Source organism: Synechococcus sp. CBW1002 (genome assembly GCF_015840915.1).
Taxonomy (GTDB): Bacteria; Cyanobacteriota; Cyanobacteriia; order PCC-6307; family Cyanobiaceae; genus CBW1002.
This window is the reverse complement of sequence record NZ_CP060398.1, coordinates 3084704-3198143: the sequence shown is the minus strand read 5'-3', so window position 1 is coordinate 3198143 and position 113440 is coordinate 3084704. Positions and strand designations below refer to the sequence as shown.

The 113440-nt window shown below is 65.2% G+C and carries 108 protein-coding genes (2 of these 108 cut by a window edge); 38 read left to right on the top strand and 70 right to left on the bottom strand.

Annotated elements, in window-relative coordinates; all coding sequences use genetic code 11:
* The 5 genes from pgl to glpX all read right to left on the bottom strand — a co-directional run.
* On the bottom strand, positions 1–395 hold the 5' portion of the coding sequence (gene pgl, locus H8F24_RS15725; protein ID WP_197155453.1) for a 6-phosphogluconolactonase. The gene continues 322 nt to the left of window position 1, outside the view; the window shows 395 of its 717 coding nt (coding positions 1–395); the start codon lies at positions 393–395; the stop codon falls past the left edge of the window.
* Between the two features lie 76 nt (positions 396–471).
* Entirely contained in the window at positions 472–1890 is a 1419-nt protein-coding gene (gene gndA, locus H8F24_RS15720; protein ID WP_197170199.1) for an NADP-dependent phosphogluconate dehydrogenase, read from the bottom strand.
* A 162-nt stretch (positions 1891–2052) separates the two neighbouring features.
* Complete coding sequence (locus tag H8F24_RS15715) at positions 2053–3348, bottom strand: glucose-1-phosphate adenylyltransferase (protein WP_197155443.1); 1296 nt, start codon at positions 3346–3348, stop codon at positions 2053–2055.
* Between the two features lie 104 nt (positions 3349–3452).
* Positions 3453–4763 (bottom strand): glutamyl-tRNA reductase, encoded by a 1311-nt coding sequence (locus tag H8F24_RS15710; protein ID WP_197170198.1) that lies wholly within the window; start codon positions 4761–4763, stop codon positions 3453–3455.
* A 63-nt stretch (positions 4764–4826) separates the two neighbouring features.
* Positions 4827–5831: a class II fructose-bisphosphatase gene (gene glpX / locus H8F24_RS15705; protein WP_197170197.1), complete on the bottom strand. Its 1005-nt coding sequence runs from the start codon at positions 5829–5831 to the stop codon at positions 4827–4829.
* Between the two features lie 284 nt (positions 5832–6115).
* Here glpX and rpe point away from each other — a divergent pair, with 284 nt between their 5' ends.
* On the top strand, positions 6116–6799 hold the full coding sequence (gene rpe, locus H8F24_RS15700) for a ribulose-phosphate 3-epimerase (RefSeq protein ID WP_197155436.1): 684 nt from the start codon (positions 6116–6118) through the stop codon (positions 6797–6799).
* 118 nt (positions 6800–6917) lie between these two features.
* Here the strand turns inward: rpe and ccsB are convergent, their stop codons facing one another.
* The 8 genes from ccsB to H8F24_RS15660 form a co-directional block, all read right to left on the bottom strand.
* A complete protein-coding gene (gene ccsB, locus H8F24_RS15695) occupies positions 6918–7832 on the bottom strand; it encodes a c-type cytochrome biogenesis protein CcsB (RefSeq protein WP_197170196.1) in 915 nt (304 codons plus the stop codon).
* Between the two features lie 33 nt (positions 7833–7865).
* Positions 7866–9038 (bottom strand): LptF/LptG family permease, encoded by a 1173-nt coding sequence (locus tag H8F24_RS15690; RefSeq protein ID WP_197159265.1) that lies wholly within the window; start codon positions 9036–9038, stop codon positions 7866–7868.
* 11 nt (positions 9039–9049) lie between these two features.
* Entirely contained in the window at positions 9050–9778 is a 729-nt protein-coding gene (gene lptB / locus H8F24_RS15685) for an LPS export ABC transporter ATP-binding protein (RefSeq protein WP_197155433.1), read from the bottom strand.
* The gene (locus H8F24_RS15680; protein ID WP_197170195.1) at positions 9775–10176 is read right to left on the bottom strand and encodes a hypothetical protein; all 402 of its coding nucleotides are present in this window, start codon (positions 10174–10176) and stop codon (positions 9775–9777) included. The genes lptB and H8F24_RS15680 overlap by 4 nt, the downstream gene beginning before the upstream one ends.
* Before the next feature lie 376 nt (positions 10177–10552).
* On the bottom strand, positions 10553–10996 hold the full coding sequence (locus tag H8F24_RS15675; RefSeq protein ID WP_231597891.1) for a DUF309 domain-containing protein: 444 nt from the start codon (positions 10994–10996) through the stop codon (positions 10553–10555).
* Positions 10997–11003: 7 nt separating this feature from the next.
* Positions 11004–12812 (bottom strand): translational GTPase TypA, encoded by a 1809-nt coding sequence (typA, locus tag H8F24_RS15670; protein ID WP_197155423.1) that lies wholly within the window; start codon positions 12810–12812, stop codon positions 11004–11006.
* Positions 12813–13066: 254 nt separating this feature from the next.
* Positions 13067–15709: a U32 family peptidase gene (locus H8F24_RS15665; RefSeq protein ID WP_231597890.1), complete on the bottom strand. Its 2643-nt coding sequence runs from the start codon at positions 15707–15709 to the stop codon at positions 13067–13069.
* Positions 15706–16431 (bottom strand): D-alanyl-D-alanine carboxypeptidase family protein, encoded by a 726-nt coding sequence (locus tag H8F24_RS15660; protein ID WP_231597889.1) that lies wholly within the window; start codon positions 16429–16431, stop codon positions 15706–15708. Before H8F24_RS15660 ends, H8F24_RS15665 begins: the two co-directional genes overlap by 4 nt.
* A gap of 125 nt (positions 16432–16556) precedes the next feature.
* On the opposite strand from H8F24_RS15660, the gene chlP reads away from it, so the two are divergent.
* Entirely contained in the window at positions 16557–17957 is a 1401-nt protein-coding gene (chlP, locus tag H8F24_RS15655) for a geranylgeranyl reductase (protein ID WP_197170194.1), read from the top strand.
* Between the two features lie 87 nt (positions 17958–18044).
* On the opposite strand, the gene glyS is transcribed toward chlP, so the two are convergent.
* Positions 18045–20222, bottom strand: a complete 2178-nt coding sequence (gene glyS / locus H8F24_RS15650) for a glycine--tRNA ligase subunit beta (protein WP_197170193.1) — start codon at positions 20220–20222, stop codon at positions 18045–18047.
* Positions 20223–20331: 109 nt separating this feature from the next.
* Here glyS and sir point away from each other — a divergent pair, with 109 nt between their 5' ends.
* Both sir and H8F24_RS15640 read left to right on the top strand, forming a co-directional pair.
* Complete coding sequence (gene sir / locus H8F24_RS15645) at positions 20332–22149, top strand: sulfite reductase, ferredoxin dependent (protein WP_197172427.1); 1818 nt, start codon at positions 20332–20334, stop codon at positions 22147–22149.
* A gap of 53 nt (positions 22150–22202) precedes the next feature.
* Positions 22203–22586, top strand: coding sequence for a hypothetical protein (locus H8F24_RS15640; protein ID WP_197170192.1), 384 nt, complete (start codon positions 22203–22205; stop codon positions 22584–22586).
* A gap of 15 nt (positions 22587–22601) precedes the next feature.
* Here the strand turns inward: H8F24_RS15640 and H8F24_RS15635 are convergent, their stop codons facing one another.
* The 11 genes from H8F24_RS15635 to H8F24_RS15585 all read right to left on the bottom strand — a co-directional run bounded on the left by H8F24_RS15635 (position 22602) and on the right by H8F24_RS15585 (position 34244).
* On the bottom strand, positions 22602–23345 hold the full coding sequence (locus H8F24_RS15635; RefSeq protein WP_197170191.1) for a M15 family metallopeptidase: 744 nt from the start codon (positions 23343–23345) through the stop codon (positions 22602–22604).
* Positions 23346–23384: 39 nt separating this feature from the next.
* A complete protein-coding gene (gene recG / locus H8F24_RS15630) occupies positions 23385–25838 on the bottom strand; it encodes an ATP-dependent DNA helicase RecG (RefSeq protein ID WP_231597888.1) in 2454 nt (817 codons plus the stop codon).
* A 47-nt stretch (positions 25839–25885) separates the two neighbouring features.
* Positions 25886–27355, bottom strand: coding sequence for a hypothetical protein (locus H8F24_RS15625; protein ID WP_197170190.1), 1470 nt, complete (start codon positions 27353–27355; stop codon positions 25886–25888).
* Positions 27356–27380: 25 nt separating this feature from the next.
* Complete coding sequence (gene tsf, locus H8F24_RS15620) at positions 27381–28043, bottom strand: translation elongation factor Ts (protein ID WP_197155396.1); 663 nt, start codon at positions 28041–28043, stop codon at positions 27381–27383.
* A 247-nt stretch (positions 28044–28290) separates the two neighbouring features.
* Complete coding sequence (gene rpsB, locus H8F24_RS15615; RefSeq protein ID WP_197155394.1) at positions 28291–29007, bottom strand: 30S ribosomal protein S2; 717 nt, start codon at positions 29005–29007, stop codon at positions 28291–28293.
* A 179-nt stretch (positions 29008–29186) separates the two neighbouring features.
* Positions 29187–30110, bottom strand: a complete 924-nt coding sequence (locus tag H8F24_RS15610) for a glycosyltransferase family 2 protein (RefSeq protein WP_197170189.1) — start codon at positions 30108–30110, stop codon at positions 29187–29189.
* Between the two features lie 178 nt (positions 30111–30288).
* Positions 30289–30444, bottom strand: coding sequence for a hypothetical protein (locus H8F24_RS15605; protein WP_011293689.1), 156 nt, complete (start codon positions 30442–30444; stop codon positions 30289–30291).
* Between the two features lie 114 nt (positions 30445–30558).
* Positions 30559–31311 (bottom strand): DevA family ABC transporter ATP-binding protein, encoded by a 753-nt coding sequence (locus tag H8F24_RS15600; RefSeq protein ID WP_197170188.1) that lies wholly within the window; start codon positions 31309–31311, stop codon positions 30559–30561.
* 77 nt (positions 31312–31388) lie between these two features.
* Positions 31389–32576 carry an ABC transporter permease DevC gene (gene devC, locus H8F24_RS15595; RefSeq protein WP_197159260.1) on the bottom strand — a complete coding sequence of 396 codons (1188 nt, stop codon included), beginning with the start codon at positions 32574–32576 and terminating at the stop codon, positions 31389–31391.
* Positions 32577–32586: 10 nt separating this feature from the next.
* Positions 32587–33507: an HlyD family efflux transporter periplasmic adaptor subunit gene (locus H8F24_RS15590; RefSeq protein ID WP_231597887.1), complete on the bottom strand. Its 921-nt coding sequence runs from the start codon at positions 33505–33507 to the stop codon at positions 32587–32589.
* Positions 33504–34244 (bottom strand): phycocyanobilin:ferredoxin oxidoreductase, encoded by a 741-nt coding sequence (locus H8F24_RS15585; protein ID WP_197170186.1) that lies wholly within the window; start codon positions 34242–34244, stop codon positions 33504–33506. Before H8F24_RS15585 ends, H8F24_RS15590 begins: the two co-directional genes overlap by 4 nt.
* A gap of 70 nt (positions 34245–34314) precedes the next feature.
* On the opposite strand from H8F24_RS15585, the gene H8F24_RS15580 reads away from it, so the two are divergent.
* Together H8F24_RS15580 and H8F24_RS15575 are read left to right on the top strand one after the other, a co-directional pair.
* Complete coding sequence (locus H8F24_RS15580; protein ID WP_370594761.1) at positions 34315–35610, top strand: M16 family metallopeptidase; 1296 nt, start codon at positions 34315–34317, stop codon at positions 35608–35610.
* The gene (locus H8F24_RS15575) at positions 35610–36911 is read left to right on the top strand and encodes a pitrilysin family protein (RefSeq protein WP_197170184.1); all 1302 of its coding nucleotides are present in this window, start codon (positions 35610–35612) and stop codon (positions 36909–36911) included. The genes H8F24_RS15580 and H8F24_RS15575 overlap by 1 nt, the downstream gene beginning before the upstream one ends.
* Before the next feature lie 55 nt (positions 36912–36966).
* On the opposite strand, the gene H8F24_RS19690 is transcribed toward H8F24_RS15575, so the two are convergent.
* On the bottom strand, positions 36967–37107 hold the full coding sequence (locus H8F24_RS19690) for an NAD(P)H dehydrogenase assembly family protein (protein WP_370594836.1): 141 nt from the start codon (positions 37105–37107) through the stop codon (positions 36967–36969).
* A 333-nt stretch (positions 37108–37440) separates the two neighbouring features.
* On the opposite strand from H8F24_RS19690, the gene H8F24_RS15565 reads away from it, so the two are divergent.
* From H8F24_RS15565 to H8F24_RS15550, 4 genes are read left to right on the top strand one after another with little or no spacing between them, the layout of a single operon-like run.
* The gene (locus tag H8F24_RS15565) at positions 37441–38031 is read left to right on the top strand and encodes a biotin transporter BioY (RefSeq protein WP_197155379.1); all 591 of its coding nucleotides are present in this window, start codon (positions 37441–37443) and stop codon (positions 38029–38031) included.
* Positions 38028–38519 (top strand): signal peptidase II, encoded by a 492-nt coding sequence (lspA, locus tag H8F24_RS15560; RefSeq protein WP_197170183.1) that lies wholly within the window; start codon positions 38028–38030, stop codon positions 38517–38519. The genes H8F24_RS15565 and lspA overlap by 4 nt, the downstream gene beginning before the upstream one ends.
* The gene (locus tag H8F24_RS15555; RefSeq protein WP_197170182.1) at positions 38516–40861 is read left to right on the top strand and encodes a transglycosylase domain-containing protein; all 2346 of its coding nucleotides are present in this window, start codon (positions 38516–38518) and stop codon (positions 40859–40861) included. Before lspA ends, H8F24_RS15555 begins: the two co-directional genes overlap by 4 nt.
* Entirely contained in the window at positions 40858–42462 is a 1605-nt protein-coding gene (locus H8F24_RS15550) for a YcjF family protein (protein ID WP_197170181.1), read from the top strand. Before H8F24_RS15555 ends, H8F24_RS15550 begins: the two co-directional genes overlap by 4 nt.
* 357 nt (positions 42463–42819) lie before the next feature.
* Here H8F24_RS15550 and H8F24_RS15545 read toward each other — a convergent pair whose 3' ends face one another.
* A complete protein-coding gene (locus H8F24_RS15545; protein WP_197170180.1) occupies positions 42820–44259 on the bottom strand; it encodes a pyridoxal-dependent decarboxylase in 1440 nt (479 codons plus the stop codon).
* Positions 44260–44494: 235 nt separating this feature from the next.
* Here H8F24_RS15545 and H8F24_RS15540 point away from each other — a divergent pair, with 235 nt between their 5' ends.
* Positions 44495–44992: a nucleoside deaminase gene (locus H8F24_RS15540; protein ID WP_197172421.1), complete on the top strand. Its 498-nt coding sequence runs from the start codon at positions 44495–44497 to the stop codon at positions 44990–44992.
* On the opposite strand, the gene H8F24_RS15535 is transcribed toward H8F24_RS15540, so the two are convergent.
* Positions 44910–46100 (bottom strand): alanine--glyoxylate aminotransferase family protein, encoded by a 1191-nt coding sequence (locus tag H8F24_RS15535; RefSeq protein WP_197170179.1) that lies wholly within the window; start codon positions 46098–46100, stop codon positions 44910–44912. The genes H8F24_RS15540 and H8F24_RS15535 overlap by 83 nt on opposite strands.
* A 55-nt stretch (positions 46101–46155) precedes the next feature.
* Positions 46156–46686: an allophycocyanin subunit beta gene (locus H8F24_RS15530; protein ID WP_197170178.1), complete on the bottom strand. Its 531-nt coding sequence runs from the start codon at positions 46684–46686 to the stop codon at positions 46156–46158.
* Positions 46687–46890: 204 nt separating this feature from the next.
* Here H8F24_RS15530 and glnA point away from each other — a divergent pair, with 204 nt between their 5' ends.
* Both glnA and H8F24_RS15520 read left to right on the top strand, forming a co-directional pair.
* Positions 46891–48267 carry a type I glutamate--ammonia ligase gene (gene glnA / locus H8F24_RS15525; protein ID WP_197170177.1) on the top strand — a complete coding sequence of 459 codons (1377 nt, stop codon included), beginning with the start codon at positions 46891–46893 and terminating at the stop codon, positions 48265–48267.
* 203 nt (positions 48268–48470) lie between these two features.
* Positions 48471–49529 carry a class I SAM-dependent methyltransferase gene (locus H8F24_RS15520; protein ID WP_197170176.1) on the top strand — a complete coding sequence of 353 codons (1059 nt, stop codon included), beginning with the start codon at positions 48471–48473 and terminating at the stop codon, positions 49527–49529.
* Between the two features lie 27 nt (positions 49530–49556).
* Here H8F24_RS15520 and H8F24_RS15515 read toward each other — a convergent pair whose 3' ends face one another.
* Positions 49557–49817: a hypothetical protein gene (locus H8F24_RS15515; RefSeq protein ID WP_197155343.1), complete on the bottom strand. Its 261-nt coding sequence runs from the start codon at positions 49815–49817 to the stop codon at positions 49557–49559.
* 36 nt (positions 49818–49853) lie between these two features.
* Here H8F24_RS15515 and H8F24_RS15510 point away from each other — a divergent pair, with 36 nt between their 5' ends.
* Positions 49854–50150 (top strand): DUF6439 family protein, encoded by a 297-nt coding sequence (locus H8F24_RS15510; protein ID WP_231597886.1) that lies wholly within the window; start codon positions 49854–49856, stop codon positions 50148–50150.
* Here the strand turns inward: H8F24_RS15510 and H8F24_RS15505 are convergent.
* Together H8F24_RS15505 and H8F24_RS15500 are read right to left on the bottom strand one after the other, a co-directional pair.
* Positions 50116–50541 (bottom strand): ATP-binding protein, encoded by a 426-nt coding sequence (locus H8F24_RS15505; protein ID WP_197170175.1) that lies wholly within the window; start codon positions 50539–50541, stop codon positions 50116–50118. The genes H8F24_RS15510 and H8F24_RS15505 overlap by 35 nt on opposite strands.
* 32 nt (positions 50542–50573) lie before the next feature.
* The gene (locus H8F24_RS15500) at positions 50574–51314 is read right to left on the bottom strand and encodes a GUN4 domain-containing protein (RefSeq protein ID WP_197170174.1); all 741 of its coding nucleotides are present in this window, start codon (positions 51312–51314) and stop codon (positions 50574–50576) included.
* 80 nt (positions 51315–51394) lie between these two features.
* On the opposite strand from H8F24_RS15500, the gene mnmH reads away from it, so the two are divergent.
* From mnmH to H8F24_RS15480, 4 genes are read left to right on the top strand one after another with little or no spacing between them, the layout of a single operon-like run.
* Positions 51395–52525 (top strand): tRNA 2-selenouridine(34) synthase MnmH, encoded by a 1131-nt coding sequence (mnmH, locus tag H8F24_RS15495; protein ID WP_197170173.1) that lies wholly within the window; start codon positions 51395–51397, stop codon positions 52523–52525.
* 23 nt (positions 52526–52548) lie between these two features.
* The gene (gene psb28 / locus H8F24_RS15490) at positions 52549–52917 is read left to right on the top strand and encodes a photosystem II reaction center protein Psb28 (protein ID WP_197155328.1); all 369 of its coding nucleotides are present in this window, start codon (positions 52549–52551) and stop codon (positions 52915–52917) included.
* Between the two features lie 40 nt (positions 52918–52957).
* A complete protein-coding gene (locus tag H8F24_RS15485; RefSeq protein ID WP_197170172.1) occupies positions 52958–54031 on the top strand; it encodes an AI-2E family transporter in 1074 nt (357 codons plus the stop codon).
* Positions 54028–55050, top strand: a complete 1023-nt coding sequence (locus H8F24_RS15480; RefSeq protein ID WP_197155316.1) for an AI-2E family transporter — start codon at positions 54028–54030, stop codon at positions 55048–55050. Before H8F24_RS15485 ends, H8F24_RS15480 begins: the two co-directional genes overlap by 4 nt.
* Before the next feature lie 84 nt (positions 55051–55134).
* Here H8F24_RS15480 and H8F24_RS15475 read toward each other — a convergent pair whose 3' ends face one another.
* The 7 genes from H8F24_RS15475 to rsmA form a co-directional block, all read right to left on the bottom strand.
* A complete protein-coding gene (locus tag H8F24_RS15475; RefSeq protein ID WP_197155314.1) occupies positions 55135–55341 on the bottom strand; it encodes a hypothetical protein in 207 nt (68 codons plus the stop codon).
* Positions 55341–56312 (bottom strand): protein translocase subunit SecF, encoded by a 972-nt coding sequence (gene secF / locus H8F24_RS15470; protein ID WP_197170171.1) that lies wholly within the window; start codon positions 56310–56312, stop codon positions 55341–55343. Before secF ends, H8F24_RS15475 begins: the two co-directional genes overlap by 1 nt.
* Positions 56309–57826, bottom strand: a complete 1518-nt coding sequence (secD, locus tag H8F24_RS15465; protein ID WP_197170170.1) for a protein translocase subunit SecD — start codon at positions 57824–57826, stop codon at positions 56309–56311. The genes secF and secD overlap by 4 nt, the downstream gene beginning before the upstream one ends.
* A gap of 1 nt (position 57827) precedes the next feature.
* Positions 57828–58811, bottom strand: a complete 984-nt coding sequence (locus tag H8F24_RS15460; protein ID WP_197170169.1) for a pyruvate dehydrogenase complex E1 component subunit beta — start codon at positions 58809–58811, stop codon at positions 57828–57830.
* A 175-nt stretch (positions 58812–58986) separates the two neighbouring features.
* A complete protein-coding gene (locus H8F24_RS15455) occupies positions 58987–59304 on the bottom strand; it encodes a DUF3082 domain-containing protein (protein ID WP_197170168.1) in 318 nt (105 codons plus the stop codon).
* Positions 59301–60254, bottom strand: coding sequence for a 4-(cytidine 5'-diphospho)-2-C-methyl-D-erythritol kinase (gene ispE, locus H8F24_RS15450; protein ID WP_197170167.1), 954 nt, complete (start codon positions 60252–60254; stop codon positions 59301–59303). Before ispE ends, H8F24_RS15455 begins: the two co-directional genes overlap by 4 nt.
* A gap of 60 nt (positions 60255–60314) precedes the next feature.
* Positions 60315–61169, bottom strand: coding sequence for a 16S rRNA (adenine(1518)-N(6)/adenine(1519)-N(6))-dimethyltransferase RsmA (rsmA, locus tag H8F24_RS15445; RefSeq protein WP_197170166.1), 855 nt, complete (start codon positions 61167–61169; stop codon positions 60315–60317).
* A gap of 93 nt (positions 61170–61262) precedes the next feature.
* On the opposite strand from rsmA, the gene H8F24_RS15440 reads away from it, so the two are divergent.
* Positions 61263–61532, top strand: a complete 270-nt coding sequence (locus H8F24_RS15440) for a hypothetical protein (protein ID WP_197155283.1) — start codon at positions 61263–61265, stop codon at positions 61530–61532.
* Positions 61533–61558: 26 nt separating this feature from the next.
* On the opposite strand, the gene H8F24_RS15435 is transcribed toward H8F24_RS15440, so the two are convergent.
* Positions 61559–61948 carry a YraN family protein gene (locus H8F24_RS15435; RefSeq protein WP_197170165.1) on the bottom strand — a complete coding sequence of 130 codons (390 nt, stop codon included), beginning with the start codon at positions 61946–61948 and terminating at the stop codon, positions 61559–61561.
* Positions 61949–62173: 225 nt separating this feature from the next.
* Between H8F24_RS15435 and H8F24_RS15430 the strand changes: the two genes are divergently transcribed.
* Both H8F24_RS15430 and H8F24_RS15425 read left to right on the top strand, forming a co-directional pair.
* Positions 62174–62617: a pentapeptide repeat-containing protein gene (locus tag H8F24_RS15430; RefSeq protein ID WP_197172418.1), complete on the top strand. Its 444-nt coding sequence runs from the start codon at positions 62174–62176 to the stop codon at positions 62615–62617.
* 5 nt (positions 62618–62622) lie between these two features.
* Positions 62623–63066 carry a hypothetical protein gene (locus tag H8F24_RS15425; RefSeq protein WP_197159256.1) on the top strand — a complete coding sequence of 148 codons (444 nt, stop codon included), beginning with the start codon at positions 62623–62625 and terminating at the stop codon, positions 63064–63066.
* A gap of 257 nt (positions 63067–63323) precedes the next feature.
* Here H8F24_RS15425 and H8F24_RS15420 read toward each other — a convergent pair whose 3' ends face one another.
* Positions 63324–64781, bottom strand: coding sequence for an ammonium transporter (locus tag H8F24_RS15420; RefSeq protein WP_197155279.1), 1458 nt, complete (start codon positions 64779–64781; stop codon positions 63324–63326).
* A 296-nt stretch (positions 64782–65077) separates the two neighbouring features.
* Between H8F24_RS15420 and H8F24_RS15415 the strand changes: the two genes are divergently transcribed.
* The 5 genes from H8F24_RS15415 to H8F24_RS15395 all read left to right on the top strand — a co-directional run bounded on the left by H8F24_RS15415 (position 65078) and on the right by H8F24_RS15395 (position 68581).
* Positions 65078–65419: a P-II family nitrogen regulator gene (locus H8F24_RS15415; RefSeq protein ID WP_197172415.1), complete on the top strand. Its 342-nt coding sequence runs from the start codon at positions 65078–65080 to the stop codon at positions 65417–65419.
* 157 nt (positions 65420–65576) lie between these two features.
* Positions 65577–66833 carry a glutathione S-transferase family protein gene (locus tag H8F24_RS15410; RefSeq protein WP_197170164.1) on the top strand — a complete coding sequence of 419 codons (1257 nt, stop codon included), beginning with the start codon at positions 65577–65579 and terminating at the stop codon, positions 66831–66833.
* A gap of 82 nt (positions 66834–66915) precedes the next feature.
* Positions 66916–67632 carry a M23 family metallopeptidase gene (locus tag H8F24_RS20270; protein ID WP_197155275.1) on the top strand — a complete coding sequence of 239 codons (717 nt, stop codon included), beginning with the start codon at positions 66916–66918 and terminating at the stop codon, positions 67630–67632.
* Positions 67629–68216 carry a DUF2808 domain-containing protein gene (locus H8F24_RS15400; protein ID WP_197170163.1) on the top strand — a complete coding sequence of 196 codons (588 nt, stop codon included), beginning with the start codon at positions 67629–67631 and terminating at the stop codon, positions 68214–68216. Before H8F24_RS20270 ends, H8F24_RS15400 begins: the two co-directional genes overlap by 4 nt.
* A gap of 215 nt (positions 68217–68431) precedes the next feature.
* On the top strand, positions 68432–68581 hold the full coding sequence (locus tag H8F24_RS15395) for a hypothetical protein (RefSeq protein ID WP_197155271.1): 150 nt from the start codon (positions 68432–68434) through the stop codon (positions 68579–68581).
* A gap of 141 nt (positions 68582–68722) precedes the next feature.
* Here the strand turns inward: H8F24_RS15395 and H8F24_RS15390 are convergent, their stop codons facing one another.
* The 7 genes from H8F24_RS15390 to H8F24_RS15365 all read right to left on the bottom strand — a co-directional run bounded on the left by H8F24_RS15390 (position 68723) and on the right by H8F24_RS15365 (position 76887).
* Positions 68723–70891 carry a glutamine synthetase III gene (locus H8F24_RS15390; protein WP_197170162.1) on the bottom strand — a complete coding sequence of 723 codons (2169 nt, stop codon included), beginning with the start codon at positions 70889–70891 and terminating at the stop codon, positions 68723–68725.
* Positions 70892–70967: 76 nt separating this feature from the next.
* Positions 70968–71360, bottom strand: coding sequence for a Hepatitis C virus core protein (locus tag H8F24_RS15385; protein WP_197155262.1), 393 nt, complete (start codon positions 71358–71360; stop codon positions 70968–70970).
* A gap of 37 nt (positions 71361–71397) precedes the next feature.
* Positions 71398–73146: an NAD-dependent malic enzyme gene (locus tag H8F24_RS15380; RefSeq protein ID WP_231597884.1), complete on the bottom strand. Its 1749-nt coding sequence runs from the start codon at positions 73144–73146 to the stop codon at positions 71398–71400.
* Positions 73147–73221: 75 nt separating this feature from the next.
* Positions 73222–73953 carry a pirin-like bicupin family protein gene (locus tag H8F24_RS15375; RefSeq protein ID WP_197170161.1) on the bottom strand — a complete coding sequence of 244 codons (732 nt, stop codon included), beginning with the start codon at positions 73951–73953 and terminating at the stop codon, positions 73222–73224.
* A gap of 16 nt (positions 73954–73969) precedes the next feature.
* A complete protein-coding gene (locus H8F24_RS15370) occupies positions 73970–75562 on the bottom strand; it encodes a glycosyltransferase (protein ID WP_231598313.1) in 1593 nt (530 codons plus the stop codon).
* A gap of 60 nt (positions 75563–75622) precedes the next feature.
* Complete coding sequence (locus tag H8F24_RS19680; protein WP_231597883.1) at positions 75623–76180, bottom strand: hypothetical protein; 558 nt, start codon at positions 76178–76180, stop codon at positions 75623–75625.
* Entirely contained in the window at positions 76180–76887 is a 708-nt protein-coding gene (locus H8F24_RS15365; protein WP_197170160.1) for a DUF4079 domain-containing protein, read from the bottom strand. Before H8F24_RS15365 ends, H8F24_RS19680 begins: the two co-directional genes overlap by 1 nt.
* Positions 76888–77066: 179 nt before the next feature.
* Between H8F24_RS15365 and H8F24_RS15360 the strand changes: the two genes are divergently transcribed.
* Together H8F24_RS15360 and H8F24_RS15355 are read left to right on the top strand one after the other, a co-directional pair.
* Positions 77067–77549 carry a PilZ domain-containing protein gene (locus H8F24_RS15360; RefSeq protein ID WP_197155256.1) on the top strand — a complete coding sequence of 161 codons (483 nt, stop codon included), beginning with the start codon at positions 77067–77069 and terminating at the stop codon, positions 77547–77549.
* Positions 77550–78604: 1055 nt separating this feature from the next.
* Entirely contained in the window at positions 78605–78985 is a 381-nt protein-coding gene (locus H8F24_RS15355; RefSeq protein WP_197155254.1) for a hypothetical protein, read from the top strand.
* 30 nt (positions 78986–79015) lie between these two features.
* Here the strand turns inward: H8F24_RS15355 and H8F24_RS15350 are convergent, their stop codons facing one another.
* The 4 genes from H8F24_RS15350 to H8F24_RS15335 all read right to left on the bottom strand — a co-directional run bounded on the left by H8F24_RS15350 (position 79016) and on the right by H8F24_RS15335 (position 81811).
* Entirely contained in the window at positions 79016–79252 is a 237-nt protein-coding gene (locus tag H8F24_RS15350) for a hypothetical protein (RefSeq protein WP_197155253.1), read from the bottom strand.
* Positions 79253–79329: 77 nt separating this feature from the next.
* Positions 79330–80907, bottom strand: a complete 1578-nt coding sequence (locus tag H8F24_RS15345; protein WP_231597882.1) for a Na/Pi cotransporter family protein — start codon at positions 80905–80907, stop codon at positions 79330–79332.
* A gap of 170 nt (positions 80908–81077) precedes the next feature.
* Entirely contained in the window at positions 81078–81548 is a 471-nt protein-coding gene (locus H8F24_RS15340) for a thiol-disulfide oxidoreductase DCC family protein (protein WP_197170159.1), read from the bottom strand.
* A gap of 23 nt (positions 81549–81571) precedes the next feature.
* Entirely contained in the window at positions 81572–81811 is a 240-nt protein-coding gene (locus tag H8F24_RS15335; protein ID WP_197155247.1) for a hypothetical protein, read from the bottom strand.
* 34 nt (positions 81812–81845) lie between these two features.
* On the opposite strand from H8F24_RS15335, the gene H8F24_RS15330 reads away from it, so the two are divergent.
* On the top strand, positions 81846–82325 hold the full coding sequence (locus H8F24_RS15330) for a secondary thiamine-phosphate synthase enzyme YjbQ (RefSeq protein ID WP_197155245.1): 480 nt from the start codon (positions 81846–81848) through the stop codon (positions 82323–82325).
* A 41-nt stretch (positions 82326–82366) separates the two neighbouring features.
* On the opposite strand, the gene clpB is transcribed toward H8F24_RS15330, so the two are convergent.
* Positions 82367–84985 carry an ATP-dependent chaperone ClpB gene (clpB, locus tag H8F24_RS15325; RefSeq protein ID WP_197170158.1) on the bottom strand — a complete coding sequence of 873 codons (2619 nt, stop codon included), beginning with the start codon at positions 84983–84985 and terminating at the stop codon, positions 82367–82369.
* 257 nt (positions 84986–85242) lie between these two features.
* Between clpB and H8F24_RS15320 the strand changes: the two genes are divergently transcribed.
* Complete coding sequence (locus H8F24_RS15320; RefSeq protein ID WP_197170157.1) at positions 85243–85974, top strand: hypothetical protein; 732 nt, start codon at positions 85243–85245, stop codon at positions 85972–85974.
* A gap of 24 nt (positions 85975–85998) precedes the next feature.
* Here H8F24_RS15320 and H8F24_RS15315 read toward each other — a convergent pair whose 3' ends face one another.
* Positions 85999–86319, bottom strand: coding sequence for a hypothetical protein (locus H8F24_RS15315; protein WP_197155236.1), 321 nt, complete (start codon positions 86317–86319; stop codon positions 85999–86001).
* A 223-nt stretch (positions 86320–86542) separates the two neighbouring features.
* On the opposite strand from H8F24_RS15315, the gene H8F24_RS15310 reads away from it, so the two are divergent.
* Complete coding sequence (locus tag H8F24_RS15310; protein WP_231598312.1) at positions 86543–86791, top strand: hypothetical protein; 249 nt, start codon at positions 86543–86545, stop codon at positions 86789–86791.
* On the opposite strand, the gene H8F24_RS20265 is transcribed toward H8F24_RS15310, so the two are convergent.
* The 10 genes from H8F24_RS20265 to H8F24_RS15260 form a co-directional block, all read right to left on the bottom strand.
* Entirely contained in the window at positions 86752–87054 is a 303-nt protein-coding gene (locus tag H8F24_RS20265; protein WP_197155234.1) for a Nif11-like leader peptide family natural product precursor, read from the bottom strand. The genes H8F24_RS15310 and H8F24_RS20265 overlap by 40 nt on opposite strands.
* 199 nt (positions 87055–87253) lie before the next feature.
* A complete protein-coding gene (locus tag H8F24_RS15300) occupies positions 87254–87595 on the bottom strand; it encodes a c-type cytochrome (RefSeq protein WP_197155226.1) in 342 nt (113 codons plus the stop codon).
* Between the two features lie 97 nt (positions 87596–87692).
* Positions 87693–88745, bottom strand: a complete 1053-nt coding sequence (locus H8F24_RS15295; protein WP_370594760.1) for an NAD-dependent epimerase/dehydratase family protein — start codon at positions 88743–88745, stop codon at positions 87693–87695.
* Complete coding sequence (gene hemE / locus H8F24_RS15290) at positions 88742–89800, bottom strand: uroporphyrinogen decarboxylase (RefSeq protein WP_197155225.1); 1059 nt, start codon at positions 89798–89800, stop codon at positions 88742–88744. The genes H8F24_RS15295 and hemE overlap by 4 nt, the downstream gene beginning before the upstream one ends.
* A 556-nt stretch (positions 89801–90356) precedes the next feature.
* Positions 90357–92660 (bottom strand): 1,4-alpha-glucan branching protein GlgB, encoded by a 2304-nt coding sequence (gene glgB, locus H8F24_RS15285; RefSeq protein ID WP_370594759.1) that lies wholly within the window; start codon positions 92658–92660, stop codon positions 90357–90359.
* Positions 92661–92735: 75 nt separating this feature from the next.
* Positions 92736–93521, bottom strand: coding sequence for a DUF3887 domain-containing protein (locus H8F24_RS15280; RefSeq protein WP_197170155.1), 786 nt, complete (start codon positions 93519–93521; stop codon positions 92736–92738).
* Positions 93522–93581: 60 nt separating this feature from the next.
* A complete protein-coding gene (locus H8F24_RS15275) occupies positions 93582–95162 on the bottom strand; it encodes a CocE/NonD family hydrolase (RefSeq protein ID WP_231598311.1) in 1581 nt (526 codons plus the stop codon).
* Positions 95163–95218: 56 nt separating this feature from the next.
* Positions 95219–95431, bottom strand: a complete 213-nt coding sequence (locus H8F24_RS15270; protein WP_197155220.1) for a Nif11-like leader peptide family natural product precursor — start codon at positions 95429–95431, stop codon at positions 95219–95221.
* A 180-nt stretch (positions 95432–95611) separates the two neighbouring features.
* Positions 95612–96004: a DUF4332 domain-containing protein gene (locus H8F24_RS15265; RefSeq protein WP_231597881.1), complete on the bottom strand. Its 393-nt coding sequence runs from the start codon at positions 96002–96004 to the stop codon at positions 95612–95614.
* A gap of 4 nt (positions 96005–96008) precedes the next feature.
* Positions 96009–96476, bottom strand: coding sequence for a Ycf51 family protein (locus tag H8F24_RS15260; RefSeq protein ID WP_197155217.1), 468 nt, complete (start codon positions 96474–96476; stop codon positions 96009–96011).
* Between the two features lie 67 nt (positions 96477–96543).
* Here H8F24_RS15260 and H8F24_RS15255 point away from each other — a divergent pair, with 67 nt between their 5' ends.
* The 5 genes from H8F24_RS15255 to H8F24_RS15235 are packed head-to-tail and all read left to right on the top strand — an operon-like array spanning position 96544 to position 104276.
* Entirely contained in the window at positions 96544–100968 is a 4425-nt protein-coding gene (locus H8F24_RS15255; RefSeq protein ID WP_197170153.1) for a translocation/assembly module TamB domain-containing protein, read from the top strand.
* A gap of 52 nt (positions 100969–101020) precedes the next feature.
* The gene (locus H8F24_RS15250) at positions 101021–101989 is read left to right on the top strand and encodes an ROK family protein (RefSeq protein ID WP_370594758.1); all 969 of its coding nucleotides are present in this window, start codon (positions 101021–101023) and stop codon (positions 101987–101989) included.
* Between the two features lie 7 nt (positions 101990–101996).
* Entirely contained in the window at positions 101997–103307 is a 1311-nt protein-coding gene (locus tag H8F24_RS15245) for a glutamate-5-semialdehyde dehydrogenase (RefSeq protein WP_197170151.1), read from the top strand.
* Positions 103308–103317: 10 nt separating this feature from the next.
* A complete protein-coding gene (gene folB / locus H8F24_RS15240; protein WP_197155197.1) occupies positions 103318–103689 on the top strand; it encodes a dihydroneopterin aldolase in 372 nt (123 codons plus the stop codon).
* A complete protein-coding gene (locus H8F24_RS15235) occupies positions 103686–104276 on the top strand; it encodes a triacylglycerol lipase (protein WP_197170150.1) in 591 nt (196 codons plus the stop codon). Before folB ends, H8F24_RS15235 begins: the two co-directional genes overlap by 4 nt.
* 6 nt (positions 104277–104282) lie before the next feature.
* Here H8F24_RS15235 and H8F24_RS15230 read toward each other — a convergent pair whose 3' ends face one another.
* From H8F24_RS15230 to thrS, 5 genes are all read right to left on the bottom strand, one after another.
* Entirely contained in the window at positions 104283–106445 is a 2163-nt protein-coding gene (locus H8F24_RS15230; protein WP_197170149.1) for a M3 family metallopeptidase, read from the bottom strand.
* A 52-nt stretch (positions 106446–106497) separates the two neighbouring features.
* The gene (locus H8F24_RS15225; protein WP_197170148.1) at positions 106498–108084 is read right to left on the bottom strand and encodes an NAD(P)H-quinone oxidoreductase subunit 4; all 1587 of its coding nucleotides are present in this window, start codon (positions 108082–108084) and stop codon (positions 106498–106500) included.
* Positions 108085–108226: 142 nt separating this feature from the next.
* Positions 108227–109174 (bottom strand): homoserine kinase, encoded by a 948-nt coding sequence (thrB, locus tag H8F24_RS15220; RefSeq protein ID WP_197170147.1) that lies wholly within the window; start codon positions 109172–109174, stop codon positions 108227–108229.
* 70 nt (positions 109175–109244) lie between these two features.
* Positions 109245–110270, bottom strand: coding sequence for a glucokinase (gene glk / locus H8F24_RS15215; RefSeq protein ID WP_197170146.1), 1026 nt, complete (start codon positions 110268–110270; stop codon positions 109245–109247).
* Between the two features lie 10 nt (positions 110271–110280).
* The gene (thrS, locus tag H8F24_RS15210) at positions 110281–112011 is read right to left on the bottom strand and encodes a threonine--tRNA ligase (RefSeq protein ID WP_231598310.1); all 1731 of its coding nucleotides are present in this window, start codon (positions 112009–112011) and stop codon (positions 110281–110283) included.
* 392 nt (positions 112012–112403) lie between these two features.
* Here thrS and H8F24_RS19675 point away from each other — a divergent pair, with 392 nt between their 5' ends.
* Both H8F24_RS19675 and H8F24_RS15200 read left to right on the top strand, forming a co-directional pair.
* On the top strand, positions 112404–112679 hold the full coding sequence (locus H8F24_RS19675; RefSeq protein ID WP_231597880.1) for a DUF2605 family protein: 276 nt from the start codon (positions 112404–112406) through the stop codon (positions 112677–112679).
* 17 nt (positions 112680–112696) lie between these two features.
* Entirely contained in the window at positions 112697–113167 is a 471-nt protein-coding gene (locus H8F24_RS15200; protein ID WP_197170144.1) for an NINE protein, read from the top strand.
* Positions 113168–113169: 2 nt separating this feature from the next.
* Here the strand turns inward: H8F24_RS15200 and H8F24_RS15195 are convergent, their stop codons facing one another.
* A protein-coding gene (locus tag H8F24_RS15195; protein WP_197170143.1) for a glycoside hydrolase family 104 protein crosses the window boundary here: on the bottom strand, positions 113170–113440 show its 3' end. The gene runs 320 nt beyond the window's last position; the window shows 271 of its 591 coding nt (coding positions 321–591); the start codon falls outside the window, past its right edge — the gene reads right to left on this strand; it ends in the stop codon at positions 113170–113172.

Sequence of the window (113440 nt, the reverse complement as noted above, 5' to 3'; positions counted from 1 at the left end):
ATGGGGATGGCACCAGGGCTGAGTTGAGCCAGCAGGGCGGTGTAGGCCTCGGCGCAGGCCTCAGCCGAGCCGACCTCGGTGGGAACCGGGTGGAAGCGGGCGCCGTGACCGGGTCCACTCTCCAACAAGGTTTCCCGCAGCATGCGCGCATTGCTGGCCGCAGCATCCGGGGGCACCATCCGCTCATCGCCGAGCAGCACATCCACCCGCTCCCAGGGCAGGTGTTCCTGTCCCAGCAGGGTGTAAGCCGCCCGAGGTGTTTCGCCACCCGCCAGGGCGATCAGGGCGCGGTCGCGTTCGGCCAGTGCCAGATCGAGGCGAGAGGCGATCGTCTCGGCAACACGACGGGCGAGGTCGTCAGCGGAGGAGGTAACGACAAGGCGGTAGGTGGTCATGGCAGGCAGCTCCAGCTCCGGTGCGTGGCGTTCCGTTGTGTTGCCGATGGCTGTGTTGCCGTCGGTTGGCTTGTCTTCAATCGAGCCACTCGGTGTGGAAACTCCCCGGGCGATCCGTGCGCTCGTAGGTATGGGAGCCGAAGCAGTCGCGCATGGCCTGCACCAGGTTCTGGGGCAGGCGGCCGGTGCGATAGCTGTCGATGTAGTCGAGGCTGCTGCTCAGGCAGGGCACCGGAATGCCCGCCAGGGCGGCGCCGGCCACCACCTGGCGCAGGCCCGGCAGGCGGCGGTTCACCTGGTCGGCGAACCAGGGATCGAGCATCAGGTTGGGCAGGTTTGGATCAGTGGCATAGGCATCCTGAATCCGCTGGAGCAGGCGGGCCCGAATAATGCAGCCTCCCTTCCAGATCTGGCCGATGGCCGAGAAATCGAGCTGGTAGTCGTGGATTGTTGAGGCCGCCTGCAGCAGAGCCATGCCCTGGCCGTAGCTCACGATGCAGGCCAGGATGCAGGCATCCCTGAGGGGCTCCATCCCCGAGGCCGGTTCGCCCAGATCAAAGCTGTGGGGTGCCGGTGCCGCCAGCACGGATTCGGCCGCCAGGCGCTCCGGCCTCAGGGAACTCAGCACACGGGCATTGAGAGCCGCGTAGATGGTGGGAACCGGCACCCCCATCTGCAGGGCGCTCTCCACCGTCCAGAGGCCGGTGCCCTTCTGGCCGGCCGCATCGACGATGAACTCCACCAGATCGGCTCCGCTCTCGGGATCCTTGGTGCGCAGGCAGACTTCGGTGATCTCGACCAGGAAGGAAGCGAGCTCCTCCATGCTGTTCCACTGGCCAAGCACGTCGGCCATGGCATCGCCATTGAGGCCGGCCACCCGCTTCATCAGGTCGTAGGCCTCGGCCAGAATCTGCTCGATCCCGTATTCAATGCCGTTGTGGACGGTCTTGACGAAGTGGCCGGCACCGCCGGGCCCGATGTAGGTCACACAGGGGCCGTCTTCAACCTTGGCGGCCATCTTGCGTACCAGGGACTCGATGGCGTCGTAGGCGGCGCGGGTGCCCCCCGGCATCATGCTGGGACCCTCAAGCGCGCCCTTGGCGCCACCGCTCACACCCATGCCGATGTAGCCGAAACTCTTGCTCTCGAGTTCCGCCACCCGGCGTTCTGTGTCGGTGTAGAGGGAATTCCCGCCATCAATCAGCAGGTCGCCTTCCTCAAGCAGCGGTGAAAGCTGGGCGATCATCGCGTCGATCGGTGCCCCCGCCTTGACCATCATCAGGATGCGGCGCGGCCGCTCCAGGGCCGCCACAAACTCTTCGAGGGTGGCGGCGCCCACGATGTCCTTGCCGGCACCGCGGCCGGCCAGAAATTCGTCGGTCTTGGCGGTGGTGCGGTTGTAGACGACGCTGGAGAAGCCATTGCGCTCGGCGTTGAGCACCAGGTTCTCTCCCATCACGCCGAGACCGATGAGGCCGAAATGCGCCTTACTCATGAATTCGAAATTGAGGATCCGGTCGAAAAACCGTAGACCTCAAGTGTGGCCAGGCTCAGGCCCAATGGTCAGGCTTGTCACAGGATTGGGCTGGGATGTCAGCGATTCCTGGCTTGGGCGACTGGTCGCCTGAGCCGCAGAGCGATACAGGCTGGACGGTGATCAGATCACCATGCCATCGGGAATCGTGCCGTTCTTCACAACCACCACAATGCCATTGCGAATATAGAAATTGAGCTCAGGACGATCGGCTTCCTCCACTTGATCCTTATTCACGATCGCCACATTGGAGCCGATCCGCACATTCTTGTCGATGATTGCCCGCTTGATCGTGGTGCCCTTGCCGATACCGATCGGCAGCCCGCCACGTTCCCGAAGCACCAGCCGTTCTTCACTCGATTCAAAATAATCCGATCCCATCACCAGGGTGTCCTGAAGAACCACCTCGTTTTCCACCCGGGTACGAACCCCGAGGACGCAGTGGTGAATGCTGCAGGCTTTCAGCATCGACCCTTCCCCGATGATCGATTGCGTGACCTGAGCATCCCAAAGCTTGCTGGGGGGTAGATAGCGAGGGCGTGTATAGATGGGAAACTTTTCGTCGTAGAATGAAAAGGCAGGATTAGGTTGATCGGTCAGCGCAAGGTTGGCTTCGTAGAAGGCACCGATCGTTCCGATGTCTTCCCAGTAGTCATCAAATAGAAAACTCTGCAGATTGTCGCCCCGCTCCAGGGAAGCCGGAATGATCTCCTTGCCGAAATCCGTGGACTTGGGATGGGATGCCAGCAGATCAAACAGTGTGTCCCGGCTGAACACGTAGATGCCCATCGACGCCAGATGGGGCCGTTTCGCGGCTTCCTCTTCGGAGAGCCCAAGGCTGCGGGTGTCCACTCGCATCGCCTCAAGAGCCTCTCCCTTGGGCTTCTCGCGGAATTCCTGAATCTGCCCGGCTGAATTGGTGCGCATCAGGCCGAAACTTTCGGCGTCTGCCGGATTGACCGGCAGAGCCCCGACAGACAGATCGGCACCGGTATCAATGTGGTGCTGGACAAACTTGCTGTAATCCATCCGGTAGAGCTGGTCACCGGACAGAATCAGGTAGTGATCCACGTCCCATTCCTGGAACAGCCACTGGTATTTGCGCACCGCATCGGCCGTGCCCTCAAACCAGCTGGGGCTGTCTGGGGTCTGCTGAGCAGCCAACACCTCGACAAAACCCTGCCCGAAGCCAGCCGAGAGGTTGTAGCTCATCGTGAGGTGACGATTGAGCGAGGCACTGTTGAACTGGGTCAACACGTAGATCTTGTTGATCTCCGAGTTGATGCAGTTGCTGATCGGGATGTCGATCAGACGGTATTTACCAGCCAGAGGAACAGCAGGCTTGGCCCGCATCTTGGTGAGAGGGTACAGGCGAGTTCCGGCTCCTCCGCCGAGAATAATTGCCAGAACTCGCTTCATGAATCAGCGCCTCTCAATGTTCGTCGTCTTGGTCGACCGTACTTGAGTGACCTGCTGTCAGGCGAGTCTCCGCAGCACTTCGATGCCTGTCCCAGATCACCAGATCAGGTCTCGTTGCTGCCGTCGACCAGCTCGAACAGATCCTGCAGCACCTTCATCGCCGTGTGGCGTTGTTGACGCGGCTGGGGGGCCCGCAGGTTGGTCACGGGAGTGTGGAGGATCTTGTTGATGATTCCCTTGCTGAGCGCCTCCACCACCTTGCGCTCCCTTGCCGAGAGATCCGGGCCCATGCGGCTCAGGGCTTTCTGAAGTTCCTGCTCGCGGATGTCCTCCAGCTGGATCCGCAGCCGGTTCACCACGGGCACGGCTTCGAGGCCATCCCACCATTCCAGAAACAGCCTTGCCTCCTCCTCCAGCAGGCCTTCGGCTTCGGCGGCGATCTCTCGACGGGCCTCCTGGTTGCGGGCCACCACTTCCTGGAGGTCGTCCACATCAAAAGCCTCGACACCAGCCAGGTCGCCGGCATCGGAGGCGATGTTGCGGGGGACACCGATGTCCACCAGCATCAGGCTGGATCGGCGGTTCAGCCGGTTCAGTCGCTCCGCATCGATGATCGGGTCATCAGCGGCGGTGCTGGTGAACACCAGTGAGCAGGTGCTGAGGCAGTGATCCAGGTCCACCAGGGGTCTGCACTGCACGGGCAGATCCGGGAAATCGGCCGCCAGGGTTTCGGCCCGACTCACGGTGCGGTTCAGCAGCACCACACCCCGACAGCCCTTGGCCGCCAGATGCTGCAGCAGCAGCCGGGACATGCGTCCAGCCCCCACCACGGCCACCTGCTCCTGGTCGAGCGGGACCAGGTCGTCCACTCCTCGGGCCTGGCCGACCTTCAGCTGGGCCAGCTCAACGGCCGCTGAGCTGATCGATACGGCCCCGGTGCCGAGATTGGTTTCGGTTCGCACCCGCTTGCCGGTACTCACCGCCTGGTTCAGCAGGCGGTTGAGAATCGGGCCGAGGGAGCGGTGCTCCTGGCCGAGCCGCACCATCTTCTTCACCTGGGAGAGGATCTGGCCCTCGCCCAGCACCAACGAGTCGAGGCCGGCAGCCACCCTCAGCAGGTGGGCAATGGCATCTTCATGATGAAAGGTGAAGAGATGCGGGCTGAGCTCATCGACGCTCAGGCCGGAATGCTGGCTGAGGAAGGAGCCCACAGCCGAGATGCCCTGGTCGGGATGCCGCAGCAGGGCATAGATCTCCAGCCGGTTGCAGGTGCTGAGGATGGAGGCCTCCAGCACCTGCTCATCGGAGCGCAGTTGCTGGAGAGAGGCCTCCATGGTCTGCTCCGGGATGCTCAGGCGCTCCCGGATCTCCACAGGAGCCGTGCGGTGGCTCAGGCCGACAACGGCAATGTGCATGGAGGCAGACCTCTTGGCGCGGACGGTTTGTCGCGGACGGATTGACGCGGACAGTTGGGGTGATCAGCGCAGCGCGATGCTCTGGGCACCGGGCTTCATGTGGATGGTGTCGGTGAAGCGGGCGGTGCTGTCGAGGGTGCTGATCACCAGGGAGCTGGTGCGGGTGCAGTCCTTCTCGAATTTCACCCCGTTGAACAGCAGGCCATCGGTGATGCCACTGCCGGCGAAGACCACGTTCTCACCCGAGGCGAGCTCCTCGGCCTCGTAGACCTTGTCCACGTCGGTGATGCCCATCTCGTTGAGGCGGGCGATGTTGCCTTCCTTGGTGTAGTCGGCCCATTCGGACGTCTGGGCAACGGCCGGGTCGTAGACCAGCTGACCCTGGAAATGCCCACCCAGGGCCCGCATGGCGGCGGCGGAGATCACACCCTCAGGTGCCGCACCGATGCCCATCAGGCAGTGGGTGCCGGTGCCGGCGAAGCCGCAGGCGATGGCAGCCTGCACATCGCCATCGGAGATGGGCTGTACACGGGCGCCGGTGGTGCGGATCTCGGCGATCAGGTCCTTGTGGCGGGCGCGGTCCATCACCACGATCACCAGCTCACTGGTGGCGAGGCCGAGGCACTCGCTGAGAATGGCGATGTTCTCGGTGGCACTCTTGCGGATATCCACCTTGCCCTTGGCTGCCGGGGGCGCGGCCAGCTTCTTCATGTAGAAGTCGGGCGCATTGAACAGGCCACCGCGGTCGGAGGCGGCCAGCACGGCCATGGAGCCACGCTGGCTGTTGGCGCAGAGGTTGGTGCCTTCGCAGGGATCAACGGCAAAGTCGACGCCGGGACCGGTGCCACTGCCCACCTCTTCACCGATGTAAAGCATCGGCGCTTCGTCGCGCTCGCCTTCGCCGATCACGATGCGGCCCTGCATCTGGATCTGGCCCATGCGCTTGCGCATGGCTTCCACCGCCGCTGCGTCGGCCTCGTCCTTCTTGCCCAGGCCGGTGAGCTCAGCGGAGGCGATGGCGGCCTGTTCGACGACCTCGAGAATTTCCTGGATAAGGGTGCGATCCACAGCAGTGCGGCAGGGGTGACTGCCTCAACGAGGGGACCGGCAGACCGGGCAGGCGGAGAAACGCCTGACCTCGGAGCTGCTGTGCAAACGCTTCGGAGACCAGGGCCAGGTCCGGCGGATGGCCGGTCTCGGCGGAAGGTTCCAGCCGCTGCAGGGCCTCTCAGACTTGAAGCGGGCCAACTGTATCAGCGCCCACTGCAAGACCCCTGCATTGCCCTCCAGCCAGGGCCAGGAAGGGCCGCTTCCTACAATCGGAGCACCCCTTCGTCCGACAGGTCCCAACCATGAGCACCAAGCCCCTGGTGATCTCCCCATCGATCCTGTCGGCCGATTTCTCCCGCCTCGGCGACGACGTGCGGGCGGTGGACGAAGCCGGAGCCGACTGGATCCATGTGGACGTGATGGATGGGCGCTTCGTGCCGAACATCACCATCGGTCCGTTGATCGTTCAGGCCCTGCGGCCGGTCACCTCCAAGACTCTCGACGTGCACCTGATGATCGTGGAGCCGGAAAAGTATGTGGCTGACTTTGCCAAGGCCGGCGCCGATATCATCAGCGTTCAGGTCGAGGCCTGCCCCCATCTGCATCGCAATCTGGCCCAGATCAAGGATCTCGGCAAGATGGCTGGAGCCGTGTTGAACCCCAGCACACCGATCGACACCCTCGAGTACTGCCTCGAGCTCTGCGACCTGGTGCTGGTGATGAGCGTCAACCCCGGCTTTGGCGGTCAGAGCTTCATTGAGAGCCAGGTGCAGAAAATCCGGGACCTGCGACGCATGTGTGACGCGAAGGGCCTGGATCCCTGGATCGAAGTGGATGGCGGCATCAAGGCTGAGAATGCCTGGATGGTGATCGAGGCTGGAGCCAACGCCATCGTCAGTGGCTCCGGGGTGTTCAACCAGCCCAGCTATGCCGAAGCGATCACCGGAATCCGCAACAGCAAGCGGCCCCAGCCGGCCTTGGTCTGAATCGGACTGGTTGCTCAGCACCAACAGGCTGACAATCTAATTACGATTCAGCCCCCTGGTTCCAGGGGGCTTTCTTTTGGTTTGAGCCGTTGCGAGGACGCCTCTCTCTGATGGCATGTCAAGCCCCTAGGAACCAGCCATAGCTGTGCAGGCCGATGCCGAGAAGATTGACGCCGATGTAACACACCACAATCACCACCAGTCCAGCAGAGGCCACGAGCGCAGGGCGACGACCCTGCCAGCCCCGGATCAAGCGGGTGTGGAGATAGGCCGCATAGACCAGCCAGCAGATCAAGGCCCAGGTTTCTTTGGGATCCCAGCTCCACCAGCTTCCCCAGGCCTCGTTGGCCCAGACGGCACCGCTCACCAGTCCCACTGACAGGAGCAGGAACCCCACGGTGATCGTGCGATAGCTGAGGCTGTCGAGCTGCTCGCTGATCGCAAAACCTGTGCTGTGCAATTCCACAGCGTCGGGCGCTCCGGCACCGACCAGCTGGGATTTTCGGTAGGCACCCGTGCCGATCGAGCTGCTGCGCAGCACCAGATCATTGCCGCGATCCGTGAACAGCACGGCAATCGAGAGCAGTGACCCTACCAGCAAGGCTGCATAGCTCACCATGATCACGCTCACGTGCATGATCAGCCAGCTGGAGCGAAGGGCCGGAACCAGGGGCGAAGCCTCCTGCATCGTGTCCGGCAGGGCGAAGCTGGCGAAGGCCACACAGCCGAGGGCAATCGGGGTGGATGCCGCCGGCACCAGGGGGGAGGGCCAGGAGCGTTCCACCAGCAGCTGGGTCAGCGTGCAACCCCAGGCCAGGAAACAGAGCGACTCGTAGAGGTTGCTGATCGGAAAGTGACCTGAATCCCACCAGCGCAGCACCAGCTGGGCGGTGAGGCAGAGGTTGGCGGCGGCCACCAGCACGGTCACCGCTGAACTTCTGCGGCCAGAGCTGAGGGACCAGAAGGACAGAGGCAGCACCAGCAGGAGCAGGCCGAAAGCCGTGAGCCCAAGTCCAAGAACCGGATCAATCACCAGAAACTGCAGCGACCGCGCCAGTCTGCCGCTTCAGCGGCTGGCCTGACGCAGCAGCACCAGTCCACCGGCCAAACCGATGCCAACCGGCAGCCAGGCAGCCATCACGGGAGAGAGGGTACCGGTGATGCCCAGCGAGCTGAAGATGAACGACATCAGGTAATACACGAAGATCAACAGCACGCTGATTCCAAAGCCCTGGCTGCGGCTTGTGCGGGAATTCGGACGGACCCCCAGACTGCTGCCGATCAGGCCGAACACCAGACAGATGGCGGGGAAGGCAAATTTCTCCTGGATACGCACCCGCAACCGCCGGGCTTCCTTCTGATTGTTGGCCGCCAGCAGGAGCCTTTCAGCACGGCGAGCCTGGCCCACCGTCATCAGGTTGGCATCGGTGGGGAGCTTGGCCACCTCCTCGACATCCCGACTGAGTGGATAGAAGTAGCGGTCAAAATTGGCAGAGGTCGTGGTGTCGTTCGCCTCATCGACACTGACGATGCGGCCATTGCGGAACTCCCACATCGCTTTGGCCTCGTTCCAGCGGCCGGTATTGGCCATCAGCATCTGACGCTGGCCGGTCCGTGAGAAGTCAATCAGGGTGACATCCTTCATCTCCCCATTGCTGAACTCCTGGGCATAGAACAGCTGGGTCATGCCACGAACGCTTTCTCCATCGGGTCGTGAGATCCTTCCAAACCGCGAATAAAGAGTGTGACGTCCCCGTTCAGCCGCGATGGCCTTGCCGAGAGCCTGATCCAGCGTGATCGAGGCGGAGAGGTTGGCCCTCGGCACGATCACATCGTTGAACACGAAGGTGAGCAGACTCATGGCCACCGCAAGGGCAACGGCGGGTGCCACCATCCGCTTGGTGCTCACCCCCACGCTGCGAAGAGCGGTGAGTTCGCTGTTGCCGGACAGCCGGCTATAGGCCAGCAGGGTGGCCATCAGGGTGGCCATGGGGAAGGACAGCACCAGAAAGCCCGGCAGACGCAGGCCGAGCACCTGCATGGCCGCGGTGAGCGGCAGGCCGGCCTCCGCCACCTTGCGGACCAGCTCAAAGACAACGCCCACGGACAACGAGACGGCCGTGAAGGCGGCGATGCCGAACAGCAACGGACCAACCAGCTCAGCGATGAGCCAGCGATCCATCAGGGGCAGCCAGTGGAGGCTGAAGCGAATCGGGTGGCGTTGAAAGCGCTGCAGCATCGAGGCGGTGGTCACAGTTGGAAAGCCTCGCCGAGATAGTGGCGACGAACCAGCGGATCGTTGGCCATCGCGGTGGAGGTGCCCGAGGCGAGGATGCGTCCTTCGGTGAGGATGTAGGCCCGATCGGTGATTGAAAGGGTCTCGCGCACGTTGTGATCGGTGATCAGCACACCCATGCCGCGGCTGCGCAGATTGGCGATCAGCTCCTGCAGATCGGACACGGCCATGGGATCGACCCCGGCAAATGGCTCATCGAGCAACAGGTAACGCGGGCCAGTCGCTCCTACGGCCAGGGCTCGCGCCACTTCCGTGCGGCGGCGCTCGCCGCCGGAGAGTTGAAACCCTTTGCGGTTCTGGAACGGACCCAGGTGAAACTCCTCGATCAGGGTCTCAAGCCGCTGCCGGCGCAGGCTGCGGGGTGTGCGGCTCTGCTCAAGGGCCAGCCGCAGGTTTTCGCGCACCGTGAGCGTGCGGAACACACTTGCTTCCTGGGGCAGATAGCCGATACCGAGTCGGGCGCGGCGCGGCATCGGCAGTTTCTGAACAGGCATCCCATCCAGCAGCACCTGCCCCCGGTCTGGCCGCAGCAGGCCGGTGACGAGGTTGAAGGTGGTGGTCTTGCCGGCACCATTGGGGCCGAGCAGGCCCACCACCTCTCCAGGGGCAAGCTCAAGGCTCACGTCTTGCACCAACGGGCGGCCAGCGATGGTGAGCGCCGCCTCCTGAACCACCAGGCTCATGGCTGGTTGGCGCCCGAGGTGGAGTCGGCCGGACCAGATGGCTCGGGTGCTGACACTGGGCTCCTGGCCGTGCCTTCCGCGCCCGGGGCAACAGGGGCAGGCTTCTGAAGGGCATCAACCTTCAGCTTGCTGAACACCTGCTGTTCGCCAAGGGGTTCGGCCTTGACGCGCTCGTTCTCCACCCAGTAGTACACGCGCTCGGCCTTGATCGAATGGCCATCGCTCTGAATCACGTCCACATCGCCACTGAGGATCACCAGACCCTCCTGGCTGAAATATTGCGCTTGGCGGGCCGTCGCCACGACCCGTTCATCGGGATAGACGATGCGAACGTTGCCTGTGGCCGTGATCACCCCGGTGCGGTTGTCGGCCTGCTGCAGGTCGGATTCAATCGTCACCAGACCGGTGGTGGGCGTTTTGGCGGGTGGCCCAGCTGCTGCCGGGGCTGCTGCCGGGGGAGTTGCCGCAGCTGGGACTTGCGGTTCTGCCGATCCTGGTTGGGGTGTGCTGACAGGAGTCGTCAGCGCCGCTGGCGGAGCCTCGGGGACGCCAACCGCCCCCTCTTGAGCCTTGACCGGCACCCCGGTCAACGAGACATGTCCAAGCAGAAGGGCCAGCATCCAGCCCAGCTGCAGCCTTCGGTGCGTTGATGCAGGCGGTGTCGCCCTGACCCGGAACTCCGGGAATTCCCCGGTAGCAAGGTGAACCCCCGAAGCGTGGCCGTGGTCAACATCCAACCCCAAGAGAAGAGCCACGGCAGCACAGCACGACAATTTACAGAGGTCCCGGAGGGGCCTTCTGGCATGGGGGACGCAGCTGCACGAATGCCAGCTGATCCATGGCAAGGGGCAAGGGCTCGCCACCCAGCTGCAGGGTCTGCAGCTGGGTGAGAGCTGGCTGGCGCAACCGCTCGAGATCGAGGCCCAGGGCTGTGGGTCCGCAGGGCCCAAGGCGCCCCACGCCCTCTCCCAGCAGCACCATGGCCCCCCTGAGATTGCCGCGCCCCAGGTGAATCTGGGCCACGGCAATCTGCAGGATTCCCTGCAGCACCGGCCTGAGGGGGCCCTGAGTTTCATGCCAGAGCTCCTCGAAACCATCGTGGCAGTCGTACCACTCTCCGGCATTGAACAAGCGCACGGCTTGATCGAAGCGCGGATCCGCAATCAGCTGAGACTCGTGCGGATCAACATCATTCGGCTCGGCTGCGGAATCCGTCACACCGGAGTCAGCGCTTGGCGGGCTTCTTGGCGGGAAGCTTGCGCAGACGGATCGACTCGGGAGTCACTTCGAGCATCTCGTCGGGACCGATGTACTCGAGCGCACGCTCGAGGGTCATCTGGATCGGCGATTGCAGGGTATCGAGCACCTCGGCACCCGCGGAGCGGATGTTGGTGACCTGCTTGGCCTTGCAGACATTGAGCTCGAGATCCTGGGGGCGACTGTTCTCACCCACGATCATGCCCTTGTACACCTTGGTGCCTGGAGTGATGAAGAACTGGCCGCGATCTTCGGCGCCCTTGAGCGCATAGAAGGTGGCTGTACCTTCCTCAAAAGCGATCAGGACGCCACTGCGACGGGCATCCACGTCGCCCTGCATCGGGCGATAGTCGAGGAAGGAGTGGCTCATGATCCCCTCGCCACGGGTGGCGCGGATGAACTCGCCACGGAAGCCGATCAGGCCGCGGGAGGGCACCACGAACTCCAGCTGGGTGCGGCCATCACTGGTGGTTTCCATGTTCTGCATCTCGCCCTTGCGAATGCCCAGCTTTTCGATGCAGGCGCCCACCGACTCTTCAGGAACATCCATCACAAGCGCTTCGAACGGCTCATGGGGGGTGCCGTCGATGGTGCGGTAGATCACCTGGGGCTGGCTCACCTGGAATTCGTAGCCCTCCCGACGCATCGTTTCAATCAGGATGCCCAGATGGAGTTCACCCCGGCCGCTCACGGCCCAGCGGTCGGGTGAATCGGTGTCTTCGACACGCAGAGCCACGTTGGTGAGCAGTTCCTTCTGGAGGCGATCGCGGATCTGCCGGCTGGTGACGAACTTGCCTTCCTTGCCGGCGAAGGGCGAGTCGTTGACCACGAAGGTCATCTGCAGGGTGGGCTCATCCACCTTGATCAGGGGCAGAGCCTCGGGGTGATCCGGGCAGGCGATGGTTTCGCCGATGTTCACCTCATCGAAACCGGCCACCGCCACCAGATCACCGGCGCTGGCCTGCTGGATCTCCACCCGTTGCAGACCCTGGAAGCCCAGCAACTTGCTGATCCGCCCGCGCTTGATGCTGCCGTCGTCGCGGATCAGGGCAGCGGTCTGGCCCGACTGGATGGTGCCGTTGTGGATCCGGCCGATCATGATCCGGCCGAGGAAATCGCTGTAATCCAGCGTGGTGACCTGCATCTGCAGGGGCTTGGTGGCATCGCCCACCGGCGGTGGAACATGGCGCAGGATGGCATCGAAGAGCGGCTTCATGGTGTCGCTTTCGGTCGCCATGTCCGGCTTGGCGTAGCCCCCCATGCCACTGCCGAAGAGGTAGGGGAAATCGCACTGGTCGTCGTCGGCACCCAGCTCGAGGAAGAGATCGAGAACCTTGTCGACCGCCTGTTCGGGATCGACCCTGGCCCGGTCGATCTTGTTGACGAACACGATCGGCCGCAGACCCTTTTCCAGGGCCTTCTTGAGCACGAAGCGCGTCTGGGGCATGGGCCCTTCGTTGGCGTCGACGATCAGCAGACAGCCATCCACCATGCCGAGCACCCGCTCCACCTCTCCGCCGAAATCGGCGTGTCCGGGGGTGTCGACGATGTTGATGCGGATGCCGCTGTAATCCACCGCCGTGTTCTTGGAGAGGATCGTGATGCCCCGCTCCCGCTCCAGGTCGTTGGAGTCCATCACGCAGGTGGGCACCGCCTCGCCTTCGCGAAAGATGCCCGACTGGGTCAGCAGGGCATCGACCAGGGTGGTCTTGCCGTGGTCAACGTGGGCAATGATCGCAATATTGCGAATCGGGGCGCCTTTAATGTCGCCGCTCATGGGCAGATCTTCGTGATGGAGGGGTCTATGGGTTCGGTCCTATGGGTTCGGTCTTCCGAGTCGTTCAGAAATTCCGGGATGTCCGCGTTGCCGGAATGACCGGCCACACCACACATCGCAAGCGCGCAGATGCCCTGATCAGGGGGTCACACCCCTGAATCCTGAAATGCGGGCGCCTGGGCACTGAAGCATCCGTAGCTCAAGCGATGACCAATGGAGCGAACGATCATCCTATCTCAGTCTCTGGACGGGTCTCAATCTCTGGATTGGCGTGAGACCCGATCCCGCAGGGTGCCGCGCGTCACGCCAAGACGACTGTCGAGATTCTCGTTGCGCCACAGATCACGGCCGCTGAGGCGGCCGTCCAGGGCCTGGCGATAGAGGTCGACGCGTCGCCGTGTCGCCTCGGCGTTCTCCTCCAGCAGCTCCAGGCGCAGGTGCCGCACCCCGGAATCCAGTAACGCGGGCAAGGCCTCGGCAGCGGTCTGGGCCTTGCCGTTGAAGAGCGTGTTGCGACAGCCCAGATCGGCCCGCAGTGGATGCTCCACGCCGCTGCGATCGCGCAGGCGTACCTCGTGCTGCTCACAGGGACGGCCGCAATCGGTGTGGTCGTGACCGTCGGAGAGAAAGGCACAGAAGAGGCAATGCTCCATGTGGAACAGGGGCATGTGCTGGTGGACCGTCACCTCAAGACGACCGGCCGGGCAGCCGCGGATCAGGTCCTGCAGCTGGCTCAGGGCAAGGTCGTAGCTGGCGGTGACCCGCTGCAGACCCCAGTGGTCGAGATACCAGTGCGCCGCCAGGGGGTTGGCCACGTTCAGGCTGAAATCACCGATGCAGGGAGCCAGGGGCGTCAGCCGCTCCAGTTGATCGGCGTTGCGCACCAGGAAACCATCGGGCCGGGCTCTCCACAGGGGCTCCAGGCTCCAGGCTTCATCGGGGCGGGTGATGCGGGCGCCGGCCAGCCAGATGCCTCCCGGCCAGCAGCCCCTGCCGAGGGCCACGGCCTCGCGCAGGTCGGCCGGTTGCTCCAGATCGGCGATCACCTGGGCCACAGGCAGTCCCTGTAAGGCCTGCAGCTGCTCGAGGCTGCGCACCAACACCACCAGCTCCGGCTCAGTGCTGGAGCTCTGCTGCAGCTCGGCGGCACTCCAGGCCTGAATGGCCTGGGCTGGCGTCCGTGCTGGAGCGGTGGACAAGGCTCCCAATGGCCACGGTTTCCCTGAGGTGCTCGAGCCACTGGCCAGCAGGGGGGTCAGCGCCGCGACCAGCCCCCGGCGCAGGCGATTGAGTTCGGTGACCGGCAGGAACAACCCGGCTGGCAGGTCCACATCCAAGGATCCAAGCCGCCATCCCGTCCCACCCAGCCGACCCAGCTGTTGCTCCAGCCGCTGGCGATCCAGGCCTGGGCCCCTGGCGCTCTGCAGCGGTAAATCCGTGTACCACTGAAGTGGGGGCTCAGGCAGGGTCCCAGTGCCATCCACAGCCAGCAGTTCCAGCTGCAAGGGCTGATCGAGGGCCCCGCGCACATGCAGGTGCAGAGCACGGGCAAGCTCGGGTGTGTCCGCCGTTGCCAGGCGTCGCCAGCGCTTCTCCAGGGCGGGATCGCTACTCAACCAGCAGGGGGAACCAGGTGGCAGCGTCTCCGCGCTGATCCTCCCCGGGCCGAGCCGCAGGGCCAGCCGGCCTTCACCGCGCGACTCCACTGCCATCACCCGGCCACCGATCTCCTCCGGTGGCACCAGGGGGGCGGAGCCCGCCAGTTCGAACACCAAGCCATCCCCAGGCTTGAGCGACGTGATGGTGTCCAACAGCCACCAGCCGCCGCGCGCCTCCTGGCCGCGATAGTGACCGATCTGGGGGCCCCGCTTCTTGCTCCAGCGACCATGCACCAGCTGGCGGTGGTCCACACCGTGCAGCCAGCCGCTGGAGAGCCCCCGCGAAAAGCTCAATTCCAGTTCATGGCGCCTGGAAGGCTCGGGGGGCTGATCGGCAGAGACCTCCGAGCGGGATTCCGAGACGAGCTGCGCAGGGCTCGTTGCCGTTGCCAGACGATCAAGGCTCTGGCGGTAGGCGGAGGTCACCGCCGCCACATAGGTGGGGTCCTTGAGGCGCCCCTCGATCTTGAGGCTGGCCACACCGGTATCGACCAGCTGGGGCAGCAACTCCCAGGCGGCCAGGTCCTGGGGCGACAGCAGATAACGCTGCGTTCCAAGATCCCTTTCCACCCCATCCACAATCAGCTGATAGGGCAGGCGGCAGGCCTGGGCGCATTCCCCCCGGTTGGCGCTGCGCTGGCCCAGGGCCTCACTGGTCAGGCACTGGCCCGAATAGGCCACGCAGAGGGCTCCATGCACGAACACTTCCAGGGGCATCGCCATACCGCGCTGGCGCTGTTGCCGATCGATCCGCCTGAGATCCCGCAGGCTGAGCTCGCGGGCCAGCACCACCCGATCGCACCCCAGCGCCTCGGCCTGGGCCACCCCTGCTGCACTGGTGATCGACATCTGGGTGGAGCCATGCAGGCTCAGCCTCGGCACGACCTGGCGCGCCAGCCGACACAGACCCACGTCCTGCACGATCACCGCATCCACACCCGCGGCCTCCGCCTCCAGCAGCAGATCGGCGGCCTGCTCGAGCTCATCGGGGAAGATCAGCACGTTGAGGGTCAGAAACCCCCGGATTCCGCGCCGGTGCAGCCAGTCCATCAGCTCCGGCAGATCCTGGCGGCTGAAGTTTTCGGCCCGCAGGCGGGCGTTGAAAGCCTCCACACCGAAGTAGACCGCGTCGGCGCCATTGGCAGCTGCAGCCTTGAGCGACGCCCAGCAGCCCGCCGGCGCAAGCAGTTCCGGCATGGTCAGCGGGACCTGGATGGCCGTGGCAGGGTTGTTGCTCATCGCGCCAGTCTCTGGGCGGGCTCAAACACCTTCAGGGCGTCCGCTGATCCTTCGAACCGCCAGTGCCAGGGCTCATAGCTCACGCCCTGGGGATTGTTCTGCGGGAAGGAGAGCTGAAAGTGAAAGCGAGCGGCATTGGCCTGCAACCAGCGGAAGGCTTCGGTGCGATCGAAAGCCTCAGACAGATTGGTGGCGGGATCGCGCCCATCGCCCAGATCCACGGCATACCCGGTGCTGTGCTCGGAGAACCCCGGCGGCGCACTGACACGAGCCCGTTCCTGGGCGCTCTGGTTGCGTTCGGCCTTGATATCAAAAAAGATCGACTTCTGCAGCGCAATCGAGCGAAAGGCGCTCAGCACCACCAGATCCACCCCATCCGCAGCGGCGGCCCGTTGCATCGCACCCACGGCAGCGGCGGCTTCCGGCTTCAACTGCAGTCCTGGCGACAGCTCCAGCTCCACCAGCTGGTCGCGGGGGACCTCGGGGTAGGGGTGATGGCCGAGCAGGCGCCCATCGGCACTGAGCCGGGCATTGAGCCCCTCCACCGGCAGGGGCTCCAGCCAGCGACGCCATGGTCCTGGAACCAGCAGCAGCACGGCAGTGGCGCCGATCAGGCCCAGGACCAGTCCCACGAAGGCGGTGCGCTTGGAGGGCCGGCGCGCCAGGGTCGCGGGCGATCGCCGGGCCAGAGGAATGTCTTCACCGATCACGGGTGCCGGCACCCCTCCATCCACAGCGTTTCAACAATCGTACGGACAGCTCCTTTCAAGTCCTTTCAAGCCCCCGAACGGATCGGCAACAGTGTTAGCTTCCAGCCGAGGATCCTTCTGGCGGAGCAGGTTTCAAGATGTTGCGCGTTGCGGTAGTGGGCGGTGGCCCGAGCGGGTCCTGTGCTGCGGAAGTGCTCGCCAAGGCGGGAATCGAGACCTGGCTGTTCGAGCGGAAACTCGACAATGCCAAACCCTGCGGCGGAGCGATTCCGCTCTGCATGGTCGAAGAGTTTGATCTGCCCGAATCGATCATCGACCGCAAGGTGCGAAACATGCGGATGATCTCCCCCTCCAATCGGGAGGTGGACATTCATCTGGACAATCAGAATGAATACATCGGCATGTGCCGGCGCGAGGTGATGGATTCCTTCCTGCGCAACCGTGCCGCTGATCTGGGCGCTCACCTGATCAACGGACTGGTCACGAAGATCGACACTGGTGTGGCCCGCCAGGGTCCATACACCCTCACCTATTCCGATTACGCCTCCGGTGAGGCGACCGGCGAGGCCAAGACCCTGGAAGTGGACCTGATCATCGGCTCCGATGGCGCCAACAGCCGGGTGGCCAAGGCCATGGATGCCGGCGACTACAACGTGGCCATCGCCTTCCAGGAGCGGATCAAATTACCGCCCGAGGAGATGGCCTATTACGAAGATCTGGCAGAGATGTATGTGGGCACCGATGTGTCCCCCGATTTCTATGCCTGGGTCTTCCCCAAGTACGACCATGTGGCTGTCGGCACCGGCACCATGCAGGAGAACCAGGCCTTGATCAAGGGTCTGCAGGTCGGCATTCGCGAGCGGGCCAAGATGCGCCTGCTCAACGGTGAGGTGGTCAAGGTGGAAGCCCACCCGATCCCAGAACATCCCCGTCCTCGCCGCGTTGTCGGACGTATGGCTCTGGTGGGGGATGCCGCCGGCTATGTGACCAAGAGCTCGGGTGAGGGCATCTACTTCGCTGCCAAGAGCGGGCGCATGTGCGCTGAGGAGATCGTGGCTGCCAGTGCTGGTGGAACCCGAATTCCCAGCGAAGCTGATCTGAAGAAATACTTGAAGAAGTGGGACCGAAAGTACGGTGCCACGTACAAAGTGCTCGAGATTCTGCAGAACATCTTCTACCGCAACGATGCCGCCCGCGAGGCCTTCGTCGAGATGTGCGACGACAAGGATGTGCAGAGACTCACCTTCGACAGCTATCTCTACAAACGCGTTGTGGCGATGAATCCCTGGCAGCAGCTCAAGCTGACCCTGCTCACTCTGGGCGCTGTGTTGCGCGGCAACGCCCTCGCGCCCGGCACCTACAAGCCGGTGCCCAGTGCCGTGCGATCCGAGGAGGAGGCCGGAGCGCTTCTGGCCGTGAGCGCGATCAAAGGAGGCATCAAGGTGGCCAATCAGAAGAAGCCATTGGCCCGTCCAGAAGCCAGCAGCAGACCCGAAGGCAGCAGTGAAGAGCGAGAACCGGCACTGGCGGGCAAGTGAAGCCCGGCCAGTACACAACACCACGGGAATCAATGGCCCCTGGAGCGGGCCATTTTTTTTTGGATCAAACGAGCATCAGATCCGATTTCAGCCGCTGATCCGGCTGAAATCGGCCAGCACGGTGGCCTGATTGCGCAGTACCCCCAGCAGATTGAGGCGATTGCGGCGCACGGCCGGATCGTCCACCATCACCAGGACGCTGTCGTCGCCATCAAAGAAGGCGGCCAGAACTTCGGCGCTGCCCACCAGGCCATCGGCCAGTGCCTGGTAGCCGTCCTGCTTGCCGCTCAGGGAGCTGGCGACCGCCAGGGGTTCGAGCTGCTGCAGCACCTCCAGCATGGCCACTTCACTGCTCGTTTCGAACAGCTGCGCCTCCACCACCCCAGCCGGATTCAGCACCAAGGGGTCCAGATCTCCCTTCGCGGCGAGCCTGGCGGCTCGGGTCACCACCGCCTGCAGGGCCGAAAGGGTGCCGCAACCCCGAAGACTGCGCAGCAACTCGGCCCGCCGCCGGGCATCGGCCGGATCCCTGAGCACCCGCTCCAGGGCCATCGCATCCCCGGCGACCGCCTGCACCAGATCCGCATCGATGCCCTCCTCCTCCAGCAGGCTGATCAGACGTTGCCGCAGCAAGTCGCCCAGTTCGGCGGCCAGAGCCTGGGGATCCACCGCGAAGTGGGGCAGCAGCTCGGCCCAATGGCCTGCAGCCCGATGGAGCAGGGCATGCAGATCCAGAATCCAGTTGCGCTCCCAGAGGATCTGAAGAAGGCCGTTGCCGGCGCGGCGCAGGGCGTAGGGGTCGGAGGAACCGCTGGGGCGTTCTCCCTTGGCGTAGATGCTCAGCAGCAGTTCCAGCCGTTCAGCCAGGGCAACAATGGCGCCGGCATCGGAGCCGGGCAGAGCGTCGCCGGCTCCCCTGGGCAGGTAATGCTCCAACACCGCCAAAGCAACCGGCCGCGGTTCTCCCTCGGCCAGCAGATATTTGCCCCCGATCACCCCCTGAAGCTCGGGGAACTCGCCCACCATCTGGCTGACCAGATCGTGCTTGCAGAGATGGGCAGCACGGCGGGCGTGATCCGCGGTGACGGTCGGAAGATCGAGCTGCTCGAGCAGCACATCGGTGCACCACTCCAGCCGCTCGCAGCGATCCCGCAGGCTGCCCAGTCCCTTGGCGAAGGCCACCCGGTGCAGCTGATCGCGCCGATCGATGCTGGCCACGGCCCGGTCGGCCTCGAGGAAAAAGGCGGCGTCAGCGAGGCGGGCTTTGAGAACGCGCTCGTTGCCACGGCGCACGGTGTCCTTGGCTTCCGGCAGGCCGTTGCCGATGCAGAGGAACCGAGGCAGCAGGCTGGAGCGAGCCTCCAGGGCCAGGGGATCCCGCTCCGCCTTGAGGCGATAGAGAGGCACGTAGCGCTGATGGGCCCGCATCACGGTGCTGAGCACCTCGGGTGGCAGGTCCAGGGAGTGATCACTGATGGCCCCTTCGATCAGCAGCGGTGCCTCCACCAGATCGGTGAGCTCCTCAAACAGCTCCTGAGGCAGATCGGCCTGGGCCGCCAAGGCGGTGGCAGACGCTTCGATCATCCGGCGGATCTGATCGGCACGGAGCTGGCGATCCACGACCACACCAGAAGCCGCGAGAGCGGCCTCATAGGACTCTGCTGACGCGATGGTCACATCGGTGCCGGAGAGGCGATGCCCCCGGCTGCGGTTTCCCGCCGTCACCTGGGGATCACTGCCCGCCAGCGTCACAGGCAGAACCTTCTCTCCCAGCAAGACCACAAGCCAGCGAATCGGCCGGCTGAAGCGATCGTCGCCCTCGCCCCAGCGCATGAAACGACGGCCCTGAAGCCCGTTGATCCAGGCCGGCACCAGGTCGGTGAGCAGATCCGCAGCGGCCCGGCCCGGGTCGAGGATGCGGGCGAAGACAAAGGGACCCTTGGGGGTGTCCCGGACCTCGAGCTGCTCGGCGGCCACGCCGCAACGGCGGGCGAAGCCGATGGCCGCCGCTGTTGGGGCACCATCCCGGAAGGCCTGGGCTTCAGGGGGCCCCTTGCGTTCCTCCTCCAGATCCTCCTGCCGTTCGGCAAGTCCATCGATCAGCACCACCAGCCGCCGCGGTGTGCCGAGGCAGCGCACACGCCCAAAGCTGAGGCGGCTCACCAGCAGATCGGCGCTCACCAGCTGTTCCAGCTGAGACAGGGCGGATTGAGCGAAGTCGGCGGGCAGTTCCTCGGTACCGATCTCCAGCAGGAAGGTGGACACGCTCCAGCCACAGCAATGGACGACTGTATTGAACGGTGTGGGGACGACCCCCTCTGTTTGGCACACCATTCGCTAGTTTCGAGTCCTTCCCGTGCCCGCCGGATCCGCAATGCCCAAGACGACGGCCCCCGCCAGCGCGTCGGCGGTGTCGACCCCTGAGGCAGAGACGGGATCCGAGACCAGCCTGAATCCAGCCATTGCCGCCAAAGCCCCGTCCAAGCTGGAGGGTCTCAAACGCGAAAGCGGCTTTCTGCGAGAACCTCTGGCCACGGAACTGGTCAATGGTGTCTCACATTTCAGTGAGAACGCCGTTCAGATCCTCAAGTACCACGGCAGTTACCAGCAGGACAACCGCGACAACCGCGAGAAGGGCAAGGAGAAGGACTGGCAGTTGATGCTGCGCCTGCGCAACCCGGGTGGTCGTATCCCCACCGATCTCTATCTCGCCCTGGATACGTTGGCCGACCGGCTCGGCAACGGAACTCTGCGGATCACCACCCGCCAGGCCTTCCAGATGCATGGGATCCGCAAGGGGAACATCAAGGAGGTGATCGGCACGATCATCCGATCCCTGGGCTCCACCTTGTCGGCCTGCGGCGACATCAACCGCAATGTGATGGCCCCCGCCGCTCCCTTTGAGAAGGGTGGCTATCCAGCGGCCCGAGAGCTGGCCGATCAGATCGCCGACCTGCTTGCTCCCCAGGCTGCGGAGGGCACCTACCTGGACCTCTGGGTGGATGGCGACCTCAGCTACCGCATCAAAGCGGCGGCTCCGGTCCGCAAGGCGCGGCAGCGGCAGGTGGACGGCCACATCTACAGCGGCACGCCCGAAGAGCCCCTGTACGGAACCACCTATCTGCCGCGGAAGTTCAAGGTGGCGGTCACCGTTCCCGGTGACAACTCCGTTGACCTGCTCACCCAGGACGTGGGCCTGGTGCTGTTCACCGATCCTTCCGGCCGTCCCCAGGGCTGCAACGTGTATGTGGGAGGCGGCATGGGCCGCACCCACAACAAGGAGGAAACCTTTGCCCGCATCGCCGATCCGCTCGGCTATGTGGCGGCGGATGGGATCTTCGATCTTCTGCAGGCGATCGTGGCCCTGCAGCGCGATCACGGTGACCGCCACCAGCGGCGCCACTCGCGCATGAAATATCTGATCCACGACCGCGGCATCGCCTGGTTCCGCGACGAACTGCAGCAGCGTTACTTCTCCCATCCGATCAAGGGTCTGCGCCAGGAGCCCACCACCAAGCTCACCGACTACCTCGGCTGGCATCGTCAGAGCAGTGGCCTCTGGTTCGTGGGACTGCCCGTCCTCTGTGGCCGCCTCGAGGGAGATCTCAAGCTGGGCCTCCGCAAGATTGTCGATACCTTCAAGCTGGAGGTGCGCCTCACTCCCAACCAGGACCTGCTGCTCTGCAACATCGGCACCAGCCAGCGGGCCAGCCTGCGCTTGGCCCTGGCTGATCTCGGTTTCGAAACGCCGGAGGCGCCGCCGCTGCTTGCCCGCCACGCGATCGCCTGCCCAGCCCTGCCCACCTGTGGACTGGCGATCACCGAATCGGAGCGCATCCTGCCGGCGGTACTGGATCGATTGGAGGCACTTCTGGGCCGGCTCGGCATTGATCGGCAGATTCTGGTGCGCATGACCGGCTGCCCGAACGGTTGCGCCCGGCCGTACATGGCGGAAATCGGTCTGGTGGGAAGTGGCGTCGATCAGTACCAGCTCTGGCTCGGCGGCTCGCCCAACCTCACCCGGCTGGCCCAGCCTTACCTGGAGCGCATGCCTCTTGAGAATCTTGAGGCCACCCTGGAGCCGCTGCTCAGGGCCTGGGCTGAACGGGGAGGGCGGCGCAGCTTCGGCGACTTCGTGGCCCGTGAAGGCGATGCAGCCGTGCGTGATCTGCTGACCGCTGCCAGCCTCTGAGACTGATCAGCTCAGTCCGTATCCGTTCCCATCTCCTCATCCCGCTCCGGGTCATGCAGCAGCACCGTTCCACCCAGCGTCGTCTGATGCCCAGGGCCCGGCAGCTGTATCTGCTGGCGGTTGTCTGTCTGTCGATCGGAACGGCCGCCCTGGCGGAACCGGCCAAACCGCCCCGTCCCCCCGGCAAGCCCACCATTTACCAGCCCGATCAGCAGACCTGTCAGGTGAGCACGATCACCGCGGCGTACCAGCGGCATCTGGCGCCCTTCGCCGACCAGCCAGAGGCCGTGAAACAGAAGCTGCGCGGGATGCAGGCGGACATGACCAGCCGAACGATTGATGGCTGCCTCTCCCAGGGCCTGCTCAGTGCCGGCGAGGCTGCCCAGTTACGCCGCAAGCTCGGCCTGCATTCAGGCCCCACGGCCCCAGGCCGTTAGGCCTGCCGCAGCCCATCAATCCAGACAGCGCCCGTAACGGGCCTGTGCAGCTCCCTGCCGCCAGGCCCAGAGCTGGTCGCCGTGGCTGAAGTGCCACCATTCATTGGGGTGTTGCCGGAACCCGGCCGACTCCATCGCCTGCCGTAGCCCATGGCGTCGCCGCTGCCAGGTGCCCGCCTCACTCGAGGGGTCTTGCTCCGCGGCGGCCCGGTAGTGATCGGGTTCCGATACAGCATCGAGCGCATCGATGGCGCCCCCCATCGCCAGAGGAACTCCGGCGGAGTCCGCCAGGGTGAGATCCACGGCTGCTCCGGTGCTGTGGGGCGGTGGCGTGGCCGGATCGTCGCTGGGTGGAGCCCAGAAGCGACCCACCTGCTCCACCACCTGCCGCTGGGCAGGGGCGATGGCGTCGGCCTCTGCGTCGCCCTGTACCAGGGCGAGTGCCGGAGCTGGATCCAAGCCCAGTCGACCACACTCCTCGATCACGGTATGGCGCACCATGAAGCTCTGGACGGCCACCGGCCGCCAGGCATCAAAAATGGCAAGCCTCCAGCCCGGGTGCTGGCGCTGCAGCTGTTCCTGAGCCTGCAACAGCCGCTCGATCACACCGCGACGCAGGCGAAAGGGCCCTTCCGCCGTGCCATAGGGGGCGCCAAGCACCTGGTACGGATGGGGTTCCAGCCGCAGCAGCGCCATCGGCAGCGCCTCGAGCGGCTCGCCAGCGTCATCGATCGGGATGGCACTCCAGGGACGCAGCATCGGGGAATCAAGCAGGGGGTTGGCAGAATGGCCACCCGCTCAATTCAAGCGGGCCGCTTCCAGCTGCCGCTGCCGCTGCTCCGCCAGCGCTTCGGCCAGGCCACGATGGTGCTCCAGATTGGGATCCGCTGCGATCAACGCCTGGGCCACATCCCGGGCCAGCTCCAGCACGGAGCCATCGTCCGTGAGGCTGGCCAGGGCCAGATCCGGCAGACCGGACTGCCGGGTTCCGAGCACCGCACCGGGCCCACGCAACTGCAGGTCCATCTCGGCAATGGCAAAGCCATCGCTGCTGCCCACCAGCACCTCCAGCCGCTGCCGTGCCAGGGCGTTGTTGCCGTCATGGATCAGCAGACACTGGGAGGCGGCGCTGCCACGACCGACGCGGCCGCGCAGCTGGTGCAGCTGAGCCAGTCCGAAGCGCTCGGCATGCTCGATCACCATCACGCTCGCCTCCGGCACATCCACCCCCACTTCCACCACCGTGGTGCTGACCAGCACCTGGCAGTCGCCGTTGGCGAAGGCCGTGAGCACCCTCTGCTTGTCGTCGCTGCCGAGCCGGCCGTGCAGCAGACCCACCTGCAGATCGGGGAAGACCTCCTCCTGAAGCTGCCGGTGCACGGCCACCGCTGAGAGCAGGTCGATCTTCTCCGATTCCTCCACCAGGGGCAGCACCACGTAGGCGCGCTGCCCCGCGGCCACCTGCTCCCGGATCAAGGCATGAACCTCATGGCGCTGGCTGGCACGCAGGCAGCGGGTCCGGATCGGCTGGCGACCGGGGGGCAGCTCGTCGATCTGACTCACGTCCAGATCGCCATGCAACGACAACGCCAGGGTGCGGGGAATCGGCGTGGCCGTCATCGTGAGCAGGTGCGGCTGCAGGCCCTTGGCCAGCAGACGGTTGCGCTGACGCACGCCGAACCGGTGCTGCTCGTCCACAACAACCAGACCCAGCCGCTGGAACTGCACCGGGTCTTCCAGGAGCGCGTGCGTTCCCACCAGCACCTGCAGCTGGCCGTTGATCAGGTCCTGGAGCAGCTCCCGCCGCCGCGCCGCCGGAGTGGATCCGGTGAGCAGGGCGCTGCTGACATGGAGCTGCGGCAGCCAGGCACCGATCTTGGCGACATGCTGCTCGGCCAGCACCTCCGTCGGGGCCATCAGCACCCCCTGGCAACCGGCCTCGACGGCGATCAGCAGGGCCGCCAGGGCGACCACGGTCTTGCCGCTGCCCACATCCCCCTGCACCAGGCGGGCCATGGGCTGGGGGCGGGCCAGGTCGCGGCGGATCTCGCTCAAGACCCGTTGCTGGGCACCGGTGAGGGGAAAGGGCAGCAGGTCCAGGAAGCGCTCCACCAATGTGGGAGTGGGAGTTGGACTGGCAGTGCCGGTCGTGCCATCAGTGGTGCCGCCGGCCGGAGATTGCAGCACCGGTGCGATCCGACTGCGGAACTCCTGCCGGCGGCGGCACAGCGCCAGTTGCAGCAACAGGAACTCATCGAAGACCAGACGCCGCCGGGCCGCCTGCAGCTGGGCTGCATCGGTAGGACGGTGGATCGCCACCAGGGCGCCGGACCGTTCCATCAGCGCGTGGTGCTGACGGATCGCCAGGGGCAATGGATCGGGCTGAGCCGACGCCAGGCCGAGCACCCCTGCCACGATCTGACGCAGCCGATCGGCACCCAGCCCTTCGGTGAGGCCATAGACCGGCACCATGCGGCCGATCTGCTCGGATCGCACCAGGGCACGGGGGTCCTCCAGCACCTCAATCAGCGGATCCTGGAAACAGGGGCCGTAGGGGCTGTCCTTGACCAGCCCGCTCACAGCCACATCAGCGCCCGGCGGATAGAGACGCTGCTGGCCCTTCAGCCAGCCCGGCGAGGCGAAGCGTTTTCCGGCAAAGAAACGGGAGACCCGCAGACGACCGGTGCAGTCCTGCAGATGCAGCTCCAGGATCGAGAGGTTGGGGTTGCGCGGGCTGTTGAAGGCATGGCAGCGCCGCACGCTGGCCACGATCGTGGCGGTTCGGCCCGGTTCCAGGGCGGAGATGCGCACCAGATGGGCGTAGTCGAGGTAGTCGCGTGGGTAGTAGTGCAGCAGGTCTCTGGCCAGCAGCAGTCCCAGGGCCGCCAGGCGAGCGGCGGTTTTCGGCCCGACGCCGGGCATCTCTGCCAGAGGGGTGTCGAGCTGCAGCCGCCCGGAGCCACGACGCGGGGCCTGGCAGGAATCGGGAGAGAGCCGCAGTCGGGGTGGTGCCACGGGGCTGCTGGGTTGCCGGCTCCGTTGCCAGTCGTGCAGCCACTGGCGGCAGCGGCGCACCAGGCTCTGACGGCGGGCCACACTCAACTGGCCATAGGTGGCGAAGGCCTCGGCAAAACTCCGGGCCTGGCTCCGTTCCTCCGTCCGGAGCGATAGCGGCACCGCCTGCCAGCACTCCGCCGCAAAGGCACTGAAGCGCTGCTGACGGCCCATCAGATTGACACAACCCCGCTCCACCTCAAGGCGGAGGGCCTGTTGCAGATCCCGGAGCCACCGCTCCGCGTTCAGCTCGCCGGTGGCTCCTGCGGGGAGCCTTCCCGCTGGGAGATCTCCTGTGGGGATGGCTCCTGAGTTGGATTCAGCCTGTTGTTGTCCTCCAGCCACAGAACCTCGGCTTCCAGCACCTGGATCCGCCGCTCCAGACGGCGAAACTGCTCAGCCATTCTGCGATCCTCCTGCAGCATCTGCTCCAGCCTTCGCCGGCAGGTTCGCAGGCTGGGCAGCTCCAGTTCGAGATCAGCCGAACGCAACAACAGCGCGATCGACTCGAGACTGCCCTGCCCACTTGGATCGGGGAAGGACAGAGCCAGTCGTACCAGGTTGGGTCCTGCTGGCAGGGTATCCACCTGGCCCTGCAGCACCGCATCAAGCAGGTTCACAGGCAGCAGGCTGCGGATCAGCCCCAGGCGCAGCAACTCCACATTGATCGCATGGGAGAGATTGCGCAGCCGGCGTGTCAGCGCCGCCTCCATGCCCTCGAACCACAGCGTCAGCCCCACAGGATCCGCAGGCAACGATCCCTGAGTCCAGAGAGACTCTTGTGTGGTGGAGTCCGGCGCAAGCTGACCTGGCTCATCCTGGGCAGTCTCAGGCTGATCAATCTCAGGCAGAGCTGATTCAGGAAGACCCGAGCGAAACTGATTCGACTGAGCTTGATCCTGTTGATCAACACGACCGGATCGAGTCTGGTCACTCAGGCCGGCGGGACCATCACGCAGGGAAGCCTCCAGCAACTGCCCGAAGGCCGCCATCAAGGCCGAATGGGAGCCCTCGGACTCTGGATCGGATGATCCGGGGGACTCCACCCCAGGGATGTCCAGATCCTCCTCTGCGAGGCCGTCATCCAGTCCGTCGTCGAGGCCGTCATCAAGCCCCTCGAGGTCAAACACATCGCTGTCTGGATCAGCAGGCCCCTCGGCGTCGCTGGGCTGATCGATGGAAACGGCTCCACGGGCCGCTGCTTCCGAAGCTGCCAGCGGTGATGGCAACCCGGAGGTGAACAATTCCTGGCCGGCCAACAGATCAGTGGACAGGGGCAGATCGAGTCCCAGACGGATCGACCCCTGAGGCAGTGGTTCAAGCTGCTCTCGCTCAGGAGGTTGCACCGTCTCCTCGACGGAGTCGCGCAGCGACTGCAGAAACCGGCGCTGCTGGCGCTGACTGCGAGCAATCTTCTGCTGGGCCTGTTGGTGAGCCAGAACCGCGAGCTGCTCCACCGTGAGCAGGGTGCTGCACCGTTCCACCAGCGCCTCAAGACGGCGATGCAGTTCCAGACGCTGGGGCGGCCGCAGAGCGGCATAGCGTTGGGGAAAAACCTGCGTGGCCAGATGAAAACAGGCCTGCTGAATCCGGTTCAGCAGGCCTTCGCGCAGCACCTGGAGATACAGGGCCAGGGCTCTGTATCGCTTGGCATTGCCACGTTTCACCTGGTCGATCAGGGCCAGACGGGTTCGTCTGGCTTCGAGCAGGGACATCGGTGAGTCGGGAGTGATCAGCGGCTCAGGCTGCCTTGCCGGACATGGCGGCCACTTCGGCGGCAAAGTCAGACTGCTCCACTTCAATCCCTTCGCCGAGGGTGTAGCGGGTGAAGCGACGCACCTGGATGTTTTCGCCCACTTTGCCGGCCACCTGCTTGACCAGTTCCGCCACGGTCAGGGTGTTGTCCTTGATGAAGGCCTGCTCCAGCAGGGCCATCTCCTTAAGACGCTTGCCGATGCGGCCTTCGACGATCTTCACCTTCATCTGCTCTTTCTTGCCCGCCAGGTCATCGCGGCCCATCTCGATCGCCTTCTCGCGCTCGGCGATCTCGGCAGGAATGTCGTCGACGGCGACATATTCCACACCCGGGCAGGCGGCGATCTGCATGGCGACGTTGCGCAGCAGTTCCTGGAACACTTCGCCTCTAGCGACGAAGTCGGTCTCGCAGTTCACCTCCACGAGCACGCCAACACGGGCACCCGTGTGGATGTAGCTGCCGATGGCGCCCTCAGCGGCCGTGCGGCCAGCTTTCTTTTCGGCGCTGGCAATGCCCTTCTGGCGCAGCCACTCGCTGGCCTTGGTCATGTCCCCGGCGGATTCGGCCAGGGCCTTCTTGCAGTCCATCATCCCTGCGCCGGTCTTGTCGCGCAGTTCCTTGACAAGCTTCGCTGAAATCTCAGCCATGGGTGGGGTGGAAAGGAAGGAAAGGTGCCCAGTGTCTGAAGCCGCCTGGGCGTCGCGGCAGACCCGTGTGACCAGCCAGCGCCAATGCGGTGGACCGGCGAACTGGCGTGGCGTAGCGCCCGAGTCTCTCGAAAGAGGAAATGAGGAATGGAGGAGAGGCCGCCAGACTCTCCCCCTCTGGATCGCGTCCACCACCAGGGCGGACAGTTCAGACGACGATGGTGTAACCGGGTTTGTTCGAGACGACTCAGCTCTCGTCGTCGGCACCGCGCTGGTCCTGCGCACCGTGACGGCCTTCATTGATGGCATCGGCGAGGCGGCCGAGCACCAGCTGCACCGAACGCACGGCGTCGTCGTTGCAGGGAATCGGCACGTCGCAGAGGTCCGGATCGCAATTGGTGTCGAGCATCGACACCAGGGGGATGTCCAGCTTGCGGGCCTCGAGCACCGCGTTGGTCTCACGGCGCTGGTCCACCAGAACAACCACGTCCGGCAGGCGGCGCATGTTCTTCAGGCCACCCAGATACTTCTGCAGACGCTCCAGTTCACGCCGCAGGACAGCGCCTTCTTTCTTGGGGCGCATGGCGATGGCACCGGAGCTCTCCATGCGCTCCAGGTCCTTGAGGCGGTCGATGCGGGCCCGCATCGTGGTCCAGTTGGTGAGCATGCCGCCCAGCCAACGCTGGTTCACATAGGAGGCGCCGCAGCGGGTGGCCTCAATGGCGATCACCTCGGAGGCCTGCTTCTTGGTGCCCACGAACAGGAAACGCTTGCCGCTGCGGGCGGCATTACGCACCCACTTGTAGGCATTGTTCATGCAGACGGCAGTCTGCACGAGATCGATGATATGGACCCCGTTGCGCGCGCAATAGATGTAGCGCGACATCTTGGGATTCCAGCGGCGGGTCTGGTGCCCAAAGTGGGCACCCGCCTCCATCATTTCGGAAAGGGTGACAACAGCCATGAATCGGGAAGTTTCGGGTTGGCCTCCACCTGCCTGGGATCCGTTGGCACGACTGAAAGACGCCAACTACCCTGGAAGGAGGGATTGGCAATGTCATGCCCGATCACCCGAAACGGACAGGTGTGCGGTGAATAGGACCCAGACACCGTATCAAATGGTGTTGCTGGCTCCACAGCCCCTCAGGCCTGGCGCGCTTCCCCATACAGCGCCCGAACGCCGATGCGGTTGAGCGGCAGCCGCAGCAGCTCCATCGCCAGCCCTGCCTTGCCATGGCGAATCAGCCAGGCCAGCAGAGGTCTGAGGCTGCGTTCATTGAGCAGACCACCCAGCGTGAGCAGCTCCCAGAGGGCGCGATGCAGCCAGGTGTACTGGATGATGAAGCGCACCCGCCGGGTGGGGTGCTTGCGGAAGAACACCAGCCCCATCTTGGCCCGCTCGCGTTCGACCCGGATCAGATCAGGGATCTGCTCAAGGCTCAGGGGCGGATGCCAGTGATAGCCGGCGGCTTCAGGACAACGGACCAGCACCACACCAAGCCTGCGCAGTCGTTCCCCCAGCTCCAGATCCTCCCAGCCGTAGAGGCGAAAGCTGGTGTCGAACAGGCCGGCGCGCTCCAGCAGCTCCCGATCGATCGCCACGTTGCCGGTGGCGAAGTAGGCCCAGGAGTGGTCGTTGAGCTTGTGCGGTTCGCTGGTGGGTTCCTCGAAGTTGGCGGTGTTGATCACGGCGCCATAGGTGAAGCAGAGCTTGTCGCCGCGGCTCTGCCAGCTGCGCTGCAGGGCGCGGGCATGGCAGCAGAGGAAGTCGGGCAGCACCACCAGATCGCTGTCGATGAACACGATCACATCGCCGTGGGCATGATCGACACCGCGGTTGCGCCCTTCGGCCGGGCCTCCGTGTTCCTGGCGGATCAGGCGCACATGGGGAAGCAGATCGGCCTGCTGCTCAAGCCAGGTGACGGTGTCGTCGGTGGAGCCGTCGTCGACCAGCACCACCTCGAAATCCTCAACCGGCGCTGCCAGCTGCTGAGCCTCCAGTGCCAGCAGGCATTTCCGCAGGATCGGCAGGCGGTTGTAGGTGGGGATGACGACGCTCAGAAACATGGCCGCTCAGGAGGGGGTACAGGCTGCGGGTCTGCAGAAGCAGAGGCAGCAGCAAGGCGCAGAGCAAGGGGCGCGCCGGTGATGACGAGGCGGTCGGTCGGGCGCCGGGACAACAGTCGGGCGAAAAAAAAGGATCCCGCAGGATCCTTGACTCTCCGGGCCCAGCAAGCAGCTGGACTCAATCAGCAGCGCCGCCGTTGTTGGCCGTGCCGGTCACGCCATTGCCGGCCCCTTCACCGCGGCCATCGTTGCGCAGCTTGCGCTTCTTGAACTTGCGCGCGTAAGCGCGATTGCGTTCCTGTTTTTCCTTCTTGAGATTCCTGCGCTTGGACATACGGCCTGCGGTAAGTGGAAATGACTGAACTTCAACCCTAGCCAATCGTCAGACAGCGTCCGGCTGGGGATTCCCGAAACACCGCCCAGCCCAACACCCCGCTCCAGACCTGGCTCAGGCCGTGGCATTCACCAGCGGCCGTGGATCTGCCTGCTCCTGCAGGCAGCCATCCTCCATCCGCACCAGACGATCCGCCACATCGAGGATGCGGGGATCATGGGTCACCATCAGCACCGCGCAGCCCTGCTCCCGGGCCAGCCCCCGCAGCAGCTCCACCACTTCACGCCCACTGCGGCTGTCAAGGGCGGCGGTGGGCTCGTCGGCCAGCAGCAGGCGCGGATGGGAAGCCAGGGCACGCGCGATCGCCACGCGCTGCTTCTGGCCACCGGACAGATCGTGGGGCAGCTTGCCGAGGTGATCGCCCAGGCCCACGGCCCGCAGCCATTCACGGGCCTGGTCGCGGCGGGCGCGATAGCCGAGACCGGGGAGCAGGTCGGAGCCCATCTGCACGTTCTGCTCAGCGCTGAGGAAGCCCAGCAGGTTGTGCCCCTGGAAGATCATGCCGATCTGACGGCGAAGCCGCTGAAGCTGGCGCCTGTTGGAGTCGAGCAGCTCCTGGCCGAGCACCCGCACCGATCCCTCCTGCACCTGGCGCAAGGCCCCCACCAGGGTGAGCAGGGTGGTCTTGCCGCAGCCGGATGGTCCTGTGAGCAAGACCACCTCGCCGGGATGAATCTCCAGATCGATCCCCTGCAGCACCTGCCGTTCCATGGCGCCGCTTCCGTACCAGTGGCTCAGGCCCCGCAGCGCCACGCTGGGGCCGCCCTGCTGGGGCGCATTCGCGGTGGCAAGAGGGTCGACGGACATGGCCGGGGAAGGGGAACGGAAGCGGTCTGAAAGGAGGTCCTGAAGAGAGATTCAGAACAGAGATTCAGAGAAGAGCATCAGAAGATTTCAGCTGGATCGGCATCGGCCAACCGGCGCATGGCCAGGGCCGCTGAGCCCATGCACATCACCAGGATCAGGCCGAAGACCAGCACCGCCCGAGGCGTGTCCATGCCCACCGGCAGGTTGGTGGCGTTGCGCACCAGCACGTAGAGGCCTTCGCCGGCGGCGTAGGCCGGCAGGTAGCCGAGGATCGCCAGAAAGAAGCCTTCACGCGCCACCACGCCCAGCAGGGTGGAGAGGCGGTAACCCATGGCCATCAAGGTGGCGTATTCGGGCAGGTGATCACTGACGTCGGAATAAAGGATCTGGTAAACGATCACACAGCCCACGATGAAGCCCATTGCCGCACCGAGGGTGAAGATGAAGCCGATCGAGGTGCTGTCGCGCCAGTAGTTCATCTCGAAGTTGATGAAGCCCTGCTTGGTGTAGACGCGCACGTCCTGCGGCAGGGCCGCCTCCAGGCGACGCTGCACAGCTGCGGGGTCGGCTCCCGGTCGCAGGCGGATCAGACCGACTTCGATGCTGCCGGGTGGCGTTTCGGGCAGAAGGCTGAGATAGGTCTCGCTGCTGGTCAGCAGATTGCCATCGGCGCCGAACGAGGTTCCCAGGGCCACCAGCCCCGCCACCCGCACCCGTTTGCCGGAGATTTCACTCTCGACCAGCCGGCCCTGGCGGAACCATTCGGCCACAGGGCCGAATTCCGGCCGGGACAGCTCATCGAACAGCACCCGACCCCGCTGGGTCAGCACCTGGCTCTTGGCAGCCAGGCTGGGATCGGTGAACAGGGGGTCGTCGGGCTCGAAGCCCAGGGTGAGCAGGGAGCGGGTGGCCCGGGTCTGGGGATTGCGCCAGAGCAGCAGACTCCAGTGCACCGGGGTGATCCCGGCCACATCCGGATCGGCCAGGGTCTGAACCAACCGGCGCCGAGGGAAGCCCGCCATGCTCACCGAACTGCTGGAGCGGGGGCTCAGCAGCACCAGGTCGGTATCGAAGAGCTTGTGGATCGTGACACTGGCATCGAACAGTCCGTCGCGGAAGCCGAACTGCATGAACATCAGGATGCCGGCGAAGCAGATGCCCGCCAGGGCCACGGCCAACCGGGCCGGCTGACGGGTGAGCAGCAGCCAGGACATCGGAATGCGCCTGGACGACCACAGCGAAGCCAGTGCCGCCAGGGGTTGCATCCGATTCACCTCAGCTCTCGAAGCGGGTGACGATCTTGAGGCCGGCGAGGCGACGCACCCGTTCCATATCGGCTGGATCAATCGCCAGACGAACCTCCACCACCCGGGCATCGGCATCGCCGGTGGGGTCGGTGGAGAGCACATCCCGCTGGCGCACCTGCGGGCTGATCCGGATCACGCGGCCGGCCAGGCTGCCACTGAACCCGCCGTTTTCGCTGGTGATCCGCACCTTCTGCCCCAGCCTGATCCGGTCGATATCGCTCTCGTAGACCTCGGCAATGGCTTCCATGCCAGTGCCACCACCAAGCTCGAGAATGCCGTTCGCCCCCGGACGCTCGCCCGCCCGGGTCCAGATGTGCAGCACGGTGCCATCGATCGGGGCCCTGAGTTCACTGTCCACCAGGTCGGTTTCGACCCGGCGCAGCTCCGATCGGGCCTCGTCGAGATTGCCTTTCAGTTCGAGCAGCTTGATCTCCCTCACCTCCAGATCACCAGTGGCGGTGGCTCCGGCGCTGGCGAGGCGGCGGTAGCGGCTGGTTTCCCGCTCCAGCAGCACCAGTTGATTCTGGAGACTGTTGATCCGGGTGAAGAGCACATTCTTCTGAGCCAGCAGGCCAGGTCGGCTGTCGAAGGTGGCCAGAACCTGTTGGCGCCGCACCAAATCGCCTTCCTCGACCAGCAGGGTTTGGATGCGTGGGCTCCCCCCCATGCCGTTCATCGGTTCGGCCAGCTTGCGCACATCACCGTCCGGCTCAAGCCGGCCCAGGGCGGAGACCGCCTCCAGCGTCTGGGTCGTGGCAGTCGCAGGGGCCGGAGCAGGTCGGGCCGGAGGCGTGGACCGTTGTCGCAACAGGATCACTCCGCCGAGCACCAGCACCAGCAGGCCAAGACCCAGGACCAGGGGGCGGGAGTGGAGCCCTTCGAGACTCAAAGCGGGGCCGGGTCGTCGAACAGCAGCTCCTCGATGTAGCGGTCGGCCCATTCGGGGTTGAAGGCTTTCTCCAGGACCCGCCTGGTCTTGTCGTTTTGTTTCTGCTGCTTGCAATAGTGGAGCTGACCAGCCCAGCGCTTGATCGTATTCGGATGTTGGCTGGATTGCGGTTCCGTGCCCCTGATCGCCTCGCCCAGGATCTGCAGGAAACAGGCCACCTCCTCGATGAACCACTCCTCTTCCTGGGGATTGGCCGGCCGCACAAAGCGCACATGCCGCGAAAAGATCGAGCCCCAGGGCGGCAGTTCCCGTTCGCCTTCGTAGGTGTGGCGCTCTAGCCCCTCCAGGGCTGCATCGATTCCTTCAGGGAGATCCCCACGCACCGGAGAGAGATCCACGATGGCGGCCGACACTCCGCCGCGCCCCGCCACGATGTCGGCGCCGAAGACGGGCAGGTCGTAGCGAGGATCCGGAAAGAAGACGCAGTGGAGGATCTGCAGGCCGGCCCCTAACCGTGCCGTTTCCAGGTGCAGCTTGCGCAATCCTCGGCACTGACGCAGCTCGTTGCGGATGAACAGGTGCTCGCCATCGAGGCTGCCGGTGATGGCCTCCAGGGCTGGGTCCACCGCCAGCGGGGCCAGCTCCGGCAGGAGCGCCCATTGCTGGCGGATTCTCTCGGCCAGAGCATCCACCAGGGGATGGACACCCTCGGCGCGCTGGGCCTCGGTGGTGGGCATGGGCGGCAGGGACGGGCGCGTGCCGCCGTGGGCAGCAGCAGAATGCAGATCCTGCCATGCGTCTGCCACCGTGCCCGTTGCCGTGCCCCAGGGGGCGTCGCCGCTGCTGCTGCCGGAGCTGGCGCCCCCTCAGCTCGACCATCTCGCCAACGGGGCTCCGGTGGTCAGCCTGTCCCTGCCGGACGCGCCGCTCATCTGCCTCAACCTCTGGTGCCGGGCCGGCAGTGCCTGGGAGGCTCCGCAGGAGAGCGGTGTGGCCCACTTTCTCGAGCACATGGTGTTCAAGGGCAGTGCCCACCTCGAGGCCGGTGAGTTTGACCGGCGCATCGAGGCCCTGGGTGGCAGCAGCAATGCCGCCACCGGCTTCGATGACGTGCACTATCACGTGCTGATTCCACCCGACGCGGCCGATCAGGCCCTCGATCTGCTGCTGGATCTGGTGCTGCGCCCTCGCCTGGAGGAGGAGGCCTTCGCCATGGAGCGCCAGGTGGTGCTGGAGGAACTGGCCCAGAGCGAAGACCAGCCCGAGGAGATCGCCATGCAGCGCCTGCTCACTCTGGCCTGCCCGGATCACCCCTATGGATTGCCGATCCTGGGCCGCCGCGACGCCCTGCTGCAGCACACGCCCGCTGTGATGGGCGAGTTCCAGCGGCGGCTCTATGGGGCAGACCGTTGCATCCTGGCCCTCAGCGGCTGCCTGGAGACGGGTCCCCTGGCCGCGGACCAGCGGTTCGATCGGCTGAGCGGCAGTGCCCTGGCCGAGCTCGACGCCAGCAGCGATCCACCCTCGCCGCCGGCCCTGCGTCTCCGCCCTGGAGTCCACCGTCTCGCCATCCCCAGGCTGGAAGCTGCCCGCCTGCTGATGGCCTGGGCCCTGCCCGCGGCCGTTGAGCAGGAGGCCGTGATGGGCGCCGACCTGCTCACCACCGCCCTGGCGGAGGGGCGTCGCAGCCGGCTGGTGGATCGGTTGCGGGAAGATCTGCGGATCGTTGAGAGCGTCGATCTCGACCTGCACGTGCTCGAGTGCGGCAGCCTGGCCCTGCTGGAAGCGGTGTGCGAGCCCGAGGATCTGCCGGAAGTGCGCCGGGTGATAGCCCAGGTGTGGCAGGAGCTCGGCGAGACGGCCCTGCCGGAGGCCGAGTGGCAGCGAAGTCGGCGCCTGGTGGCGCATGCCTATCGATTCGGGCTCGAAGCCGCTGGTGGGGTAGCCGGACTGATCGGCGCCAATGGGCTCTGGGGCCGCCATGCTCCTCTCGAGCACCCCCTGCAGCTGCTCGAGACCTGGAGCCCCGCTCGCCTGCAGCGGAGCATGCTGCCCCTGTTTGATCCAGCCCTGGCCTGCGTGCTGGAAGCCGTTCCCGCCTGATGCCCCTCGCGACGTTGTCTTTGTTCCGCACCACGCCGGAGACCATGCTGCTACCAGGCGGCCTGCCCCTTGCGGTGGTCCATCGCCCCGGGCCGGCAATCCTGTCGGCACGGCTCTGGATCCGGGGAGGCAGCAGCCTCGATCCAGCGGGAGCTTGCGGTGCCCACCAGATCCTGGCTGGCCTGATGACCCGCGGCTGCGGCGACCTGGGTCCGGAAGCCCTCGCCGATCTGGTGGAGGGATGCGGCGCCGCGCTCCGCTGCGAGGCCTCCGAAGACAACGTGCTGCTGAGCCTCAAATGCGCCAGGGAGGATGCCGATCTACTCCTGCCGCTGCTGCTGACCATGGTGCAGAGCCCCTGGCTGCGGGCCGATCAGTTTGAGCTGGAGCGGCAGCTCAATCTGCAGGCCCTGCAGCGCCAGAAGGAGGATCCGTTCCAGCTCTGCCACGACCGTCTACGCCAGCAGCTTTATGGGAACGGGCCCTACGGTCATGACCCCCTGGGGCTCGAGGCGGACCTGCAGGGCCTGGAGCTGGAGGCCCTGGATCCGCTGCGCCAGACCCTCGGGGCGCACGGCGCCGTGCTGGTGCTCTGCGGTGATGTGCCTCAGTCGTTGATCACGCTTCTGCAGCGCAGCCTGGAGGCGTCACCCTGGAGCAGCCAGGCGCCGTTGAAGGGGACTGGTCCCCTGGGGCGGCCGGGGGAGCGCCTGGCCCTCTGTTCCCAGGACACCGAACAGATGGTGCTGATGCTCGGTGCAGCCACCGTGCCCCTGGGCGAACAGGATGGTCTGGCCCTGCGGCTGCTGCACAGCCATCTGGGCATGGGGATGTCCAGCCGCCTGTTCGTCGTGATGCGCGAAGAGCAGGGGCTGGCCTACGACGTGGGTGTCCACCTGCCCGCCCGCCGCGGCGCCGCCCCGTTCGTGTTCCACCTCTCCACGTCGGCCGATCGCGCCGCCGATGCCTGCCGCTCGCTGCTGGACGAATGGCAGCGACTGCTGGAGCACCCGCTGGACGCTGAGGAACTGGAGCTGGCCCTGGCCAAGTTCCGTGGTCAGGACGCCATGGGCCGGCAGACCTGCGGCCAGATCGCCGACCGTCTGGCCCTGGTGTTGGGCCATGGACTTCCCACGGATTACGTGGACCAGGCCCTGGAGCGAGCCGGCCAGTTCGATGGTGCAGCCCTTCAGGCAGCGGCACAGCGTTGCCTGCGCCGCCCCCACCTCAGCCTCTGTGGACCGACCGCGGCGTTGGAAGGAGCCGCAGCCGTCTGGACAGCCCACCCATTATCGACCTGACGGTGTCGCCTTGCCCTGACTCGGTCTGAGCTGGTCAGCGAGGTTGCTCAGATGCTCAGCAGAGCTTCAGATCATCGCTGTTGATCAGGAAGCTGCCGCGACGGAATCGCACCGAGACCTGACCCATCATCCGGATGGCCGTGACCGTGCCGACCTCGCCCGGATCGACCAGATCGGGGGGGCGCAACATCGGCATCGGGTCAGAAGTCTTCAGATAGCGCAAGGGCCGGCATACCTCGACCCTCGCTCCAATCTGGAGAGCAACCGTCTCGGGTTCCTGGGGAATCGCGGTTGCCGCGTCTTCCTGTCCCGGATGGTCATGTCCACCAACGTCCTTCACGGCATCACCTGATGCCGCCTCACCCGAGGCTGCGGCCTCGATCGGAACGCCTTGGCCTGGCGGAGGTGCCTGTTCGGGCTGTCTGGGTGGCATGGGCCTGAACTCCGCCCCCGAACCTGTCTGGCCCGAGGGTGTCTGGTCAGGTGAACCTAGCTGCAGCAGGATGGCGCCAGCCCTTTGGTTGTGCCGTTGCGGGCCCTTGCCACCTGGAGCGGCGCCATCGCCGGACTCCTGCTCATCCTGGTTGGAGGCCTGATCCAGGCTGCCGTTCCCCTTCCCTCCGGAGGTCTGGACGATCTCACGGGTGCCTGGACGCTGGTCAGCCTGCCGATCACCCTGCAGGTCCCCGGCCTGTTGCTCACGGCGCTGGTCTGCGGCCCGCGCAGCAGCATGCTCGCGGCCGTTGCGTACCTCAGCGTGGGGCTGTTCCAGCTGCCGGTGTTCTATGGCGGTGGTGGCCCCTCCTATGTGCTGGATCCCGGCTTCGGCTATCTGGCCGGGTTTCTGCCGGCGGCCTGGCTGACGGGCCGTCTGGCCCGCCAGCCGGGCATGAACGACCCCCTCTCCCTGGCCGGTGCTGCCGCCATCGGCCTGCTGGTGATTCAGTTGTGCGGCATCGCCAACCTGCTGCTCGGGGCTCTGGCAGGCCGTTGGAGCGGCACCCTGGTGCCGTTGCTGATGAGCTATTCGATCGGGCCCCTCTTGCCCCAGCTGATGCTCTGCTGCGCCGTTGCCGTGGTGGCCCTGCTGCTGCGGCGCCTGCTGCTCCTGCCCTCATGATCCGTTCAACCCTCCGGCGCCGACCCAACCGCCGCCAGCTGCTCTGCCTGGGGCTGGCGGCTCTGCTGGTGATCCTGGATCAGCTCAGCAAGCACTGGGCCTTGAAGCAACTAGCCGCCGGTCAGGTGGACACCCTGATTCCCGGGATCCTGCAACTGCGCCTGGTGTTCAACACCGGAGCCGCCTTCAGCCTGTTCACCGGCTCCACCGTCGCCCTGGGTCTGGTGAGCCTGCTGGTGGCCCTGGGGTTGGTGCTGTGGCTTCTGGCCCAGCCCCGCATGGGGGTCTGGCAAGCATCCGGTTGCGCATGCTTGCTGGGGGGAGCCATCGGCAATGGTGTCGATCGCTGGCGCCTTGGAGCCGTGGTGGATTTCCTGGAGTTCGTGCCGGTGAGCTTTCCGGTGTTCAACCTGGCGGACGTGGCGATCAACGTGGCCGTGGCCTGTTTCCTGCTGGATCTGCTTGGCCGGCCCCGTTCGGTGGCATGACCGGTCTCCCTCTGGCAGCAGCGCAACTGGAGCTCTACGGCCTCGATGGCTCCCGGAGGGATCCCCTGCCGCGCCATGGCCATGGCACCGCATCTCCCGAGCGAGGTGGGCCTCCATCGGCCTCCGCTGCAGCAGCAGAGCATGCCGAAGCTGTAAGCACCACACTTGAGCAGATCAAGCCTGAGCGCACGCTCCGCCTGCATGGCGGTCTCTGGCGCATCGGCCGGGATCCCGACCTGGAGATCGTGATCGATCACCCGGCCGTGAGTCGTGAGCACGCACGCCTGGAATGGCGCGGTCAGCATTGGCTGCTTCAGGACGCCGGCTCCACCAACGGCCTCTGGTGGCAGGGGCGGCGCGTGCAGGAGCTGCTGCTGCGGGACGGCGACGCCGTGGCTTTCGGCCCGGAAGAACGCGGGTCGGTGCCGCTGCTGGTGTTCCGCCAGCCGATGCAGCGCCGCCTGGTGCCCCTGCTGCGGGGCGCCTGCCTGGCTCTGGCGGGTCTGGCCGGTGGAGGGGTGTTGCTGCTGGGCCTGGCCCTGTGGCAGGCGCCGATCCGCGGCAGTCTGGCCAACGTGCGCGGACCCTTGGCGCTCTACGACCGCAACAACCGGCCGCTCAGCTCGGCGGAGGGCGTGGAGCATCGCGAGCTGGCCGCCTTGCGGGACTACCCGGGTGTGTTGATCGATGCACTGCTGGCCAGTGAGGACAGCCGCTTCTGGTGGCATCCGGGGGTGGATCCCATCGGGACAGGCCGGGCCCTGGTGACCAACCTGGTGGGCGGCCGCGTGCTGGAAGGTGGCAGCACCCTCACCCAGCAGCTGGCCCGCAGCCTGTATCCGGAGCAGGTGGGACAGGGGGAAACACTGGGTCGCAAGTGGCGGGAGCTGCTGGTGGCCCTTCAGCTGGAAGCCCGCTTCAGCAAGGCCGATCTGCTGCTGAGTTATCTCAACCGTGTCTACCTCGGGGTGGGCTGGGGCTTTGAGGATGCCGCCCGCCACTACTTCGACAAACCGGCCGCTCGCCTGGAGCTGGAGGAGGCCGCCCTGTTGGTGGGGCTGCTGCCCTCCCCTAACGGCAATGATCCCTGTGTGGCGCCCGAGGCCGCTCTGGACTCTCGCAACCGTGTGCTGGCCAAGATGGCGGACACGGGCCGGATCGGTCGCGATGCGGCCCGCCGGGCCCGCCGCCGCCCGGTGCAGCTCGCTCCACAGGCCTGCCGATCCAATGGACCTGGCCGCAATGCCCCGTTCTACAGCGATCAGGTGCGCCGTGATCTGGAGGCCCTGGTGGGGCAGGAGGTGGCACAGGAGGGCAACTTTCTGATCGATACCCACCTCGATCCAGCCCTGCAACAACGGGTGGAACGGCAGCTGCGCGACACCCTGGCTCGGCCGGCTTTCAGCGGCGTCAGCCAGGGTGCCGTGGTGGTGCTCGACAGTCGCAGCGGCGGCATCCTGGCCATCGCCGGCGGCCGCGACTATCGCCAGAGCCAGTTCAACCGCGCCTCGATGGCCCTGCGCCAGCCGGGCAGCACCTTCAAGCTGGTGCCCTATCTGGTGGCCCTGGAGAAGGGGGCCAGGCCGGGAGATCGGATCGGCTGCGGCCCCCTGCAATGGCGTGGTCAGTTCTTCGCCAGCACTTGCGGCGGCAGCCTCAGCCTGCGGCAGGCCCTGGCGCGCAGCAGTAACACCGCTGCGCTGCGGCTCACCCAGCGGGTCGGCCTGGAGGCGGTGGTGAACAAGGCCCGTGTGCTCGGCATCAGCAGCCCCCTGGCGGCCGTGCCGGGGTTGGCCCTGGGACAGAGCGAAGTGACGCTGCTGGAACTCACCGGTGCCTACGCCGCCATCGCCAACAACGGCCTCTGGCATCAGCCCAGCACGATCCGCCGCCTCACCGATGCGGAACTCTGTGGCGGGGGTGCTCGGCTGGCCGATCCCGCCACCCTCCAGCGCTGCAAAGCCAGTGCGGCGGGCAGTGCCGCGGGCAGTAGCCGTGGCGAGAGCGATCCAGGCGGGCGTCAGCCCACCGCCACCGTTGCCCCTGGCAGGCGGGTGAGCAGCGAAGCCACGGCCCGCGCTCTCCAGGATCTGTTGCGCGCGGTGGTGCGCAGTGGCACCGGCAGCGCCGCCTACCTGGGGGGGCAGGAGGGTGGCAAGACCGGCACCACCAACGAGGGCAGGGATCTGCTCTTCGTGGGGTTCGAGCCGCGGCGCCACTGGGTGATTGGCGTCTGGCTCGGCAATGACGACAACCGCCCCACCCACGCCAGCAGTGCCCTGGCCGCGGGCCTCTGGGGCGATCTGGTCCGAGGCGCAGGCACCACGAGCCCAACACCATGAAGCTGCCCGCCAGGCCCTGGATCTGGCTCGTCGTCGCCCTGGCGGTGCTGGTGCTGGTGGGCATGGTGCTGCAGACCGTGAATCAGCTGCTCTGGCAGTTGAGCTACTGGCTCCCAGGCTGGCTGGTGGGCCCGATCGCCCTGCTGCTGCTGGCCGGGCTGCTGCTGGTCCTGGCCCGGTTGGTGTGGCCCTGGCTCCAGGGAGGACGGCGCCTCGGCCGTTCCAGCCGCAGCGGCTCTGCCGCTGGTGAGCTGCCGCCGCCACCGAACAATCGCCAGGAGGCGGCCCAGAGCCAGCTGGCCTCGATTGATGCCACCCTCGATCGCGTCCGGGATGCGGTGGCTCGCGAGGCCCTGCGGCAGGAGCGGGAGCGGGTGCAGGCGGAGCTGGAGCGCGGCGATCTGGTGATCGTGCTGTTCGGCAGTGGTTCGGCCGGCAAGACCTCCCTGATCCGCGCCCTGCTGGGCGAGCTGGTGGGAGAGGTGGGGGCCCCGATGGGATCCACCTTCGGCTCGAACCGCTACCGGCTGCGGCTGCGGGGATTGCGCCGGGCGGTGATCCTGGTGGACACACCCGGCATCCTGGAGGCCGGCGTCGATGGGCAGCGACGGGAGCAGGCCGCCCGCGATCAGGCGGCCCGGGCCGATCTTTTGCTGCTGGTGGTGGACGGAGATCTGCGGGCCAGCGAGCTGGAGGTGTTCGACACCCTGGCCGGGCTGGGCAAACGCCTGCTGCTGGTGCTGAACAAGTGCGACCTGCGCGGTGAACGGGAGGAACAGCGGCTGCTGGCTCTGCTGCGCCAACGTTGCCAGGGCCGCCTGACCGCCGCTGATGTGGTCAGTGCCAGTGCGTCTCCCCAGAGCGTGCCGATGCCAGGGGGCCGTCCGCTGCAGCCTCCGCCTGAAGTCGACGCCCTGCTGGGCCGGCTGGCGGCGGTGCTGCACAGCGACGGCGAAGAGCTGATCGCCGACAACATCCTTTTGCAGAGCCGCCGACTGAGTGAGGCCAGCCGCGCCCTGCTGGCCCGCCAGCGCCGCAGCGATGCGGACCGGATCGTGGATCGCTACATGTGGATCAGTGCCGGGGTGTTGGCGGTCACGCCCCTGCCAGGGGTGGATCTGCTCGGTGCCGCCGCCGTGAATGCCCAGATGGTGGTGGAGATCGGCCGGATCTACGGCATCACCCTCAGCCGCGCCTCAGCTCAGGATCTGGCCCTCTCGGTGGGTCGCACCCTGGCGGGGCTGGGGCTGATCAAGGGGGGCGTGAGCCTGTTGAGCGGGGCTCTCAGCCTGCAGCTGCCGACCCTGCTGGTGGGTCGCGCGATTCAGGCGGTCAGCGCCGCCTGGCTGACCCGGGTGGCAGGGCGGAGCTTCATCACCTACTTCGACCAGGACCAGGACTGGGGGGATGGCGGCCTGCAGGAGGTGGTGCAACGCCAGTTCGAGCTCAACCGGCGGGAAGGAGCCCTGCGCCGCTTTCTCGACCTGGCCCTGCGCCGCGTGGTGGAGCCCCTGCAGCGGCCGGAGCAGACTGCATTGCCGCCACGCCGAAGGCCTCAGGCGGAGGCGGCAGCAGGGGACCTTGACGATCCAGAACCGTGATCAACACCAGGTAGGCCACCCCGATCAGGATCGACAGGGCCCCGGTGACGATGGCCACCCACTGTCCACGCCGCCGATCCCGTTCGACACCGCCAGGAGCACCAGCCGCTGCTGTGGCCCTAGGGGAGCGGGTGGCATCCTCGGAGATGCCGGCATCGTCCGAGCGTGCAACATCCGAACGGGCAGCATCGCCGGAGCGAAACGGAGCGGGAGCGAGCGTGTCGGGCGTCTCCGGAGCGGATGGGTCCATAGCGGTTGGAAAGGAGGACGAAAAAGGAGAGGGAAAAGAAATGGGATAGGGAATGGAAAAAGAAACTGGATATGGAAAGCGGAAATGGTGATCAGGCCTGGTCGTCTTCAGAGCTGCGGCAGAAGCGAGGCGTGCACCAGCTGCGCCAGCCGCTCCAGGTGTTCGGCCCTGGTGTGGGGGTTGCCGAGCACGGCCTTGAGGTGATGGCGGCCGCCGTACAGGGGCCGCGACAGCATCAACTGCTCGGCCAGAAGGCGCTGGCGGGTTTCGGCGCTCCAGTGGGTGGCCTGCTCGGCGTCATAGCCGGCGGGGCAGAAGGCGAGAAGGTGCAGCTGGCCGTCCTTGAGGTCGAGCCGGTCACCAGAGGCCAGCAGCTGGCGCAGATGTCGCCGCCGCTCGATGGCGCCATCCAGCACCGCTTCGATTCCCGCCAGGCCCAGTTGCCGAAGGCCCAGCCAGAGCTTGAGGATTTCGGCGGGACGGGTGCCCTGCAGCCCTGCCTCGCCGCCATGGCTGCCCCCCCAGCTGGGCTCCATGTAAGGAAGCCCCGTGCCGAACACCTCCTCCAGACCTGCCGGATCAGCCAGCAACAGCAAGGAGGAGGTTTTGGTGATGCCCAGAAGCTTCTGGGGATTGAGGGTGATCGAATCCGCCTGAGCCAGACCCGCCACCCGGTGGCAATGGCGATCACTGAGGGCGTACACCGCTCCGATCGCCCCATCCACGTGCAACCAGATCCCCTGGCGCCGGCACAGATCCGCCACCGGCTCGAGGGGATCCACCGCTCCCCGCACGGTGGTGCCGGCGGTGGCCACCACAGCCAGAACCGGCACTCCCTGGGTTCGCAGTGTCTTCAGCCTGCTCTCCAGAGCCTCGATGGCAAGACCGCCCGAGGCATCGGTCGGCAGCGTGAGCAGGGCCGTGGCCGGCAGTCCCATCACCGTGAGGGCCTTGGCCAGGGACACATGGGCATCCTGGCTGCAGAGCACCACCGCCTGGCCGCAACAGGCCAGGCCAGCGCGGTGGCGTGCCAGTACCAGAGCCATCAGGTTGCTGAGGCTGCCACCGCTGGCCGGGATGCCACCGGCACCGGCCGGCAGACCGATCGCTTCGGCCAGCCAGCTGCAGAGACTGCGCTCCAGCCGACTGAGGCTGGGGGAGAGCTCCTCCGCCAGCAGGTTGTTGTTGAGACCGGCGCAGATCAGATCGCCCACGATCGAGGCCGCCAGGGGCGGGGGGTCCAGGTGGGCCAGGGCTCCGGGGTGGTGGGGGTTGTAGGCCCCATCCATCAGTTGCTGGAGATCGGCCAGCAAGGCTTCCGATGGCAGGCCGAAAGCCTCAGGAACCGCGCTGGGAAGCACACTCAGACCAGGCAGAGGCGAGCGGGCCAGGCTGCTGCCCATCCAGGCCGTGAGCTGGCTGGCAGCCCGATGCAGAAACGACTCCAGGGCCGCATCCGGCTGGGCAGGATCGGCAAAGGGCAGGGGCGAGGCGGCCCGCAGAGCTGGTGGCGCGCTGGCCAACGGCGGACGGTCAAGGTCTCCCATTCTCACCTGAGGGGCGCAGCATGGTTCAGGCCCTGGTTTGGCCGGGCTCGCCCCGCTGCCACGATCGATGCCGACTCTCCGTCGGGACGACCGGCCCCACCAGCCCTTGCCGACCCAACAGCTCCTTGATGATCCGCTCGGTTCGGGGGATCCTCAACTCCTGCCCGATCAGAACCACAGGCCTGCCGAGCTGGCATCAAGAGCATCGATCGAGCACACCAGGCTGGAGAGCTGGATGGATCGGCTGCTTCGCCATGCAGCCGCTGTGGGGGAAACCGGTGAGATTCCTGTCGCGGCCGCGATGCTGGATGCCCAGGGACGCTGCATCGGCTGGGGCAGCAATCGGCGCCATCGCGAGATGGACCCGCTGGGGCACGCCGAGCTGGTGGCCCTGCGCCAGGCGGCGCTGTTGCTCGGCGACTGGCGTTTCAACGCCTGCACCCTGGTGGTGACCCTCGAGCCCTGCCCGATGTGTGCCGGCGCCCTGGTGCAGGCGCGGGTCGGACGGGTGGTCTATGGCGCCCCGGATCCCAAGCGGGGCGCATTGGGGGGGTGCCTGGATCTGGCCAGCGATCCCAGCGCCCACCACGCGATGACCGTGGTGGGCGGGGTGCGCGGCGAGCAGGCTGGAGCTCAGCTCACGGCCTGGTTCAGGCAGCGGCGGAGCGGAAGGCAGGCAGCTCGGCCTCGAACAGATCCAGCAGCCGATCGACGTTCTCGGCGCGACTGTTGAAGCCCATCAGACCGATGCGCCAGACCTTGCCGGCCAGCACACCGAGACCACCACCGACCTCGATGCCATGGGTGTTGAGCAGATGGAGGCTGAAGGCCTTGCCATCCACGCCCTCCGGAATGCGCACGGTCGTGAGGGTGGGCAGCCGCAGCTCTTCAGGGACGTGGGGCTCGAGACCGAGGCGCTCCAGACCGATCCAGAGGCGCTCCGCATTGGCCCGGTGACGGGCCCAGGCATTCTCCAGACCCTCTTCAGCCAGTAGACGCAGCGCCTCGCGCATGCCGAAGTTCATGTTCACCGGGGCGGTGTGGTGATACACCCGGTTGCTGCCCCAGTACTGGTTCAGCAGGCTCACGTCGAGATACCAGTTCGGCACCTTGTCCGGCCGGGCCGCCAGTTTGGCCTCGGCCCGGGGCCCCATGGTGAAGGGACCGAGGCCTGGAGGGCAGCTGAGGCCCTTCTGGCTACAGCTGTAGGCCAGATCCACCTTCCAGTCGTCCAGGAAGACGGGGATCGCCCCCAGGGAGGTCACGGTGTCGAGCAGGAGCAGGCAGTCGTATTGCCGGCAGAGCTCACCGATGCCCTCCATGGGCTGGCAGACCCCGGTGGAGGTTTCGGCATGCACCATCGCCAGGATGGCGGGGCGATGGTGTTGCAGCGCCGCCTCGATCTCCTCCAGGGTGAACGCCTCGCCCCAGGGGCGTTCGATCGTGGCCACCTCCGCCCGGTAGCGGCCGGCCATATCCGCCAGTCGGAGGCCGAAGTAGCCCTTCACGGCCACCAACACCTTGTCACCCGGTTCCACCGTGTTGGCCAGGGTGGCTTCCATGGCGGCACTGCCGGTGCCGCTCATCGGAATGGTGAGGCGATTGTCGGTCTGCCAGGCGTAGCGCAGAAGCTCCTGCACCTCGCCCATCAACTCCACGTAGAGCGGATCGAGATGGCCGATTGGCGTCCGGGACAGGGCCTGAAGCACCGTGGGATGGGCATTGGAGGGCCCGGGTCCGAGCAGAAGACGATCCGGTGTGGCGATCGGGCCGAGCGTGCAGCGGTGAGCTTCGCTGAGCTGGTGATCGCCGACGGGCGGACGGGCAGGAGTGGAGACCAAGACCGAGGGCTGAGGGGGGTGAGACGATTGAGCCTAAACAGAGAGCTGCTGCTGGTCAGCGGGCACGCACGTTGGTGGAGGCCAGACCACGGCAGAGGTGATCAAAAGGAGCCTTCACGACCGAGGCCAGCACGGCCGCCTCAGCAACTCCGGCCTCGGACAATTGTTCACACACCACCTCGCCCAGCAGGGCGATCCCCCGGACGGTGGGACCGGTGGGAACCCCAAGGCTCTTGTACGTGTCGTCGAGACCGTTGAGCACCCGTTCGTTGAGGATCGTGGCGTCGTCAGCGATCAGGGCGTAGCTGGCATAACGGAGGAAATAGTCCATGTCCCGCAGACAGGCGGCCAGACGACGGGTGGTGTAAGCATTTCCTCCCGGCAGGATCAGTTCAGGATCCTCTTTCCAGAGCCGTTGCGAGGCTTCGCGAACGATCTCGGCGGCGTCTCGGTTGATCAGCTCCACGGCCGCCAGACGAAGGGCGGACTGGGAGTAAAAGCCCTTGATGCGGTCGATGGCATCGCGATCGAAATAACGACCGAGCTGGTCGTAGCGGCCGATCAAACCAGTGATGGCATCGCGCATGGGTGTTGTGGATCGACGCACCTGCAGCGGAAACTAGCACTCACCAACCGGCAACATTCCTGCTGCCAGGCGCGTTCTCGGCAACTTGACAGAAACGGTTACGCAAAGTGGCGCCATCGGACCAGACCTGGCGAGTGAGCTTCGGGGCGATCCCTACCGTTCAGTCAACCCGTGGTCTGCGCGGGCTCCCCCCACCACTTCGTCATGGCCCAAACCGCCCGGGACGTTCTGAGCCAGATCAAGGACGAGGGAATCGAACTGATCGACCTCAAAGTCGCTGATCTTCATGGCAGATGGCAGCACCTCACCGTGTGCGCTGACCAGGTCAACGCCCGGGCTTTTGCCGACGGGCTCGCCTGGGACGGTTCGGTATTCCGCGGCTGGAATCCGGTTCAGGACTCAGCGATCGCCTTGGTGCCCGATCCCGGCACCGCCTGGATTGATCCCTTCCAAAGCCACAGGACCCTCAGCCTGATCTGTTCCATCCAGGAGCCCCGCAGCGCCAAGCCCACAGGCCGCTGTCCCCGCTCCCTGGCCCAGAGGGCCTTCACCTATCTGGGCTCGACCGGTCTTGCCGACACGGCGTACTTCGCGCCCCAACCGGAATTCTTCCTCTTTGACGACGTGCGCTACAGCTCCAGCGAGGCGGGCTGCTCCTACAGCATCGAGTCGATTGAGGCTGCCTGGAACCAGGGCCACGTCGACGACGGCGGCAACCGCAGCGACGCCGATCAGGACTTGCGCAGCGAGATGGTGCTGTTGCTGGGCTCACTCGGGGTTCCGATGGACAAGCATCACCATGCGGTGACGGCATCGGGGCAGCACGCACTGGGCATGAAGGATGCGGAGTTGATCAGCGCGGCGGACAACCTGATGATCACCCGCTATGTGGTGCGCAAACTGGCCAGAAAATATGGACGGTCGGCCACTTTCATGCCGCAGCCAGTCTTTGGCGCGAACGGCTCTGGACTGCCTGTCCACCAGAGTCTCTGGAAGGCTGGCCAGCCCCTGTTCTTCGGGGAGGGCACCTACGCCAACCTCTCCCAGACCGCTCGCTGGTACATCGGCGGTCTGCTGCGCCATGCGCCCAGCGTTCTGGCCTTCACCAACCCGGGCACGAACAGTTACAGGCGTCTGGTGTCGGGCTTCGCAGCGCCGGTGAACCTGGTGTATTCCCAGGGCAACCGCTCAGCGGCCGTCCGCATTCCGATCACGGGCCCCAGCCCCAGGGCCAAACGGCTGGAGTTCCGATCCGGCGATGGCCTGGCCAATCCCTACCTTGCCTTCTCGGCGATGCTGATGGCCGGACTGGATGGAATCAGGAACCAGATCGATCCCGGTGACGGCATCGATGGGGATCTGATCGCACTTCCGGCCGATCAACGGGCCAGAATTGCATCGCTTCCGGCCTCCCTCAGTGGCGCTCTCGAGGCCCTAGAGGCTGACCAGGACTACCTGCTGGCGGGCGGCGTGTTCAGCGAGGATTTCGTCGCCAACTGGATCGCGATCAAGCACGCGGAGGTGCAGCAGCTGCGTCAGCGCCCCCACCCCTACGAATTCAGCCTCTACTACGACATCTGAAGCCTGAGGCTTGATGGCATCGCAGGAAACCTCGCATCCCAGGGCATTGCAGAGCGCAAGTCTGAGCAGATCTCAAAACGGATCAGGTGTACGGATCAGGTCTCAGGAACGGATCCGATCGCGAAGCTGATCAGGATCCTGGCTCACGGATGAGCATTCCAATCCGTTGGAATGCACCCAGACGTTGTCGCTTCGGCCCTTCCATGTCCGATCAGCTCAGCAAGCTGGCTTATCACACCCTGCAGCAGGGCAAGAGTCTGGTCGGGCTGGCCCACAAGGAAGTGAGCAGCCGCCTCATGGACCTGATCAGTCCTGAGGTCAGCGCCCGCACGGTGCCGGTGCCACCGGCCCTGCTGGCCATGCTGCAGGCATCGATGCAACGTCTGCTGGATCGGGACTGGCAGGAAGCGGAACAGGGCCTCTATCCGGCCTCCCTGCTGTTCGATGCCCCCTGGCTTGACTGGGCCAGCCGGTACCCGCTGATCTGGCTCGATATTCCGGCCACCTGGACCCGCCGCCGGGAGCGGAAGGTGCGCGACCTGCCTCGCACCATCGATCCCGCTGCCTACCCGGACTACTACCTCCAGAATTTCCATCACCAGACCGACGGTTACCTCAGCGACCACTCCGCCGCCCTGTATGACCTGCAGGTGGAGCTGTTGTTCAACGGCACCGCCGATCCGATGCGGCGACGGGTCCTCGGCCCCCTGGTTCAGGGCCTCAAGGCCTTCACCGATCGGCCCCCGGGCTGCCTGCGGGTGCTCGACGTGGCCACCGGTACCGGTCGCACCCTGCGCCAGCTGCGTGGTGCCCTGCCCAAGGCCCAGTTGATCGGCATCGATCTTTCCACCGCTTACCTGCGGCAGGCCAATCGCTGGCTCGCCGAGCTGCCTGGCGAGCTGCCCCAGCTGATCCAGGGCAATGCCGAAACGCTGCCCTTCGCTGAGGCCAGCCTGCAGGGCGCCACCTGCGTGTTTCTGCTGCATGAGTTGCCGGGGTCGGCAAGGCAGGCCGTGCTCTACGAGATCCAGCGGGTGCTGGAGCCCGGTGGCGTGCTGGTGCTGGCGGATTCGGTGCAGCTGAACGATTCGCCGGAGTTCGCCGCGCCGATGGAGAATTTCCGGCGGGTCTTCCACGAGCCTTACTTCCGGCACTACATCGAGGACGACATCGACGCACGGCTGACGGAGGCCGGATTCGAAGACATTGCTGCCGAATCCCATTTCATGACCCGCGTCTGGACCGCCCGCAAACCGCTCTGAGCCGAATCGCCGTCTGGCGGGTGCAGCTCAGCGTTGGAGCCACCAGGCCAGGATCAGGCCGGCACCGGCTCCCCTCAGGCCGACCCAGAAGTGGCGTCCAGCCTGGGGTTGCCGCAGCCCCTGGGGCAGGGGATCGAGCAGGCGCTGGGCAATGGCGAGCCGTTGCCGTTGGCGACGTTGCCAGGCAGCCTGTCCGAGCTGCCGAGGAGCTGCACTGGCCATGGTGAGCACGGCAGCCAGCTGATGCAGGGCACCGATCGGGCGGGTGCGGCGCGTGGGGTGAGGCATCCCGCCAGGATGGGCGCCGCCGTTGTGTGTTGTCCAGTGACCCAGTCAGCTGCTGTGAAACGGGACTGGCCCCCGCAGGCCCTGGAGCAAGCCGTGGCTCTGCATCGCAGCCTCAGCATCGGAGATCGCGACTGGCACGCCCTCAAGGCCCAACGGCCGCGCCGTGGCGCGGAGCAGATTGCGGCGGCCCTGGTGCAGCTGCTCGGAGAGGACAGCCCGGCCTCGACCAGCTCAACCGCAGCGCGGGAGCGGGCGATCGCGTTGTTGGAGCATGGCCTGGCCTGGCTGCGTCAGGAGATCAGTGATCCGGGCTGTCCAAGCCACGGGCGTTGAAGCGGGAGCGCCGAACGGCCAGTTGGAGGCGGTTCCCGCGACCGCTCCAGCGCACATCATCAAAGCAATGGTGGATCAGGAACAGGCCCCGGCCGCAGGGGGTGTCCTCGTGGTCAGGCAAGGCGTGGCCGCGATGGCCTGCCGGCACACCAGGTCCCTCATCCTGCACCTGCCAGACCAGCCAGCGCGGCGTCTGGATGCGGCGAATCCGCAGGCATTTGCGCGGATCACAGCCGTTGCCATGGCGCACGGCATTGACCAGGGCCTCCTGGAGACCCAGGTGCAACTCAGCCAGGGTGCGCTCGCAGCGCACCGGCTCCAGCAACAACTCCACCAGCGGAGCCAGCTGCAATGTGGAGGGAGTGATGAAATCGGACCAACGCAACGCCAACAGATCAGGATCCGCAGCTGCCGGAATTGACCCTACCCCGCGGCCTTCTCGATGCGCTGCCGCAGGGCGGGATGGCGCAACAGTGCATCCATCAGCCGCACCCCTCGCAACTGGTTGACCAGGGGCATGTGTCCCTCGGGCGCCTCGATCGACCAGGTGAAGGAGCCTGGATAGCGTGTCCAGAGGCCCTCGTGCTTCCAGCCCAGGCGTGGCCAGAGCAGCTCCCAGCGACCGCCACAGGCGGCCAGCAGGCGACCCTGAACGGAGAAACCGAAGCGACCGCGTGAATAGACCAGCCAGAGCCGATCGAGGCTCTCCAGGTCCACGCCCGCGATCGCTGGCACCTCGCTGTAATACACGTAGCCCCGTTGCATGGCGCCGCTGCCGGCAAGCTGGCGCAACAGCTCACTGGTGATCCGATCGGCCGCCTCGAAGTCCTGCAGCATCAGATGGCGCTGCAGAGGGGCGTAGTCCAGCCCTGCACCGCTGGTCACCGCCAGCCAGCCGTCCGGATAGCGGGCCAGCACCTGCTCACGCAGCTCCTGATCGCTCGCCTTGAGCAGGAGTTGCAGCAGAAAACCCAGGGCCCAGTCGTCACCGGTGGCATCCCAGCCATCAAGGCGGTCACCGATCAGCGGAGCCAGCTCGGAGGCGCGGCTCTCAAGCTGGCCCAGCAGGCTGCGCCGTTGACGCGGGGAGGCGGAGAGGAAGCGCTCCAGCAGCTGATCTGGCGCCGCACTGGCGGCGACGGAAACCGGGGAACCGGAGAGCATGGTGGGGAACCAGCCAGAAGGGGAGCCAGTGTTGGCCCACTATGTCAGTCGGGTCTGATGACGCGCAGCGCCCCACCGCCATGAGCCTCCGCGACAGCCGATCCTCTGACCTGCATCCCACGGTGCTGCCTGGGATCGCCAGCACCTCCGCAGAGCCTGCGGCACTGCCGGTCATTGCCTTTCTGGCGGCGTCTGGACCGGTGGTGGATGTGCGCAGCCCCGGCGAGTTCCGCCAGGGCCACATCCCCGGCGCCTGCTCGTTGCCCCTGTTCAGCGATGAGGAGCGCGCCGAGATCGGCACCCTCTACAAACAGCAGGGCCGCCCCAGTGCGGTTCGGCGCGGGCTGGAGCTGGTCGGTCCGAGGCTGGTTGACCTGGGAGACAGGCTGAGCGAACTGGCCAACGCCGATTGCAGCGGAACACGGAAGGTGTCCGATCTGCGGCTGCACTGCTGGCGTGGTGGCATGCGCTCGGGAAGTGTCGCCTGGCTGGCCTCCACCCTGGATCTGCCGGTGGTCCTGCTGGAGGGGGGCTACAAGGCCTTCCGTCGCTGGGTGCTGCAGAGCTTCGAGCAGCCCTGGCCGCTGCAGCTGCTGGGGGGACGTACAGGCTGCGGCAAGACCGATCTGCTGGAGGCAATGGCCGCCCGGGGGATGGCGGTGATTGATCTGGAGGGCCTGGCCCATCACCGTGGCAGCAGCTTCGGCGGCCTCGGACAACCGGAACAGCCGACCAGCGAACATTTCGAGAATCGACTGGCGCTGGCGCTGCTGCACCAACGCAACGCCGACGCCATCTGGGTGGAAGCCGAAAGCGCCCAGGTGGGACGCTGCCGGATTCCGCGGGCGTTCTGGCAGCAGATGCTGCAGGCGCCGGTGTTGGAGATCCAGCGCACCGAGTCGGAACGGATCGATCGGTTGGTGGCGGTGTACGGCCTCCAGGATCCCGACGGCCTGCGCCAGGCCACCGAACGGATCGCTCGGCGGCTGGGTCCACAGCGCACGGACGCTGCCCTGAAGGCGATCGCAGCCCAGGACTGGGCCAGCGCCTGCAAGGCCATGCTCGACTACTACGACCGCTGTTACGACCACGAGCTGGATCGTCACCCTGCGCCCAGCCTGGGACGGCTTGATCTCAGCGGCCTGAACGACACGGATGCCGCCATGCGGCTGGAGAGTCACCTGCTGGGCAGCGAGCCAGTGTCTGCCTAGGATCAGTTTTTGCCCGAGCCATCATGGGTGCCGCCATTCAGTTCTTCCGTGGTGTGGATGAGCCGGTGGTGCCCGATATCCGTCTGACCCGCTCCCGCGATGGCCGCACCGGGCAGGCCCTGTTCGTATTCGAAGAGCCTCAGGCCCTGGCACCCGAAGCATTGGGCGACATCACCGGCATGTTCATGCAGGACGAAGAAGGCGAGATGGTGACCCGCGAGGTCAAGGCCCGCTTCGTGAACGGCAAGGCCAGCGCCCTGGAGGCCACCTACACCTGGAAGAACACCACCGACTTCGAGCGGTTCATGCGCTTCGCTGAGCGCTATGCCGACAGCCATGGTCTGGGATTTTCGGGCCAGGAAGACAAGGAAAGCGAGGACGAGGACTCCTGATCCCAGCTGAGGCCAGGCTCGACCAGCAGAGGATGGGATCGTGACCTTCGGCCAGTGGCTCGGGCTTACTGCCCTGGTGGCCTCCCTGCTGCTCCTCTGGAGCCTGCGGGAGGCCTTGGTTCTGGTGTTCGCCGCGGTTGTGCTGGCGATGGCGCTCTGCACCCTGGTGGGCCAGCTGCGCCATCGATTGCGCTGTCCGCGCCCACTGGCACTTCTGCTCAGCCTCGCACTGCTGCTGGTTGTGGTGCTGGTCGTCGGCACCGCCGTGATCCCTGCCTTCGTGGGGCAGTTTTCAGAGCTCCTGCAGAAGATTCCCCAGGCTGGTCGTGCCTTGCTTGAACTGCTTCGGCAGGCCATGGACAGCGCCAGCAGGATGCTGTACGGCCGAAGCGATGGCACTCTCTCCTGGTTGCAGCAGGGGCTGCAAGGGGCCAATCCCGCCGGTGATCTGGCCTCCCATCTCAGCGGCGGCGCCGTTCGCATCCTTGGACTGGCCGGCAATGTCGGCGCCGGCCTGATCCAGACCCTGTTTGTGGTGGCGGTGGCGCTGATGATCGCCAGCCAGCCGGAGGCGTACCGAGAGGCTCTGCTGCTCCTGGTGCCGTCGTTTTATCGGAGGCGGTTCCGCGCCGTTCTGGTTCAGTGCGGCAATGCCCTCAGTGCCTGGATGGTAGGGGTCCTGATCAGCTCCACCTGCGTGGGGGTTCTGGCGGCCATCGGCCTGTCTCTGCTCGGGGTGAAGCTGGTGGCCGCCAACGCCCTGCTGGCCGGACTGCTGAACGTGATCCCCAATGTGGGCCCTACCCTCAGCACCCTGTTTCCCATGTCCGTGGCGCTGCTGGAAAGCCCCTGGAAGGCCCTGGCGGTGCTTGGCCTCTATGTGGCGATTCAGAACCTGGAGAGTTACGTGATCACTCCCTCGGTGATGCACCACCAGCTCCAGTTGCTCCCGGGCCTCACCCTGATGGCCCAGTTGCTGTTCACGGTGCTGTTCGGCCCTCTGGGCCTGCTGCTGGCCCTGCCCCTGGCCGTGTGCCTGCAGGTGATCGTGCGGGAAATCGTGATCCGCGACATTCTTGATCCCTGGAAGACGCAGAGGGCCGCTGCGCCATGAGTTCGCGCACCCTGCTCGGTGCCCTCGCCCTGATCGTGCTGGGCCTCCTGACCTGGGAGCTGCGATGGGTGTTGCTGATTCTGTTCGGCGCGATCGTTCTGGCGGTGGCGCTCGACGTCCCGATCACGCTGCTGCGTCGGTTGCTGCCCCTGAACCGACCGGCAGCCCTTGCCCTGGTGCTGCTGGTGCTGCTGGTGGCCGGCACCCAGTTGGGCGGCCTGCTGCTGCCGGAGCTGTTCACCCAGGTGAACGACCTCATCCAGCTGTTGCCCGCCCTGACCCAGAAGCTGGCCGCGCTCGCCGCCAACGTGCCCGGCTTTGATCGGCTTGAACAGCAACTGCTGGAGGGCAGCACCTGGGAGAATCTTCAACCGCTCGGAGGCCAGCTGATCGGGGTGGCCGGTGGTGCTGCCAACAGCACCATCCAGCTCGTGTTGATGGTCCTGCTCGCCATCCTGTTGGCCCTGGATCCCCGCAGCCATCAAGGACTGGTGGTGGCGGCCACCCCGCGCTTCTACCGGCTGCGCATGCGGCAGTTGCTGGGAGACTGCCGCGAAGCCCTGGGGGGCTGGCTGGCCGGGATGACCCTGTCGGCCGTAGTGGTGGGTCTGCTCACCTGGGCCGGACTCTCCCTGTTGGGCGTGCCGCTGGCCCTGCTCAGCGCGCTGGTCTGTGCCCTGCTCACGTTCGTGCCCACCATCGGTCCCACGGCTGCCACCCTGCTGCCCCTGGCCATGGCCCTGCTGGTTTCGCCCGCCAAGGTGCTGCAGGTGCTGATGCTGCGGCTGGTGCTGCAGAACGGCGAGGCCTTTCTGCTCACACCGGTGCTGCTCAGCCGAACGGTGAACCTGCTCCCTACCGTGGCCCTGATGGCCCAGCTCTGCCTGGGAGCCCTGTTGGGGCTGCCCGGCGTGCTGATTGCCCTGCCGTTGGTGGTGGTCTTGCAGGTGATCGGTCAGGAGGTGGTGGTGGCCGAGATCATGGATCGCTGGGATGGAACCCGGCCGCGAAGCGATTGAGCCAGCTGACTACCAGCGATCTCACTGAGCGGGAGCGGGAGCTGCAGAAGCGAGCTGGATGGCTGAATCGGTGCTGGCCAACACTCAGCGGCGGTAGTGCCGCCACAGCGACGGTTGCAGCAGCAGCACCAACACGGCCAGGGGATGGGCCCGGATCGCAAACCCCAGTGCCGTCAGGGTCACGTGATCCAGCAACAGCTGCAGTTCGACCCGAAGATCCGCGAGGGCGAACAGCAACAGGGCGATCGGGACAAGAAGGCCTGCCCTGCCTCGCCGCACTGGGGTCTCCATCAACGGGACAACAGTGGCAGAAGGGTCGGAGCGATGCCGATGCTCGACCAGCTGCCAACAGAAATGCCGATGGTTAGGGCCACAGCGAACCAGAACAGGCTGCTACCTCCGAAGAAGATCAGGGCCAGCAGTGGTAACAGCGTGGTGAGCGAGGTGTAGAGCGAGCGGGTGAGGGTGGCATCCACAGCGACGTCCACCTGATTGATGAGCGAAAACTGGCCAATCAGGGATTTCTGCTCCCGAATCCGGTCGAACACCACCACGGTGTCTGTCACCGAATAGCCGGCCACGGTGATCAGCGATACGGCAAAGAGCGAGTCGACCTCAATCCCTTGGAGCAGACCGAGCCAGGCGAACACCCCACAGGTGATCAGCACATCGTGACCCAGAGCCAGCAGGGCCAGAAAGGCATAGACACGGTCGTAGCGGAGGGTGATGTAGGCCGCGATTGCCGCAAAACTCACCAGCAGAGAAATCAGGCTGCCTTGCAACAGCTGCGCTCCGAGCGTGGGGCCGATCGTATTGACCGAGGTACCGGCCTGATCGAGCGGACCCACATCCGCGGCCATCTCCTCAATCACCGCAGCGCTCTGGGCCGGCGCCAGAGCGGGCAACCGCAACACCACGGACTGGCCCTGATCCAGCACCTGCACGGCGACGCTGGAGATGTTCGGTGCCTGCTCCTCTGCTTCGCTGGGGAGGCTGATCCGGGCCAGGCGCTGCTGGATCTCCTGTCCATTGATCGCTGAGCAGGCGCCTGGATCACAGGCACGCTCGATCTGGATCTGGGTGCCGCCGGTGAAATCGAGCCCCGGCTTCAAGGGTGCACCGATGGAAGGAGTGAACCAGCAGATGGCCAGGCCGATCAGGCTCAACAGGCAGGCAACCCCAGACCCGATCCAGGCGACGCGTCGATGCCGGCTGATGCGGAAAAAGCGAAGGGGTGGAGGGGAAGCAAGGCTTGCGGTCATGCGGCGGTGCCGGGGAGCTGGGTGGCAGGCAGGAAATAGGTGGAACGGCGCAGGCTTGGATAGCTCATCAGCAACCGCAGCAGGGTTCGGGTACAGGTCAGTGCGGTGAACAGGCTCAGCAGAAGACCGATCCCCAGGGTCACGGCAAAACCCTTGACCAGGCCGGTGCCGAGCGCGAACAGGGCGACGCAGCTGATCAGTCCCGTGACGTGCCCATCGAGGATCGACGACAGGGCAAGGGAGAAACCGGAATCGATCGATCGGATCAAGGTGGTGCCCTGGCGCAGTTCCTCCTTGACCCGCTCGAAGATCAGAACGTTGGCATCGACCGCGATGCCGATCGACAGGATGAAGCCTGCGATCCCCGGCAGGGTCAGGGTCACCGGAATCAGGGCGTAGATCGCCAGGTTGAACAGGGCATAAAGGCTCAGGGCCACCACCGCGACCAGGCCCGGCAGGCGATACACCCAGACCATGAAAACCGCCACCAGAGCCAGGCCTGAGAGAGCGGCCAACAAGCTGGTACGGACGTTTTCAGCCCCAAGGGACGGACCCACCGTTCTGACCTCCACCACCTTCACAGGCAGGGGCAGAGAGCCGCCGCGGAGCTGCACTTCCAGATCCCGCGCTTCCTCGGCACTGAAGTTGCCGGTGATGCTGGCGGAGCCACCGGCGATGCCGGCAGCCTTGAACTCAGGTCCCACGGTGGCCTCGCTGATCGATCGACCGTCCAGCACGATCCCAAGCAGGCGACCTGTGCCGGCGATCGACTGGGTGAGGGTGGCGAACTTCTCCCCGCCTTCGCGATTGAACCCGAGGGTCACTTCCCAACCCGCGCCGCTCTGCTGCTGCTGGCGGCCGGCAGTGACCAGATCCTTACCGGTGAGGCCTGTGGGTTCAAACAGGTCGACAACCCGGCTGTTGACCACTTCCAGGAGCAACCTGAGCTGGTCAATTTCGCTGCTGCCGGCTGGAACGGTGAGGCCCATGCTGCGCATGGCATCGGCCAGTTCGTCGGCCTGGAAATCAGGCGGCGGCTCCGGGTTCGGAGCTCCAGGGGCAGTGGGCGGCTCGTTGACCTCTGCGGTGCGGCGCTCTTTGCTGCGTAGAACGGCTTCGGATTGGCGTTTGAGCGCCAGCAGGCCGCGCAAGGCCTGCTCAGTCCCGGGCTTCTGGGTGCGGAACTCAAGCAGGGCCGTGGTGCCGAGCACTTTGGCGGCACGACTGGGATCCTGCTCGCCGGGCAGCTGCAGAACCATCTGGTCGTTACCCACCGTCTGGAGAGTGGATTCGGCCACGCCCAAGCCATTGATGCGGCGATCGAGCACCTCCTTGACGGCCTCGAGCTGTTCCTTGTCGACTGTCTTGATGGCACCGGCCGGCAGCACCTGCAAGGTCAGCTGGCTGCCGCCGCGCAGATCCAGACCGAGCTGCAAGGGATAGCTGGCAAGAAGGGCTCCGGCGGCGATCGCCAAAGCCAGGATCAGGGCGAACCACCCCTGTTGTCGTGCCATTTCAGATCAGGCCCGCCTTGAGCTGCCGGGCAGCGTCCACGATCTGGTGGGGCTGAATGATCGTGAGATTTTCCAGGGCACCGTTGTAGGGGGTAGGGATGTCCTGGGAGGACAGCCGCACCGGCCGCGCATCGAGATCGTCGAAGCAGTGCTCCGTGATCAGGGCGATCAGTTCGGCGCCGATGCCGCCGGTCTTCATGCACTCCTCCACCACCAGTACCTTGTGGGTCTTGCGGATGGAGCGGGAGATCGTCTCCATGTCGAAGGGCTTGAGGCTGATCAGGTCGATCAGCTCAACGCTGACCCCCTCGGCTTCCAGTTGCTCCACGGCCTTGAGGCAGTGGTGACGCATGCGCGAATAGGTGAGGATCGTCACGTCGCTGCCCTGCTGCACAACCTCGGCCTGGTCAAGGGCGCAGACGTAGTCGCCGGCGGGGATGTCCTCGGAGAGGTTGTAGAGCAGCACATGCTCGAAGAAGAGCACCGGATTGTTGTCGCGGATGGCGGCCTTCATCAGGCCTTTGGCATTGGTGGGGGTGCTCACCGCCACGATCTTGATGCCAGGCACCGCATGGAAATAGGCCTCGAGGCGCTGGCTGTGTTCCGCGCCCAGCTGCCTCCCGACCCCACCGGGGCCGCGCACGACGGTGGGAATGGTGTAGTTGCCGCCGCTGGTGTAGCGCAGCATCCCCATGTTGTTGGAGATCTGGTTGAAGGCCAGCAGCAGGAAGCCCATGTTCATGCCCTCCACGATCGGGCGCAGGCCCGTCATGGCAGCGCCCACGGCCATGCCTGTGAAGCTGTTTTCGGCGATGGGCGTATCCAGCACCCGCAGTTCGCCGTACTTCTCGTAGAGATCCTTGGTGACCTTGTAGGAGCCGCCGTACTGGCCCACGTCTTCTCCCATGACGCAGACGTAGGGGTCACGGGCCATCTCCTCGTCGATGGCGTCGCGCAGGGCGTTGAACAGAAGAGTTTCAGCCACTGCCAAGCGGTGTCCAGATTCGCGCCAACTTATCTCAGCCGCCCGCTGCAAAGGTGCTCAGCAGCAGCACCGAGAGCAGCAGGCCCGGCAGCAGCAACGTGACCAGCAGGCCCAGGTCGTGGGGAGTCATCGGATCAGGTCCACCATCAGGGAAGACCGTGCGAGGTCCCCGAGCTTAAGGACTCTGCTCGCTTCCGGCAGGCACCAGGCTGCGCAGGAACACCAGAAACAGCCCCAGGCCGATGAAGCCAAAGCTGAAGGTGGCCAGAAAGCACATCCCCACCACCAGGGTTTTCACGGCGGTGGCGATGCTCTGGGCCATCGCCGAGCCGTAGCTGGGCGGATGGTCGATGTAGTACCCCACGACCCGCTGGCTCACCCCCAGGCTGAGCCAGCCCAGCAGGGCACTGGTGAGGGCACCCGAGAGAAAGCTGAGCGGGCCCTTGCGGGGCTGGGTGGTTGTGGAGGGCGTCGCCTCCTCGGGTTCACTCATCGGTCGGCACAGGCGAGTGGGTCCAGGCTGACACCGGAGCTGCTGCAGCGGCAGCACCAGGCCTCGAAGCCAGCGTCCCTCAGTGGTGTCGCCAGGTGTTCCAGGGCCCTCTCCGCATCGGCCACCGTGCTGAACAGGGCAAACAGGCTTGGACCAGACCCGCTCATCGCCACCTGCTCGGCCCCCGGGGCCTGCCGCAGCAGAACCAGCCCCTCACGGACGCAGGCCACCTCTGGCTCCACCACCGTCTGGAGATCGTTGCGCAAGAGCGGCCAAGGGCCATGGCCCTGCAGAGCCGCCAGCAGTGGCCCCTGCCGCAGGGCCTGACGGCGCTGCTCAAAAGCGGATTCACCCTCCACATAGGTGGCCTGCCTCCGCAGGCGGCATAACCCGTAGGCCCAGGGGGTCGACACGCTCACATCGGGATGCTTGATCAGCAGCACCCCGAGGCGCGGCGGCTCGGGCAAGGGCACCGGCTCCAGCCGCTCACCTCGCCCGAAACAGAGCTGGGTACCGCCGACCAGGCAGTAAGGCACATCGGAGCCGAGCTCTGCCGCCAGATCCAGCAGTTCGGAGCGATTCAGTTGCAGATTCCAAAGGGCATCCAGGCCCACAAGGGCCGCCGCCGCGTCACTGCTTCCTCCCGCCAGCCCCGCTCCGATCGGGATCCGTTTCTCCAGGCGCATGGACGCTCCGAGGTCGAGCCGACCCACGTGGCGCCGCAACCGATCCGCAGCCTTCACAATCAGATTGTTGCCATCACTCGGAAGGTCAGACCGATCACTCGACAGTGTCAGTTCCGCATCAGGGCGCGCCTGCAGACACAGCCGGTCTTCCAGATCGAGGGTCTGCATCACCATGGCCAGCTCATGAAAGCCATCCGGCCTCAGACCCAGCACTTCCAGGTGCAGATTGATCTTGGCGGGGGCCCGCACAATGAGCTCAGCCATGGCAACAGGCGGCGGCGGCATCTGCCGCGTGGACTTGGCCTGAGTCTGCAGGAGCTGGGTTCAGCACTCAGTGGAGCTCGATTCTCCTCCGCTTGATTGAACCTGAGAGCCATAGGGCTCCAGGGCCGTAGCCAGGGCCACCCATTGGGCAGGTGAGAGCATCTGGGGTCGGTCCTGAAGGTCGATCCCGGCCTCTGCCGCCACGGCAAGCAACTCCTGGTCACCCACAAGGCCGCAGAGACTGTTGCGCAACATCTTGCGCCTGGCGGCAAAGCAGCGGCGCAGCAACGACTCCACGGCCCGGGCCAGACGGGGTTCAAGGCGGTCGGAAGCCGCCATCGGCTCCAGGGCAATCACTTCGGACATCACCTTCGGCGGCGGCTGAAAGCACCGAGGCGGCACACTGCAGACCGAATGGCAATGCGCCAGCAACTGCATCCGCACACTCAGCGCCGAGTAGGCACTGCTGCCGGAACGGGCTCGGATCCGCTCTCCCACCTCCTGCTGCACCAGCAACACCAGGCGTGCGTAGGGCGGCTCCACGGGCCGATCGAGGCGGCCCAGCAGCCTGTCCAGCAGGGGTCCCGTGATGTTGTAGGGGATGTTGGCCACCACTTTGTCGGCTGCTGGCAAGGCAACCACGAGGGCATCGCCTTCGATCAAATGAAAGCGGTGATCATCTGAAAAGCGCTGTCGCAGGCCTTGAACCAGGTCACGATCCAGCTCCACCGCCTGCACAGATGCCGCCGGCGAAGCCAGAAGCCGTTCCGTCAGGGCTCCGCGTCCAGGCCCCACCTCCAGGACCCGATCTTCAGGCCCAAGCTGAGCGGCGGCCACGATGCGATCCAGAACGCTCTGATCGATCAGCCAGTGTTGGCCAAAGCGTTTGCGCGCCCGGTGGGCAGCGAAAGTCATGGCAGGCCGGGAACAAGCATCCAGATTGCAGCGCCACAGGCCCAGCCTGGCTATCAAGAGAGAAGCCTTGCTCGTCGTTGCGAGAGATCGTCCATGCTCCGCCACCCTCCGAACCTGATCTGCATCGGCTGCGCTCTGATCGGCACGGTGCTGTCCTGGCCGTCACCTGCCCAGGCCGGCAGTGCAACCGCTGAATCGGTCTGGGACAAGTCCAATGCCCTGCAGCGGGCCATGGAGCAGATCCCTGCCGGAGCCACGGTCACAGGGCAGCGCTGCGAAGAATTCGGGGTGGGATTCAACAACACCCGCTACCGCTGCTCGGTGGAATACACCACTGATCCGCCCCCGACCCAGGCGCCCTAGGAGCGGTGGTTGCCAGCAGACCACCCTCAACCCAGACCAGCCTCAATCCGCAACCAGCGCACCGCATCCAGCCCCACCGGCAGCGGTACCAGAGCCAGCACCACCTCCACCGGCCGATCTCCCAGATGGGGATGGGCTGCCAGCCAGCACGCCCATGCCCGGGCCAGACGCCTCCGCTTGATCACGCCGAAGGCCGCTACACCGCCTCCATCACGGCCTGAACGCCCCCGCGCTTTCACCTCAACCAGCAGCAACCGCCGGGGCTTTGCCAACACCAGGTCCAACTCACCCCAGCGGCACCACCAGTTGCGGGCAAGCACGGTCCAGCCATGTCGCTGCAGCAGCAACGCCGCCCAGTCCTCTGCCCCCTGACCCCGCTCCCGGGTGGAGGCTTTGCATCGTCGGTGGAGTCCCATCGATCCAGAGCATGGGGTGACTTGAGCAGAGTTCCCCAGCGGTGTCATCGCGGCAGGAAGACCGTCCCAAACTTTTCCTAGGGTTGGACCACCCGTCGATTCGCTATGGCCAGGGCCTCCCAAGGAGCCTCTCCGAGCCTGCTGGACCTGGTGCCATGCCACTCCGCAGGGCTCAAACTGGAACGTCTGGGCCGCTTGCTGGCTGGATGCCTGAGCGCCATCGTGATGCTGCTGGGTGTTCTGAGTTGGGCAGCACCTGCTCCAGCAGCGATGGACTATGCCAAGCAGGTGCTGATCGGGGCGGATTTCCGGGAAGCGGATCTGCGTGGTGTCACCTTCAACCTCACCAACCTGCGCGATGCCGATTTCACTGGAGCCGATCTCCGCGGCGCCAGCCTGTTCGGCGCAAAGCTGCAGGACGCAAGCCTGAGAGGAGCGGATCTGCGCGAAGCCACTCTGGATTCGGCGGTCTTCAATGGAACCGACCTTCGCGATGCGGTGCTTGAAGATGCCTTTGCCTTCAACACCCGCTTTCAGAGTGTGGCCATCGATGGTGCCGACTTCACCAATGTTCCATTGCGCGCCGATGCGCTCAAGACTCTCTGTGCCTCAGCCAGCGGCACCAACCCAATCACTGGTCGCGACACCCGCGACACCCTGGGATGCTGACCATCATGAGCTTTGATGCCCATAGCCTGGAACGATTGAAGCAGCTGGGACGAGCCTTACCACAGCCGCTGCCTTTGCCTCAGCCCAAGCCAGCGCCTGGCCATACGACCAGTGAGCGACGCCATCAAGTTGAAACCGAAGAGGACCCGGCCGAACTGTTTCGCCAGCTGATGCGGGTCAGTCCCGACGGGACAGTGCCGCCCCATCTCATGGATCGGTTACGTCAGATGGAGGTGAAGACATCCAGCAACCCTGAGCCCGTGAAGGCAGACGCTCTGGATGACAATCGGCGAGTCCGGTCCAGCGGCCAACAACGGCAAGGGCGGCAGGGGAAGCAGCGAGGCAAAACAACCGAAAAAGCCGGACGACATGAAGCCGAACTGAAGAGTCAGAATCAAGAACTGTATGCCGCTTTTCAGCAGCTTCTGCTAGAAGACGATGATGGTTGATGGTTGATGGCTAACTAAATAGGAAAGACCATATCGCTGATGCTTTGTTGCGCATGTCATCAAAAATGCGAGAAGAAGGCCCCCAACAAAAGAGAATCAAGAAACATGTGTCTTATCTCCTGATTCAAAGAAACTCCTAACCTTTAAGGGCCTCCCCTGTCGACAAAAAAAATCACCGATCCGGAGAGCAAGCCCAGGAGCGGTGATTGAATCAACAAAATTCTGAAACCCTAATGAGGATTATCGGAATTTAAAGTTCACTTTGCAGAAGATGCAAAGTCGGGATAAGCTTCCATGCCATGCTCGCTAATGTCGAGACCTTCGATTTCTTCAGACTCTGACACCCGAATGCCTCCAAACATGGCACCAATGATCGACCAAACGATCAAAGAGGTGATCACAGCGAAAATGCCATAGGCAAGGACGCCGACGATCTGATAGCCGAATTGGGTGAAGCCATGGCCGTAGAACAGGCCTTTCTCCTGATTGAACAGCCCAACTGCAAGGGTTCCCCAGATTCCACAGGTGCCGTGCACGGAGAAGGCACCAACCGGATCATCAATCTTCAGGCTGTCGATGAAGGCAACCGAGAAGACCACGAGGCCGCCACCGATGAAGCCCATGACCCAGGCACCAGCCATCGAAATGCCGTCACATCCCGCAGTGACACTGACCAGACCGGCAAGGATGCCATTGATGGTCATGGTGAGGTCGGGCTTTCCACCTCGAATCTGGGAGATGACAGTTCCGGAGATCGCACCACCAGCAGCACCCAAGGTGGTGGTCACGGCGATGTAAGGAACAGCCTGATCCATGGCGAGTTGGGATCCAGGGTTGAATCCATACCAACCGATCCAGAGGATCAGGCAACCGAGAGTCGCAATGGCCATGCTGTGACCAGGCAAAGCCATCGGCTTGCCGCCTACGAATTTACCGATCCTGGGACCAAGCAGGATTGCACCGACCAGGCCAGCCCAGGCTCCGAAGGAGTGAACGATCGAGGATCCAGCAAAATCAATGAAACCCCCGGCTTCGCCACCGAGACTGGAAAGCCATCCACCATTCCATTGCCAAGCGCCGGCAATGGGATAGAGAAATCCAACCAAAATCAGCGAGAAAACAACAAACTCGCCAAACTTGATCCTTTCAGCAACAAGTCCGGAAACGATTGTGGCCGCCGTAGCAGCAAATGCAACCTGGAAGAAGAAGTCAACAGAAGGAACAAGGCTGCCTTCGGTGACCATTTCAGCAGTTACTTCGGGATCAAAGAAAAGCCCGTTGAAGTACAGCCAACCATCAACCAGCGCATCGCCGTACATCAGCGAAAAGCCAATCAACCAATAGGCGCTTGCCGCAAGAGCAAACACAATCAGGTTCTTCAGCAGAATGTTGACAGCATTTTTTTGCCGGCACATTCCCGCCTCCACCATGGCGAAACCGGCGTTCATGAAAACGACGAGGATCGCGCAGACAAAGATGAACATGTTGTTGGCCAGGAACGCTGGCGTGAGCTCAGGGAGCTCAGCCGCGTGGGCCGACAGGTTGAAAACGCCCAAACCAAGCAAGGCCAGTGGCACGCAGGCCAGCCAGGTGAGGGAGCGTTGGGATGAGAGACCCCGAATGCTGCGAACAATCAGCGACGGAGCCTCAATGAGACTGGCCTCCTGCAGACGCCTCGAGGCGGTGCGTCTGGGGGCGCGCGGAGCAACTGTCATGGAGCGTGATGACTCAAAAAAAAGCAGAGGCTGCACGGGAGTGGAAGGCCATGAAGCCCTTCCCTGAGGTCCAAAAGTGCTCGTTAAGGCACCTTTGCTAAGTGTCCGTCGCTACCAAATCGCCAATCCGTGCCTCCAGGGGCCTGTCATTCCTCAATCCACACCGTCTGGCTGATTCCCATGCAAGCGGCAGCTGTGTCAGCGATTCGTCGCATCTGCCGTTGCATCTGGCAACATTTGCTACACACCTCCGGGCGGACCCTGACAAAGTGGAGATCCAGCCACTTGCCAAAGCCTTGAAACAGATTCAGGCCATCATCCGTCCCGAAAAGCTCGATCCCGTCAAGGACGCACTGGTGGAACTGGGCATCAATGGGATGACCGTAACCACCGTCCAAGGCTTCGGCAAACAGATGGGGCACACAGAGGTGTATCGCGGTGTGAAGGTGGAAGCACGTCTTCTCTCCAAGACTCTCCTGACCTTGGTGGTGACTGACGATAGCTGTGACAAGGTCGTGGAGGCTCTGCTCAAGAACGCCCAGACCGGTGAGATTGGCGACGGCAAGATCATTATTACCAACGTCGAAAATGCTATTCGCATCCGGACCGGTGAATCCGGAGATGTCACTCTGATCTGAAGCTCACTGATTTGAAGCTCACTGATCTGATTGCTTACTGAAAATTCCTTTATTGATCAGTTCGCTCCTTAGTCCTTTTGGGCTGAGGGGTGTTTTTATTATGTGGCTGGTTTTGTGAGCGTCACGAGTAGAGGCTCGATACTCCATGATTGTTGTCATGCCTTCCGAACTTTCGCCAATCCCATTCGAGGCCTGCTTGCCACTTGACTGGCTCAGCCTCGAGACGCTTGCAGCTTCACTGGACGATCCTGTTGAAGGTCTGACCAATTCCCAGGCGACCTTGAGGCTGTTCGGACAACCCGAGGCTTCCGTTCGGGTCACCCTGTACCGCGACCACCACGCCTGGTGTCCGTATTGTCAAAAGGTCTGGCTGTGGCTGGAGGAGCGGCGGGTTCCCTATCGCATCCGCAAGGTCACGATGTTCTGCTACGGCGAGAAGGAGTCCTGGTACCGCCAACGGGTTGCCTCGGGGATGTTGCCCGCTCTGGAGATCGATGGACATCTGGTTACCGAGAGCGATCGCATCCTGGAGACTCTGGAAACAAGTTTTGCTCCACTCGGTCCAGGCATGAACGATCCCACTGTGCTGCCCCTGCGGCGCCTGGAACGCCAGATCTTTCGATCCTGGTGTCAGTGGCTCTGCACACCGAGCCGTTCCATCGACGACGACAGTCACCGCCGTGATGCGTTTCGCCGTGCTGCCCAGTGCATGGAAGCAGAGCTGCAGCACACTCCTGGCCCCTTCCTGCTGAGTGACTTCAGTACGGCTGACCTGGTTTTCGTGCCTTATTTCGAGCGGATGGCGGCTAGCCTCCTTTACTACAAGGCTTATGCCTTGCGTCAGGAGCATCCAGCCATCGATCGCTGGTTCCAGGCCCTTGAGCGACGCCCCACGTATCTCGGGACCCAGAGCGACATCCATACCCACGCCCACGATCTGCCCCCTCAGATGGGTGGCTGTTATCCCAGTGGCACGGCTGAACAGCAGGCCATCGCCAGTCGAGTCGATCGAGGTCCATGGCCCATTTGTGAGCCCGACCCCGAAACGTCTGCACCCGTGCCGCCGGATGCTGCGGCCGTAGCCCTCGCCAGGGTTCTGCGGCATCGGACTGTGCTGGTGGCGCGCCAACCCTCCAACAGCGGCTTTGATCAGGCCCTGCGTGCTGCTCTCACCCGCCTGATCCAGGGGACGGCATGCATTCCACCTCCAGGCAGTGCCGTCCGGCTGCGTGACCTGCGGGATCACATCTGCGTTCCGCGCGATATGCCGCTTCATTCAGCCCGGCTGCTGCGCCAGGCCCTTGAGGACACAGCAAAGCTCGATCCACGCAGCCCCGACGATCAACCACCAGCCCTCTCACAGCGCCATCGCCGGGATCAGGATCCGCGTCCATTCCTGACAGCCAGTCGCTGAAGCTGTCCCTGCCACTGGACGGTGGCGCGGCTTCAGTTCACCGTGTGGCTGTTCTGGTCGTTCCGCTTGAACGGGTGATGTGATGGCCGCTTCAGGCTCTCTGGCCCTGCTGCTTGTTGTCCTAGGGGGAGCCCCAGCCTGGGCGTCATGGGACGAAACCGCAGCGCCGGGAATTCCCCCCAGACCAGCGACCATTCCCACGCGTCTGGCGGTGGCCGATGTTCTGCCATCTGCTGGCTCGTTGGACGATCGCGCTGCGGACCACAGCAACGCGGTTTCAGGTGTGCAATCCATTCCTCCACTGCTGGATCCCTTGGCTGGAGCGACCCAGCAGGTGGATCCCTGGGGTTGGCGCTTTTCCGAAGCCCGCGGAGCCTGGAGAATGCATACGGGCCTCGACCTCGCCGCACCCGCTGGAACTGGTGTGCGAGCCAGCCTTGCAGGGACCGTTGTTCTGGTTGAATCCGTTGGTGGGTATGGCCTCACCGTGGTGCTGGCTCACACCAGCCAACTTGAGACGCTCTACGCCCACCTGGAATCCACGGATCTCCAACCAGGCGATGCGGTCCAGGCTGGCCAGCCGATTGGCCGCGTCGGCATGAGTGGGCAGGCCACCGGTCCCCATCTTCATTTTGAACTGCGACGCCGTGGCGATGTTGCGGTTGAGGCACTCGACCCCACCCCCCATCTGACTCGACTTCTACCACCACCAGTTCTTCCGCCGCTTCCAGAGTCAGCACCGGGAACGTTGGCAGCGCTCGCTGAGTCCAGCCAAGCAACCAGTCAAGGCGCGCCATGACCTCCAGCTTCGACATCACAAGGCTGAATCCTTGGAAAAGGACCCGGGTTGGATTGGGGCTGTTGTCCTGTCTGGCTTGCGCAGCAGTCTTCCAACCCCTGAGAAGTGGAGCTGTCGAGCTACGCGGCAGCACGGTGTTCCTCAGAGCCCCCTGGAAAGTAGATCTGAGGAGTTATTACACCAATGTCTTCGAGCGTTGGGCTGAGTACTACTTCACCCTCACCCTTGCCGAGGATGCTGGTGCATCACTCGGCGGTCTCACCATTCAGCAGACTCGCGGTGCAGACTGGCAATTCCCCTTCAGCCCGGAGAGAACCCGGGCCTTTCTAGGGCAACCCCGTCACGGTGGAGCTCCAGTCCCGGTTGAAGCCAGCTTTGACCCAAGTCTCCGCCGCTTCAAGCTGAGCTTCCCAGAGCCGATACCGCCCGGAAACACGATCACAGTGATGATCAAGCCATGGCATAACCCTGCCCAGGCTGATACGTACATGTTCCAGGTAGAAGCCATTCCAGCTGGACCCAACCCAATACCATCAGCCGTTGGATCAGGAACCCTGCGGATCTATTCCATCGATCGTTATTGATTCAACAGCCTGGGTATCTGAGTGTTCGCCAATCTCCATTGGTTGTACTCACTTCAACCCCAATTCCGACCGGACCGCCCACGGCACCACCCATTTCCTGCCACCAACTGATCGCTTCACTCCAGGCTGACTCGAGCGAGTCATAGAGATCATCCAGAACCGGGTGAGGCATGCCCTGCAGGTCGACCAACCGATACAGGCGTGGACCAACGGCATTGAAGCCGCCACCTCGCTCGAAAGGGCGCGGTGGAGACGAGCTGGACGTGCTGCTGCGCAAGGAGGGAGAACGGGAAGCGCTGGCAGGCGACATCGATGCAGACATCGGCAAGCAACTCAGAGACCATCAAGGATCATCGCTCCTGTGACAGCTGCTGACTGTCACCTTTACGACATCTTCAGAAGCTCACGCTCCAGGGCGCCAGCGCTGCTTCGGCAGAAAGCCCCGAAGGGCGAGCCTTCGGGGCCAAGAACAACCCGATGTGAGTAGGGGCTGAATCAGGTCAGACTCAACGCAAGAACAGCATCTCCTGGTAGGAAGGCAGGGGCCAGAGATTGTCGTCCACCAGGGCTTCCAGCCCATCCACTGCAGTGCGCAGGTCTGACATCAAGGGAAGCAGTGTTTCAGCACAGTGCCGCATGTGGGCCTCGGTGCCGTGGGGGGGCTGATCAATCGCCGTCTGGAGGGAGCCACTGACTTCCATCAAGGTCTGGCTGAGGGAGGCAACCGCATTCTGGGTTTCGGGAGACACCTGCAGGCCCATGGCGGTCTGCAACTGCAGCGAGCCAGCCAATTCACCCAGATAGCGCATGGCGGCAGGGTAAATCTGAGACCGGGCAATCTGCACGGCCAGCTTGGCTTCCACTTCAATCGCAAGAATATATTGCTCTGCGTAGACCTCGAATCGGCTCTCCAGTTCGACCGGTGTCAGCACACCGGTGTGCTCAAACAGTTCACGAGTGGAAGCACGTTGCAACACCGGCAGGGCATCCGCTGTGGTACGAAGATTCTCAAGACCACGCTCTTCAACAGCCATGCGATGCCAGGCATCGGAATAGCCATCGCCACCGAAGACCACGTTGCCGTGCTTCTCCATGACCTCTTTGAGCACAACCAGACTGGCTTCTTCCACGGAGGTTCCACTGGACAGCTTGGCTTCCAGCTGATCGGACACCCAGGCCAGTGAATCGGCCAGAATCGTGTTCAGAGACACCAGCGGTCCAGCCACAGACTGGCCCGAGCCCACGGCACGGAATTCGAAGCGATTACCGGTGAAGGCAAAGGGAGACGTGCGGTTGCGGTCGCCGGCATCCTTGGGGAATTCGGGAAGGGTCGCCACACCGAAATCCATCATTCCGCCGATGGATGAACTACTCAGGCGTCCCTCACGGATCTGGTTGAACACATCCTCAAGCTGACTCCCCAGATAGACCGAAATGATCGCCGGGGGTGCTTCGTTGGCCCCAAGACGGTGGTCGTTGCTGGCCGTGGCGATCACCGCCCGCAACAGTGGACCATAGAGATGGACACCTCGGATCACCGCACCGCAGAACAGCAGGAACTGCAGATTCTCGTGAGGCGTGTTGCCGGGATCGAGGAGGTTGCCCTGGGTTGCGTTGCCGATCGACCAGTTGACATGTTTGCCGGAGCCGTTGATGCCGGCAAAGGGCTTTTCATGCAGCAGGCACACCATGCCGTGCTTCTTGGCCGTGTTGCGCAGCACGGTCATGGTCAGCTGCTGGTGGTCGGTGGCTACATTGGCCGCCTCAAAATAAGGAGCAATCTCGAACTGGGAGGGAGCCACCTCGTTATGGCGGGTCTTGGCGGGAATGCCGAGCTTGTAGAGCTGACGCTCCACGTCCTGCATGAACACCTGCACCCGTTCGGGGATCGCGCCGAAGTAGTGGTCATCGAACTGCTGGCCCTTGGCAGACGACTTGCCGAACAGGGTGCGACCTGCCAGCAGGAGGTCGGGGCGCAGAGGCAGATAGGCATTATCGATCAGGAAATACTCCTGCTCCGCGCCACAGCTGGAGTTCACCTGAGCGATGTCGGTTTCGCCCAGGAGACCCAGCAGCCGCTGGGCCTGGGCATTGACAGCGGCATTGGAGCGGAGCAGAGGGGTCTTCTTGTCGAGGGCCTCGCCCGTCCAGGAGACGAAGACGGTGGGGATGCAGAGGGTGACGCCATTGGGCGTCTCCATCAGATAGGCCGGACTGGTGATGTCCCAGGCGGTGTAGCCGCGGGCCTCGAAGGTGGAGCGGATGCCGCCATTGGGGAACGAAGAACCATCCGGCTCGCCCTGCACCAGCAACTTGCCGGTGAATTCCGTGATGGCGCTGCCATCTCCCTGGGGAGAGATGAAACCATCATGTTTTTCGGCCGTGGAGTTGGTGAGGGGATAGAAAACATGGGAGTAATAAAGGGCACCCCTTGCCGTAGCCCATTCCTTCATGGCCTGGGCCACCACATTGGCCACCGACACATCGAGCTTGCTGCCGTCCTTGATGGTGCGCTGCACCGACTTGAAAATCTCCTTCGGCATCGCCGCCTTCATTTTGGCGAGCGTGAACACGTCACTGCACCAGAGGTCTTCAAGGCTCTGGACCGGAGCGGTGGCCACCGGCTGTCGTTGCTGAATCTGCTGTGCAACGGCGAAGCGCTGGGGGCTGGGCATGGTGAAGGACGAGAGGCGGATGGATGACATCCAATCCCGAGACCCCTCCCTCTCCTTGCAGCGGTTGCTACAGAACTCAGCCCAGGTAATGGCGATGCACCGGCCGGCACCAGTAGACCAGCAGCGCCACGTTGGTGACCCACAACAGAGGAAGCACCAGGGCCAGAACCGGTCGGCCAGAGGCCACCAGAGCCAGTCGCACGATCCCATAGGAGAGGCTGGTCGCCAGACTCATGGACAGGGCGACGATCGCCAGAATCTGACCCCAGCGTCGCCAGCGCAGCAGGGCGATACAGGCCACAAGACCCACGACGATCGTGGGCAGGACAGCGCTGCTGATCACCACCAGATTGGCGACCTTCAGGTCAGGATCCAACAGAATCACCGCGATGCCTAGGGGGATCGCCAGGATGTTGGCGATCAGTCCGGCCCAGGCCAGGCTCTGATAGCCACTTGGGGGATCCTGCATGTGGGGAGGGGTCAGTGCGGGGGACGGGGGGACGGGCTCAGATGGCTTGCACCGGGCCATAGTCTGCGCTCCAGCGCGCCGCCTCCAGGCAGGCCAGGGCCTCCGCTTCCGTGGTGGCATGTCGGGCCAGGCCCTCGGCCATGGCTGTGATGGCCACGGCTTCGGCCACCGTGGCGGAAATCGACTGCACCTCTGAAAGCGACGGCATCAGCGGAGCGTCCGGATCCTTGGTCGCTGGGATCCTCTCCGCCAGGGCCAGGGTTGCGGATTCGATCATCGCCTCACTCACCTGGCGCGCTCCCACGGCCACTGCCGCAAAACCCAGGCCCGGATAGAGGAAGCAGTTGTTGCATTGCCCGATCCGTCGACTCTGACCTTCGACAACCACGGGATCAAAGGGGCTACCCGTGGCCACCAGGGCCCGCCCATGGCTCCAGGCCAGCAGGTCGGCCGGAGTGGCCTCAGCCAGGGTGGTGGGGTTGGAGAGGGGAAGAATCACCGGACGGGGCACCACGGACCCCGGCAAGCTGGTCCCTCGGGTTGAACCATCGCCGTCAAGGCCACCCAGCATCGTCTCCACCACCTCCCGGGTGAAGGCCCCGGCCACCGTCGAGGTGCCGATCAACACGCTGGGCCGCACCGCTTCCACCACCGCCAGCAGGCCAATCCGGCCTGAGGCATCACGGCGGAAGCTGCCGGCCTCCTGACGGGGACGACCGAAGGCCGCAGCGGCCTCACCCGCGTCACCGTCCAGCAGCAGGCCGTCGCGATCAATCGCCCAGATGTGGGCCCTGGCCTCCGCCTCCCCCATCCCCTCGGCCCGCAGTAACCGCACCAGCCGATCGGCGATCCCGCAACCGGCGGTGCCAGCGCCGAACACCACAATCCTTTGCCCGCTCAGCTGCCGCCCCTGACCGCGGCAGGCCGCCAGGATCGCCGCTGCGGCCACCCCACTGGTGCCCTGGATGTCGTCGTTGAAGCTGGGAATCCGTTGCCGGTACAGCGCCAGGTTGTGGCGCGCCTGGTGCATGCCGAAGTCTTCCCAGTGCAGCAGGCAACCCGGGAAGGTACGCTCCACCGCGCCGATGAAGCGCTCGATGAATCGGTCGTAGGCCTCGCCCCGCAGCCGCGGCTGCCGCAGCCCCGGATAGAGGGGGTCATCCAGCAGCTCCTGGCGGTCAGTCCCCACGTCCAGCACCACCGGCAACATCTGGGCCGGATGGAGACCGGCGCAGAGGGTGTAGACGGCCAGCTTGCCCAGGCAGATCTCGATGCCCCCCACCCCCTGATCCCCGATACCGAGGATGCCCTCCGAATCGGTCACCAGCACCAGATTCACGGGTCGGCCCGCCGCAGCCTGTTGCAGCAAGGTCTCAAGTCGGTCCTGCTGGGACGGCAACAGATAGACCCCCTGACTGGGACTGCGATAGCGGTGGCCGAAACGCTGGATGGCGCGCCCCACGGTGGGGGTGTAGACCACGGGCAGCACCGCCTCGATGTGATCGCTGAGGAAGCGGTAGAACAGCACCAGATTGCTCTGGCGAAGCTGAGCCGCAAAGGCGAATTTCTGCAGGTCGTCGTCGAAAGCCTCGAAGATCCGCCAGGCACGCTCGGCCTGCAGCTCCAGTGATTCCTCCTGCCAGGGGAGCAGCGCCTCGAGGCCGAGCTCCCGTCGCTCCTGTCTGGTGAAGGCCGTGTCCTTGTTGAGCAGCGGATCGGCCAGAACGGCGGCCCCCCGCAGACGCGTGGCCTGCACCGGATGGATCGCGTGGGACGGAACAGACACCGGAGACGACCTGGCAACCGACAGACAGCACTGCCGGAGGGGGTCCTCACCCTGCCATGGGCCCGGGCTGGGTGATCAACGCAGCTCGAAGAGCAGCACGTCGGCGGGCTCCCTCCCCGCACGGAAGGCCCCGATCGAGGCGGCGTCAAAGCCGAGACCGTCACCCGCCAGCAATGGAGCGCCAGCTTCGGCAATCTCGAGACTCCCCTCGATCATCTGGATCCATCCCTGGGTGCCGGGCTCGAGCGGGTTGGCCAGACGATCGCCCGGCTGGGGCCTGGCCCGCCAGAGCCGTACGGGGCGCTCGATCGCCATGGCACCGCCAGATCCTTCCGGATCGAGCAGGAGGGTCCAACCAGCGCCGATGGCGAAGGGCTTCTGCTCGTAGGCGGGCGGAATGCCGCGGCGGCTGGGCTCGATCCAGATCTGCAAGAGCCGGCAGGGCGTGGAGCCGCCATTGATCTCGCTGTGGACCACACCGGTGCCGGCACTCATCCGCTGGACTTCGCCAGCCCGCAGGATCTCGGCATGGCCCATCGAGTCGCGGTGATGCAACTCCCCCTGCACCATCACGGTGATGATCTCCATGTCGCGATGGGGATGCATGCCGAAGCCCCGGCCGGCGGCGATGGTGTCGTCGTTGATCACCTTCAGTGGGCCAAAGCCAATCCAGGCGGGATCAAAGTGATGCGAGAACGAAAACGTGTGCCAGCTCTCCAGCCAGTCGAAGCTGCTGTGGAACCGCTCGCCAGCACGGCGACAGAGCAGCAACGGAGAGGGCCTGGTCTCAAGGGGAACGGCGGGCATGGGGGTCAGGCGAACGTCAGGAAACTCTGCGATCCCTTGCCGTGCCTGGCAAGTCTTCAACCCAGCTCCGCTGGGGGATCAGGCTGCGCTGAAACCAGGTGTCGGGCCCGCAGGGGCGCAGCAGCAACCGCAGCACCGCCGGCAGGGCCAGCAGCTCGAAGGGCGCCGTGCGCTGCGGCCAGAGCCGATCACGGCGGTACAGAAGCGTCTGCAGCTGGTCACGCTGCTGCGGCGACAGTGCTCCCCAGCGCCCCGCCAGGCGCCAGCCATCCCGCCGCCGGTCGCCCAGCGAGGAGATGAGCAGCGGCGACTCCAGAAGCTCCAGGGGCACTGAGTCCAGACCGGGCAAGCCCTCCACGGTCCAGACAACGTCTGACGACGTGATACAGGATTCTGCAGCCGGCGATGACTGAGCAGGGGCCTCCAACTCGATCCCCTCTTCACTGATCGCCATCACGCTCAGGCTCAGCGGTGGCAGCGGAGCCCCCTCCTGGATCGGGGTCAACCGGATCAGCGGCTTCGGCTCGAGCCGGAACCAGGGGAGATCGCTGTCGGCGCTGCGATCCCAGCAGCAGCGCACCGCCAGCAGCAGGAGCAGCAGGTTCGTGCAGGCCCAGACCATGGTCACAACCCTGGTGGCGGGCGGAAGCGGATCCAGAGCCGCGAGCTCTGGGCCGGTGAGGGGCCCGTTCAACAGATGCACCAAAGCGATCAGCTGGAGGCTGAGCAAAAACAACAAGGGGAGCAGCAGTTGTCGTGACGGTCCAAGCCGGCGGCCCCAGGGACGCTGCTTGGGCGTCACATGAAAGCGAAGGGGGCGCCCGAACAGGGTGGACAGCACCGCGCCAGCCAGAGGGACGACAAACAACCAGCGGTACAGCTCAGGCAACAGGGCCGTGCGCGCATGGCCACTCAACCAGCGGCTGAGAAGCATTTGCGCCAGAAAGAAAGGCAGCGCTTCACTGAACAGGCCGGCGGCAGTGAGACGGATTGGTGCCACCCCGAGCAAGCCAAGGCTCAGCGGAAACAGCAACAGCAGCAGCTGAGGCAGCACATTGAACCAGTGCAGGATCCCCTCGAGATAGGCCAGGCGCTGCAGTGGGGTCAGGCCACGGATGCGGAAGGGGCTGGCTCCGGTGCGCAGGATCTGCAACGTGCCGCTGGCCCAGCGGCAGCGCTGGCGAGTCATGGCGGCTGCGGTGAGCGGAGCCAGGCCGGCGCTGAGCTTTTCGGCCACGAAAATGTTGCGGTATCCGGCGGCTGCAATCTGGATTCCCGTGGCCAGATCTTCCGAAGATGTGGCGGTAACGAAGCCGCCCACCTGCTCAAGGGCGCTGCGGCGCATCACGAAGGATGTGCCGGCACAGACCACGGCACCGAGGGCCTGCCGAGTGGGTTCGATCCAGCGATAGAAAGTTTCCTCGTCAGGCAGCAGCCATCGCTCCATGGACGCATTGCGTACCACGGGATCAGCATTCATGTAACTCTGCGGGGTCTGCACAAACCCAACGCTGGAGTCATCGAACAGCCCTACGGTGCGCCGAAGGAATCCATTCAGTGGAACCACGTCGGCATCGAAGACAGCCACGAGGTCACCACTGCTGTGCAGAAGGGCATGGTTCAGGTTGCCGGCCTTGGCATGGAGCCGTTCCCCACGACTCAGGTAGAGTCATCCCAGCCGGCGGCAGAGCAGCTCCAGCTCAGGGCAGGCAGCGTCATCGAGCAACCAAACGGTCTTGATGGGATAGTCCATCGCCAGACAACCGCGCAGGCAGCGTTCCACCAGGCCAAGCGGCTCGCCATAGGTGGGGACGAACACATCGACCCTGAGCAGAGGGTTTGCCGAGAGGGAAGCAACCGCCGACTCCTCATCGCAAAGATGCAGTACGGACGGTGGGTCGCTCTCAGTTTGCCTCGCTGTCTGGATGCATGGAACAGCGACAGGGGTGTCCCGACGGTCAGCCGCAGAAGCAAGGGCATGCTGGGTCATCCGGCCTTCCAGCCGGGCGGCGGCGGCGGCCACAGTGGCCGTCACAGGAGGAGGGGGTATCAGGGTGAACCAGAGCTGCAGGAAGGTGGTGGCCAGCAGCAGCAACTCAGCCGCCAGCAGCAGAAGGCTCAGGCCAGTTGACAGGGGTGAACTGAGGTTGAGCGTGCTGCCGCAACGCCAGATCAGATAACGCGCTGCCAGAACGGTGAGCAGCGCCACAGCCCAGGGAAGACGCATCAACCCGCTGGCGGCTGGAGCGGCGGGCAGACCTGACGAACAAAGTCGCAGGTCGCAATGGCGGGTTTCTGCCAGTTCAGGGGGATTTCCAGCAGATCGCGCGGCCCACTGATGCCCTGGGCAAGAAGCAGCAGACCCGCCAGGGCACTGGCAGTCAGGTGAAGGCGACGCCAGGGGAGGCTGCGAAGAATCTCGGGGCGTGCCGCGACACCGAAGAGCAGCAGGCCGGTGAGTCCGACCCCTCCCCAGAAGTGGGATTGCCAGAAGGCCGGGTCAAGTGGATTGTCGCTGAGTCGCCAGACCTCAGGCTGCATACCCAGGCCGATGACGCCGATCCAGCACAACAGGGCAAACGTGGCCCTGTAGGGAGCGGCCTTGGCCCGCCAGAGCAGCACGAGGGCAGCAGTTGTACCGAGCAGCACCAGCACGAGCAGGACCAGGCGTCCTGCGCCGCCTTCGAAGGCGGAGAGGGGATGCTTTGTCGCGATCACCACGCTGAGAGCCACCAGCTCGATTGCCACCACCGTTGTGGCCAGCCAACGGCCCAGATCGGCATGGTCTCGGCCACTGGTGGGAGGGGTCTTGGCCTGCTTGAGGCGCCGCTGGCGGGTCTGCTGAGCCAGACGGAGCACGATGCCGAGCAGTGGATAGACCACCACCACAGCCAGCACGGGATGTATCAGCCACAACCAGTCGATCGTCTGCATGGTGGAAGCTTGACTCGTGAAAACCGTAGGGGAATTACCGCTGAGTTTCAGCAACGGATTTTCCTGAGGGAGGACTCCTGCGCTCTGGTCCAGCCCTGGCCCACCGCCCCCGGACGGTGTGTAGTACGGCGAACAGCGACGACGCCCGTAGAGCGAGCCCCTGGCAGGGGGCTGATGTTTTGCCGGAGCCGTTTGCAGCAGGCATCGCAGACTCCCAGAACCGCTGGGGGGCGCTGCCTGCTGAAATGTGGGAAGCTCTGGCTGAATACCGTCGGATCACAGCCACATCTATGGTCGAGCAGCCAAGGCGGGAAGAGAGATTTCTTCTGCCGGCCATCACGATCTGGATCGGTGCCATCTTCACCGTGAATGACCTGCAACACCACGGCAGACTCTGGGATATCAGCTGGTCGGGATGCTGCCTGCTATTTCCTCCTGGCGAAAGAGTGAATGCCAGTCAGAAGGGATCACTGTTGATTTCCCATCCCAGCACCAACAGTGTGATCCCCACCGCAGTTATGGTGATGTGGGTGGACAGGGAAGCTGGCGGCACCTATGCCGGCTGTCGCTTTTCCCGAAGGGTTGATTTCAGTCAAACCTTTCTTAGGGGCCTGATGGTTCCTCATGAAGCAGTCCGTCCCCCGGGAGGTCGTCTTCTCTGAGATTTCAGCACCTTAGGGCTCCTTGGCTACAGGGACCCCATGGCGCGCCATTCCCCGGAAAGAGTTCAGCAATGAAGCGGCATGGTTCAGCTGTTGACTCATAAAGATCTGCATCCGACCGACGAGCGCCTGCAACGACCCTTGGAAAGGTTGGAAACATTGCAAGGTCACTCCGGGGGGAACCCCATCCAGCTGTTGCATGGCTTTGCCAACCAATTCAGCCAGTCACAGATCTTGGGATTGCGACGGCGGAAACCCTGATGGTGACTTCTTCTACCAAGGTTTCATCAACTCATTCACGTCATGGTTCCGCACTGGCATTGATTGATGCGAAGTCTGATTGCAACCTTGCCACGCAGAAGGTCCGGCACTAGAAGCGCCGGACCTCATTGAGCAGCCTTAAAGGTTCGGCGCCGATCGTGAGCCGAATCTCTGCTGCTTGCCTGGATTGTCAATGGATCAGGCCGTCGGCCTGGCAACAGTCCGATCACGGCAATCGAATCATCCCGCAAGGAGATCAAGAAGGATGATCAAGGGTGCCGTAGTTTCGGGGCAAATTGTATTGACTCTAACTCTGAATTCAATACCTCCAAGACTGTGATGTGGAAGTTGAAACATTGACAACAAACAGAATCACGAAGGACGGCGGTATGCAAAAAGCAGAGAAGACGTAGAGCAACTGGCTTGCGATCCTGGGGCCGATGGTTCAGGCGAACATCTGCTGAGCCCAAGGGCACCTGTCGCGATGCGAAGGGCGATAGCGAATTGCAAAAATCCAGACGATCGTTCCTGGGTCAGCCAGAGAATAATCGCTTCGGAGAGCAGTTCAGACCATCGTGCAGATGTTGATCTTTAGTTGAGACTGTTGGAGCAGGACGCAGGATGTCAGTTGACTCTGAACTGATGACGCGGTGGAGTTTCATCCATCTCTGGGCCTCCGAATCTTGATGGCTTCAGTCTTGCTCTGAGCACCAGTTCCGTCCATAGGTATTGATGCCTCAGCCTGTCGTCTTTCCCTGGGCCTGCCGCGGGCAAGGCGCTCCGGCAAGATTGGGATGCCCTCGCCCCGAACCATGGCCCGCTTGATGGTGGTGCTGAAGCCCGTCGTCGCCTGTGCGGCCGGGGAGTTGATCCCCCAGCTTGAGCCGGTGCTTCAGGCCCTTGAGGCCACTGTGGACGAGCGCAGTGCCACGCACCTGGGCGGAAGCTTCGTGCAGGCGCCCGTGGGCCTGAAGGTTCAGCTCTTCGGCGACGTGCAACCCCGCTCCGATGGATACGAACTCGAAATCGTGTTGATGAGTGGCGAGCCGATGGCAGGAGGGTCCCGCAACACCCGGCTGGCCCTTGAAGGTCTGCTGAGCGAAGTGGAGACCCGTTCCCCTGGCCTGAAGGTGGTGTTCCGCTCCGATCGGGATGGCCCCTGCCGCCCCCGTTAGAGCTGCCACCCCCGGCTGGAGCAAAGGATGTCAGGCGGCGGCGGCATGGCGGCCGCTGCGTGCCATGAGGCCTTCCTGATCGGCAGGCACCACCAGAATCTCCAGGGGGCTGAGCCAATCGAGGGCTTCCTCCAGCTCCTGCCTGGGGCGGCGGTCGTGCTTGCCGATGCCACCGGTGAGCACCGGCACATCCACCCCTGCCAGGCTGGCCGCGCCCTTCGCGGCTGACGTCGGGATGGCGATCGCGAAACTGAAGGATGTTTCCACAGGGTGGCCGCGTTCTCTGAGGACGCCGCAGCATCCCTGGGTTGATCAGCCTTGCCTGATCAGGGAGGAGAAACCATTCATGTCATGGCTCGACCGGTGTCCTGGGGAACAGGCCCAGCATGGTCGAGATGGTGACCAATCCGCTCGATGTGGAGGCAGACCCGTTCCAGCCAACGCATCGCCTCGAGCTCTCGCGTGCCCTCCTCCACATCGAGATGACCCAGGGCCACCTCCTGCATCACCTGGTGGCGGCAGTGGTGCTCCTGGCTTGCCAGAGTGCGCACGAGGGCTCCACTGGCGCTGGAGATCCCAGCCCAGTCGTGCTGCACGGCCCTGAGAACCACAGCGTCGAGCAGAGCGGCAAACTGCTGCCGTTCTTCAGCCAGCTGGCTGGAGCCGATCAGGGTGGCGAGGCGATCGGGTTCCTCCTCGCAGCGCTCATGCAACCGCTGCAGGTGGTCGAGCCCATGCAGCAGGTGGATCAGGCGCTGACCGCTGTGGCGTTCCAGATGATCGAGATGGATCTGATCGAGGTAGGTCTCGGTGCGGTCAAGATCAGCCTGGAGGTTGGCGAGCTGGTGTGGCAGCCGCGGTGGCGGCTGGGCAGCTGCCGGCGGACCGGCTCCCCCCAGAGACCGGCGCAGCAGCTCCAGCAGCTCGCGCAGCTCCTGTTCGACCGCGCGGCGTGCCTGATCAATGGCCAGGTGGGCATCGTCGGGGGGAGCCTGGTCCAGGGCATCGGCCCAGGAACGGGGACCCGATGGCACCAGGGCGCGGATCAGGTGCGCGAAGGCGCCCGTGAAGGGCAGGGCGAGAGCCACCCCCAGCAGATTGAAGCCGCTGTGAAAACTGGTCAGGGCAAATTCCGGCTCGGCGGCCAGGCGCTGCGGCCAGATCTCCTGCCAGAACCAGACCACGGGGTTGAGCAGAATCAGCCCCACCAGAGCACTGAGCAGGTTGAAGCAGAGGTGAGCCATGCCGGTGCGACGGGCGCTGATGCTGCTGCCCAGGGCCGCCACGACCGCACTGACCGAGGAGCCCACGTCCATGCCCACCACCAGGGCTCCGGCCTGGCCCAGATCGAGTCCCCCCGCGGCGAGGGCCATCAGGGTGCTGGCCACTCCGGCGGCGGAGCTCTGGGTGATCACAGTGGTGACCAGACCCAGGGCCACCAGCTGCAGGCGGCCGAGCCAGTGGCTGCCATCGAATCGCGTCGGATCGAGCAGCAATCCCTGGCCAGCCATGGCGGCCTTGATGCCGTCGAGCCCCAGGAAGAGAAGGCCAAAGCCCGCCAGGGCGAAGCCGATCACCGCCCAGCGGCCCCTGCCGAAGATGCGCAGCAGCGCGCCCACCAGAATCAGCGGAAGCAGGGCGCGACCCAGAGACCAGCGGATCCCCAGCAAGGCCACCAACCAGCCCAGGGCAGTGCTGCCCAGGTTTGCCCCGAAAATGATGCCGAGCGAATCGGGGAAGCGGATCAGCCCTGCCCCGACAAATCCCACGGTGGTGACCGTGGTGGCGCTGGACGACTGCAGCAGCGCCGTGGCAACGGCACCGGTCACCGCCCCGCTCAGGGGAGTGCGGGTGAAGCGCAGCAGGGCGGTACGCAGCTGGGCTCCAGCCAGGTTCCGCAGGTTCTCGGTCAGCACCGACATGCCGAGCATGAACAGGCCGAGCCCTCCGAGTGCGCTCAGGAGTCGGGTCCCCGCGTCGATGGATCCAGCTCCTGAGGATGGCCTGTTGCTGCACTGTTGCAACGGCTGCGGCTGACCACCTGACTTGGCAAAGGAATGCAGCGTGCGCGCCTCCAGGCGGACACGCTGCGTCAGAGGGAGCAGCGCCCCTCGCGTTCACAACAGAGCTGATCAAGGGACGGCCGGCCGGTGAGCCGCAGCCGCCAGAGGGCCCACAGGCGATAGAGGCCATCGGCGATGCCACGCAACAACGGCCAGCGGCTGGGGGCATAGAGCCAGCCCAGCCCCACCAGCGCATAGGCCCGTCGGAAGACCTCCACATCACGCACCACCTCGCCACTGCCGGTCAGGCCATGGATGCGCTCCATCGCATCGCGATAGCTGATCTCGCCATGGCTGGAGGGGTCGTAATCGACCGCAGCGACATCGACGAAGGCGAGCCGTCCATGCTCACCGTCACGCCTGCGCAGGAAGCGCACCTCCCGCAGGCAGAGCGGACAGCCTCCGTCGTAGAGGATCGTGAGGTCTGCAGCAGCGGCACCGGGGGCGGGTAATGGACCGCCGGAAAGGCTGGCGACGGTCTGGAGAGGGGTCTGGCTCATTTCTTGCAGAAGAAGGACCTGGTTCACTTCTTGCGGCAGTAGCTCCCGCCCACGTTCATCCATCCTTCCGGGCAGGCTTCACCGTTGGTGGGCCTCACGGTGTAGTTCATCAGGCCCAGGGTGCTGCACTTGCCATTGAGGGTGTCGACGTAGCCCATCGGGCAGATCGAGCCGATCTTGGGCACCACCCGCTGCGCCTGGGCCGGCAGGGCCAGGAGCGCCAGGGCCGAAAGGCCAAGCATCCATGCAAACGGATTGCGCATCGAGGAATGGAGCGTCTGCTTCTGATCCGATGCTATGCAGCGCAACCGCCCGATTCGAACCGTGCTCCGCCAGAGCCTGCACCGCCTCAGCGTCACCACCTGCGGCGACGGCTTCACCGATCTCACCGCCGAGCTGCAGCTGCGGATCGCCAGCAGCGGCCTGCACAGCGGTCTCGCCACCCTGGTGGCACTGCACACCAGTTGCAGCCTCACCATCAATGAGAACGCCGACCCAAGGGTCCTCGATGACCTGGCCGCCTACCTGAGGGCGCTGGTGCCCCAGGAAGGGGTGCGGCCGATCAGTGGCGAAGGTGGCCGCTACCGCTACCGCCACGACGATGAGGGCCCCGACGACATGCCAGCCCACATCCGCACCAGCCTCACAGCGACCAGCCTCAGCCTTGCGTTTGAGGAGAAGCGCCTCGTGCTGGGAACCTGGCAGGCGGTCTATCTCTGGGAGCACCGGGCCGTGCCCCACCGCCGCCAGCTGAGCCTTCACCTGATCGGTGACTGAGGCTGATCGGTGACTGGGGCGGCCCAGCCTTCACACCACCCTCACACCAGCACCGGCAGGCGGGCCGCTTCAGCCAGGCTGATCTTCAGCCGCTCGGCCTCCACCTCCACGGCGATGGTGGAGCCGGCCGGAAAGCTTCCGGCCAGGATCGCCTTGGCGATCGGGGTTTCCAGTTCCCGCTGGATGGCCCGCTTCAGCGGCCTGGCGCCGTAGACAGGGTCGTAGCCCACGGCCGCCAGCCAGTCGAGGGCTTCGGTGGAGAGCTTCAGCGAGAGCTTGCGCTCCTCCAGGCGCCTGGCCAACCGCTGCACCTGCAGATCGACGATCTGGCGCAACTCCTCGGCCTTGAGGCTGTGGAAGATGATCGATTCATCGAGGCGGTTGAGGAACTCGGGGCGGAAGTGGCTGCGCAGGGCCTCATTCACCCGCTTCTCCATCTCTCCATGGCGGGCGGGATCGCCGGCCAGATCCAGAATCGAGGCGCTGCCGATGTTGCTGGTAAGAATCAACACGGTGTTGGTGAAGTCCACCGTGCGTCCCTGACCATCGGTGACGCGGCCGTCGTCGAGCACCTGCAGCAGCACATTGAACACATCCGGGTGGGCCTTCTCCACCTCGTCAAACAGGATCACGGCGTAGGGGCGGCGCCGCACCGCTTCGGTGAGCTGACCACCCTCTTCGTAGCCCACGTAGCCCGGAGGAGCTCCGATCAGGCGGCTGACGGCATGCTTCTCCATGTACTCGCTCATGTCGATGCGCACCATCGCCTCTTCCGAATCGAAGAGCTGCGAAGCGAGCGCCTTGGACAGCTCCGTTTTGCCGACGCCGGTGGGACCGAGGAACAGGAAGCTGGCGATCGGCCGGTTCGGATCACTCAGGCCGGCCCTGGAACGCTGAATCGCATCGGCCACGGCCGTGACGGCCTGCTGCTGGCCAATCACACGGGTGTGCAGATCCTGCTCAAGGTTGAGCAGCTTCTCCATCTCGCTCTGCACCAGCTTGGCCACTGGAATGCCGGTCCACTTGGCGATCACCTCAGCGATGTCGTCTTCGGTGACCTCCTCCCGCAGCAGCGTTTTCTCCCCATCACCGGCGTTGAGCACGGCCTCCTTGGCGGCCAGCTTCTTGTTGAGTTCGGCCAGGGTGCCGTATTCGAGTTCGGCGGCCTTGTTGAGGTCGTAGTTGCGCTTGGCCTGCTCAACCTGCAGCTGCACCTGCTCGATCTCCTCCTTGATGGCACCGAGTTCATCGATCGAGCCCTTCTCCGCCTGCCACTGAGCATTGAGGGCGCTCTGCTGTTCACTCAGATCCGCCAGCTCCTTTTCAAGCCGCTCCAGCCGATCCTTGCTGGCCGGATCGGATTCACGGCCGAGCGAGAGCTTCTCCATCTCCAGCTGCAGGATGCGGCGATCGAGTTCATCGATCTCCTCAGGCTTGGAGGTGATCTCCATCTTGAGGCGAGCAGCGGATTCATCCACCAGGTCGATGGCCTTGTCCGGCAGGAAACGATCGGCGATGTAACGACTCGACAGCACGGCGGCGGCCACCAGGGCGTTGTCGGCGATGCGAACGCCATGGTGCACTTCGTAGCGCTCCTTCAGGCCCCGCAGGATCGAGATCGTGTCCTCCACCGTGGGCTGATCCACGAACACCTGCTGGAAGCGGCGCTCCAGGGCCGGGTCTTTCTCAATGTGCTGGCGGTGTTCATCCAGCGTGGTGGCACCGATGCAGCGCAGTTCGCCCCGGGCCAGCATCGGCTTGAGCAGATTGCTGGCATCCATGGCGCCGCCGGTGGCACCGGCCCCCACCACGGTGTGGATCTCGTCGATGAACAGCACGATCTGGCCCTCGGAGGCGGTCACCTCCTTGAGCACGGCCTTGAGCCGCTCCTCGAACTCGCCGCGGTACTTGGCGCCGGCAATCAGGGCACCCATGTCGAGGGAGACGAGCTGGCGGTTCTGCAGGGCCTGGGGAACGTCACCGTTGACGATGCGCTGGGCCAGACCCTCGACGATGGCGGTCTTGCCGACGCCGGGTTCACCGATCAGCACGGGATTGTTCTTGGTACGCCGCGACAGGATCTGGATCGTGCGGCGGATTTCCTCGTCGCGGCCGATCACCGGATCGAGCTTGCCCTCGCGGGCTGCGGCCGTGAGATCGCGGCCGTACTTCTCCAGAGACTCGTACGTGCCTTCGGGATTCTGGTCTGTCACTGTCTGGCTGCCGCGCACGGCTTCAATACTGGCCTTCAGCGTCTTGGCGTTGACGCCGCACTGGCTGAGCAGCTGCCGGCCGCAGCGATCATCCGCCACCAGGCCGAGCAGCAGATGTTCGATCGAGATGTAATGATCTCCGAATTCGGCCTTGGCCTGATCGGCACGGTCAAAGCAGACATTCAGGGACTTGCCCAGGTACACACTCTCGGGGGCAGCCCCAAGGCTGGGCTGAGACGCCAGAAAAGCCTCCACCTTCTGGCTGAGGGTTCCCACATCCACGCCGGCCTTCTCAAGGATCCGGCCGGCCAGTCCCTGCTGGCTCAGCAGGGCCGCGAACAGATGCTCGGTTTCCATCTGCTGCTGGCGCTTCTGCTGGGCCAGCTGCTGGGCCGCCACGACGGCGCCCCAGGCCTTCTCGGTGAACAGCTCAGCGGTGGGATGCATGGCGAAACCTTCCTGATCGGGTGCTTGAGAAAACCGTATGGGCAGACCACAGAGCCCAGGGAGAGGAGCACCGAACCGGATCGGTCGGTGCTCCCCCTTCAGGTTGGGCAGGCCGTAGCCAAATGGCGAAAGAACCGATCCGCGAGGGGGCCGTTGCCGCGTGGCACCGGCGGGGCAGACCATCGAATCCGCACATCCTTGGCTAGCTATGGATCAAGAGTGTGCGCACTCCGATTCCCCGTCGCTTTGCTCCCGCCATGGCTTGCCTGCCACGCTGCTGTTTTGCCGGAACCCGCAGGGCTGGTGTCCTGGCCCTGGTGGCTGTTCTCAACCTCTCAGCGATCAGTGCCCAGGCCCGAGGTGGCGGCGGCGGTGGCCATGGGGGCTGGGGCGGAGGTGGGGGTGGTTATCACTTCAGCGGTGGGGGAGAGGCCTGGCGTGGAGATGGCGACGCCTGGCGCGGTGGCTACCGGGGCTACCACCCGATGTACGGCCCTGGTGCACGCCCGGGCTGGGACAGCATCGACGTGAACCGAAATCTGAACGTCGAGAACAATTTCTATAACCGCCCTTATAACGGCTGGCATTCCAACTGGGCCAATGGCGGTTACTGGAACAACCGACCCTGGAACCACGGCTGGTATGGCTGGCAACCCTCCACCTGGGGCTGGTGGGGAGCCAATGCAGCCGCCTGGGGGGTCGCCGGGCTGGCAACAGGAGCTGCCATCACCAGCCTGGTGAATACGGCCTCCCAAGAACAATCGCCGGTGATCGTGGTGCCCCAGACCAGCATCCAGCTCAACTACGCCTCCGTGGATCCGGTGGGCACCTACGGAGTGAGCTTCACCTACTCCATGGACGATGGCGCCACCTTGTTGGGAGCGGCCAACTGTCAGGCCGGTCTGTTGAACGGCCAGATTCCTGACACCGTCGACCAGGCGCAGCTGCTCAATACCGTCTGCCATGTGGCCTACGGCAGCGGCAGCTGAGAAGCGGCCTGCCGGTCGGAAACCTCAACGGGCAGCTGGCGCTATGGGGTTTCCTGATCCTGGAGGGGTCAGCTGGAAGGCGCCGCTGTCACGCGGGCACAGACGGGTCGGGCAGCCATTGGAGCCGTAAATGGCATCGGCCTGCGAGAGGCAGCCGCGGGCGTTCTTGGAGGCAACCTGACTGGGCCTGAGTCGCAGGGGTTGAAACAGGGACTGGCTCTTGGGAACCACCAGGGGGCAGGGCGGGTAGGCAGGCAGGCCCTGGACGGCGTAGGGCTGATTCTGGGCCAGGGCGAGTGCCGGCCGCAGCAGGGGCAGCAGCGCCGCCGCAACCAGCGAGCCCACCAGTCCTGAGCGAAGTCCCATCGTCCACATCAAGGGCCACTCTGGGCATGATGGGCCGGATTGGGGATCCTGTGGGGGTTGCTCTTCCAGGTCCGAGCCATTTGTGGCCGAGCCGACGCTGTCAGAAGCCACTCTGGCGACAACCAGCGTGTATGCAACGCAGCCATCGGCAACCAGCGTCTCTGAACTCATCGATTCTGAACCCAACGTCTCCGTAACCACCATGTCTTCAACCCCGCCACCCAAGCAGGACCTGGCAGAACCCACTCCCCCTGTCCCCGACGCGCAACTGGTGCAGGATCTGGTCGAGGCCTCGCGGGCTTTTGATGCCACGGCAGCCGATCCAGAGAGGAACTGCTGGATGGCCGTTCATCAACACGTGCATGGCGTGCTTCCCAGCGAATACGACATTCGCGAGGTACCCGAAGATCTTTATCTGGCGGTGCTCGCCTGCCGTCGCGCCGCCAGCTGAGCGGCCTGACTGGGCAACACCGGTGAGGAACCCCACAGGGATCCGATCGCCGAGACCCTGCTGGCTTCCAGGAAGCTGGCGGCATGATCAGCCGAACGCGCATCCTGCAGATCCGTGACCTGGATCTCGTATCCGCGCAAACGCGCCTTGCCAACCACTGAAGTCCAGCTCTGGCCCGCGGCAAAACAACCCCGCAGCTCCTCTCGAAGGGCGGGATCGCGTTCTGCATCGGCAACCAGCCGGATGAGTTGCTCTCGTGACATCGCCTGGATTCCCTGGCTTGAGGTCAGGATGGCGGGCCAGTCGAACGGGTGCCAGCGATCGACATCAATGGCAATAGGCCATCAGGGATCGAGGATCGAGGGGCAAATTGGTCGGCAAGCAAAAAAGGTGTGATCGAGGCAAATGATTGCCTGATCACACCCGAATGAAGCTATTGAATGGCAAGAAGCCAGATGCAGATCAGGCCCAGCCTTTGGACGACATGTCTTCAACGTAGGCGGCCACATCAGCGATATCGGCTTCGCTCAGCTTGCCGAGGAAAGCCGGCATGGCGTTCTTGCCCTTGGTGACTTGAGCAGCAATGGCAGCCTCGTGACCGCTGCTGTAGTCAGCCAGGTAGGCCTCCAGGGCATCCTGCTTGAGAGTGCGCTCAGCATTCACCACATTGCCACCACCCATGTGGCAGGCAGCGCAGTTGGCGGAGAAAATCTGGCCACCGTGGGCCACGTCAGCGGCGAAGCTAGGTGCTGCCCCCAGCACCAGCGCCAGGCACAGAGCGAGCAGTGAAAAAAGACGGCGCATCAAAGCACGAGCAACCAGACAAAACTAAGGGGCAGAGGTCGGCAATGTTGCGGCTGCAAGGCAGATCTGCAACATTTTCTTGTGCTTGCAGCCTGCTTCAGTCCATCCGGCCGCGGTGGGGAACGGCCGCGGTCTCCAGCACCGCCTCCAGGGTGGGGGCGAGGCTCACCCTGCCGAAGCGCTCCGGCGGACTCGCCGGCTCATGCACGAAGTGGCGCTGTCGGATCGAGAAGCGATCCCAGGCATTCACCTCGATTCGCAGCAGGCGGATCAAGGCCTCGATCAGCCAGCCCTGCAGATCCACCCCGATCGAGGGCCACCAGCAGCGCCGCCAGCGGCAGAGGATTCGCACGGTGTCGTTGATCTGGATCGGTGCCTGACCCAGCACCAGGCGTCTCACCACACCTTGGCCAGGCTCGGGATTGGGCTCGTGGGGGTGGGTGGCCAGATGGGCGCAGACCGTGGCGATGTCGGCCGCATGGATGAAATGGAAGCTGGCATCGGTTCGCAGCCAGCGGGCCAGCCATAACCAGCCGATCGCCTCCTTGAGGCCCGCCGTGAGATAGCTGGTGGGATGGGGGTCGCCGGACGTGACCCTCCCGCCGAACACCAGCGTGGGGAAGACGGCCACGATCCGCTCAGCCAGGGGATGGCCCTCCAGCTGTTCGAGGCACTGGGCCTTGGTCTGGATGTATTCCGTGCCATAGGCCATGGCTTCCGGCAGGAGTTTCAGCTGTCGATCGAGGATGCTGGCGGTGGAGAAGTAGATCACCTGTTCCAGCCGCGCGGGATTCACCAGTTCCAGCAACCGCTTCACCGCCACCACATTCACCTGGCGGGCCCGCTCCGGATCCCCCCAGGCGGTTGCGGTGTGGATGACGCGGGTGGCGCTGGCGATGGCGTCGGCATGGGGATCCAGCTCACGAAGATCACCCACCAACAGCGTGATCCTGGGATCGTTGGGATCCACGACCTTCAGCTTGGAAGGATCGCGCAGCAGTAGCAACAGATCCGCATCGCTGTTGCGGTAGAGGGTTTCGGTGATGTACTGACCAACGCAGCCGCTGGCACCGGTGATCAGGATCCGAGCCCTGGACGGCACGCCGGGATCGGCGATGGCACGGCCGGCTTCGGTGGCCGTGGTGCTCAAACGGCCGCTCCGAGCAGCTCATGGACGGCCTTGCCGGTCTCGAAGAACACACGGGCGTTCTCCTCGGGAGTGCCCGGCAGGATGCCATGGCCAAGGTTGAGGATGTGTTTGCGGCCCTTGGCCTTGCGCACGGTGTCGAGGATGCGCTCGCGGATCGCCTCCGGGGTGCCGAACAGCAGGCCGGGGTCGACATTGCCCTGAACGCCGAGGTGCTGGGGCAGCCGGGCACAGCCATCGGCCATGTCCACGGTCCAGTCCAGCGACACGATGTCGACACCGGTGCGGCCCATCCGCTCCAACACACCGGCACTGCCGGAGATGTAAAGAATCAAGGGAGTGTCGGGGTGGGTGGCTTTCACCTGATCGATCACCCGCTTCTGGTAGGGAGCCGCGAAGACGTCGTAATCGATCGGGCTGAGCTGACCGGCCCAGGAGTCGAACAGCTGCACCACCTGGGCTCCCGAGTCGATCTGGTAGCGCACGTAAGCGGCGATCGAATCCGCCAGGTGGCCCAGCAACTGGTGCAGCAGCGCCGGCTCCCGGAAGGCCATCGCCTTGATCACGGAATAGGTCTTGGAGCTCTTGCCCTCCACTGCGTAGGCCGCCAGGGTCCAGGGCGCGCCGACAAAACCGAGAACGGTGGCCGCGTTGCCCACATCCTGGCGAAGGCGAGACAGCACCTCACCAACAAAGGGGAGGGCCTCGGCGGGATCCAGGGGACGCAGCGCATCCACCTGGGCCTGGGAGCGAATGGCGGGCTCGATGATCGGCCCCTTGCTCTCGATGATGTCGAAGTCGATCCCCATGCCAGGCAGGGGCGTGAGGATGTCGGAGAACAGGATCACGCCATCGGGCTGGAAGGCGTGAAACGGCTGCATCGAGATCTCGTAGGAGAGATCCGGGTTCTCGGAGCGCTCGCGGAAGCCGGGATGACGATCGCGCAGATCGCGGTAGACCTTCATGTAACGGCCTGCCTGGCGCATCATCCACACCGGCGGACGCTCCACCTGCTCACCTCGGGCGGCGCGCAGCAGCAGGGGGAGGGTGTCGGCCATGGGGGTCGTCAGGGCAGGGGAATCGCGATCGGAAACCTAGCCGAGAGCCTCGGCGGAGGACTCATGCCCAGGGGGCGCCACGACCGACTTGACGGTCACTCCAAAGCTGAGAGGTTGAAATAAAGTGTATCAATAGCCGAGCTAGCTATACTCTACTGGAAGATTCTTCGTGGTAATGCTATGTCAGAAGCCAGGGCAATTGAGGCGGAATCTCCTGGATGATTGAACCGTCAATAGTCAGGTTCCAGCACTCCAGAAATCTCTGAATGTAGCCATCAAGCACTGCTGCTCACACTTCTGCAATCAATCGACAAGGACTGCCGCCAGGATTCAGTCACTGGGGGTCAGCGTTCGATCTTGCGGAGAAAAATCTCCCGAGCAGAAGCCCGTCCTGACGGACAGGTCTTGCCTGCGAATCTGGGCATAGTCTAAGAGCCGTCTCAGTGGATTCTGCTCTCTCCGACCCGAAGTTCACTCAGGCAAATTCATGCCAGGGCTGACCCTGGATTCTGGAAGCAGCCAGAGAGCTGGGTATGCAGATCTCTTCTGTGGAGACTCAGGCTTCCCCTGTCGCTTCAGCGGCTGAAGAGATCTGACTGCGGGCCTCATCACGGCGAAGAATCAGCACACTCAAGGGCGGCAGGCAGAGATCCAGCGCCTGGTCGTAGCCGTGGATACTCCAGGGATCAGTGAATTTTCCTCCGAGGTTGCCAAGATTGCTGCCGCCGTAGCGAGCACTGTCGCTGTTGAACACCTCGGCGTAGAAGCCCTCGATCGGGACTCCCACCCGGTAGTGGGAGTGGCTCTGAGGCGTGAAGTTCGCCACCACCAGCAGCCAGCCACCACCGGTGCTGTCGCGGCGCATGAAGCTGATCACCGAGTGGCGGTTGTCGTTGCAATCGATCCACTGGAAACCGTACTCATTGAAATCATCGCGCCAGAGTGCTGGTTCCGCCTTGTAAAAGGCATTGAGATCATCCACCAACCGCTGCAGGCCCAGGTGCGACTCGTACTGGAGCAGGTCCCATTGCAGATCTCCCCAGACATTCCATTCAGCCCGCTGGCCGAACTCCATGCCCATGAAGATTGTCTTCTTGCCCGGGTGGGTCCACATGTAGGTCAGAAGGGCCCGAACATTGGCAAACTTCTGCCAGTCATCGCCGGGCATCTTGTGAAGCAGGTTGCTCTTGCCATGCACCACTTCATCGTGGCTGAGGGCGAGCATGAAGTTCTCGGTATAGGTATACCAGATTGAAAACGTGATGTTGTTCTGATGGAACTGCCGGAACCAGGGATCGAGCTCGAAATAATCGAGCATGTCGTGCATCCAGCCCATGTTCCACTTCAGGTTGAAGCCAAGGCCACCGATGCTGGTGGGCTGGGTCACCATCGGCCAGGTGGTGGATTCCTCCGCGATCGACAGAGCACCTGGGAAGTGCTGGAACAAGACATAGTTCGCCTGCTGCAGGAAGCGCACAGCTTCGAGGTTCTCACGTCCGCCATTCTCATTCGCCAGCCACTCTCCATCCGGGCGCAGATAGTCGCGATAGAGCATCGAGGCGACCGCATCCACACGGATGCCATCGATGTGGAACTGATCAAACCAGTACACCAGATTCGCCACCAGGAAGTTACGAACCTCATTGCGGCTGTAGTTGAAGATCAGCGTGCCCCACTCCTTGTGCTCGCCGATGCGCGGATCGGCATGCTCGTAGAGGTGCGCGCCATCGAAGAAGGCCAGGCCATGGCCATCCTTGGGAAAGTGGCCGGGAACCCAGTCGAGAATCACACCGATGCCCTCGGCGTGGCAGCGGTCCACGAAGGCCCGGAACTCATCAGGGCTGCCGAAGCGGCTGGTGGGCGCATACCAGCCGGTCACCTGATAACCCCAGGAGCCATCGAAGGGATGCTCGGAGATCGGCATCAGTTCGATGTGGGTGAAGCCGCGGGCCTTCACGTAGGGGATCACCCGATCGGCCAGCTCCGGGTAGGTGAGCAGCCGGGCACCCGGTTTGAGATCGGCCGCAGCCACCGGCTCCCTCACCGAGCCGTCAGGTTCCACATAGGGCTGATCGGCGCTGGCGTGCATCCAGCTGCCCAGGTGCATCTCGTAGACCGAGATCGGCTGATCGAGCGGGTTGGCCGCATCCCGCCGGGCCATCCAGTCGGCATCATTCCAGGCGAAGCTGGCCAGCCCTGCGATCCGCGAACTGGTGTTGGGCCTCACCTCGTGCTGGAAGCCGTAGGGATCGGCCTTCTGGTAGCAGTGGCCCGCCTGGGTGCGGATCTCGTACTTGTAGAGCTCGCCGCGGCGCAGACCCGGTACGAACAATTCCCAGCAGCCGCCCAGCCGCGATTGCATCGGATGATGGCGACCGTCCCAGCTGTTGAAGTCGCCCAGGATCGCCACACTGCGGGCGTTGGGCGCCCAGAGGCAGAACTGCACCCCGGCGACGCCATCCCGCTCGCCGGGGTGGGCCCCCATGCGGTGCCAGATGTGGTGATGGTTGCCTTCGGCGAAGAGATGGCGGTCCATCTCACCCATCCATTCCTGGCGGAACGCCCAGGGATCGTGCTGAACGTGCTCGATGCCGCCCCGTTGCACCCGCACCTGATAGGAGCAGCCGGGATCCCCCTCGACCTCGGCCTCAAACAGCCAGGGATGGTTCGGGGTCGCCATCGCCAGGCTGCGGCCGTTGCAGAGGAGTTCGACCTGATCGGCCTCAGGCATCCAGATTCGCACCACCCAGCCGCCATCCGGCAGGGGCTGGGGCCCAAGAACCGCAAGGGGGTGATCGTGCCTGCACTCCGCCAGCCGTTGCCCGTCTTCAACCATCCAATCGAGGCAGACCAGGGCCATATCCATTGACGTGCTGGGCCGGAGCTTAAGCCGCTTTGCCGGGGCGAAGCGACGGCTGGGCCCCGCTGTTGAGGATCAGAAGGCGTCGAGGGGGAAATCGACCCCGATCACCTGGCCCTGCAGGTTGAGAATCACGAAGAGGTTGTCGGTGAGCTGCCCGAACTGGGTGGTGACCAACACCAGCTGCTGCGTCTCATCCCGGCCGGCGAAAACGCTGCCCCGCACCCGCTGGAACGGACCGGTGAGCTTCTGCAGACCCTGCCAGCGCTCCTGCAAGGCGGCCGGCAGCATCTCCTCCTGCATGGCGGCGGACATCAGGCTGCGGGCCGTCAGCACCCGCCCAGCGGCCAGATCCTCAATGAATTTCACGGCGGTGTCCTCGACGGGGATCTGGCTGCGATCGAGCTCCCAGCCGAGAATCTTGCCCTCCCCATCCAGAATGAGCGTGAGGGGCCGGGTGCCACGGGGGGTGACCAGTTCCGCCTCCACCGTGCCGTCATCGGCGCCGAGCACCAGGGATTCGATCCGGGTGCTGCGCACGCCACCCAGCGAGGCGAGGCGCTCCTGCATAGCGGCAGGGGTTGTGAAGCGTCGCACGGGCTCAGCCAGATAGCCATAGAGAGCCCTGGCATCGCTTTGCTGGATGGCGAGCAGGATCCTCTCGGCGGCCTTGCGCAGCTTCTGCTTGGTCTGCTTGCGTTGGGGGCTTGCGACTTCAGCCACCAGGGTGGGGGCTCCATCCCCGTTCCCCTCCAGCGAGCCGAGGCCCGCAACAACCGGTCGAGCACCGAGACAGAGCGGAGTGACCACGCCACCCAGCAGCAGCAATGACAAGGGCAGAGCAGGACGGCGGTGAAGCACGGCAGGGGGTGCGCGGTGGCGACAGTTTGGCCGAAACCGGGATGGTCGAAGCACGTTGCCCTAATCCAGCCCCTCTGATGCCAAGGAACGCAGGCGCAACCGGGCGCCCGGAAGCCTGAACTGAAGAGTGATCACCCGATGGCGGTGGGTCACCGGCCCGGGCGCAACATCCGGGTCTCCCGAGTTCACTCCGATCTGCGGCCAGGAGGAAGCCCCCAGGGACAGGCGCAGGCGCTCGCCGGGCCGCAGCGCCAGCAGCACCGGCTGAAACAGGAGGCTGCGGGGCTGGGGCAGGCCTGAGAGGTTGTTCCGGCAGCGGAGAACCCCGGTGCTCCATTGCCGCACCCCCATGCCATCCGCAGCCACCACGGAGAGGGCACCGCAGAGGTCGTAGCTGGCTTGATCAGCAGCCACGTCGATGCAGAGCTCGGGCTGGCCGAACAGCTCCAGGGGCTCGGCCAGGGGGGGCGTGCTGAAGCAGGCCACATCGCTGCGGGCGTCCAGATCAGCCCGGTCGACCGGACCGGCATCCAGGCCCAGGTGGCCGCCCCGGCCAGGCAGTGGCCTCCAGGGATCGTGCACCAGGGTCAGGGTGCATGCACCGGCACCATCCGCAGGCCCCTCAGTGCTGACCCCGGGGATGAGTTGGCCTTCGTCGACGCGGACGGCCGCCAGCCCCTGACTTCGGAGCCACCAGGCGTCGGCAGAGGGAGCGGCAGGATCTGGGGATCGCCAGGCACCGTCTCCCAGGCGCTCGAGCAGCAGCGGCGGGGGCAAGGGTCCCGGGGGGCTCATCGAGACCTCCGATGCCTTCAGGTGCCGATCGAAGAAGGCCAGCTGCAGGGCATCGAGCCCGCCGCGCCAGTTCAGATGAGACCAGGCACCGATGCGCAGCCACGGATCACCCCCCGCCGCCTGCGACCGCCGCCACAGATCCAGCACGCCGCGAAGATGGGGGTCGTACCAACCGCCGATCAGCAGCATCGGTCGGCGTAGCAGCTCCAGGGGCGCTTGATGGCAGGTCCAGCCCTCCGAGATGGCAGGTTCACGGCCTAACCAGGTCAGACCCATTCCCAAGGGGTCGTGGCGCTCAAGCAGGTTCACGCCCTCCTGCAGAAATGTGCCGGTTTCGAGGCTGCGCCGGATCTCCAGCCAGCCCTCTCCGTCAGAACGACGGGCACAGCCCTGGGCCGCCAGCTGCAGGGCCCAGCCCAACCCCAGGGCCCACCAGTGCGCCCCCCCCTCACTGGCCCAGTGGCAGCGTTCATCAAGACCGCAATGGGCCGGTGCAAGGGCATCGGGGAAGTCCTGCGGGACGCTCCCGTCCGAGAGCACCTGGGTGAGCCCCTGATAGGAGAAGCCGTACGTCCCCACCCGTCCATTGGCGTGGTCCAGGTGGCGAGCCCAGCGCACACAGTCAGCACCATCGGAAGCCTCCTGGGCGAAGCCTCTGAACTGGCCACCGGACTCCCCTCGTCCGCGCACATCGACCACTACCACCTGATACCCCTGAGCGGCATACCAGGCGGGATGGGCGTAGGTCACCGTTGAGGCGATCGCCCGGCCGTAGGGCTGACGCATCAACAGAACAGGCCAGAAACCGGATCCCCGCGGCCGCCAACGCCGGGCTGCCAGGCTCACCCCGTCGCGACACAGGAGGCGGAGGTCCTCCTGGGCCACTGCCAGTGGTGCGGAGGTCAGCGAACCTCAGGGCAGTGAAGCCCGATCACGTAGGTGGTGAGCACCTCGGCATCGACGGGGGTGAGACCCCGCTGCTGCGCGATGCGACTCACCGCCTGCGGGGAGGTGGCTGACATGCCCTGGCTGTTGAACTGCCGCAACTGAGCACAGATGCTCTGCGCCAGGGCAGGGTTCTGCTTCACCGATTCGAGGAGGGGCGAAGCAGCCAAGCCAGCGCTACCGAGGGGGTAGGTGGCAAAACCGAAAAGGAGAGCCCCGGCGCCAGTCAACAAACGATGCAAGGCGGGGCGTGAGGAGTTCAGGAGTTTGGAGCGGTTCGGCATGGTGCCACCCATCGGGGGCTGCATCCATTCCAGTCAGCGGCAACCGGCATCGGGTCGGTACGGGTGTCAGTTCCGGGAGCGACCGAGGCCTTCCCGGGCGGCGGCGATCCACTGCCGCAGTGTGGATAGTTCCAACGCCGGAACCGCCATGCCGGTGAAGCTGCGCTGCAGGCGGCCCATCTGCACCCACAGGCGCTGGGGATCGGCCTGGGCAAGGCCGCGACGGTCCGCAATGCCGGCGTAGAGCAGCAGCGCCGCCTCTGAAGGGTGAAGGCCCACCTCGCAGACCAGTCGCGCCTGGGCACGAAGCTTGATCAGTTGCTTCTCGCTGGCGCCACCGCCGCTGCCGAGATCCCGCAGGGCACGATCGTCCAGCCCGGCCAGGTGTTCCCAGGCCACGATGCCGGCCTGCTCCAGCCGACGCTGCTCGCGATGACAGTGGCGGGGCAGGGGCAGCAAGCGATCAGCCTGCCAGCACGACCGAACCATCCCGCAGGCTGCGGGTGGCCTCACCCAGCACCACCGGACGGCTCAGGCCGGGCGCCACCGTTTCGAGTCGGCGCAGCCTGACCCGCACAAACCCATCCGCGGAATTGCGGCCGCTGCCCCGCAGGTTGCTGGCAACCTGCTCCAGGGTCGGGGCCACAGCGGCCGGGTCGAGATTGGCAGGCGCCGCAGCGATCACCAGATCACCGCCGTTGTCGAACACCACGGGCACGGGCACCGCCCCCTCGATCGACACCCGCGGGCTGTAGCTCACGGCAAAGGCCAGGCAGGAGAGCGACAGCAGGGCGGTGAAGCTGGTGATCCCCACCAGACGGAAGCGAATCCCCCAGGTGGCCAGGAAGCCGATCCCGGTGAGAAGGGCCAGGCCGCCGCTGGCGGCGCCGAGCCACTGGCCCGCCGTGAACAGGATTGGATCGGCAGGCATGGGGGCTGGTCAAGCGGCAGATGACTTTTATATTGCGCCCGTCGAAGACACGGGCAGACCCAGGGGCATGGCGGGCTTGCCGGATTCATCACCATCGGCGGCCAGCTGGTACCGGACGACGACACCCCTCTCCTGCCGGCTGCCCTGGCTGCTCGGCCTTGGCGCTGCCGCGGGTCTGGCCTGGTTAGGGGCTGACCACCTGGCCCGCACCCTCTTCGACCACTGGAAACCACGGCTGGAGCGACAGCTGAGCCAGGTGCTGGGCCATCCGATGCAGCTCGGGCCTTACCAGGGAATCGGCCTCTCGGGGCTGCAGGTGGGACCTTCGAGCCTGGGGCCAGGTGCCCAGGACCGCTCCGAGGCCAGGGTGGCGGGCCTGGGTGTGGCTCTCGACCCGTTTGCGAGCCTGCAACGCTGGACTCCGGTGCTGGATCTGCAGGTGCGCGGTGCCGAAGCCGATCTGCGCCGCAATGCACGCGGTCAGTACTGGGTCCTGGGTAGCCCGACTCGCAACCAGAAGCCACCATCACTGGAGCTGCGGATCAACCTTGCTGATCCGGCACAGCTGCGGATCGCCCCTGCCGGTGTCGACCTGCGCCTCGGCGGCAGGGTCGGCCTGATGCTCCAGGAGCGTCGGATCGATCTGAGCGGCCGTCTGCAGCCGGCCGAAGGTCCTGGGCTGGTGGCGATCGAGGCGGGGGGGCGCTGGGATCGCCAGCGCTGGCAGGCACAGCTCAACCTCCAGCGCCTGCCGGTGAACCTCCTGCAGCGGTTCACGCCCCTGCAGGGCCACACCACCGGGCAGCTGGACGGCCGCCTGGTCCTGGCCCTGAGCCAGGGACGGCCCAGCTGCCGCGGAGCCGTCAGTCTCAAGCAGCTGCGCTGGCGACCCCCTGGGGCGAGCCCCGGCAGCACCACCGGAACGGGAAAACGAGCCGCAACCGATATCAGCAGCCCCACCGCAGACCTGCGCTGCGAAGGCGACAGCCTGGTGCTGGAGCGGAGCATCTGGGGATTGGGAGGCTGGAGCGGCAGCCTGGCCGGTCGGGCCCACCTGCCCCGCCAGCAGGTCAGCCTCAGCTTCAAGGCCCAACCACCACGTCGGGCTCGGGGCAGCCGCACCGCAGCGGCCTTGCCGGCCTTGCAGGGAACGGCGGCCGGCCGCTGGAGCCGTCAGGGCCTGGCGGTCTCCTCTCTGCAGGTGAAGGGCGGTCGCTCCCAGCTGTCGGCCTCCGGCAGGGTGGGGCCGCTGCTGGCGTTGAACGGAACCTGGCGGCTGGATCCCAGCGACCTGCCACTGCCACCCAGCGCCCCCTCCTGGCTGACCGAGCAGACGCTGGCGGGCAGTCTCCAGCTGAGCGGGACTGCGGCGGCACCGGCGTTGGCGGTGCAGGTGCCCCGGCTCACCAATCCCCTCACGGGAGACCTACGGGCTTCTCTGGTGTGGCGTAAGGGGTTGCTGCGGCTGGATGACCTCAGGGGTCCCTACCTGCAGGCCAGCGGTCAGCTGCCGTTACAGCCCTCCCATGAAGGCGGTCTGCGCACCGGGCCGCTGGAAGCTCAGCTGCAGCTCACAGCCTTTCCCCTGCAGAGGCTGGATACCCTCGTCGGCACAAGCCTGCGGGGTGAGCTCAGCGCCTCCGGCCGGATCCACGGCCCGCTGCAGGATCTCAGCCCCGACCTCGACCTCGAGCTGGCTGGCCCCGGTGCCGGTCCCCTCAGCCTGAGCGAGACCTGGCAGGGCCAGCTCAAGGGCACCGGTGCAGGCGCCAGTGCCCTGCAGATGCAGGCCAGCACAGCCAGCGGCGGCAGCCTCAAGGCCAGCCTGGACCGTTCCTGGATGCCGGTGGCCCTCGAACTGACGCGAGGTGGTGGAACGCTCACTCTGACGGGCCGTCCAAGCGCCTACCGCTGGCAGGCCAGCGCCTTTCCTCTTCAGGGCCTGACCCTGGCCTTGGGCCCCCGCAAGCACCCCCAGCCATTGCAGGGCGAGCTCAGCGGTGACGGCAACCTGGCGTTGCAACCACTGGCCTTCGGCGGCTGGGTGACCCTCGCCCAACCGGTCTTCCTTGGTGTGCGGGCCCAGGAGCTGCAGGCCGGATTGCGCTATGCCGACCGGCGCTACCGGCTCACGGCTGATCTGGAACCCCTGGCAGGCGGCTCCATCGCCGCCACCCTCACCGGCCGATGGCAGGGTGCCTACCGGGCCCAGCTGGAGGGACGGGGCCTCACCACCGATCTGTTCCGTCAGCTGGCCCAGGCCCTCCCTCTCTGGCGTGGTGAGGAAGGTCCTCCCCAGGGCAATGCCGCCGACCTCGGCGATCTGGTGATCGATCAGCTGGGGGGCAGCCTGCAGGACCAGCTCATCGCCCTGCAGCGCGCCCGTGAGCGACTGAACCTTGAAGCTGCAAACTCTGCCCCCGAAGACCTGCGCGAGCGCCTTGCCGCCACCCAGGCGCTGGTCGACACGGACCTCACCCTCAGCGGACCGAACCTGGCCCAGACCCACGTGGATCTGAGCGCCAAAGGCCATCTCTGGCTGCGGGGCACCGCTGAGGACCAGGCCCTGGCCCTGGACCCGTTTGTGGTGAGTCTGCAGGGGCCCATCCGCCATGGCGAGGGCAGCTTTGATCTGGCCAGCCTGCCGCTCAGCCTGCTGGCCTTGCTCACCCCCGTCCCCGGAAGCCTGCAGGGATCGCTCTCGGCCAAGGGACGGTATCGGCTGGGCAACGGCCAGCCGGAGCTTGAGGCCGAGCTGGCCCTGCATCAGGGGCACCTGGGCGAAGCCGATCTTCAGCTGGAGCGGGGCAGCGTTCTGCTCAAGGATGGTTTCCTCGACACCGACCTGGCCCTGCGTGCTGCCGGAGCCACGAGCGCCGTCGATTTCACCGGCCGCATCCCACTGGATCCTCAGGCACAGGGTCTGGAGGTGCGCCTGGCCAGTCGCGGCGATGGCCTGCGCTTCCTCACGACCCTGGCCGGGTCGTCGCTCGACTGGGAAAAAGGTAGTGCCGACATGCAGCTGCTGGTGCGGGGCAGCCTGGCCGATCCGATCGCCAACGGCTTCCTGAGGCTGCGCGAGGGCGAACTGCGCTTCATCGGCCAGACGGTGACGGCCCTCGAGGCCACGATGCTGTTCGACTTCCAGGAGCTCTTGCTGCAGGAACTCACGGCCCGGGTGGGCGAGAAGGGTCAGGTCGAGGGAAAGGGAAAACTCGGTCTGGTACGGCCGGTGTCACCTGAACCCAGCCTCACCCTCACCCTGAAGCAGGTGCCTTTCAAGCTGCAGCGGATCGACGCCTTCAGCGACGGTCAACTGGCCTTTGGCGGCAGCCTGCGGGCTCCACTGCTGGGCGGAAATCTGGCGATCCGACAGGGAAGCGTCAATGTCCAGCCGGGCCAGGTAGCTGCCGGCGGTGATGGAGCGGGGGCAAACCAATCAAGCGATGGAGGCGAATCCGACGCCAGCAAGCCAGCCGCAGGAGCCAACCCGGATGTCAATGAACTGCTGCAGCGCAACTGGGCCTTTGACCAGCCGCTGGTGCTGCTGGGCCCGGAGGTGGACAGCAGCACCAGCGACGCCCTGCGCAAGGCGATCCCGAATTTTCCCTACCTGCGATTCAGGGATCTGACCCTGCGGCTCGGTCCTGATCTCAAGGTGACCGTGCCGAACGTGGCCAGCTTCAGCACCGGTGGCTCCCTGCGGCTGAACGGACCGCTGGATCCGAGCCTTCAGGCCGCCGGCGTGGTGCGGCTGCTGGGCGGTCGGCTCAACCTGTTCACCACCAGCTTCAACCTCGACCCCGATGCCCCCAACGTGGCGGTGTTCACGCCGTCGTTGGGACTGCTGCCCTACCTGGACATCGCGTTGCGCACCCGGGTCTCCGAAAATCTCTCCAGCAACCTGGGCGCCAACACCGGTTCAGGGCTGAGCCTGGCGGAACTGGAGGCCCAGGGAGGCTTCAGCTCCTTCAACCAGCTCAAGCTGGTGCGGATCACCGTGAGTGTCAGCGGACCGGCCGATCGCATTGCCGAGAACCTTCGGCTCACCAGTGATCCACCCCTGCCGGAGGAGCGGTTGGTGGCCCTGATCGGCGGCAACTCCCTGGCGGGGCTGAGCGGCGGCAATGCCGGTGCCGCCCTGGCCACGGCCCTGGGGCAATCGTTGCTCTCGCCTCTGCTCGGTTCACTCAGCGATGCCTTCGGGCAGCGGGTCAGCTTCGCCCTCTACCCCACCTACGTGAGCCCGGTGGTGTCCCAGGCCGAGGAACTGCGCTCTCGCCAACTGCCGCCGCAACTGGTGCTGGGCTCGGAAATCGGCCTCGACATCACCGAGCGCTTCAATGCCGCGGTGCTGGTGGCACCGAACCGCTCCGACATCCCTCCACAGGTGACCCTGAACTACAAGGCCTCCGAGAACATCAACCTGCAGGGGTCGTTCGACACCCAGGGGGCCTGGCAGACTCAGATGCAGCTGTTCTTCCGTTTCTGACTCAGTTGTTGAAGGTGGCGCGGCAGGATCAGCCGGCCCTGCCATGGCGGCGATGGCCCAACTGATCGGGATCGACGTCGGCGGAACCGCGATCAAGCTCGGCCGCTTCGACCAGGACGGCCACTGCCTGGCGGAAGCGGAGGTGGCCACGCCCCAGCCGGCCATGCCCGGTGCCGTGACCATGGCGATCGCCGAAGCTGTGGAGACCATCGACCCGCAGCGGCTGGCGCCATGGGTGGGCATCGGCCACCCGGGCCCCAGCGACCAGGCTGGTCGTGTGGCGCGCATCGCGATCAACCTGCCCGGCTGGCAGGACGTCCCTCTGGCCACCTGGCTGGAACCGATGCTGGAGCGTCGGATCACTCTGGCCAACGATGCCAACTGTGCAGCCCTGGGTGAATTGCGCTTCGGCGCGGCACGCGGCTGCCGTGACGTGTTGCTGCTCACTCTGGGAACGGGGGTTGGAGGGGCGGTGATCCTGCAGGGCAACCTGTTTCTCGGCCATCGTGGCGCCGCTGCCGAACCGGGTCTGATCTGTCTCGATCCGGATGGACCGGAGTGCAACAGCGGCAACCGCGGCTCCCTGGAACAGCACTGCAGCATCAGCGGTCTGCAGCGGCTCAGCCCCCTCTCACCCCAGGAGCTCTGCCAAAGGGCCGATGGTGGAGATGCTGCCGCGATCGAGGTCTGGAGTGCCTATGGACGGCTGCTGGGGGTGGGGATCACCTCACTTCTGTACCTGTTCACGCCGGAGCGGGTGCTGATCGGCGGCGGCCTCAGCGGCGCCTGCCATCATTTCCTCCCAGCCGTGTGGGAGGAAGTGACGCGGCGGGTGCTGCCGGTGAGCCGCGAGGGCCTGGACATCCGCCCCTGCGAGCTCGGCAATGGCGCCGGCCGGCTGGGGGCCGCCCTGCTGGCCCTTGAGCGCCTCAGCGCTGGGGAGAGCGGCACAACTCTGATCGGCGCAGCGGAAGTCGACACGATGGAGGTCGACGGAGCAGCGGCTGACGGCTTGGGATGATGAATGGATGAGCCCGTCCATCCCCGATCCGAGCCCGGAACTGCTGCGACGCGCCGCCGCCGTTCGCCGGGCCGCCACCGCCCTGAGCCAGCTCAACGACGACGCCCGCCGCCAGGCGTTGCACGCCATGGCCGACGCCCTCGAAGCCGAGGCCGACCGGATCGTGGCGGCCAACCAGGAGGATCTCGAGGCCGCCGCGACCGACGGACTGGCCCCGGCCCTGGTGGCACGGCTCAAGCTGGATGCCGCCAAACTCGCCGGCGCGATCGCCGGAGTTCGGCAGGTGGCGGACCTGAGCGATCCCATCGGCCGACGCCAACTTCACACCGAGCTGGATCAGGGGCTGGTGCTGGAGCGTGTGAGCGTGCCCCTGGGCGTCGTGGGGGTGATCTTCGAGGCCAGGCCCGATGCGGTGATGCAGATTGCCGCGCTGGCGATCCGCTCTGGCAACGGCGCCATCCTCAAGGGCGGTCGTGAAGCCAGCCGCAGCTGCCAGGCCATCCTCAACGCCCTGCAGCGGGGCCTGGCCAACAGTGCCGTGTCTCCGGACGTGCTGGACCTGCTCACCACCCGTCAGGAAAGCCTGGCCCTGCTCAAGCTCGATGGGCTGGTGGATCTGATCATCCCGCGCGGATCCAATGCCCTGGTGCGTTTCATCCAGGACAACACCCGCATCCCCGTGCTCGGGCATGCCGATGGCATCTGTCACCTCTACGTGGATGCCGCAGCCGATCCGGCCCAGGCGCTGAGGGTGGCCATGGACAGCAAAACCCAGTACCCGGCGGCCTGCAACGCAATGGAAACGCTGCTGGTTCATGAAGCGATCGCCCCCACCTTCCTGCCACAGGCGATCGATACCTTCGCCGCCGCCGGTGTCGAGCTGCGGGGTGATCCGGCCGCATGCCGATTCGGCATCACACTGGAGGCAACGGAGGACGACTGGCGCACCGAGTACTCCGATCTTGTGCTGAGTGTGAAGCTGGTGCCGGATCTGGAGGCTGCCCTGGAGCACATCCGCCAGTACGGATCGCGCCACACCGATGCGATCTGCACCACCGATCCCGTCGCGGCTGATCGGTTTCTGGCGGCGGTGGACAGCGCCGGGGTGTATCTCAATTGCTCCACCCGCTTCGCCGATGGCTTCCGCTATGGCTTCGGAGCGGAAGTGGGCATCAGCACCCAGACCCTGCCACCCCGGGGCCCGGTGGGGCTGGAGGGGCTGGTGACCTACCGCTACCGCCTGCGGGGCGATGGTCATATCGCCTCCGACTACAGCAGTGGCATGCGTCACTTCCTGCACCATCCCCTGCCCCTCTGAACAGCCCCGCATGCTCATCCATGTGCGCGATCTACGGCTCTGGGCCCACGTGGGTGTGCTGGATGAGGAGCGGCAACTGGGCCAGTGGTTCACGGTGTCGTTCAGCCTCGACGCCGGTCTGAACGCGGCCAGCCAGAGTGATCAACTTGAGGACACCCTCGACTACAGCCTGGCGATCCGTGCCCTGCAGCAGCAGGCGAACCAGCTCTGCTGCCTCACGATCGAGCACTACGCCAGCCGCATGCTGGATCGGCTTGAACAGATCTATGGGCCCGTGCCGATGCGGCTGGAACTCTGCAAGTGCCAGGCACCGGTTCCGGGATTCACAGGACACGTGGCCGTGGAGCTGACGCGCAACTGGCCGGCCACGGACCTGCGGTGAGCCCGCCTCTGGTGCTGGTGCATGGGCTGTGGGACACACCGCGCCTGTTTCGCCACCTCGAGGCCGCCCTGGCCGGTGGCCGAAGCGAGCGGCTCGTGCCTCATCTCCCCCATCGCTGCGGGCACACCTCCCTGACGGTGCTCGCTGAACGGCTTGGCGAACGGATCGAGACCACCTATGGCGCCGATCTCCCCATCGATCTGCTCGGCTTTTCGATGGGCGGTGTGATTGCCCGCCTCTGGCTGCAAGGGCTGGGTGGGTATCGGCGCACACGCCGCTTCTTCAGCCTCGGCAGCCCCCAGCAGGGCAGCCTGCTGGCCCTGCCCTGGCCCCAGGCGCTGATGCCGGGCCTGGCGCAAATGAAGCCCGGCAGCCCGCTGTTGCGTCAACTCAACGACGATGTCTCGACGCTCAAGGCTGTGGAATGCCACAGCCTTTTCTGCCGCTGGGACCTGATGGTGGTACCCGGCTGGACAGCCGTGCTGCCGGTGGGAACGCGCCAGGAGCTTCCGGTCTGGACGCACCGGCAGCTGCTCACCGATCCCGCCGCCCTGACTCCTCTGACAGCCTTGCTGCTGCAGGAGTAAGGCAGCTCAGGCCGTCACCAGGCCCGAATGACGAATCAGGGCATCGGTGCTGGGGGCACGGCCACGGAAGGCCGCAAAGATCTCCGCCGGCGCGCGGCTGCCCCCCAGGCTGAGCACGGTGTCGCGGAAGCGGCGACCGGTGGCCACCACCGCCTCGTCCCGATCCAGGCCCACCTCCTCAAAGGCACTGAAGGCATCGGCGCTGAGCACCTCGGCCCACTTGTAGGAGTAGTAGCCGGCCGCATACCCCCCCGCGAAGATGTGGGAGAAGGCGCAGAGAAAGGCGTCGTCGTCGATCGGAGCCAGGACTGTGGTGGTCCTGGCGATGGCCCGTCGCATCTGGTCTGGGGTGAGGCCACAGCTGGGCGTCCAGCTGCTGTGCAGGCGCAGGTCGGTGAGGGCGAAGTGCACCTGCCGCAGCGTGGCGCTGCCGCCCATGAACGTGCGCGCCGCCAGGAGCTTGCGGTAGTCGGCCTCGGGCAGGGGCTCGCCGCTCTGCCAGTGGCGGGCCATACCCATCAAGGTGGCGCGGTCATAGCACCAGTTCTCCATGAACTGGCTGGGGAGCTCCACCGCGTCCCACTCGACGTTGTTGATGCCGGCCGCCTGGGGCCGCTCCACGGTGGTGAGCATGTGCTGCAGGCCGTGGCCGAATTCGTGGAAGAGGGTTTCCACCTCCTCAAAGGTCATCAGGCTGGGCACCTCCCCGACCGGTGGGCTCTGGTTGCAGATCAGATAGGCCACGGGCAGCACGGGCTGGCCCGCCTCACTGCGGCTGCGGCCGAGGCAGTCATCCATCCAGGCGCCACCGCGCTTGCTGCCGGGGCGGCTGAAGGGATCGAGATAGAAGAAGGCCAGCGGCTCCCCACTGGCGACATCCCGCACCCGGAAAAAGCGCACGTCCGGGTGCCAGAGCGGCGCCTCACCATCGGCCGCCTCGATCCGGATGGCAAACAGGCGCTGGCAGAGGTCGAACAGCCCCTGAAGCACCTGCTCAAGGGGAAACCAGGGCCTCAGGGCCTCACTGTCGAGATCAAAGGCCTCGCGGCGCAGCACCTCCGCCCAGAAGCTCACATCCCAGGGCTGCAGATCGCTGGCCTCCGGGGCGCCGTGGCGGCCGGCGCAGGCCGCCAGCTCCTTCAGCTCGGCCTCGGCCACCGGGTAGGCCGCAACGCGCAGCTCCTCCAGCAGACGCTCGACCGCCTCGACGGAGTCGGCCATCTTGGCGGCCAGGCTCACCTCGGCCCAGTTGGCAAACCCGAGCCGCTCCGCCTGCTCGCGCTTGAGGGTGAGGATGCGCTCGATCAGCGGGGCATTGTTGAGCTCGCCACCGGAGGCGCGGCTCACCTGGGCGCGGTAGACCCGCTCCCGCAGATCACGGCGCCGGCTGTACTTGAGGAAGGGAAAGGCGCGCGGCGCATCGAGCCCCAGGCGCCAGGGGCCCTCGGCCGCCGTGGCGGGGCTGCCATCGGCGCGGTTGTCGCCGGCCTCGCGGGCCGCCTGGGCCAGCAGCTCCCGCAGGCTGGCGGGCAAGCCCTCAAGATCGGCCTCATCGCTCAACACCAGGCTCCACTGGTTGGTGGCGTCGAGCACATGGTTGCTGAAGCTCGTGGCCAGTTCCGCCAGCTCCTGGCTGGCGGCGTTGAAGGCCTCCTGGGCCGGGCCCTCCAGACCCACGCCGCGCAGCTGCATGTCCCGCAGTTCAGCGGTGAGGATGCGCTGCTGGGTGGCATCGAGGCGCTGAGCGGATCCCTCGGCGGCGCTTTGGTGCTGCGTGTCCAACGCCTGCAGGGCGGCATAGACGACTGAACTCTGGCCAGCCCGGTTGCCGAAGGCGACCACTCCACCCTGCTGCTGCTGGTGGGCCTGCCGCAGCTCCGGCGTGTTGCAGACCCCGTTGAGATGACTCACCACACCCCAGCTCCAGCGCAGCCGCTCCCCCAGCCGCTGGAGCGGATCCATCACCTCGTTCCAGGTCAGGGGAACGTCGTCATGCAGCCGGGAGCTGAGTTGATCTTCCAGGGCCGAGAGGCCAGCGTTGAGCTCTTCCAGTAACGCCGGAATGGCCTGATCCACCTGCTCCGGAGTGATTGCATCGAACGGGGGCAGTCCCTGACCAACCAGCAACGGGAGGCTGGGGTCGGCAATGGCAACAGCGCTGGGCGTCATGGCTGGGAGCGGGCTGGCTCCCATTCCACAGCGTCGGGGTAGTGGCTGTGGTTCAGCCGAGGGCGGTCAACCGACCCAGGGCGATCTGGGCCTGATCGGCCAGCTCGGTGGCCAGGGCATTGGTGCTGGCTTCGTAGAAGTCGATCGCCACGCGAGGCCAGAAGCCGATCACGAGGGTCGGAACCAGCAGGCTGAGGCCGATCAGGAGCTCGCGCGGCTTCATATCGCCCACCACGGCCAGGGCCGGGATTCTGGGTCCGAAGAACACGCGCCGGCAGAGTGAGAGCAGATACACCGGCGTGAGCACCAGGCCGATGGCCGCGAGCACGATCGTGATCACCCGGAATCCCACGTTGAATCCGTCATTGGCGGTCACCCCGAGGAAAACGGTGATCTCACTGACGAAGCCGCTCATGCCCGGCAGGGCCAGGGAGGCGAGACAGCTGGCCAGGAAGAAGGCGAAGGTGATCGGCAGGGCCTTGGCCAGGCCACCCATGTTCGGGATCGAAAGGGTCTTGGTGCGCTCGTAGAATACGCCGGTGACGAAGAACATGGCCGCGGCGATCAGGCCATGGCTGATCATCTGCAGCTGGGCACCGCTGATGCCGAGCGCATCAATGGCGCCGATGCCCAGCAGCACGAAGCCCATGTGGCTCACCGAGCTGCAGGCGATGCGGCGCTTGACGTTGTCCTGAGCGAAGGCATTGAGGGCGCCGTAAATGATGTTGACGATCCCGAGCACGATCAGCGCAGGAGCCAATTGCAGATGGGCTTCGGGCAGCATCTGGACGTTGAAGCGCAGCAGGGCATAGCCCCCCATCTTGAGCAGGACACCAGCCAGGAGCATCGAGACCGGCGCATTGGCCTCGCCGTGAGCGTCCGGCAGCCAGGTGTGCAGCGGGAAGATCGGCAGCTTCACGCCGAAGCCCACCAGGAAACCGAGATAACAGAGCAATCCGAAGGTTCCACCGGGGGAGCGGGCGGCCAGCTCGGACAGATTGAGGGTGAATCCATCACCGGACAACGCCAGGGCCAGACCACTGATCAGAATCAGCAGGGACGCCGTGGCGGTGTACAGGATGAACTTGGTGGCGGCGTACTGGCGCTGGTTGCCACCCCAGATGGCGATCAACAGATAGACGGGAACCAGCTCGAGCTCCCAGGCCAGGAAGAACAGCAGGAAATCCTGGGAGAGGAAGACCAATCCCTGGGCTGAAGCCTGGATCAGCATCAGCGCGAAATAGAGGCGTGTCTTGCGATTCACCGACCAGCTGGCCGCCACCGCCAGCAAGGTGACCAGCCCGCTCAGCACCACCAGAGGAGCGGAGAGGCCATCGGCGGCCAGCGACCACTCCAGGCCGAGGGCAGGAACCCAGGGCACCCGCTCGACCAGCTGAAGACCGCTGAGGCCACCTTCGAAGTGGCGGCTGAATACCCAGAGCATCAGGGCGAAATCCAGCGACAGCACCCCGAGGGCGATGCCCCTCGGCAGACGGGGATCGCTGCCATCTCCCGGCAGGAGGGGCATGACCAGGGCTGCCGCCGCTGGCAGCAGCACGATCAGGCTTAGCCAGGGAAAGGAGGCGGAATCGAACACAGAGGGGGAGGACGCGACCAGAAGGAAGAGGTTGGCGTCCATCACCAGAAAGCGACTTGTTGTTGGCCTCCTGAACCCCGAACCACAACGTTCGGTGGCACGTGAAGGAAGTTGCGGCGAATCTATCAGCTCGACGGTCTCATCCTGAGCAGAAATACTCAGCCCACAGGGTTGATCTGCCGGCTCAGCGCAGGGGCAGGGGTTCCCACTGACTGCCGCGGTGGCGGATGCCCAGAACTTCGGAGCGGGCCGACACCCCCTCCCGCTCCCAGGCGGTCACCATGGCCTGGCCCACCGCCTCGGTCACAGAGTCTGTGCACAGGGCCAGCAACGTGGGACCCGCTCCACTGATCACACAGCCCCAGGCGCCAGCCGCGATCGCCGCCTCCCGCACGGCCCGTCCCCCCTGGATCAGCCCCCAGCGGTAGGGCTCGTGCAGACGGTCGTGCATGCCATCGGTGATCAGATCCCCGTTGCCGGTGCGCAGCCCCTGCAACAGCAGCGTCAGAGCACCGAGATTCATCACCGCATCGGGGATCGGGATGCTCTTGGGCATGGCCCGGCGCGCCTCGCTGGTGGTCAGCCGGATCGACGGGATCGCCACCACGACCCTGACCTGATCCGACCACTCACAGCGAACCACCCGCCAGCGATGCGACGCCGCCTTGGCGGTGAGGCAGAGGCCACCCACAAGGGACGGCACTACGTTGTCGGGATGGCCCTCGATGTCGATGGCCAGCTCCAGCAGCTTCTCCTGACTGAGAGGTTCACCCACCAGGGCATTGGCGCCCACCAGGCCCGCCACGATTGCCGTGGCACTGCTGCCGAGGCCACGGGCCGGCGGCACCGCCAGGCGGACGCGAGCCTCCAGGGCCACGGGCTCCTCGCCGGCCTCCCGCCAGACCCGCTGGGCGGCTCGGTAAACGAGGTTGTCGGGCCCACCGCGCAGGTGGGCGCCTTCGCTGCCCTCGATAATGAGATCGAAGCGATCACTGCCGCCTTCGATGCAACGCAGCTCGAAGCGGTTATCCAGCGGGAGCGCCGCTCCCAGGCAGTCAAAGCCGGGCCCGATGTTGGCTGTGGTGGCGGGCACATCCACCAACACGCCCTGGCCGATCTGGGGACGCACCATCGGTATCTGCCTTCCGCACACGGGTCCTAAGCGGCCAGTGTCCCACCCGCTGGGGCGGGAGCGGGTGCATTCAGTGCAGCAGCATGCGCGCGCGACAGGCGGCGCTGAACAGACCGATGCCTTCATCGACCACAGCCGTGATCGGCAGGGAGGCGAGCTGGGGACGCAGGCGCCCCTTGCCGAGGAAAGCCTCCCGAAACGTTGTGGAGCCCAGCTCATCGAGCAATTTGGCAGCAGTGCCGCCGGCCAGCCAGAGGCCTCCGCGGCTGAGGCCGGTGAGGGCCAGGTCCCCACAGACGCTGCCATAGGCCCCCAGCCACAGATCGAGGGCCTCCAGGGCAAGCGCATCGCCACCGGCGGCGGCGCGGGCGGTGGCGGCTGGCAGATCCTCAGGAGCTTCTGTGCTGTCTCCCTGCAAGGCCGCCTGCCAACGCTCGGCCACCGGGGCCAGGGGGTGGCCCTGGGCGGCGGGCCGCTCCGCCAGCAGCCAGCGGGCCACATGGCCAAGCCCGGTGCCACTCACCACCCGCTCGATCGAGACCCGCTCCAGCTGGAGGTCTGCCTGCAACCAGCACTTCAGCTGCCATTCGGACTCGGAGCGCGGTGCGAAGGTGCCGTGGCCCCCTTCGCTGGCCATGGCCTGCAGGCCCTCACTGGTAGGAACCCCGTAGGCCACACCCAGTCCAGTGCCAGCCCCCACGATCAGCAGGGGGGCTGAAGGCTCAGGCACTCCGGGATGAAGCTGCACCTGCTGATCGGCGCCGAGATGGGGCAGGCCGTAGACCAGCACCGCGAAATCGTTCTCGAGTTCGAGCCTGGGGATCGTGCACTCGCGAGCAAGCGCCTCACTGCTCAACTGCCAGGGGAGGTTGGTGAGCTGGGCCCGCCCAGCCTGCACCGGTCCAGCCACGGCCAGACAGGCGGCATCAGGCCGCTCCTCACCCTCCAGGAACGCCTGCACCATCGGCGCCAGATCGGGCCAGGCGGCGGAGGTGAAACGCTGCTGCCGCAAACACTCCAGTCCATCCGCTGCGCTGCGGTACAGAGCCAGAAGTGTCTTGGTGCCGCCAATGTCACCTGCCAGCAGGGTGGTCATCAGGCCGGCCTCAGGCCTGGATCGGTTGGTCAGCCAGGACCAGAGCGGCACCTCGCTGCTGATTGGCCAGGGTGGCGGTCGCGATCAGGTCAGCCCGCGCCACGCTGCCCAGATCTCCATCGCGGCGGCTGCGCAGGCTGACCGCACCGGCCTCGGCTTCCTTGGCACCGATCACCCCAAGCACCGGGATCTTCATCTGCTCGCCATTGCGAATCAACTTGCCCAGACGATCGCCGGAGTGGTCGATCGTGGCGCGAACGCCGGCGGCCTTGAGCTGGGCCATCAGCGCCTCGGCATAGGGACGCACGTCATCGGTGACCGGCAGCAGACGGATCTGCTCTGGGGCCAACCAGAAGGGGAAATCGCCGGCGTAGTTCTCGGTCATGATGCCAAAGAAGCGTTCCAGCGAGCCGAAGATGGCGCGGTGGATCATGATCGGACGCTGGCGGCTTCCATCGGCAGCCACATACTCAAGGTTGAAACGCTCGGGGAGATTGAAGTCGAGCTGGATGGTGGAGCACTGCCACATCCGGCCGATGGCGTCCTCAATTTTGAGGTCGATCTTGGGCCCGTAAAAGGCACCACCGCCCTCATCCACTTTGTAGGCCCAGCCCTTGCGATCCAGCGCCTCGATCAGACCCTGCGTGGCCAGGTTCCAGACGGCATCATCGCCGATCGATTTCTCCGGCCGCGTGGAGAGATTGATCTCGTAGCTCCGGAAATCAAAGGCGGACAGGATCGTTTCGGTCAGATTCAGCACCCGCAGGATCTCATCGCCGATCTGCTCCGGCAGACAGAACACATGGGCATCGTCCTGGGTGAAGCCCCGCACCCGCATCAGGCCATGCATCACGCCGGGCCGCTCGTAGCGATACACGGTGCCGAGCTCGGCCCAACGGATCGGCAACTCGCGGTAACTCCGCAATGTGCTGGCGTAGGTGAGCACGTGGAACGGACAGTTCATCGGCTTGAGCTGGTACTGGCGCTCGTCCACCTGCATCGGCCCGAACATGCTCTCGCTGTAGAAGTCGAGGTGGCCGGAGGTCTTCCAGAGGCTGATGTCCGCCACGTGGGGGGTGTACAGCAGCTCATAGCCGTCGGCGAAGTGGGCCTCGCGCCAGAAGTCTTCGATCAGCAGGCGCATGCGGGCACCACGCGGATGCCAGAACACCAGGCCGGCGCCGGCTTCATCCTCGATCGCGAACAGGTCAAGGTCGGTGCCGAGGCGGCGGTGATCGCGGCGCAGGGCCTCCTGCTTGCGGTGCTTGTACTCCGCCAGCTGCTCGGGGGTCTCCCAGGCGGTGCCATAGATGCGCTGCAGCTGGGCCTTGGTCTCATCCCCGCGCCAGTAGGAGCCGGCAACGCTTTCGAGCTCGAAGGCCTTGGGGTTGAGTTCGCTGGTGTTGGTCACATGGGGGCCGGCGCAGAGATCCCACCACTCCTCGCCCAGCGTGTAGAGGGTGATGGGCTCGCTGAGGCCCGCCAGAATCTCCAGCTTGTAGGGCTCGTTCTGGGCCTTGATCTTCGCTTCAGCCTGCTCGCGGCTCACGGCGATGCGCTCAAGCGGCAGCCTGCGATTGATGATCCGGATCATCTCCTTCTTGATCGCCTTGAGATCGGCTTCCGTGAACGGATCCGGATTGTCGAAGTCGTAATAGAAGCCGCTCTCGGTCCAGGGGCCGATGGTCACCTGCGCCTTGGGGAAGAGCTTCTGCACCGCCATCGCCAGCACATGGCTCATCGAGTGGCGAATCTTCAGCAGCTGCTCGCTCTCGCTCGTTTTCGGCAGGACCAGCGGAGCCGCCGCTGCCTCAACGGCTGGCTCCGTGCCAGTGGTGCTGCCGCTGCCGCTCGGTGCAGGATCGGCGGAGCGGGTCACGGGCACGGCACAGGAGTCGGTCGAAGGGCGATCCTACGCAGCCCCATCGAGCTCTGAACAGCACCGATCGCTCTGGCTGGGGTGATCGTGCCTAGCCTGCTGAGATGGGCCAGTCCGCGTTTCCTGATCCCTCGGATCCACTTTCGGATCCATTGCCAAGGCCACTTCCAGAGCCAGCGACAGGGCCAGCCACGGGGCCGCTGTCGACTGGCTCTCCGGAAGGCGACCTGCTTGACGGGCTGCTCAGTCCCCTGATGGATGACTTCAGCGACTGGCTGCAACGCGGTCAGGTGTTGTTGCAGCACTGCCCAGAGGCGGTGATGCCAGCCGCCGAACGCCAGGCTCTGGCGGAGTCCCTGGAACAGGCCCTCAAGGACGTGGCCGCCGCCCGTGCCCTGCGGGCCGCCATCTCCACCCCGATGGCCCTGGACATGGAATCCCTGGCTCCCTGGCATCAGCTGGTGCTCCGGGTCTGGGCCCTGGCAAGCCGGCTTCGGCAGGCGGGCATTGTGGTTCCTGCAGCTCCCTGACCACGTCAACACGGTCTATGCCTTCCCTTTCGCCGGTGCTGCCTCCGGAACGCCGTCACGTTGCCGTGGGCTATGTGCTCTGGGCCCTGGGCCTGATGGGGGTCTGCGGCCTTCAGCGCTTCTACACCCGACGGCCGGTGAGCGGCACCCTGTGGCTGCTCACCCTGGGGTGTTGCGGCATTGGCCAGCTGGTGGATCTGTTCCTCATGCCCGAATTGGTACGCACGGCCAATCAACCCCTGGCCCTGCATGAGGCCCTGGCGGCCGCCGATGCGGAGAAGACCCCCAGCCTGCAGCGCCAGCTGCTCGTTCTGGCGCGCCAGGCAGGAACCAAGGGGTTCACCATCAACGACGCCATGCTGGCGCTTGAGCTGGGCCGTGATGATGACGTCACCAAGGTGCGTCAGGAAATCGATCAGCTGATGGGGGAGCACCTGCTCGACGTCGGGAACGATGAGCGCGGCCGGGTGGTCTACCGCGAATTCTGAACTCAGGCCTGGCCTGCCTGCCGTTGCCGCTGCAGATCGGCCCGATAGAAGCGCACCAGCTGGTCTGCCCGCTTCACAGGCTGGCCGTAGGCACTGCCGCCATGGCTGGCCGGCAGGGAGGCCCACTCGTTCGCCAGGCGGGCCAGCACCGTGGCATCCAGGCCCCTGCGGTCGAACAGATCGAGAACACCGCGGCGATCCACCAGGAACAGGGCGGCCTGGTCCTGGCTGGCGGGGCCGAAGTCGGGCAGACCAAGTCGCTGCTGTGCTTCC

Coding starts and splice junctions, on each gene's coding strand:
- gndA (WP_197170199.1), bottom strand. CDS start 1,890: ATGAGTAAGGCGCATTTCGGCCTCATCGGTCTCGGCGTGATGGGAGAG.
- H8F24_RS15715 (WP_197155443.1), bottom strand. CDS start 3,348: ATGAAGCGAGTTCTGGCAATTATTCTCGGCGGAGGAGCCGGAACTCGC.
- H8F24_RS15710 (WP_197170198.1), bottom strand. CDS start 4,763: ATGCACATTGCCGTTGTCGGCCTGAGCCACCGCACGGCTCCTGTGGAG.
- rpe (WP_197155436.1), top strand. CDS start 6,116: ATGAGCACCAAGCCCCTGGTGATCTCCCCATCGATCCTGTCGGCCGAT.
- H8F24_RS15690 (WP_197159265.1), bottom strand. CDS start 9,038: ATGCTGCAGCGCTTTCAACGCCACCCGATTCGCTTCAGCCTCCACTGG.
- lptB (WP_197155433.1), bottom strand. CDS start 9,778: ATGAGCCTGGTGGTTCAGGAGGCGGCGCTCACCATCGCTGGCCGCCCG.
- typA (WP_197155423.1), bottom strand. CDS start 12,812: ATGAGCGGCGACATTAAAGGCGCCCCGATTCGCAATATTGCGATCATT.
- H8F24_RS15665 (WP_231597890.1), bottom strand. CDS start 15,709: ATGAGCAACAACCCTGCCACGGCCATCCAGGTCCCGCTGACCATGCCG.
- chlP (WP_197170194.1), top strand. CDS start 16,557: ATGTTGCGCGTTGCGGTAGTGGGCGGTGGCCCGAGCGGGTCCTGTGCT.
- sir (WP_197172427.1), top strand. CDS start 20,332: ATGCCCAAGACGACGGCCCCCGCCAGCGCGTCGGCGGTGTCGACCCCT.
- H8F24_RS15640 (WP_197170192.1), top strand. CDS start 22,203: ATGCAGCAGCACCGTTCCACCCAGCGTCGTCTGATGCCCAGGGCCCGG.
- H8F24_RS15635 (WP_197170191.1), bottom strand. CDS start 23,345: ATGCTGCGTCCCTGGAGTGCCATCCCGATCGATGACGCTGGCGAGCCG.
- H8F24_RS15625 (WP_197170190.1), bottom strand. CDS start 27,355: ATGTCCCTGCTCGAAGCCAGACGAACCCGTCTGGCCCTGATCGACCAG.
- tsf (WP_197155396.1), bottom strand. CDS start 28,043: ATGGCTGAGATTTCAGCGAAGCTTGTCAAGGAACTGCGCGACAAGACC.
- rpsB (WP_197155394.1), bottom strand. CDS start 29,007: ATGGCTGTTGTCACCCTTTCCGAAATGATGGAGGCGGGTGCCCACTTT.
- H8F24_RS15610 (WP_197170189.1), bottom strand. CDS start 30,110: ATGTTTCTGAGCGTCGTCATCCCCACCTACAACCGCCTGCCGATCCTG.
- H8F24_RS15605 (WP_011293689.1), bottom strand. CDS start 30,444: ATGTCCAAGCGCAGGAATCTCAAGAAGGAAAAACAGGAACGCAATCGC.
- H8F24_RS15600 (WP_197170188.1), bottom strand. CDS start 31,311: ATGTCCGTCGACCCTCTTGCCACCGCGAATGCGCCCCAGCAGGGCGGC.
- devC (WP_197159260.1), bottom strand. CDS start 32,576: ATGCAACCCCTGGCGGCACTGGCTTCGCTGTGGTCGTCCAGGCGCATT.
- H8F24_RS15585 (WP_197170186.1), bottom strand. CDS start 34,244: ATGCCCACCACCGAGGCCCAGCGCGCCGAGGGTGTCCATCCCCTGGTG.
- H8F24_RS15575 (WP_197170184.1), top strand. CDS start 35,610: ATGCCCCTCGCGACGTTGTCTTTGTTCCGCACCACGCCGGAGACCATG.
- H8F24_RS19690 (WP_370594836.1), bottom strand. CDS start 37,107: ATGCCGATGTTGCGCCCCCCCGATCTGGTCGATCCGGGCGAGGTCGGC.
- lspA (WP_197170183.1), top strand. CDS start 38,028: ATGATCCGTTCAACCCTCCGGCGCCGACCCAACCGCCGCCAGCTGCTC.
- H8F24_RS15555 (WP_197170182.1), top strand. CDS start 38,516: ATGACCGGTCTCCCTCTGGCAGCAGCGCAACTGGAGCTCTACGGCCTC.
- H8F24_RS15550 (WP_197170181.1), top strand. CDS start 40,858: ATGAAGCTGCCCGCCAGGCCCTGGATCTGGCTCGTCGTCGCCCTGGCG.
- H8F24_RS15545 (WP_197170180.1), bottom strand. CDS start 44,259: ATGGGAGACCTTGACCGTCCGCCGTTGGCCAGCGCGCCACCAGCTCTG.
- H8F24_RS15540 (WP_197172421.1), top strand. CDS start 44,495: ATGGATCGGCTGCTTCGCCATGCAGCCGCTGTGGGGGAAACCGGTGAG.
- H8F24_RS15530 (WP_197170178.1), bottom strand. CDS start 46,686: ATGCGCGATGCCATCACTGGTTTGATCGGCCGCTACGACCAGCTCGGT.
- glnA (WP_197170177.1), top strand. CDS start 46,891: ATGGCCCAAACCGCCCGGGACGTTCTGAGCCAGATCAAGGACGAGGGA.
- H8F24_RS15520 (WP_197170176.1), top strand. CDS start 48,471: ATGTCCGATCAGCTCAGCAAGCTGGCTTATCACACCCTGCAGCAGGGC.
- H8F24_RS15515 (WP_197155343.1), bottom strand. CDS start 49,817: ATGCCTCACCCCACGCGCCGCACCCGCCCGATCGGTGCCCTGCATCAG.
- H8F24_RS15500 (WP_197170174.1), bottom strand. CDS start 51,314: ATGCTCTCCGGTTCCCCGGTTTCCGTCGCCGCCAGTGCGGCGCCAGAT.
- mnmH (WP_197170173.1), top strand. CDS start 51,395: ATGAGCCTCCGCGACAGCCGATCCTCTGACCTGCATCCCACGGTGCTG.
- psb28 (WP_197155328.1), top strand. CDS start 52,549: ATGGGTGCCGCCATTCAGTTCTTCCGTGGTGTGGATGAGCCGGTGGTG.
- H8F24_RS15480 (WP_197155316.1), top strand. CDS start 54,028: ATGAGTTCGCGCACCCTGCTCGGTGCCCTCGCCCTGATCGTGCTGGGC.
- H8F24_RS15475 (WP_197155314.1), bottom strand. CDS start 55,341: ATGGAGACCCCAGTGCGGCGAGGCAGGGCAGGCCTTCTTGTCCCGATC.
- secF (WP_197170171.1), bottom strand. CDS start 56,312: ATGACCGCAAGCCTTGCTTCCCCTCCACCCCTTCGCTTTTTCCGCATC.
- secD (WP_197170170.1), bottom strand. CDS start 57,826: ATGGCACGACAACAGGGGTGGTTCGCCCTGATCCTGGCTTTGGCGATC.
- H8F24_RS15455 (WP_197170168.1), bottom strand. CDS start 59,304: ATGAGTGAACCCGAGGAGGCGACGCCCTCCACAACCACCCAGCCCCGC.
- ispE (WP_197170167.1), bottom strand. CDS start 60,254: ATGGCTGAGCTCATTGTGCGGGCCCCCGCCAAGATCAATCTGCACCTG.
- rsmA (WP_197170166.1), bottom strand. CDS start 61,169: ATGACTTTCGCTGCCCACCGGGCGCGCAAACGCTTTGGCCAACACTGG.
- H8F24_RS15440 (WP_197155283.1), top strand. CDS start 61,263: ATGCTCCGCCACCCTCCGAACCTGATCTGCATCGGCTGCGCTCTGATC.
- H8F24_RS15435 (WP_197170165.1), bottom strand. CDS start 61,948: ATGGGACTCCACCGACGATGCAAAGCCTCCACCCGGGAGCGGGGTCAG.
- H8F24_RS15430 (WP_197172418.1), top strand. CDS start 62,174: ATGCTGCTGGGTGTTCTGAGTTGGGCAGCACCTGCTCCAGCAGCGATG.
- H8F24_RS15425 (WP_197159256.1), top strand. CDS start 62,623: ATGAGCTTTGATGCCCATAGCCTGGAACGATTGAAGCAGCTGGGACGA.
- H8F24_RS15420 (WP_197155279.1), bottom strand. CDS start 64,781: ATGACAGTTGCTCCGCGCGCCCCCAGACGCACCGCCTCGAGGCGTCTG.
- H8F24_RS15410 (WP_197170164.1), top strand. CDS start 65,577: ATGCCTTCCGAACTTTCGCCAATCCCATTCGAGGCCTGCTTGCCACTT.
- H8F24_RS20270 (WP_197155275.1), top strand. CDS start 66,916: ATGGCCGCTTCAGGCTCTCTGGCCCTGCTGCTTGTTGTCCTAGGGGGA.
- H8F24_RS15400 (WP_197170163.1), top strand. CDS start 67,629: ATGACCTCCAGCTTCGACATCACAAGGCTGAATCCTTGGAAAAGGACC.
- H8F24_RS15390 (WP_197170162.1), bottom strand. CDS start 70,891: ATGCCCAGCCCCCAGCGCTTCGCCGTTGCACAGCAGATTCAGCAACGA.
- H8F24_RS15385 (WP_197155262.1), bottom strand. CDS start 71,360: ATGCAGGATCCCCCAAGTGGCTATCAGAGCCTGGCCTGGGCCGGACTG.
- H8F24_RS15375 (WP_197170161.1), bottom strand. CDS start 73,953: ATGCCCGCCGTTCCCCTTGAGACCAGGCCCTCTCCGTTGCTGCTCTGT.
- H8F24_RS19680 (WP_231597883.1), bottom strand. CDS start 76,180: ATGCGTCTTCCCTGGGCTGTGGCGCTGCTCACCGTTCTGGCAGCGCGT.
- H8F24_RS15365 (WP_197170160.1), bottom strand. CDS start 76,887: ATGCAGACGATCGACTGGTTGTGGCTGATACATCCCGTGCTGGCTGTG.
- H8F24_RS15355 (WP_197155254.1), top strand. CDS start 78,605: ATGCCCTCGCCCCGAACCATGGCCCGCTTGATGGTGGTGCTGAAGCCC.
- H8F24_RS15345 (WP_231597882.1), bottom strand. CDS start 80,907: ATGTCGGTGCTGACCGAGAACCTGCGGAACCTGGCTGGAGCCCAGCTG.
- H8F24_RS15340 (WP_197170159.1), bottom strand. CDS start 81,548: ATGAGCCAGACCCCTCTCCAGACCGTCGCCAGCCTTTCCGGCGGTCCA.
- H8F24_RS15335 (WP_197155247.1), bottom strand. CDS start 81,811: ATGCGCAATCCGTTTGCATGGATGCTTGGCCTTTCGGCCCTGGCGCTC.
- H8F24_RS15330 (WP_197155245.1), top strand. CDS start 81,846: ATGCAGCGCAACCGCCCGATTCGAACCGTGCTCCGCCAGAGCCTGCAC.
- clpB (WP_197170158.1), bottom strand. CDS start 84,985: ATGCATCCCACCGCTGAGCTGTTCACCGAGAAGGCCTGGGGCGCCGTC.
- H8F24_RS15320 (WP_197170157.1), top strand. CDS start 85,243: ATGGCTTGCCTGCCACGCTGCTGTTTTGCCGGAACCCGCAGGGCTGGT.
- H8F24_RS15310 (WP_231598312.1), top strand. CDS start 86,543: ATGTCTTCAACCCCGCCACCCAAGCAGGACCTGGCAGAACCCACTCCC.
- H8F24_RS20265 (WP_197155234.1), bottom strand. CDS start 87,054: ATGTCACGAGAGCAACTCATCCGGCTGGTTGCCGATGCAGAACGCGAT.
- H8F24_RS15300 (WP_197155226.1), bottom strand. CDS start 87,595: ATGCGCCGTCTTTTTTCACTGCTCGCTCTGTGCCTGGCGCTGGTGCTG.
- hemE (WP_197155225.1), bottom strand. CDS start 89,800: ATGGCCGACACCCTCCCCCTGCTGCTGCGCGCCGCCCGAGGTGAGCAG.
- glgB (WP_370594759.1), bottom strand. CDS start 92,660: ATGGCCCTGGTCTGCCTCGATTGGATGGTTGAAGACGGGCAACGGCTG.
- H8F24_RS15260 (WP_197155217.1), bottom strand. CDS start 96,476: ATGCCTGCCGATCCAATCCTGTTCACGGCGGGCCAGTGGCTCGGCGCC.
- H8F24_RS15255 (WP_197170153.1), top strand. CDS start 96,544: ATGGCGGGCTTGCCGGATTCATCACCATCGGCGGCCAGCTGGTACCGG.
- H8F24_RS15250 (WP_370594758.1), top strand. CDS start 101,021: ATGGCCCAACTGATCGGGATCGACGTCGGCGGAACCGCGATCAAGCTC.
- H8F24_RS15245 (WP_197170151.1), top strand. CDS start 101,997: ATGAGCCCGTCCATCCCCGATCCGAGCCCGGAACTGCTGCGACGCGCC.
- folB (WP_197155197.1), top strand. CDS start 103,318: ATGCTCATCCATGTGCGCGATCTACGGCTCTGGGCCCACGTGGGTGTG.
- H8F24_RS15230 (WP_197170149.1), bottom strand. CDS start 106,445: ATGACGCCCAGCGCTGTTGCCATTGCCGACCCCAGCCTCCCGTTGCTG.
- H8F24_RS15225 (WP_197170148.1), bottom strand. CDS start 108,084: ATGGACGCCAACCTCTTCCTTCTGGTCGCGTCCTCCCCCTCTGTGTTC.
- thrB (WP_197170147.1), bottom strand. CDS start 109,174: ATGGTGCGTCCCCAGATCGGCCAGGGCGTGTTGGTGGATGTGCCCGCC.
- glk (WP_197170146.1), bottom strand. CDS start 110,270: ATGACCACCCTGCTGGCAGGTGACATTGGCGGCACCAAGACACTTCTG.
- thrS (WP_231598310.1), bottom strand. CDS start 112,011: ATGAGCCATGTGCTGGCGATGGCGGTGCAGAAGCTCTTCCCCAAGGCG.
- H8F24_RS19675 (WP_231597880.1), top strand. CDS start 112,404: ATGGATGACTTCAGCGACTGGCTGCAACGCGGTCAGGTGTTGTTGCAG.
- H8F24_RS15200 (WP_197170144.1), top strand. CDS start 112,697: ATGCCTTCCCTTTCGCCGGTGCTGCCTCCGGAACGCCGTCACGTTGCC.